Raw genomic sequence first — 115,343 nt, 5'->3', positions numbered from 1 at the left:
GTCACCCATCGCCTGAGCCGCCTTCGACGCATAGCCGGCGAGCAGAACGCCGCCAAAAGCGCTCAGAGCTCCTGAAATCGCGAAAGCGATCATGACGACGCGTCGGGTGTCGACGCCGGAGAGATAGGCGGCGCGCTCGCTGTTGCCGATACCATAGACTGCGCGTCCATACGAAGTGCGCGTGAACAGGAAGATCATCGCGGCGCTGATGGCGATCCAGACCAGAATGGCGTTTGGGAGACCTGGTATGATCGCACCGGTCGCCAGCCAGCGCATCGCAGGTGATGCCGAATCCTGCGGTGAGAAACCGCCCGTGTAGACCACCATCAGCCCCTGCGCCACCACATTGGTCGCAAGGGTCACGATCATCGAGGGAATGCGCAAATAGGCGACGCCGACGCCGTTCAATAGGCCGAAACTCGCGCCGCAGAAAACGCCGGCGGGGATCGCGATAACGGGTCCCGCCTCGCCGAAGCCGGCAACCGCGCAGGCCATCATCGCGCCCATGGTCATCACCCAGGGAACGGAGAGATCGATGTGGCCGAGGAGGATGACGACCATCATTCCGGCGGCGACCACGCCGAGGAAGGAAGCGACTTTCATCTGCTGCAGAAGATAATCGGGCGACAGGAAGTTGCTCGAATAAAGGCTGCCCAAAAACAGAAGCAGCAGGATGCAGCCGAATGCAGTGAGGACGGCCGGCTCCATGCGGCGGAGAAAGCCCGGCAGGCGGGCTCTGAACGAGAGATGGTCTTCGGAGGCCTCGCTCATCGGAACCAATCCAAACGGTTGCGGACGCGCAGCAAGGCCAACGATCCGATGCTGACGGCAATCATGAGCACGATGCCCTGGAGCAGCGGCTGCCACAGCGGGTCGACGTCGAAGACGAAGAGCATGTCGCCGGTGGTGCGAGCCGCGAAGGCGCCGAAGATCGCGCCGATCGCGCTGCCGCGCCCGCCATAAAGCGATACGCCGCCGAGCACCACGGCGGCAATGGACCAGAGCGTATATGCGCTGCCGCTGGCATAGGCCGCCTCGCCGGTATAGGTGAAAAAGGTAAGGAACAATCCCCCCATGCCCGCGAGCAGTCCGGCAAGCGTATAGGCCGCAAACTTGCCTCGCCGGATCGGCACGCCGGACATGAAAGCCGCCGGCTCGGAAGAACCCGCCGCATAGGCGGCGCGACCGATCTTGGAGCGCCGAAAGGGCAACCAGACGAGAAAGACGACTGCCGTCAACGCCACAAGGCTCGAAGGGACAACGCCGAAGAGCCGGCCGGTCAGCGCATCGGCGAGCTCCTCGTTGACCGAACCGCCGGGGAAAGGTCTGAGCAGCAGCGCCAGGCCGAAATAGACCGCACCGGTCGCGATTGTCGCGACGATCGGCTGCAGCCGACCGTAGATCACCAGCAGTCCATTAATGGCGCCGCAGACCATGCCGGTCAAAAGCACCGCGCCCACCCCGAGGGCGGTCGGCATCGGCGCGCCGACGACGATCCAGGAGGCGAGGCAATTCGTCAGCACGAAGATCATGCCCACGGAGAGGTCAATTCCAGCGGTGATCACCACCAGTGCCTGTGCCATCGCTACGAAGGCGAGCAGAGCGCCTTTGTTGGCGGCCGTCTGCGCCACATTCGCAGTGAGGCCGGCCGGGTGGTTGGCGATGTAGACGGAAAACATCATCAGAAAAATGGCGAGCCCTATCAGTGTGCCGCGCTGTTCATTCAGCCAGTAGCGCCATTCGCTCATGCTGCTGTCCCCTTGCCTTCCTCGACGTTGAGCGCACTGGCGATCAGCGCATGCTCCGTGATCTCATCGCCCTCCAATTCCCGCACGATACGGCCGTCATAGAAGACCAGCACACGGTCGCAGCAACCGATCAGCTCGTCGTAGTCGGTAGAGTAGAACAGGATCGCCGCTCCAGTCTCCGCCAATCTCCTTAGAAGCTGGTAGAGCTCCTGCTTCGTTCCGACGTCGATCCCACGGGTCGGATCGTTGAGCAGAATGATCCTAGGTTTGCGCATCAGCCACTTGGCGATGACGACCTTTTGCTGATTGCCGCCAGAGAGCGCCCCCACCTGAATATCGAGGCCCGCGGTCTTGATCGCCAGCAGCCGTACCATTTCGTCGATCAGTTGCTCCTCCTTGTTCCGATCGATGATGCCGCCGCGGGAAACACGATCGAGGGCAGCGAAGGACAGGTTTTCGCGCACTGTCATCGGCAGCATCAATCCCTCGGTCTTTCGGTCTTCCGGGATGAGCGCCATGGCGTTGTGCGCTCCCCGCGCGGTCGCCGGGCTTCGGACCGTGGCCGGTGTGCCGTCGATGAGCAGCGAACCCGTCGTTCCGCGCAACACGCCGAAGAGGGCTAAAAGCAACTGCCGCTGCCCCTGCCCTTCCAAGCCGCCGAGGCCCACCACCTCCCCTTCCCCGACGGTCAGGGAAATATCGCGCAGCCGATCGCTCCAGCCGAGGCTTCGGCATTCGAGTACTGGTTTTCCTGCCGCCGCTATTCGCTTCGGCTTCGGCGGGAAAACATTGCTGTATTCGCGCCCGATCATCATCTCAACGACTTCGCTGCTGCTGCGGGTGCCGGCCTTGAAACTCGCAACGTTGCGGCCATTGCGAAACACGGTGCACGTGTCGGCAAGTTCGGTGATCTCGTGCATGCGGTGCGAGATGTAAAGGAGAGCAAGGCCTTCTGAACGCAGCCGTTTGAGGACAGCAAACACCTTGGCAACATCGCCGGCCGTGAGTGCCGAGGTGGCTTCGTCGAGGATCAGAATGCGCGGCTTCGAGACGAGCGCCTTGGCGATCTCCACCAGTTGCCGACGCGACAGCGGCAGGTCCTTCACCGCCGCCCGAGGATGAATATCGTCGGCACCCGCTCGCGCCAAAGCCTCCTCGGCGATCGCCCGCTGAGCACGGCGGTCGATCATGCCGAAACGGCAGGGCGGATTGGCGATGACGATATTGTCGGCAACGCTCAAGTCCGGGATCAGCGACAGCTCTTGGAAAACGCAGGCAATGCCTGCAGCGGCAGCCTCCGCTGGTGAGCGGAAGGCGACCTCTTGGCCGTCGAGAAGCATTCGCCCATCATCCGGCGCCACCACGCCTGCCATGATCTTGATGAGCGTCGATTTGCCGGCGCCGTTTTCACCGAGAATCGCGTGGATCCGACCCGCCGTTACCGCGAGTTCGGCATTTTCGAGCGCGCGCACACCGCCATAGCGTTTCGACACGCCTTCCATCCGGAAGAGCACGGTTGGCGTGTCTCGTTCTGCCATGTCCATCGGCCGCCTCGGTCAGGATTGTCGCCGCATACCGCGCCGAAGGAGGGCGCGGTATGCTTTTTGAGAAACAATGTTCCGGGGCGAACCTACTGGTTTTCCTTGCTCTGCCCCATGATTTCCTGGGCGGTGAAATTGATGTCGCAGGTCGGAAAAGCATTGCCGACGAAGAAGTTGTCCGACTGGTCGGGATAGTAATCCTGACCTTCCTTGAAGTTCGGGTCCTCGACGATCGCCAAAGGCAGCTTGATCGACTGCGGCACGACCTCGCCCTCGAGCGCGGCAATAGCCGTCTTGATGGCGACCGCCACCTGGGCCGGGCCGGTGCCGGCCGAGGAGCACTTCAACCCTTCCGCGGCATGCTTGGCGCAGAATTTACGGAATCCGTTTTCCGTTTCGCCGCCGAACGGCACGAAAGGGTGACCGGCATCGATCATCGCCTGGACGACGCCGGTGTCACCACCCTGCGCCGTGATACCATCGAACTTCTTGTGAACGGCAATCGCATCGGCGGTCGCCTTCTGCGCCGTCGGATCATCCCATTTGCCGAGCACTTCCACCACATCCCACTTCTTGCCGGTGGCGGCCAACGTCTCATGAATGCCGTTATGGCGATCGGTGTCGACCGAAGTACCGGCGACCCCGCGCACTTCGAGGATCTTGCCGCCTTCCGGCAAGTGCTTGGCGAGCCAGTTCGCCCAGAGAACGCCGAGGCCTTTCTGATCGACGTTGACGTTTATCGCATCCTCCGTGTCGAGAATGTTGTCGAAAGCGACGAGAACAACGCCGGCTTCCTTTGCGCGTTTGATAACCGGCCCGAAGGCGGTCGGGTTCTGGGCGTTGACGACGATTGCGTCATAGCCAGAGTCGATGAAATTGTTGATTGCGGAGATCTGCGCCGGCACGTCCTCGCCGGTCGACACCACCTTGAACTCCTTGAGCTTTGCCGCCACGTCCGGCTGCGCGGCATAAGCCTTGGCCGTTTGGATCATCTGAATGCGCCAGGTGTTGGCGATATAGCCGTTCGCGAGCGCGATCCGGTAAGGACCTTCCTTTTTTTGAAACTTGAAGAATTTGGTTTCGGGCGACCACGGCGCGAAACAATCCGGGTCTGCTGCCGGGCCACTGACGATTTCAGGCTCAGCGTAGGCGGTGGTGGATAGAAATGCGAGTGCAGCGGCCGTGAGCATGCCGCTGACGAATTTGCTGGTCATCGAATTCCCTCCCATTTGTGGTAATGCCGGGACAGGGCATCGAAACAGGGGGCCGCAAAACGTCGATAATTCGCCGCAGAATTCATCTGCGTTGCTTGCCGATCCGGCACGACATGTCGATACGCGAGTCCGACGCCGGACAGGTCTCCTCCCCTGGGCGTCAGTCAGCGATGGTAGCGTTACCAATGGCCATTGTAAACTGCACCTGCGCCCCACCCGCACCATCGGCAGGTGACGGTCGCTCGCTTGCAGCGATCGATTTCTCGGTTCCGTTTGACGAAGCCACCCCCGCCATCGAACGGAACGATACGCTGGGCGAGCGGACGGCGCAGCCCTACTGCGCGTTTCCTTACATCGAGGCCGATTCAAGATAAAACACGCAGCAATTTCGAAGTGCTACAGCGGCCTTTATGCGTCTGAAAAGACGCAACCGCGCTGTAACCCGCGCTGTCCGCGGCAGTTTCCGCTCAGCCCTGCTGAGCGGTTCCATAAGCTTGATTGAAGCGGTCCATAAAGCTCTCGATCGAACCGCGTCCGAAGCGTCTCAGCCGGCGCCGCACAAGAACGGACATGACGCGGGCGGCGGTAGAGAAGGTCATTTCGTCGAGCGGTCCCGCGCCGTTCCAGGGCTTGCTCAGCCGGTCGGTGACGATGCCGAGCATGTTGGTGGGCATGATGTCGGTGCAGGGTTTCATCCACTCGAAAACAGCGCTGATCGGAAGCACCTTGCCTTCGAAGGGAACGATCGGTTCGGGTGTATCTTCACCCCAGTCGTCATAGGCTTCGAGCGCATCTCTGAAGAGATTTTGCAGGGTTATCGGGGCATGCCCTTCATACAGGGCGGGCAGGAAATTCGTCATTTGTGTCTCCTCCGATTGGGCTAGACCGGAAACGCGAAATGGCCAATTCTGTCAGCAAAACTGATTGCAATACTCCTGGCAACCGTGGGATGTGCAGTGGCAGTATGGTTCAAAGAAACCCAAGGGGCAAACGCATTTGACCAGAAAGGTGGATTTCCTGGGGATGCTTGCCGCGGCGGAGCTTGCGCCGCCGGCGCAAACCGCTGAATGAAGTGGTGAAATTCGGCTGCGAGAAATTACACGGTCAGGTGCCGGCGTGCCTCCGGCGTGTCGAGCGTCTCTGCCGCTCCTTCATGTACGAAGGCGCCACGGTCCATGATGTAGACATGGTCAGCAAGCTCCCGGCAGAAATCGAGATATTGCTCGACGAGCAGGATCGCCATGCCGGTCGAATCCCTCAGATATCTTATCGCCCTGCCTATGTCCTTGATAATCGAGGGCTGAATACCTTCTGTCGGCTCGTCGAGCACAAGGATCTTCGGGCGGCTGACGAGCGCGCGACCTATGGCGAGTTGCTGCTGCTGGCCACCGGAAAGATCGCCGCCGCGGCGTCCGAGCATCGTCTGAAGCACCGGAAACAGGCTGAAGATATCGTCCGGAATCGAGCGGTCTGCCCGCCTCAGCGGCGCATAGCCGGTCTCCAAATTCTCCTTCACCGTCAGGAGAGGAAAGATCTCGCGGCCCTGCGGCACGTAGCCGACGCCCTGCTTGGCGCGCCGGAAGGGCGCCATGCCGTCGAGCGGCGTATCATTGAAGGAGATAGCGCCTGCACTCACCGGGTGCTGGCCGGTTATCGCTCTGAGCAGGCTGGATTTGCCCACGCCGTTCCGCCCTAGCACGCAGGTGATTTTTCCCATCTCTGCCTTGATTGAGACATTGCGCAAGGCCTGGGCGGCGCCATAGTGAAGGCTGACATTTTCCACCGTCAACATGCGTTAAAAACTCCTCGCTCGCTCGCGTTCATCGGCCGAGATAGTTCTCGATCACCTTCGGATCACTGCTCACGAAATCAATGGAACCTTCCGCAAGCACGGAGCCCTCCGCGAGACAGGTCACCTTGACACCGAGGTCACGGATGAAACCCATGTCATGCTCGACCACGACGACGGAGCGCGTTTTGGCGATCTCCTTCAACAGGATCGCGGTTTCCGCCGTCTCCGCGTCCGTCATGCCGGCCACCGGCTCATCAACGAGCAGCAGTTCCGGTTCCTGCGCAAGCAGCATGCCGATCTCCAGCCATTGCTTCTGGCCGTGTGAGAGATTGGCTGCGAGATCGTCACGGCGCGCCGTCAGCCGAACGGTCGCAAGTATCTCCTCGATGCGCACCTTGTCCTCGCGCGTCAAACGATAGAACAGAGTGGCAAAGACGCCGCGGCTGCGATCAAGCGCCAACTCCAGGTTGTCCCACACCGTATGGTTCTCGAAAACCGTCGGCTTCTGAAACTTGCGGCCGATGCCGAGCTGAGCGATTTCCGCCTCATCCTTTCGGGTGAGGTCTATGTCTCCCTTGAAGAACACGTCGCCTTCGTCCGGCCGCGTCTTGCCGGTGATGATGTCCATCATCGTCGTCTTGCCGGCGCCGTTTGGGCCGATGATTGCGCGCAATTCCCCAGGCTCGACCACGAAGGAGAGCGAATTCAGCGCCTTGAAGCCGTCGAAGGAGACGGAAACGCCATCGAGATAGAGCAGGCTTCTCGGTTTCTTCTCGGTCATGGCGATCACTCCGCAGCTATCGGTTCGGCAGCCGCAAGGCTCGCCTCTTTGTCGTTTCGGGCGGCCTCGCGATAGGCTCTGCGCCGGCTGAGATATTGCTGCGCGGTGCCGACGACGCCCTTTGGCAGGAAGAGTGTGACGAGCACGAACAGCCCGCCGAGTGCGAACAGCCAGAATTCCGGAAACGCGGCGGTGAAGATGCTCTTGCCGCCATTGACGAGAATGGCGCCGATGATCGGGCCGATCAGCGTGCCGCGACCGCCAACCGCCGTCCAGATCACCACCTCGATCGAGTTGCCGGGTTCGAACTCGCCGGGATTGATGATGCCGACCTGCGGCACATAGAGGGCGCCAGCGACGCCGGCCATCATCGCCGAGACGGTGAAGGCGAAGAGCTTCATGTGCTCGACGCGGTAACCGAGGAAGCGGGTGCGACTTTCTGCGTCGCGAAGCGCAACCAGCACCTTTCCGAACTTCGAGCGCACGATGCCGGATGCGATGACCAGCGCGGCGGCAAGTGCCAATGCGGAGGCTGCAAAGAGAGCCGCACGTGTGCCGTCCGCGTGGATGTTGAACCCGAGAATATCCTTGAAATCCGTCAGGCCGTTGTTGCCGCCGAAGCCCATGTCGTTACGAAAGAAGGCGAGCAGCAGTGCGTAGGTCATCGCCTGGGTGATGATCGACAGATAGACGCCATTGACGCGGGAACGAAAAGCGAACCAGCCGAAGACGAAGGCGAGCAGCCCCGGCGCCAGCACGACCATCAGCGCCGCGAACCAGAACATGTCGAAACCGTACCAGAACCAGGGGAGTTCCTTCCAGTTGAGGAAGACCATGAAATCCGGCAGCAGCGGGTTGCCGTAGGAGCCGCGCGCGCCGATCTGGCGCATCAGGTACATGCCCATCGCGTAACCGCCGAGAGCGAAGAAGGCGGCGTGTCCGAGCGATAGGATACCGCAGAAACCCCAGACGAGATCGAGCGACAACGCTAGAAGCGCATAGGTCAGATACTTGCCGAAAAGTGAGACCAGATAGGTTGGCACATGCAGAGCATCGTCCGGCGCCGTCAGCAGGTTCAGCGCCGGAATGACGAGCGCGAACCCCAGCAGGATCGCCACAGCGACGACGATGGTTCGGTCTGCAGATTTGATGAGAAACGAGGTGATCATGCTTCCACCGCCCGACCCTTGAGTGCAAACAGCCCGCGCGGCCGCTTCTGGATGAAGAGGATGATCAACACGAGAACGAGGATCTTGCCGAGGACGGCTCCGGCATAGGGTTCGATGAACTTGTTGAGAATGCCGAGCGTGAAAGCGCCCACAAGTGTACCCCAGAGATTGCCGACACCGCCGAAGACGACGACCATGAAGCTATCGATGATGTAGCCTTGACCGAGGTTCGGCGAGACATTGTCGATCTGCGAAAGCGCGACGCCCGCCATGCCTGCAATGCCTGAGCCAAGCGCGAAGGTCAGCGCGTCGACCAAGGGTGTGCGGATGCCCATGGAGGAAGCCATGCGCCGGTTCTGCGTCACCGCTCGCATCTGGAGACCCATCGGCGTCTTCTTCAGCAGGAAGAGAAGGGCGGCAAAGACGGCGAGCGCGAAGACGATGATCCAGAGACGGTTCCAGGTGACCGTCAGCCCGCCCAGTTCAAAAGCGCCGGACATCCACGACGGATTGCCGACTTCGCGGTTGGTCGGGCCGAAGATCGTGCGGACCGCTTGCTGCAGGATCAGCGATATGCCCCACGTGGCGAGCAGCGTCTCGAGCGGACGGCCATAAAGGAAGCGGATAACGCCCCGTTCGATCACCAGACCGACGGCCCCCGTCACGAGAAAGGCGAGCGGCAGGGCGATCGCCAGAGACCAATCGAAAAGCGCCGGAAAGGAGTTGCGTACGACCTCCTGAACCAGAAAGGTCGTATAAGCACCGAGCATGACCATTTCGCCGTGCGCCATGTTGATGATGCCCATAACCCCGAACGTAATGGCAAGGCCGATCGCCGCGAGAAGCAGCACCGAGCCGAGGGACAGGCCGTACCAGACGTTCTGTCCGGCGGCCCAGAGCGCCTGCGTTTGCTCGATGCTCGCAAGTGCCGCCTCGATATCCGGCTTCAAGCTCTCGTCCGCGGAGACGATGGCGGCCGAGAGAATGGACAGCGCGTCGCGCCCGCCACTTTCCTTCAGTGTTTGAATCGCCTTTTTCTTCTCCTCGACCGGCCGGTCTGAGATGAGCAACGTCGTGGCACGCGCCTGTTCGAGCAGCGCCCGGACAGCAGCATCTTTCTCTGAGCCGAGGGCGTTCTCGATCGCGCCGAGCGCTTCCGCACTGGGCGATTGCAGAACCGATTGCACGGCTTTGAGGCGCGCGTTGCGATCCGGGCTCAACAGCGTCAGGCTGCCGAGCGCCGTTCGCACGGCGCGGCGTACGCTGTTGTTCACCTTGATCTTTTGAAACGCCACCTTCGGCGCTTCGCCGGCGCTTTCGCCGGAAACCGGGTCGGTGAGCGTCAGAGCCGATCCGCTTTCTTCCGTCAGAAATACCTGGCCGTCGGCCCTGCGGGCATAGAGATCGCCTTCACCGAGCGCTTCGAGGATTGCCAGGACCTTCGGATCACCGTTTTTTGCCAATGCGCCGATGTGCTCGTCCATGTCGGACAATTTTGCTGTCCCGAGCGCATTCACCAGTTCGCGCAGCCCTTCTTCGGCCCGAAGCCCTGCGACCGGGATCACGGTGAAGAGAAACAAGGCGACAAGTACGGTTTGCAGGATGCGGTGCATTTGCCCTCTCGCTCGATTCGTGTCGCCTGAACTCGCCCCATGCCGCGCGGGCAAGCTCCGCCAGCGGCCGGATTTAAGCAGGCACGTCGGTTTCTCGGCGTCATCCCCGCATTTCGGCTGCAAGTCCCTCCGCCCGAAGGACGCTTCCGGACGGAGGGTATTTCGATCTACTGGTTAGTCATGAAAAATGTCGCTGAGGAAACGGCCCTACCGTGGCCGTTTCCGAGAACAATGTTTTCGTGATGAAAATCATGAACCCTTGCCGCCGCATTTTCCGGTGGCGACGTTGAAGTTGCCGCAGGACATCGGCGCCCGCCAATCGGCGATCAGATCTTTCGAGTCCGGCAGGTAGTCCGACCATTCGTCGCCGACGACGAGGCCGGGCGTTTCCCAAACCGTCTCGAACTGACCATCCGCCTGGATTTCGCCGATGAGCACCGGCTTGGTGATGTGGTGATTCGGCATCATGGTGGAATAGCCACCCGAGAGGTTCGGCACCGAAATACCGACCATGGCGTCGAGCACCGCGTCGGTGTCGGTAGTGCCCGCCTTTTCAACAGCCTTCAGCCACATGTTGAAGCCGATATAGTGGGCTTCCATCGGATCGTTGGTCACCCGCTTGTCGTTCTTGGTGTAGGCCTTCCAGGTCTTGATGAACTCGGCATTCGCCGGATTGTCGACCGACTGGAAATAGTTCCAGGCCGCCAGATGGCCGACCAGCGGGCCGGTATCGAGGCCAGCAAGCTCTTCCTCGCCGACGGAGAAGGCGACGACCGGAATGTCCTCGGCCTTGATGCCCTGGTTGGCGAGCTCTTTGTAGAAGGGCACGTTGGCGTCACCGTTGACGGTGGAGACTACCGCCGTCTTCTTGCCGGCCGAGCCGAACTTCTTGACGTCGGAGACGATGGTCTGCCAGTCGGAATGGCCGAAAGGCGTATAGTTGATCATGATGTCCTCGGGCTTGACGCCCTTGGAGATCAGGTAGGCCTCGAGGATCTTGTTGGTCGTGCGCGGATAGACGTAGTCGGTGCCGGCGAGCACCCAGCGCTCGACCTCTTCGTTTTCCATCAGATAATCGACGGCAGGGATCGCCTGCTGGTTCGGAGCGGCGCCCGTGTAGAAGACGTTGCGCTGGCTTTCCTCACCCTCGTACTGGACCGGATAGAAGAGGATCGAGTTCAGTTCCTCAAAAACCGGCAGTACGGATTTGCGGGAAACCGACGTCCAGCAGCCAAAAACGGCCGAGACCTTGTCGGCGGAAACCAGCTCGCGCGCCTTTTCGGCAAAGAGCGGCCAGTCCGAGGCGGGGTCGACGACGACCGCTTCAAGCTTTTTGCCGAGCAGGCCGCCCTTTTTGTTCTGCTCATCGATCAGCATGAGCATGGCGTCTTTCAGCGTCGTCTCGGAGATCGCCATGGTTCCGGAAAGCGAATGAAGAATGCCGACCTTGATCGTGTCATCGGCGGCGAAGACGCCGTTGAACGCCGTCGTCGAAAGGACGGCAGCGAGGAATGCGCCGCTGACGCTTGTCCTGATATTCATCTCAATGAACCCCTCTAGTTCTGGTCGCGCAACGTGGTGCTCGTTCTCGTTAGCCGTTGCTTGGAGCGGGATAGGAAAGTGTGAAGCGGTTTTCCGCCCATCCCGCTCCCATTCCCGGACGCGATCATCCGACAGGGGCGCTGCAGTGCACATACGTCATTTTGCGTAGATCACGGGGGGAAGAAGGAAGCTTCCGCCGCAATGCAGCAATTTCGTGTACCGGTCATCTGTGTTACGAAAGGGAGACTGGCGTCTTCCCGGCCGGCAATGCGAGACACGCGAGGCAACATGGCGGCACGCCAGCGCATCATTCCCGTCAGGCGAGAATACAATCGCTGGGTCGCCAACCAGACGCTCGAAGACTATGCCTTGCGCTTCACCGCAAAAAGCGCGCGGCGCTTTTCCTCCGAGCGCATCTCGCAGACCGCGATCGGCGCGATCTCCTTCCTGGCGCTGGAAGCGATCGGTGGCGCCATCACCATGTCCTACGGCACGACCAATGCGATCGTCGCCATCCTCGTCGCCAGCGTGATGATCCTTCTCGTCGGCCTGCCGATCAGCCGCTATGCCATCCGCCACGGCGTCGATATCGACCTTCTGACGCGCGGTGCCAGCTTCGGCTATATCGGCTCGACGATCACGTCGCTGATCTATGCGAGCTTCACCTTCATCCTCTTCGCGATCGAAGCGTCGATCATGTCCGGCGCGCTGGAACTCGCGCTCGGCATACCGCTTTGGATCGGCTACATCGTCAGCGCCGTCGTGGTGATTCCGCTGGTAACGCACGGCGTGCGGCTGATCAGCAAGTTCCAACTGATGACGCAACCCTTCTGGATCGTCCTCAACATCCTGCCCTTCGCCTTTATTGCGCTTGCCGATTGGGAAAAGGTCGGGCTCTGGCTCGCCTATGCAGGCATCCACCATGCCTCCGGCCCCACAGGCACGATTGCTCCCTTCGATCTCGTCGAGTTCGGCGCGGCTTCCGCGGTGATCTTCGCGCTGATGGCACAGATCGGCGAACAGGTGGACTTCCTCCGCTTCCTGCCGCCAGACGGCCAACGCAAGCTCCACCACCGCATTGCCATCTTTTTGGCCGGATCCGGATGGGTGATCGTCGGCGCACCGAAGCTGCTTGCCGGCTCCTTTCTCGTCGTGCTGGCGCTCAGCGCCGGCGTGCCTTCAACCAGGGCCGCCGATCCGGCGCAGATGTACTACACCGCCTTCGGCTACATCTTTCCGTCGGACACAGCCGCTCTGCTCCTGATGGCCGCCTTCGTCGTCGTCTCGCAGTTGAAGATCAACGTGATGAACGCCTATGCCGGGTCGCTCGCGTGGTCGAACTTTTTCTCGCGGCTGACGCACAGCCATCCCGGCCGCGTCATCTGGCTGGTCTTCAACGTGGCGATCGCCCTCCTCCTGATGGAGCTTGGCATCTATCGCCTGCTTGAGGAGACGCTCGGCATCTTCTCGATCATCGCCATGGCCTGGCTCTGCACGATCTCCGCCGACCTCTTCGTCAACAAGCCGCTCGGCCTGTCGCCGCCGGGCATCGAGTTCAAGCGCGCCCATCTCTACGACATCAATCCTGTCGGCCTCGGCACCATGGGCGTATCGGCAATCCTGGCGCTTACCGCGCATTTCGGCGCCATGGGTGCCATTGCCGCCTCGCTCGCGCCCTATATCGCGCTCGTTGCGGCCTTCATCGCCTCGCCGCTGATTGCCTGGTGGACGGAGGGAAAATTCTATCTGGCGCGCAAACCGCGCAAGAGCTGGTTTCGTCAAAGTGAGATTACCTGCTCCATCTGCGAGCACCCATTCGAGCCGGAAGACATGGCCTGGTGCCCGGCCTACGCCGCGCCGATCTGCTCGCTCTGCTGTTCGCTCGACAGCCGCTGTCACGATATGTGCAAGCCGAAGGCGCGGCTGAACACGCAGATTGCCACGGTCGCCAAGACGTTGCTGCCTGAAGCAATTACAACGAAGCTCGCAACCAGGCTCGGGCGCTATGCAATTTCAGCGGTCCTGTCGATCACCGGCATCGGCATCATCCTCGCGATGATCGCGCATCAGACGACCGCCGCTTCGCCGGAGACCGCCGCCGTCGTCGAGCGGACGGTCGCAATCGTCTTCTTCGTCTTCGCCATCTTCGCCGGGATCGTCTCATGGTTCTACGTGCTCGCTCATGACAGCCGAGTCGTCGCCGAGGAAGAATCCTCCCGCCAAAACACACTGCTGCTCAAAGAGATTGCCGCTCACAAGCGGACGGATGCAGCCTTGCAGAACGCCAAGGAGGCGGCGGAAGCGGCCAACCGCGCAAAGAGCCGCTATGTCGTCGGCCTCAGCCACGAATTGCGAACGCCGCTCAACGCCGTGCTCGGCTACGCGCAGATCCTAGAGCGAGACGAGACGATTCCGCCCTCCCGGCAAGGCGCCATCAAGGTGATCAAGCGCAGTGCCGATCACCTCTCCGGGCTGATCGACGGGCTGCTCGACATTTCCAAGATCGAGGCCGGTAAGCTGCAGGTCTATTCCAACGAGATCAACATTCACGATTTCCTCGATCAGATCGTCGACATGTTCCGGCCGCAGGCGCAGGCCAAGGGGCTCGCCTTCGAGCACAACCGCGCGCCATCGCTGCCGCAATATGTGCGCACCGACGAGAAGCGGCTTCGGCAGATCCTCGTGAACCTGCTCTCGAACGCGCTGAAATTCACTGAGCAGGGCTGCATCCGTTTCGACATCGCCTATCGCAGTCAGGTGGCGACCTTCACCATCGAAGACAGCGGCCGCGGCATCAGCGACAAGGATCTGCCGCGGATCTTCGACCCGTTTCAGCGCGGCGCGGCGGAGCATCGTATGCCTGGGCTCGGCCTCGGCTTGACCATCACACGTCTGCTGACGCAGACGCTCGGCGGTGAAATCTCCGTTACCAGCGAAAAGGATAAGGGCACCGCCTTCAAGGTCCGGTTGATGCTCTCGGCAGTCGACCGGCCGGCGGCGATCAATGACCCGGTGCGAAGGATCAAATCCTACAAGGGGCCGCGCCGTACCATTGTCGTGGTGGACGACAACGAAGACCACCGAGATCTCATGCGCGAGGTGTTGGTACCGCTCGAGTTCGTCGTGCTGACGGCGGCAAGCGGCGCGGAATGCCTGGCGCTGCTCGAAGCTAGCCGGCCCGACTTGTTCCTGATCGACATCTCCATGCCGGGGATGAACGGCTGGGAGCTGGTTACAAAGCTCAGGGAAAGCGGCCAAACCGCGCCGGCGATCATATTGTCGGCCAATATCGGCGACGGGTCTGCGGCGGGGGCGACCGGCCACAGCGACACGCTCGCCAAGCCTTTCGGCGTGCGCCAGCTTGCGGACAAGCTGGCGATTCATCTCGGTCTCGAATGGATCCATGAAGGCGACGTCAAAGGCGCCAGCGCCAATAACGACCCTGTAACCAGTCCTGGAAATCACCACGTCGAAGAATTGATCCGGCTCGGCGAAATCGGCTACGTCAGAGGCATCGAGTCGAAGCTGACGGAGATTGCCCTGAAACCGGAGAACCAGGCCTTCGCTGAAGCCGTGCGCGCCTATGTCCGGGCCTTCGACCTTACGGGCTACGACGCCTTCCTCAAAGGGCTGGCAGCAGAGGAGGCGAGTACCCGTGTCTGAGACTGTAAATCCGCGCGACATTGTCCTGCTGGTCGACGACTCGCCAGAGGCACTGGGCTTCCTGACGGAGGCGCTGGAGCAGTCAGGCTTTTCCGTGCTGATCGCCACCTCGGGCAATGCGGCGCTCAACATCGCCGACCGCATCACTCCCGACATCATCCTGCTCGATGCCGTCATGCCGGGGATGGATGGGTTTGAAACCTGTGCCCGGCTCAAGATAAGTGCCTCGGTGGCCCAGGTTCCCGTGATCTTCATGACCGGGCTCACGGAAACCGAACATGTCGTGCGCGCGCTCGAGGCGGGCGGCGTCGACTATCTTACCAAACCGATCAATATCGACGAACTCAGGGCGCGGATCCGGGTCCATCTCTCCAATGCCCGCTCTGCGCAGAGCGCAAGGGTCGCACTCGACGCGGCGGGCCGGCATCTCGTGGCCGTGCGCGGCGACGGCACCGTCCGCTGGTCAACGCCGCAGGCGACCCGCCTCGTCAATGCCGCCACCGGAACTGACGATGGTCTTTCGGTCGTCACCGGGCGCATCTCCGAATGGATGCAGCAGCAAGAGCGCAGAGGATCGGCACGGGAAGATACCTTCACGCTGCACCAGGCGGGACAATCCAGCCTGCAGATATCATACCTGGGCGCAATCGGTGCCAACGAATATCTCTTCCGCCTGACGGCCGAGAACGGCATGAGTGACGATGAGGTGTTGCGGCAGCATTTCCTGCTGACACAGCGCGAATCCGAGGTGCTGCTGTGGATCGCCAAGGGCAAGTCCAACCGCGATATCGGCGAGATTCTCGGCCTCAGTTCCCGAACGGTCACCAAACATCTCGAGCAGATTTACGTGAAGCTCGGCGTCGAAAACCGTGCCTCCGCCGCCGTCAAGGCGACGCAGGTGCTACACGGAATCTGATGGCCTTCGAGAGCAAACCATTTCGGCGTGGTCGAAAAAAAGCGCGGTCTGGAAACCAGACCGCGCCAAATCGCACTTGTCGTGCGGTCCTGCCCTGGGAGGCAAGTTATTCGGCGGGCTGAACAGCCGCCGGAATGGGCTCTTCCCGCCCCGCGCCGCCGAGCACGGCAGAGAACCGAGCCTGATCCAGTTCGCCCTCCCACTTCGCCACCACGACCGTAGCGACGGCATTGCCGACGAAGTTGGTGAGCGCCCGGCATTCCGACATGAAACGGTCGATGCCGAGGATCAGGGCCATGCCGGCGACTGGCACGGCGGGAACGACGGAAAGCGTCGCTGCAAGCGTGATGAAACCGGCGCCGGTGATGCCCGCAGCCCCCTTCGAACTCAGCATCGCCACGAGCAGCAGCAGGATCTGGTCGCCGAAAGAGAGCTGAATGTCGGTCGCCTGCGCAATGAAGAGCGCAGCGAGCCTCATGTAGATGTTCGTGCCGTCGAGGTTGAAGGAATAGCCAGTCGGAATGACGAGGCCTACGACCGAACGTTTGCAGCCCGCCTTCTCCATCTTGCTCATGAGGCCCGGGAGAGCCGCTTCCGAAGACGACGTTCCAAGGACGAGCAGCAGCTCCTCCTTAATGTAGCGAATGAGCGCGACGATCGAGAAGCCGTTGTAGCGCGCGACGGCGCCGAGCACGACGAAGACGAAGAGGAAGGAGGTGAGATAGAAGGTCCCGATCAGCATCGCGAGGTTGGCGATCGAAGCGATACCGTACTTGCCGATGGTGAAAGCCATGGCGCCGAAGGCACCGATCGGCGCCGCCTTCATCAGGATCGCCACCAGCCGGAAGATCGGCGCGGTCAAAGCCTGCAGGAAATCGACGACCGGTTCGCCCTTCTTGCCGACCATCGCCAGCGCGATGCCGAAGAGGACCGAAATGAACAGCACCTGCAATATATCGCCATCGGCGAAGGCGCTGATCAGCGTCGTCGGAATGATGTTCATCACGAAGCCGGTGATCGATTGCTCATGCGCCTTCTCGGTATAGGTGGTAACCGCCTTCATATCCAGCGATGCCGGATCGATATGCATCCCGGCGCCCGGCTGTACGACATTGGCTACGATCAGGCCCACGATGAGAGCGAGCGTAGAGAAAGTCAGGAAATAGATCATCGCCTTGCCGGCGACGCGCCCGACCTTGGCAAGATCGGTCATGCCGGCAATGCCGGTCGCGACGGTCAGAAAGATGACCGGCGCGATGATCATCTTGACGAGTTTGATGAAGGCATCGCCAAGCGGCTTCAATTCGGTGCCGACATCGGGATAGAAATGTCCGAGCAGAATGCCCGCGGCGATCGCCGCCAGGACCTGCACATAGAGGTGCCGATAAAGGGGTGTCTTGCCGCGGACTTCCGCGGAATGTTCTGCGATCATGATATCCTCCACGCGGGGCCCAGTCCGGCAGTTTGCCGGGCCTCCCAGGCCACTTTTCCGAAGACCGACAGCAGCGGCTGTCATGTGGAGGGAATTGCAACGCCCGTGCCAGTTCGCGGCCGCATCAGCAACCGATTGAATGTACTTACTTTTATAAATTCGCCCCCACTCTCCTCACGTCTCCATGTGCGAGAATCCGCACAGTGCGACTGGCTTACTGGGCGAAAACATGCACAATATCGCAATGACCACACATGCTCTGGACACAATCAATCTAGGCGAGCTTCACCGCCGGGCGCAGCGATCCTGGTTGTTTTTCACCGTCATCGCCGTTGGACTTCTGGTGGTCAGCTTTCTCGTGGCCGGCGAATATGGCCGGGCAAAAGCGCTCGGTGCCTTGGCCGATCAGAGCCGCATCGACGTCAGCCTGAAAGCATCGCTGCTGCGTGCGGTTATTGAAAGGCAACGCGCACTACCACTGGTTCTCGCCGACGACACGGCCATTCGCGAGGCACTCATATCGGCGGACGGACGATCGCTGGACCAGATCAACCGTAAGCTCGAAAGTCTCGCCGCCAGCGCCGAAGCGGCCGTCGTCTATCTGATCGGGCGGGACGGGGTCGCGGTCGCCGCCAGCAATTGGCGCGAGCCGACGAGTTTCGTCGGCAACGATTACGCGTTCCGGGACTATTTCCGGCTGGCGCTGCGCGACGGCAAGGCTGAACATTTCGCTATGGGAACGGTCAGCAGGCGCCCCGGACTCTATATCTCCCGACGGATCGATGGGCCCGACGGGCCGCTCGGGGTCATCGTCGCCAAGCTCGAATTCGACGGCGTCGAAGCCGATTGGCGCGCCTCCGGCAAGCCGGCCTATGTCACGGACCGTCGCGGCATCGTGCTCATCGCCAGCCTGCCGTCCTGGCGGTTCATGACGACGGAGCCCATCCCCGAGGATCGGGCGGCCGAAATCCGCGAAAGCTTGCAATTCGGCGACGCGCCCCTGCTGCCCCTTCCCTTCCGCCAACTGGAAGCGATGGCCGACGGCTCGACCATTCTTGACGTTCTGCTCCCAGGCAGCAGTCCCGAAGCGTTTCTGCGGGTCGAAACGATGGTGCCGTCCACCAATTGGCGTCTCGAACAATTGTCGCCAATCGAAACGGCCCTGTCGGCCGGCGCACGCGAAGCGCGACTCTTGATGCTCGCGGTGCTGGTGCCGCTCCTGGCTTTGTTGGCATTTCTCCTGCGCCGGCGGCAGATGATCGCGACGCGGTCAGCGGCAGAGAGGCTGGCGCGAAACGAACTGGAGGCAAGGGTCGAGGAAAGGACGCGCGACCTCCGAATGGCGCGCGATAGTCTCGAGATCGAAATCGCCGATCATCGGCAGACGACCGAAAAGCTGCAGGCCGTCCAGCAGGATCTCGTGCAGGCCAACCGGCTGGCGATCCTCGGCCAGGTCGCAGCCGGCGTCGCCCATGAAATCAACCAGCCCGTCGCCACAATCCGCGCCTATGCGGACAATGCCCGCACCTTCTTGGATCGCGGCCAGAGCGCGACCGCTGCCGACAACCTTACCAGCATCGCGGAACTCACCGAGCGGGTGGGCGCGATCACCGACGAGCTACGCCGCTTCGCGCGCAAGGGCCACTTCGCTGCCGAACCGACGGCGATGAAGGACGTGATAGAGGGAGCGCTGCTTCTTCTGCGCAGCCGCTTTGCCGGGCGCATGGATACGATCAAACTCTCCCTGCCGCCCGATGAATTGAAGGCGCTCGGCAATCGAATTCGACTGGAACAGGTGCTGATCAATCTGCTCCAGAATGCGCTCGAAGCGCTCGGTGACGGACCGGATGGAGTAGTTCGCGTCGATTGCGCGGAGACAGCCGGCGGCGTCACCCTGACGGTTGCCGACAACGGCCCAGGCATCCCAACCGAGATTCGGGACGAACTTTTCACGCCTTTCAACACGTCGAAGGAAGAGGGGCTCGGCCTCGGATTGGCAATTTCGAAGGAGATTGTCTCCGATTACGGCGGCACCATCGAAGTCGACAGCGGCCCGTCCGGAACCACATTCACCGTCCATTTGCAGAAGGCTTGAGCATGAACCGCGCATCAAACGTGTTCCTGATCGATGACGACCGCGACCTGCGCAAGGCGATGCAGCAGACACTGGAGCTCGCCGGCTTCACGGTCTCGCCCTTCGCGAGTGCAACCGAAGCACTCGCGGCGCTCCGCCCCGACTTCGCCGGCATCGTCGTCAGCGACATCCGCATGCCGGGCTTGGACGGCCTCGCCTTCTTCCGCAAAGTCGCCGCGCTCGACCCGGACCTTCCCGTCATTCTGGTGACCGGACACGGCGACATACCGATGGCCGTACAGGCCATTCAGGACGGGGTCTACGACTTCATCGCCAAGCCGTTTGCCGCCGACCGCCTCGTTCAAAGCGCGCGGCGCGCGGAGGAGAAACGCCGCCTCGTGATGGAAAACCGCGCGCTTCGGCGCGCGGCGGAGAGTGCTTCCGAAAGCCTGCCACTAATCGGCCAGACCGCCGTAATGGAACGGCTGCGTCAGACGCTGAGGCACATCGCCGATACCGACGTCGACGTGCTGGTCGCCGGCGAGACCGGCAGCGGCAAGGAGGTGGTCGCAACGCTGCTGCACCAATGGAGCCGGCGCAGGGACGGCAATTTCGTCGCGCTCAATTGCGGCGCGCTCCCTGAAACGGTGATCGAGAGCGAGCTCTTCGGTCATGAGCCCGGCGCCTTCACCGGGGCGACCAAGAAGCGGATCGGCCGGATCGAGCATGCAAGCGGCGGCACGCTGTTCTTGGACGAGATCGAGGCGATGCCGCCGGCAACCCAGGTGAAGATGCTGCGGGTGCTTGAGGCACGCGAGATCACGCCGCTCGGCACCAACGCCGTCCGGCCGGTCGACATTCGCGTCGTGGCGGCGGCCAAGGTCGATCTCGGCGATCCGGCGGAGCGCGGCGATTTTCGCGAAGACCTCTACTACCGCCTCAATGTCGTGACGCTGTCGATCCCGCCCTTACGTGAGCGCCGTGGAGACATCCCGCTTCTCTTCTCGCATTTCCTCGCCCGTGCCTCAGAACGCTTCGGTCGGGAGGTGCCAACAATCTCGGCAACGGTCCGCGATCACCTGATGTCGCACCCCTGGCCCGGCAATGTGCGCGAGCTCTCGCATTTCGCCGAACGGGTGGCGCTTGGGGTCGAGGGCGATCCGGGCAAGCCCGCCAGTCCCCCCGCTGCTACAGGGGGCACTTTGCCGGAAAGGCTGGAGCGCTACGAGGCAGCAATCCTGAAAGAGACGCTGACGGCGCATCGCGGCGACGTCAAGGAGACCCTGGAGGCACTCGGCATTCCCCGCAAGACCTTTTATGACAAGCTGCAGCGCCACGGCATCAACCGGGCGGAGTATGTGGGGCGCGCTGCCTCGGCGAAGGATGGTGAAGACTAGACCGCCGGATTGTGCAGGTAATTTCAGGTAGTCGAGGGGGCGATTGCCCCTCGCCCTCTCCCCGCGAGCGGGGCGAGGGGTTGAATTCGCCGCGCGCCGCTCTCGCGTCAAGCGCGCGCTGAGGGGGCGAAAACAGCGCCGCTTGGCGCCTTCGCCCCGCCTTGCTGGAGAAGGTGGTCGGCGGGCCGGATGAAGGGCACCCTGCCGGAGACGTCGCTGGCCGCACAGGCCTAGACTAGGACTAGGTCGTAGACTCACCAAGCGCGCAGCCACAGCCGCATTGAGGCGAGTTGGACCATGGCGAGGACGTTGGCAGCAAGCTTGTCCTAGTGGGTGGCGACGCGGCGGAAATGCTTCAGCTTGAAAGCCGCCAGTCGTCTTTCGCCCACGTGCCAACGTCGGAGACTGCTGCCGCTGATCCTGAAAGTTACCACTCTTAGCAGTCCGTCGGGTTAGTCGCGCGACTATGCGGGAACGTATATTAGCCTAATCACGTCCCCGCCAATTCGATCGCTCGCCACGAGGCGCAGCGGCGGCCGCGGACCGGCGAAGAACGGCTTGCCGTGACCAAGCACGACGGGATGAAGGTACAGTCGATATTCATCGACAAGACCAAGGTCGGTCAGGCTTCGCGCTAGCTCTGGTCCGGCAACTTCAATCTCCCCATTCAGTTGAGCCTTCAGCCCGCGTATCGCCGCCTCAATGTCGTCCTCAACGAGAGTGGCGTTCGGGCCGACGGACTTCAACGAGCGCGACACGACCCACTTCGGTTGGCTCCGCCACGCCGCCGCGTAGTCGCGTTCCTCCGCGTCCCACTCAGAACGATCTTCGTCCCAATACCGCATCACCTCGTACATGCGGCGACCGTACACGCTGCCGGCTAGGCCGCGCACATCGTCGATGAAATGACGAAAGAGCGCGGGATCGGGCGCAAATTCCATGTGGTCGACATACCCATCCAGGGACTGGTTCAAGGCGTAGACGAGCTTCGCCATGCTGCAGGATCTCCTCCCAAGTTCCTCAAAAAGGCTTGAGCCGATGCTACGCAGAAATGAAGTTGGTTACAATCTGGCCGCCGCTTCGTTGGTGAGACCAATAACAGAGCTCCGCTTTCCAGCCTGTACGCACAAAGCAGACCGTCCCCTAACCACCCACTTTCGGTCATTCCCGATTTATGGGTTCACGGCCTAGCGATCTATGGTTCGTTCCCCGAGATGCGGCCGCACGCGTGCGGGACCGACCGGCCCGATTGGCACTCTCGGCAGCGGTGTCTTGGTCACAATGCCGTCGGCGATGACGAGCACGCTGTGATAGAATTCCTCGCCGCTTGCGGTTTTCGGAGGCGTGGCGTCGTGCATGACGCTCAACACCGTTGCACCGGGCAAGTTGTCGCGGATCGCCTGGTGAAACGTAACCGTCGCCTCGCTGTCGAGGGCGCTTGTGGGTTCGTCGAGGAACAGGAGCCCCGGGCGCTGCAGGAGGATTCGCGCGAGAACGAGCTTCTGCTTCTGACCGCCGGAGAGAAGCCGGTCCCAGCTTTGATTGTCCCGGCCTTCCTCGGCGAGATCGCCCACGAAATCCGCAAGGCCGGCTTTGCTGAGCGCTGCCGCGGCCTTAGCGTCCGAATGGACTTCGACGGGATCGGGCAGGCAGACCAGTTCCTTCAGCGGTACGGTCGGCAGCTTCACGTCCTGCGCGGCATAGAAGGTCCGCATGTTCCTGGGCCGCACGATGGTGCCACGGCCATGCGCCCAAAGGCCGTTGATCGCCTTGAGCAGGGAGGACTTGCCGGTGCCGGATTCGCCGACGAGGAGGGTCCATTCGCCACGGTCGAACTGGAGGTTCCCAGCCGTGACGAAGGGATCATCGTCGCCCGTGTGCATCAACTCCAGATGCCGGATGGTCAAACCGAGCTGAGGATCCTGCTCGGCATAGCGCAGCTCGGCGTGACCGGTGCGGGCATAGAAATCGCGGGGCTGTTGCACGTCCTCGATCGCCGTTGCAAGATCGGTTACGCGGCGTGCGTTCGCCCTTAGCGTCGCAATGTCCGGCATGACCTGTATGAACCACGAACAATCGGTAATGATCGCGTTGGCGAGCTCGGCGCCGGTGACGTAGGCCTGCAGGCTGATCCTGTTCTCGACATAGGGAAGGAGTCCGGGCGCGTAGGCTACGATCCGCGAGCCGAAGAAGTTGTAGACGAGCTGAAATCCCATATAGATCGCCGTGAGGATGTTGAGCCTCGCCCAGGTGCGGTCGACGTCGCGATAGCGCCGCCTGTGGATGCCCTTCTGCGCTTCCTCGGCGCGGGAGGCCGCGACGTGGAAACTGCGGTGGAGGAGCGTGGTCAGCTCGCGGCGGTAGCTGCCTTCGGCCCATTGCATTCTGACATCCAGCCTTTGCTGGATCGCTCCCAGCTTCGCCGCTACAAACGTATTGAAAGGGACGTAGGCGACGACCGCTGCAAGCGTTAGACAGGCGCTGGCGTAGCTGCCGAGGAACTCGAGGCCGCTGACCTCGGTCGACGTTTCGATAATCCTGCCGCCGACGAAGAAGAGCGACAGGATCACGCCGGCGATCCCCATGGCGAGACCGATGGCGCCGCCAGTCAGGCCTTTGATCGATTCCTGGACGCGCTGATCGATATTGTCCGGTACTCCAACCGCAGACGGGATGGCCTCTGCGGCGCCATGCTGCAGATGAAGATGCGTGTGATTGCGATCGAGTAGCGCGTCGTTAAAACGCCGATCGAGCCACGCGCGCCACTTGCGATGGAGGCTCGTTGAGAAGAAGTGGCGAACCGCCGTGAAACCGACTTCCCTGACCACGACGATCGCGGCCAATGTTGCCGCGCTTGCCAGAAGGGACCTGAGCGTCGTCGGGTTTTCTGGATGGTGAAGAAAGGCGATTGCCCCGACAAGTTCGCCCGACGCCTCGGCGAACCAGACGCTGGCCATTGCTAACAAAGCCGTAAGTACGATGATGATCGCCGCGAGGCCCCAGGCCTCCTTCCACCTCTCGGAGAGCCAGTAGGCAAACATCAAACCCCAGAAGCTGCGCATCGAGGAAACGGGGGTAGACTGCGGCTGCTTTTTTCCCCAATTGCGGCTCCACCAGTGCAAGGCTTTCTCCCGAGTGCGCTACCAGATCAGCGACATCCCTGACCGGGACCGACTGACGATGCCGTGCCGGGACGCTCTGATTGCGATCAACTCCTTGTAAAGATAGCCGTTGCGCGTTCATCTCTCAACTGAGCGGGAGCCTTTGCCGTCCCCGATGCTACCGCAGAAACCAAAATCACTCTTGACGCCACGCCCATAACGGTGACTATTTGCGTCCATTCACCAGGGGGGTCCCGGCAAGGGGCTGAGATACTGCTGTTGTGCGCAGTGACCCGTTGAACCTGATCCAGTTCATACTGGCGTAGGGACGGTGCGGACGTACAAAGCCAAGATTCTGTGTTTTCGCGGAATTTGCCGGCACAGCGTCTTTTCATCCTTCCGGCTTCAGAACTGGGTCTCCAATGTCAAATTTTGGAGCCTCACGATGAACGTTATAAAGCCTCTCTCCACCACGCCTTCCGTCACGCAAGGGCCGCTTCCGGCATCCCGCAAGGTACATCAGGCCGGCGAGATCCATCCCGAGATCCGCGTGCCGATGCGTGAGATCGCGCTGCATCCGACTTCCGGCGAGCCGCCGGTCACCGTCTATGATTCCTCCGGTCCTTTCACGCTCGACGGCGCTGATATCCGCATTGATGCAGGATTGCCGCGCCTTCGCCACGAATGGATCCTCAAACGCGGCGATGTCGAAAGTTACCAGGGACGCAGCGTCAAGGCGGAGGACAACGGCTTTGCGACCGGCGAAAGGCTGACACCCGAATTTCCCGTGCGCCACCACCCGCTCCGGGCGAAGTCCGGACAGGCCGTGACGCAGCTCGCCTATGCCCGGGCCGGCATTGTCACGCCGGAGATGGAGTTCATCGCCATCCGCGAAAACCTCGGCCGCAAGGCCGCGAAAGAGCCGCTCAAGCGCGACGGCGATAGCTTCGGCGCGTCGGTTCCCGATTTCGTCACGCCGGAATTCGTCCGCCAGGAAGTCGCGGCAGGCCGGGCGATCATTCCGGCCAACATCAACCATCCGGAATCCGAGCCGATGATCATCGGCCGCAATTTCCTGGTGAAGATCAATGCCAATATCGGCAATTCCGCCGTCACGTCGTCGATGACCGAGGAAGTCGAGAAGATGGTCTGGGCGACACGTTGGGGCGCCGACACGGTCATGGACCTTTCGACCGGCCGCAACATTCACAATATTCGCGAGTGGATCATCCGCAACTCGCCGGTGCCGATCGGCACGGTTCCGCTCTATCAGGCGCTGGAAAAGGTAAACGGCATCGCCGAGGACCTCACCTGGGAAGTTTATCGCGACACGCTTGTCGAGCAGGCCGAACAGGGGGTGGACTATTTCACCATCCATGCCGGCGTGCGGCTGCACTATATCCCGCTCACCGTCGATCGCGTCACCGGCATCGTCTCGCGCGGCGGCTCGATCATGGCGAAATGGTGCCTGCATCACCACCGCGAAAGCTTCCTCTACGAGCATTTCGAAGAGATCTGCGATATCTGCCGAGCCTATGACGTTTCCTTCTCGCTCGGCGACGGCCTGCGGCCCGGCTCGATCGCCGACGCCAACGACGCGGCGCAGTTTGCCGAGCTCGAGACGCTCGGCGAACTGACGAAGATCGCCTGGGCGAAGGACTGCCAGGTGATGATCGAGGGCCCCGGCCATGTGCCGATGCACAAGATCAAGGAGAACATGGACAAGCAGCTCGCCGTCTGCGGCGAGGCACCCTTCTACACGCTCGGGCCGCTGACGACCGACATCGCGCCCGGTTACGACCACATCACCTCCGGCATCGGCGCGGCGATGATCGGCTGGTTCGGCACCGCCATGCTCTGCTACGTCACGCCGAAGGAGCATTTGGGGCTGCCCGACCGCAACGACGTCAAGACCGGCGTCATCACCTACAAGATCGCGGCACATGCCGCCGATCTCGCCAAGGGACATCCGGCCGCCCGCATTCGCGATGACGCTCTTTCCCGCGCCCGCTTCGAATTCCGCTGGGAGGACCAGTTCAACCTGTCGCTCGATCCGGAAACGGCCCGCAATTTCCACGATGAAACGCTGCCGAAGGAAGCGCACAAGGTCGCGCATTTTTGCTCGATGTGCGGACCAAAATTCTGCTCGATGCGGATCTCCCACGACATACGCGCCGAGGCTCAGAAGGAGGGGCTCGAAGCCATGGCAGCGAAGTATCGCGAAGGCGGCGATCTTTACATGCCGGTCGGGGACGGTGCCGCCCCGCCCGCCGGAGAATGAGATGCGCGTGCTGATCAAGGGGGCCGGCGTCGCCGGCCTCACGACGGCCTATGCGCTCGCCGGGCGCGGCGCGAAGGTCACAGTTTCGGAACGCTCACCCGGTTTTGTGGACGCCGCATCCTGGTATGCGGGCGGAATGCTCGCCCCCTGGTGCGAGCGGGAAAGCGCCGACGAGACCGTCCTCACCCGCGGCATCGGCGCCGCGGACTGGTGGGAGGCTGCCCTTCCGAAGGGCCATGTGCTTCGCAATGGGACGCTCGTCGTCGCGCCGCCGCGAGACCGCGGCGAACTCAGGCGCTTCGCCTCCCGCACATCGGGCTTCCGCTGGCTCGACGCCGAGGAGATCAGGTTGCTCGAGCCGGCGCTCGCTGGCCGGTTCCGAGAAGCGCTGTTCTTTGCCGAGGAAGCGCACCTCGATCCGCGCCGGGCGCTTTTGACGCTAAAACGGACGCTTGAGGCAAAAGGCGTCGTCTTCGGCGGCGATGATGTGCATGAAAGCGATTTCGGCCTGACGGTTGATTGCACCGGCGCCGCCAAGATCGGCGAAGTCAAAGAGCTTCGCGGCGTTCGCGGCGAAATGCTCTACCTCCAGACGCACGAGGTTATACTTTCCCGCCCGGTGCGCATGCTGCATCCGCGTATCCCGCTCTATATCGTCCCGCGCGGCGGTGGCCTCTTCCTGTGCGGCGCGACCATGATCGAGAGCGACGACGGCGGTCCGATCACCGCCCGCTCGCTGATGGAGCTTCTGAACGCCGCCTATGCCCTCCACCCTGCATTTGCCGAGGCGCGTCTCGTCGAGACGGGCGCGGGCGTGCGCCCCGCCTATGCCGACAATCTGCCGCAGGTCAGCCGCGGGGATAACACCGTCACCGTCAACGGCCTCTATCGCCATGGCTTCCTCCTATCGCCCGCCGTGGCCGAAGAGGTCGCGACCTTGGCCTTTGGCGCCCTAAAACAAGGAGGATTTGTCCGATGAAGCTCACCGTCAATGGCGAGGAGCATGACCTCGCAGCCCCCACCCTTGCCGACCTGCTCGCGCTCCTCGAGTTCGAAGGCGACTGGCTGGCAACGGCCGTCAACGGCGAACTCATCGCCCGGGCCGACCGCGCCAGTCACGAGCTGAGGGATCGAGACCGCGTCGAGGTTCTGTCGCCGATGCAGGGAGGTTGAGTCATGCCGGTATTCTATGGAACCGAGATCCGATCGCGGCTGCTGCTCGGAACCGCGCGCTACCCCTCACCGGAAGTACTCACGGAGGCGGTACGGCGGTCGGGCACCGACATCGTGACCGTTTCACTTCGCCGCGAGGCGGCGGGCGGCCGCCAGGGCGGCGCGTTCTTCGAGTTGATCCGTGAACTCGGCGTACACGTGCTGCCGAACACGGCCGGCTGCCATTCCGTATCCGAGGCCGTGCTGACGGCAAAGATGGCGCGCGAGGTCTTCGCCACCGACTGGATCAAGCTGGAAGTGATCGGCCATCACGATACGCTGCAGCCCGACGTCTTCGGCCTCGTCGAAGCAGCGGGTATTCTCGCTGGCGAAGGCTTCAATGTGTTCCCCTATACGACCGACGACCTCGTCGTCGCCGAACGGCTGCTCGAAGCGGGTTGCCAGGTGTTGATGCCCTGGTGCGCGCCAATCGGCAGCGCCATGGGTCCCCAGAACATGCCGGCACTTCGTGCCATGCGCGCGCATTTTCCCGATGTGCCGCTGATCGTCGACGCTGGCATCGGCCGGCCGTCGCACGCGTCAGCCGTGATGGAGCTCGGCTTCGACGCCGTACTCCTCAACACGGCCGTCGCCGGCGCGGCGGACCCTGCCGCCATGGCCGCGGCTTTCGCCAAGACGATCGACGCCGGACACGCGGCCTATCACGCGGGCATCTTGGAGCCGCGCGACATGGCCGTTCCCTCCACGCCCATCATCGGAAAGGCGGTCTTCACGTGAAGCTCGATCCCTTCTATCTCATCGTCGACAGCGCCGCCTGGATCGAACGGCTCGTGCCACTCGGCGTGAAACTGGTGCAGCTCAGGATCAAGAACCGGAGTGACGAGGAGATCCGCAGTGAAATCCGTATCGCCAAGGCGATCTGCGCGGCCTATCACTGCCAACTCATCGTCAACGACTATTGGCTGCTCGCGATAGAGGAAGGCTGCGATTTCGTGCATCTCGGCCAAGAGGACCTCGCCGCGGCCGATCTCGCGGCGATCCGCACCGCCGGGCTCAAACTCGGGGTCAGCACCCATGACGAAACGGAACTACAAACAGCGCTCGCCGCGGAGCCGGACTATGTGGCTCTCGGCCCGATCTACCCGACCATCCTCAAGAAGATGAAATGGGCGCCGCAGGGGCTGGCACGGATATCCGCCTGGCGCGAGCGCGGCGGGAAGATGCCGCTCGTGGCGATCGGCGGGCTGAACATTGAGCGTCTGGAGGGGGTCTTCGCCCACGGTGCGAACAGCGCGGCGGTGGTCACGGACATCACGCTGAATGTCGATCCCGAGGCGAGAACGAGGGAATGGATCGGCAAAACGCGCGCGTGGCGATAGGGGCGGTAGTTGCCTGCTGACGCCACCCTAACCCTCCCCGCAGGCGGATGGGGGCGCACTTGAGTAAGACCCCTGCATTTTCGACCTAAAAAAAGCCCCGGAACAACGCGTTCCGGGGCCATCTGGTCGCCTGACCGGGAGAAAAAAATCAGGCGGCCTGTATCTTCTTCGACACGCGCGCCCATTCGGGAATCCAGTCGTGATGGGCCACAAGCAGATCGTCGACGAGCGACCAGATCTGGTCGAGATCGAGCTCGGCGGCCGTATGAGGATCCATCATTGCCGCGTGATAGAGGTGCTCGCGGTTCTCGGTCATTAGTGCCTGAACCGTGAGTTCCTGGACGTTGATATTGGTGCGAATGAGCGCGGTGAGCTGTGGCGGCAGCGCGCCGATATAAGTCGGCTGGATGCCGGATGCATCGACCAGGCAAGGAACTTCCGCAGCGCAATTTTCCGGCAGCGAGGTGATGCAGCCGTTGTTGCGCAGGTTGCCGTAGATGACAGAAGGCTCGCCGGTCCAGACCGAGTTCATGATCGAGGAGGCATATTCGTGGCTCTCGGCAACCTCGATCGTCTCGGCCTCCTTGAAAGCGGCTGCCTCGCCCTTCCAGCGCTCGATCTGCTCGATGCAGCGCTTTGGATACTCGTCGAGCGGAATGCCGAACTTTTCGATCAGGTCGGGGCGGCCGTCCTTGATGAAATAGGGCGTGTATTCGGCGAAGTGCTCGGAGCTTTCGGTGACGAAATAGCCGAGCCGCGTCAGCATCTCGTAGCGCACCTTGTTCGGGCAGCGTGGGTTCCAATGGCTGGGCTTGGGAAAACGCCCCTCGCGATAACCACGGAGGAGGTCCGGATAGAGGTTGCGATAGCTGCCGTCCGGCTGGCGATGCTCGAACTTCAGATAGAAGGCCATGTGATTGATGCCAGCGGCGCGATAGCGGATTTCCTCAATCGGTATCTCGAGGTCGCGGGCAAGCTCGAAGGCCGTGCCCTGCACCGAATGGCAGAGCCCGACCTGCTTGATCGTCGGGTATTTCTCTGCGATCGCCCAGGTGTTGATCGCCATCGGGTTCACGTATTGCAGGAGGATCGCCTCGGGGCAGACTTCCAGCATGTCCTCGCAGATCTTCCAGAGATGCGGCACTGTGCGCAGGCCCCGCATGATGCCGCCGACGCCGAGCGTATCGGCGATCGTCTGGCGCAGGCCGTATTTTTTCGGCACCTCGAAATCGGTGACGGTGCAGGGCTCATAGCCGCCGATCTGGAAGGCGACGACGACGAAGTCGGCTCCTTCCAGTGCCTTGCGCTGGTTCGAGTGCGTTTCGATCTTTGCTTCTACGCCGAGCGTGCGCACCAGCTTGCCGGCGACGATCTCGCTTTCCTCCAGGCGCTGTGGGTTGAGGTCCATCAGCGCGATGGTGGCGGCGGAAAGCGCCGGCCGCTGCAAAACGTCGCCGATGATGTTCTTCATGAAGACGGTGGAGCCCGCGCCGATGAAGGTGATTTTGGGTTGTCTGGTCATGGGATAGCCTCTGTTCTGACGGTCACGCGGCCACTTCGAAGGCGGCCCTTACAAGCCGCTCCGTGTAGGCAGTCTTGGGATTGGATAGGATTTCGTTTACCGGCCCCTCTTCGACAATCTTGCCGTGCTGCATCACCACGACGCGGTGGCAGAGCGCGCGCACGACTTTGAGATCGTGGGAAATGAAGAGGTAGCTCAAGCCCCGCTCGTCCTGCAGCTTGCGCAACAGTTCGATGATCTGCGCCTGCACCGAGAGATCGAGCGCCGAGGTCGGCTCATCGAGCAGGATGAATTCCGGTTCGAGCGCGATGGCGCGGGCAATCGCAATGCGCTGGCGCTGGCCGCCGGAGAACTCGTGCGGAAAGCGCGAGAGAATATTGGCCGGCATGCCGGCGCTGACGAGCGCCTCCTCGACACGCTTGAGCCTGTCCTTGCGGTTTTCGCCGATGCCGTTGACGATCAGGCCCTCCTCGATGATCTGCCCCACCGACATGCGCGGATTAAGCGAGGAGAACGGATCCTGGAAGACAACCTGGATCCGCGAGCGCAGGGGCCGCATCTCATTGCGGCTCTTGTTGTGGATCGGTTCGCCGTCGAAAAAGATTTGGCCGCCGTCGGTATTGATGAGCCGGATGAGTGCCTGACCGAAGGTGGTCTTTCCGGAACCGGACTCGCCGACGAGGCCGAGCGTCTCGTGCCGGCGCAGATTGAGGCTCAGGGTGTCGACGGCGACGAGCTCCTTGAGTTCAGGTTTGAAGAAGCCGCCCTTCCTCAGCATGAAGGAGACCCGCACATCCCGGCCGTCGAGCATGATCGGCGCATTGTCCGGCAGTGGCTTGGCCGCGCCCGACGGCTCGGAGGCGAGGAGCCGGCGGGTATAGGCATGCAGCGGATTGGCAAAGAGCGCGGCCGTCGTGTTGTGCTCCTTCACTTCGCCGAGCTGCATGACATAAACATAATCGGAAAACTGGCGGACGACCGTCAGGTCGTGGGTGATCAGGATCACCGCCATGCCGAGCTCCTGCTGCAGCTTGCGGATGAGGTTGAGGATCTGTGCCTGCACCGTCACGTCCAGCGCCGTTGTCGGCTCGTCGGCGATCAGCACATCCGGATCGTTGGCAAGCGCCATGGCGATCATTACTCGCTGGCGCTGGCCGCCGGAAAGCTGATGCGGGTATTGGTTCAGCCGCGCCTCCGGATCGGGGATCTGGACGTGGCGCAGGAGTTCAAGCGCCCTCTCGGCAGCGGCCCGACGGCTCATGCGGCGGTGGGCTCGGATAGCCTCGATGATTTGGCTGCCGATCGTGTAGACCGGATTAAGCGAACTCATAGGCTCCTGGAAGATCATCGAGATCCGGTCGCCGCGCAGCGCCCGGCGCTGCCGTTTCGAGAATTTCAGCACGTCCTTGCCGTCGTATTCGATGCGCGAATGCGAGGCGATCGTGGCGCGTTTCGTAAGAAGCCCCATGATGCTGCGCGCCGTCACCGACTTGCCCGAGCCGGATTCACCGACGATCGCCACCGTCTCGCCGCGATAGAGCTGGAAGGAGACGTCCCTCACCGCTTCGACGATGCCGTGCTCGACCTTGAAGGTGACGGCGACTCTGCGGGCATCGATGATCGGCCGCGTATCCTTCGTCGCACGGTCACGCCGCTCGTCCGGTGCCGGGGCAATGATCTCGATTGTAGCCATCGGCGTGCTCCTCAATAGGGGTCGATTGCGTCGCGAAGGCCGTCGCCCAGCGCATTGAATGCGAAGACGGTGACGAGGACAAAGGCGACGGGCGAGAGAATCCACGGATACGAGCCGATGACGGAATAGGTCGCCGTATCCTGCAGCATCAGCCCCCACGAGATCAGCGGCGGCTTCACCGCAAAACCGAGGAAACCGAGGAAGGATTCAAGCAGCACCACCTGTGGGATCGCGAGCGTCACCGCGACGATCACGTGGCTCATGACGTTCGGGAAGATGTGCTGGAAGATAATGCGCCGGTCCGTCGCGCCGATAGCGATCGCCGCGCGCACATAGTCGATCCGCGCAAGCGCCAAGGTCTTGCCCCGCACTTCGCGCGACATTTGTGCCCAGCCGAGCGCCGACATCACGATGATGACGAAAGCGAGAAAGACGTTGGTCGGCGCGGTCACCGGGATCAGCGAGGCGAGCGCGAGGTAGAGCGGCAATTGCGGGAAGGCGAGAACGAGCTCGACGAAACGTTGCGTCCAGGCATCGAAGCGCCCGCCGAAATAACCCGACACCATGCCGACCGTCGTGCCGACCACTGTGACGATGAAGACGACGATGAGCGCGATCATCAGCGAAATGCGGGAGCCATGAAGGATCCGCGAAAGGACGTCGCGGCCGAACTTGTCTGTGCCGAGGAAATGCACCGCGGAGCCGTCGACGGCACCGAAGAGATGGCGTTCGGCCGGGATCAGACCGAAGAGGTTATATCGCGCTCCCTTGACGAAGAAGCCTAGGACCTGCGGGTTGTCATAGTCCGGCCCAACCACCGGCTGGAAGGTGATCGGATCGAGTTCCTCCGTCTCGCGCACCGGGTAGCTGCGCGGCGGGAAAACGAAATTGCCGTCCTTGTCATGCATGCTGAGCGCCTGCGGCGGCGCGAAGGCGATGCCGGTCGCCTTCGGATCGACCGGCGAAAGGAAATCGGCAAAGACCGCCATGAAAATCAAGAGGCCGACGAGAATCAGGCCGAGTAAGCCGGTCCAGGAGCGTTTCAACCGCCGCCACACCAGCGCGGTATAGCTCTCCTGGTGATGCTTCTCCTCCGGCTGCATCGCAACCGGAACGGTGCTGTGGACTTCTGTGGTCATGCGTGGGCCCCTCCTCCCATGCGCACGCGCGGATCGAGCGCGGCGAGCAGCAGGTCGGCGATGATATTGCCGACAATCAGCGTTGCCGAGAGAACCAGCATGAAGGTCGCCGTAACGTAGACATCGCCCACCCACATGGAGCCGACGATTGCGGGCCCCACTGTCGGAAGGGCGAAAATGATCGCCGTCTCAATCTCGCCGGTCAGCATGTACGGAAGCACGACGCCCTGATACATGATGAGAGGGTGCAGGGCGTTCGGAACGGCATGCCGCATGACGACCGCCCCTTCGCTCAGGCCCTTGGCGCGCGCGGTCTCGACATATTGCGCGTTCAGCGTGTCGAGCAGGTTGCCGCGCATGACACGCATATTGTAGGCGAGCCCTCCGAAGGTCGCGATCGCCACCACCGGCCAGACGTGCTTCACGAGGTCGACGAATTTGCCCCAGGACCAGGGCGCGCCGCCGTAGCGGGCGGAATGGAAGCTGTTGATCTCGCTGACATTGAAATGAAAGACGAGGACATAGACGATGATCAGCGCCATCAGGAAGCGCGGTACCGTCATGCCCAGAAAGGAAACGGTCGAAAGCAGGCTGTCGATCCAGGAATATTGCCGGGTCGCGGCGATGACGCCGAAACCAATGCCGATGACGGATGCAAGGATGTGGCAGACGAGGGCCAGCGCCAGCGTGCGCGGCAGACGTTCGCCGACGACGTCGGCAACCGGCTTGTTGTAATAGAGGCTGTGGCCGAAATCGCCGCGCGTCAGAATGCCGGTCATCCAGTTGACGTATTGGAGCGGCAGCGGCTGATCGAGCCCGTGCTCCTTGCGATAGGCCTGCGCCTGCGCGTCGGCTTCCTCGAAGGAGGCACCACCCTGGTTGATGAGCTGCGAGCGGATGTAATCGCTGTAGTCGCCGGGCGGCGCCTGGATGATGGCAAACGTCACCACGCTCAGCACGAGCAAGACTGGAATGGCAGAGGCGATGCGGACAAGCAGGAATCTGAACATGGCCGTTTCCTTCTGTCGTTTTCCGTGGGGCGATGCCGACGCTTGCCGACGCTCCCGGTGGAGTGAAAGGCTTGTCGCTCCTCCCGGCTCCGAAGCGCCGGAGCCGGGAGAGGTGGTTCAGGTTCAATTGCTCGGACCGCTTTCGCCGGGCTTGCCGGGAAGCTGCTCCGCATAGAGCTCGTAGTCGCCCTGTTTGTCGGCCGCGACGAACACGCGTTCACGGATGATCGTGTCTTCTGCCCAGTTGAACATGAAGATCGGCGCGCCGCTCGGGATGTTCGAGAAGCGCTTGTTGATGATCAGCGCACCCGGATATTCGGTGAGCCCGACGGTATCGACGTTGGTCGTCGAGACCTTCTGGAACTGCTTCATCAGCTCCGCCCGCTCTGCATTGTCGCTGCTGGCGATGAACTTGTTGACGACATCGACGAGGTCCTGTTCGTGCGGCAAGAGATCGATCTTGCCGCTTTCAGGGGCGCGGTGATGCCAGCTCGTGCGCGGGCCGGTCGGTGCGAGCTGCGTCGTGTTCTGCACGACCGATGTCAGCTCCTGGTCGTTGCGGCGGACGAGCCAGTCGAATTTGCCCGCATACTGCGTCGCGTCACGCTTGGTGCCGTCGACCGCATTGAGCACCACCTTGAGGCCGAGCTGCTCCATCTGGCCGACCAGACCTTCCGAAAGGTTGCGGTCGGTGTTGTAGTCGGAGTTGACGAGCAGCACGATCTGGACGTCGGCGCCGCCGGCGGTCCCGGCCGGGAAGTTGACGAAGCCGTTGCCGTCCGTGTCCTTCAGGCCGACCTTTTCGAGGAGCGCCTTGGCGCCTTCGAGATCATAGGGGTAATAGATGGTCGACTGCCGGTCATAGAAGCTCGTGCCGGAGGAGAGCCCGCCCGGATAGATTGCCGTGAAGGGGCCTTTCACCAGCGCTTCGCCTAGCTTCTTGCGGTCGACCGCCATGGTCACGGCCTTGCGGAAATCGAGGTTGCGGTTGAGTTCGCGGACTGCCTGGGCGCGCTCGTCCGGCTCGCCCCAGCCATTGGCCGAGAAGTTCATGCGCAGATTATAGCCGATGAGGCGCGCACCGAAGGCAAGACGCGCGGGGGCGGATTCATTGGCCGCGCGCTTCAGCGATTCCACGAAGTTTTCCGGCTGCTCGAGATTGGAGAAATCACCCGAACCGGCGATCGCCTGCACGTCGCGATCCGCCCAGGTTGAGAGCTTGTAGTGGAGCTCGTTGAGATAGGGCAGCTGGTTGCCGGCCTCATCGACCTTCCAGTAATAGGGGTTGCGGCGCAAGGCGATGATGTCGTCCGGCCGATAGGCGACGGGAACCCAGGCGCCCATCACCGGAAGGTTCATGTATTCCGGCGGGAAGCCGTTCTTGTACTGGTCGTAGGTCGTGCCGGCATATTTCGGATGCTTGGTTTTCAGGATATGCGATGGGCCGGGGCAGAAAGTGCCGTAAGCCATGGCATAGAGATGCTGGCGCGGGAAGGCGTCCTTGAAGGTCCATTCGACGGTGTACTTGTCGATCTGCTTCAGCGTCGTTCCCTCGCCGAAGGTTTCCGGTGTCGCGCCGTTCAACGGGGAAACGTTCGGATCGACGACATTGTCATCCCAGTAGAACATCACGTCCTCGGCATCGAAGGGGTCGCCATCCGACCATTTCGCGCCCTCGATCAGATGCATGGTGAGCTTGTGGCCATCCTCGGACCATTCCCAGCCTTTGGCGAGGTTCGGTAGCGGCTCGACGTCCTCCGCCTCGACCTGAAAGAGCGGCGCGGTGCGGGTCAGGCATTCGAACATGCCGATGTCGATGCCGCCCCAGCCCTGAGTCTGGCCGGCGCTGTAGTTCCAGCCTTCCGGCCGGCCGCCGATGACGTGGCGCATGACATCGCCATAGACGCCGACGCCGTCCGGCATGTTGCCGGTCTTGAAGACCATCGGCTCCTTCGGCAGGCGCTCGGCGACGGGCGGCAGCTTGCCGGTCTTGACGAATTTTTCCGTTACCCATTCCGGCTCTTTATATTCGGGCAATGCCTTGAACTCGAGAATGGAATCGCGCGGCACATAGGTGATCTTGCCCTGCGCCGGAAAAGGCGGCTGCTCGGGCACGACGGTCGGCTCCGATGCAAAAGCCTGCACGGCAAAGGCGGAAATGCCGATGAGCAGGCTTGCCGTTGTTTTCAGTCGGTGCGTTTTCATTGCCTCAGGTTCTCCCTCCTGTGTTCGCCACGCCGGGGCGGGTGGCGCTCCTCCTCCAGAGCGGGGTGAGGAAAACTGTGTGCGGTTTCCGCCCGCATCCGCTCCAATTATTACGAGTGACCGGCGGCGATACCCGCCGGGACGGCATCGCATCTCCTCATGCAGATGCCATGTCGCCGTCGGTTAGCCGGCGGCGCGCAACTTTGCGGCTTCCTTCTCGGCGCGGATTTCCTCGATCGAGCGCACCTCGCGCCGGGCAGCGCCCTTCCAGTCGCGGGTCTTCACCGTTGCGCGGGCGAGCCGTTCCTTCGCCGCGTCGATTGCATGCGCATATTGCGGCAACCACTGAGCCTGGGCGACGACCATCTCGTCGACCATCTGCCAGACCTCTTCCGGCGTGCAGATCGCGCCGACGAGCGGATCATGCAGCACAGCGAGCTTCAAGAGGTCGATGTCGCCGGTGATCGCCGCATGCACCGACATGCGCTGGACATTGATCGACGAAATGCAGGTGGCAGCACAGGCTTCCGGCAACGTGATGCCGGCCACCATGTTGATTCCGAAGCGGTCGACGAAGCCGGACGATTCGATGATCGCGTCTGCCGGCAGGTTGGTGATCACGCCATTGTTCTTGACGTTGAAGTGGCCGCGGTAGACGCGCCCGGTTTCGAGCGCCTCGAGAATATGGCTCGCATGCTCGTTCGAGCGCTTCGCGGCATCAATCGGCTTGCCCGCGTCCTCCAGGAAGCGCGGATACTCCGTCTCGAACCAGTTGCGGGTCTCGGTCGAATAGCGGAGGTAGCCGCCGGTCTCGCCGTGGATCCAGTCCGACATATCGATCCACTTTGTGATCTCGTCCGGACGCTTTCGGTACCAAGGCAGATATTCGGAAAGGTGTCCATTGCTCTCTGTCGAATAGACGCCGAAGCGCTTCAAGACATCGATCCTGAGCTTTTCCTGTTTGGAGAAGACCGGGTGCGCCTCGAAGGCAGCGACGAGTTCGTCCTTACCGATCCTGCGGCCGTTGAGCCGGACGTCGATGAACCAGGTCTGATGGTTGATGCCGGAGCAGATATAATCGAGCTCGCCCTCCTTGGCGCCGAGGATCTCGGCAATCTGCTCGCCGCCGTGCTGGACGCCGTGGCATAGACCGATCGTGTCGACGTTGCCGTATTCGATCGCCGCCCAGGTGTTCATCGCCATCGGGTTGGCATAGTTCAGGAACTTCGCACCCGGCTCGGCGACCTCACGGATGTCCTTGCAAAAGTCGAGGATCACCGGAATGTTGCGCTGGCCGTAGAGAATGCCGCCAGCGCAGATCGTGTCGCCGACGCATTGATCCACCCCGTACTTCAGCGGAATGCGAATATCGTCGGCATAGGCTTCGAGACCGCCCACCCGCACGCAACTGATGATGTAACGCGCACCTTCGAGAGCCTTGCGGCGGTCGGTGGTCGCCGTCACCCGTGTCGGCAAGTTGTTCGCCTCGACGATCCGGTCGAGGATCGTCTTGATCATGCCGAGATTGTGCTCGCTCAAATCCGTCAAGGCGAACTCGACATCCCTGAGCTCCGGCACGGACAGGATATCAGTGAAAAGCTTCTTGGTGAAACCGACGCTGCCGGCGCCGATGATGGCGATCTTGAAGCTGCCCATGGTCGTCTTATTTCCTCCTCGCACGGCGATATTCGCGCTATAAGGGTAAAATCAATTCACTGAATTGACTTGGGCCGCACGACACGGCCTTCCTCACCAAAACCCTGCTTCAGGACGCCGGAGAGCCGGGCGTCTTGCGCGATCCGTCGCTATTATGTGTATTATCACATGCACGACTAGAGAGGTATTGTGCTTTCATGGGTAATTCTGTGCTGCAAGACTTGATCGAGCTCGGACCGGTGATGCGGACGGTTTCGCTGCCGCGGGGAAGACAGAGCCTGCACACCATGCCTACCAGCACCGGTTACGAGATCAGAACCGATTCCACCTACGACTGGGACGGGCGAAAGCGCGGGCAGACGCCCTTCACGGTACTGCAGCACACGATCGGTGGCGCCGGCAACCTGCGCTACGAAAGCCGCAACTATCGGATGAGAGAAGGCGACACGCTGCTGCTGCTCGTGCCGCACAATCACCGGTACTGGTTGGAGGAAGGCGGTCGCTGGGAATTCTTCTGGATCTCGATGAATGGCGAGGAGGCGCTGCGCATCCACCGCGCCATACTTGCCGTCACCGGCCCGGTGCTGAAGCTGCAGCCGGAGACGATAGAGCATCTTGCCGACTGCAGCCTCCGCCTCATCACCGGTGGCGAAACACCCGGCCGCGCCTCGGCGATCGCCTATGAGGCGGCGATGGCGCTCTACGACGACGTCTTCGGCTCGCATCCGGTCTTCAGCGAGGAGTACCGGAAGATGCAGCACGTCATCGACCACATCCTGGCGAACCTCGAAAAACCCCTGCCGGTCGAGGAACTCGCCCGCGTCTCCGGCCTCAGCCGCGCCCATTTCTCCCGCATTTTCGCGGCAAGCGAAGGCATGCCGCCCGCCGAATTCGTGCTGCAGAAGCGGCTGCAACGGGCGGTGAAGCTATTGACCAAGGCCGCGAGCCTGCCAGTCAAGGAAGTAGCGATCATGTCTGGCTTTGAAGACCCCAATTATTTTGCCAAGGTCTTCCGCCGCGTCTTCGGCGCGAGCCCGACGGAGTTCCGCACGACCGGCATGTACGCCAGCATGCCAGCGAAGGCCCCGAAGGCAGGAATCGGCGAGTCCGTAACCACGCTCGCTGCTGCTTGCGATTGAAAAAGCCGCAATAAAATTTTACTAAACAAATGATCCGAGGCGACGCGGCAGACAGGCGGGACGTAAGAGATGGTGACAATCAAGGAAATCGCATCGGCCGTCGGCGTATCGTCGGCAACCGTTTCGCGGGTTCTCAACTACGATCCGACACTTTCGATCTCCACCAAGAAGCGCCAGGCGGTCATCGAGACGGCCGAGGCACTGAATTATGAAACACCGCGCAACCGCAGTCGCGCCGCCGCTCAAAGTCTTGGCGCCGGGCTCAAGATCGCGCTCGTCCATTTCCTCGAACCCGCCCAGGAACTGGCCGATCCCTATTATGTCGGCGTCCGGCTCGGCATCGAAAGCCGCTGTCAGGCGCTGAAGAGCGAGGTCGTCAAGGTCTTCCTCACCGGCAACCCTCCGGAAGCGACGATCCTGGAGGGCGCCTCGGGAGTGGTGGCCGTCGGCCATTACTATGGCGAGGAACTCGAGTGGCTGCGCCGCCACAGCCGCCACCTCGTCTTTGCCGATTATGCGCCGGCGGGAGACGTCGACGACAGTGTGCTCAGCGATGTCTCGCTAGCGATGACCCGCCTTCTCGAAGCCATACATAGCATGGGCTTCCGCCGGATCGGCTTTGTCGGCTGGGTGGACGCCTTCTACGGGCCGGACAACATCTATTCGGAGCGTCGCTGCCGCACCTACATCGACTGGATGACGAGGGCGGGGCTCTACGATGCGGAATTGTGCATGGTCGAGCGGATGACACCCGACAGCGGCTACACGCTCGCCAAAGCGATGTTGTCGAGACCTAATCCGCCAGAGATCCTGATTACCTGCAACGACAACATGGCGCTCGGCGCCTACCGGGCGATCCATGAAATGGGTCTTAGAATTCCCGCAGACGTCGCAGTGGCGAGCTTCAACGACATTCCCGTTGCGCAGTTTCTGGGCCCCCCGCTTTCCACAGTCAAAATTCCGGCGGAACTGATCGGGGAGACCGCCGTCGACCTGCTGCTCGAGCGTCTTGCCGGGCGCGAAGTCGCCAAAAAGGTGATCCTCGGCACCGAGATCGTCTGGCGCGGAAGCACGCCGGCATCGGCCGATGCGGCTGCGTCGTCGAAAAAAGCGTAGTAAAAATTTACTGAAATATTGCCTCCTTCAAAATTTTCGGAAATACTCCGCCGCGAGACAGGGAGGACTGTCTTGGGAACGAACTTAGGGAGGAAGCAATGGACAATCTGGTGCGTGCCTATGCGCCGCGCGTCGCCGCTCTGGCATTGGCGGGCGTAAGCTTCTTGGCGGTCTCCGCCGCCGAGGCCAAGGAAATCACCATCTGGTGCTGGGATCCGAATTTCAACGTGGCGATCATGAAGGAAGCCGGTGCCCGCTATACGAAGACGCACCCGGATATCACCTTCAACATCGTCGATTTCGCCAAGACCGATGTCGAGCAGAAGCTGCAGACGGGTCTCGCTTCTGGCACTGCCGACGCCCTGCCCGACATCGTCCTGATCGAGGACTACGGTGCGCAGAAATATCTTCAGTCCTTCCCCGGCGCCTTCGCGCCCCTATCCGGCACCGTCGATTATTCCGGTTTTGCTCCCTACAAGGTCGAGGTGATGACCCTTGACGGCCAGGTCTATGGCATGCCCTTCGATTCAGGCGTGACAGGGCTTTACTACCGCAAGGACTACCTGGAACAGGCCGGCTTCAAGCCCGAGGACATGCAGAATCTTACCTGGGATCGCTTCATCGAGATCGGCCAGCAGGTCGAGGCGAAGACCGGCAAGAAGATGATGGGCCTTGACCCGAACGATGCCGGTCTTGTCAGGATCATCATGCAATCGGCCGGACAGTGGTATTTCGACAAGGAAGGCAAGGCCAACATCACCGGCAACGCGGCGCTGAAGGCGGCGCTGGAGACGGTCGGCAAGATCATGTCCGCCAATATCTACAAGCCGGCGGCCGGTTGGTCCGACTGGGTCGGAACCTTCACCTCCGGCGACGTCGCGACGGTCGTGACCGGCGTCTGGATCACCGGCACCGTCAAGGCGCAGCCGGACCAGGCCGGGAAATGGGGTGTGGCCCCCATCCCGGCGCTCTCCATCGACGGCGCGACGCATGCTTCGAACCTCGGCGGGTCGAGCTGGTACGTGCTGGAAAGCTCTGAGGAAAAGGCCGAATCGATCGACTTCCTGAACGAGATCTACGGCAAGGACATCGATTTCTATCAGAAGATCCTGCAGGACCGCGGCGCCGTCGGCTCTTTGCTCGCCGCGCGCGGCGGCGCGGCCTACGAGGCTGCCGACCCGTTCTTCGGCGGCGAGAAGGTCTGGCAGAATTTCTCCGACTGGCTGGCAAAGGTACCGTCGGTGAACTACGGCATCTTCACCAACGAGGCGGACACCGCAGTGACCGCGCAATTGCCGGCGCTGACGCAAGGAACGCCGGTCGACGAGGTGTTGAAGGCGATCGACGCCGAGATCAGCGGCCAGATCCAGTAGCTCAGGCAAGGTGGGCGGGATCATCGCCCACCTTTCCGCCGCGGCGATAACGCCGTGGTCGGGCGCTTTATCGTACCCCATGAGGATGATGATGGTTTTCGCGCGCCGCGGCGGCATCGGCCGATATTATGACGTCAATGGCTGGCTCTTCGTCGCGCCGGCGCTCGGGCTGATCGCTCTATTTATGGTCTATCCGATCCTCTGGTCGCTCTGGATGTCCTTCCAGGCCGGCCGCGGCATGATGATGAAATTCGTCGGCTTCGGAAACATCATCCGCCTCTGGAACGATCCGGTCTTCCTCAAGGCGCTCACCAACACGATGACCTATTTCGTCGTGCAGGTGCCGATCATGATAGTGCTCGCGCTGATCCTGGCGTCGCTGCTCAACAATCCGCGGCTCGTCGGGCGGGGTATCTTCCGCACCGCAATCTTCCTACCTTGCGTTACCTCGCTCGTCGCCTATTCCGTGCTTTTCAAGGGCATGTTCGCGATCGACGGCATCGTCAACTCGACGCTGCAGGCGATCGGCATCGTTTCCTCGCCCATTCCGTGGCTGACGCACCCGTTCTGGGCGAAGACGCTCGTTATCATCGCCATTACCTGGCGCTGGACCGGCTACAATATGATCTTCTATCTCGCCGCCCTGCAGAACATCGATAAGTCGATCTATGAGGTGGCCCGCATCGACGGCGTTCCCGCCTGGGCGCGCTTCACCCACATCACCATTCCGCTGCTCAAACCCGTCATCCTCTTCACCACGGTGATTTCCACGATCGGCACGCTGCAGCTCTTTGACGAAGTCTACAACCTGACCGAGGGCAAGGGCGGGCCGTCCAACGCGACGCTGACGCTATCGCTCTATATCTACAATCTCACCTTCCGCTTCATGCCGAATTTCGGTTATGCGGCGACGGTCTCCTATGTGATCGTCGTGCTCGTCGCCGTGCTCGCCTTCCTTCAATTCTTCGCCGCGAGGGAGCGCGACCGATGAAAAACGGCGTTGGACGCACCGTAACTCAGGTCTTCACCTATGGCTTCGTCGGGCTGATGGCCTTTCTCTCGGTCTTCCCGTTCATCTGGATGGTGCTCGGTGCCACCAATTCGTCGATCGACATCATCAAGGGCAAGATGCTGCCCGGTGAAGCCCTGGCGATGAACATCGCAAACTTCTTCACCCTGGTGAATGCACCGCTCGTCTTCTGGAACTCGGCGAAGGTCACGATCTTTGCGACGGTGCTGACGCTCGCCGTGTCTTCACTCGCCGGCTACGGTTTCGAGATGTTCCGCTCGCGTCGGCGTGAGAGCCTTTACCGCGCCATGCTCTTGACGCTGATGATACCCTTTGCGGCGCTGATGATCCCGCTCTTCATCATGATGGGCAAGGCAGGCCTCATCAACACGCATATCGCGGTCGTTCTGCCGTCGATCGGCTCGGCCTTCATCGTTTTCTATTTCCGGCAAAGCACCAAGGCGTTCCCATCGGAACTGCGCGATGCCGCGAAAGTCGACGGCCTCAAGGAATGGCAGATCTTTCTCTACATCTACGTGCCGGTGATGCGCTCGACCTATGCGGCGGCCTTCATCATCGTCTTCATGACCGCGTGGAACAATTACCTTTGGCCACTGATCGTGCTCCAGTCCAACGAGACGAAGACGATCACGCTGGTCATCTCGTCGCTCGCCTCCGCCTACTATCCCGACTACGGCGTCGTGATGGTCGGCACCATCCTGGCGACGCTCCCGACGCTTGCCGTTTTCTTCTTCATGCAACGCCAATTCGTCCAGGGCATGCTGGGCTCAGTCAAATAGGAACGATGATGCGCTCTGTTACTTCATTCAACGATTCATGGGTCTTTTCCGAAGGCTTCATCGCCGCTGATGCCGGCAAGCTGCAATCCGGTCAGGCTGTGAGCCTGCCGCACAATGCCGTCGAACTGCCGTTCAACTATTTCGACGAGACGTGCTACCAGCGCGCCTTCACCTACCAGAAGGTGCTCGCCTGGCGTCCCGAATTCGCCGTTCGCGAGGTCTCGCTCGTCTTCGACGCCGCGATGGCGGACGCCGTCGTCTACCTGAACGGCGAGAAGATCGTCGCGCATAGGGATGGTTATACCCCCTTTGAGGCGCGCCTGACGGGCAGACTTCGCGAAGGCGACAACCTCATCACCGTCAAGATCGACGGCAGCGAAAATCCGGAAATTCCGCCCTTCGGCGGCCGGATCGACTATCTGACCTATGCCGGCATCTATCGGGACGTCTGGCTAAAGACCAGCGATGCGGTCTCGATCGCCAACATCAAGATCGAGACTCGCGATGTGCTGAGTGACCTGAAGTCTGTCGCCGTCCGCTGCGATCTCGTCAATCCGCAAGGGCTCGCCTTCTCGGGCACGGTAACGGCGCTGCTGAGAGGTGCAAACGGCGAACTTTTGGCCGAGGCCGTCGCCGAGACCCACGGCGAGGACGTCGCGCTCGAAATGACGGGTCTCAAGGGACTCTCACTTTGGGAAATCGACGATCCGGTTCTTTATCAGGTCGAGGTCCAGCTCAGGACCGACCAGGGCAATGACCGTCACTCCTCGCATTTCGGCTTCCGCGCCGCGGAATTCACGGTGGACGGCTTCCGGCTGAATGGCCGGCCGCTCAAGATCCGCGGCCTCAACCGCCACCAGTCCTTCCCCTATGTCGGCTATGCCATGGGCCGCCCGGCGCAGGAGCGCGATGCAGAGATCCTCAAGCACAAGCTTCACTGCAATCTGGTCCGGACATCGCACTATCCGCAATCGAAATGGTTCCTTGACCATTGCGACCGCATCGGGCTGCTGGTCTTCGAGGAGATCCCCGGCTGGCAGCACATCGGCGGCGAGGAATGGAAGCAGGAGGCGATCCTGAATGTCCGCCGGATGATCGAGCGCGACTGGAACCACCCCTCGATCATCATCTGGGGTGTGCGCATCAACGAGTCGCAAGATTCGCACGACTTCTATGTCGAAACCAATCGGCTGGCGCGTGAACTCGATCCGACCCGGCAGACCGGCGGCGTGCGCTACATCACCGACAGCGAGTTCCTCGAAGACGTCTATACGATGAACGACTTCATCCTCGGCAACGAGGAGCTGCCCGGCGCCAATCGCCCCCGCACCACGCTTCGCCCGCAGCAGGAATGCACCGGCCTCCCGCGCAACGTGCCCTATCTCATCACGGAATTCGGCGGCCACATGTATCCGACGAAGATCTACGACCAGGAGCAGCGGCAGGCCGAACACGTGCGCCGGCACCTGGAAGTGCTGAACGCAGCCCATGGCGACCCGAGTATTTCCGGTTGCATCGGCTGGTGCATGTTCGACTACAACACCCACAAGGACTTCGGCTCCGGCGACCGGATCTGCTATCACGGCGTCATGGACATGTTCCGTGAACCGAAATTTGCGGCCTACGTCTATGCGAGCCAGTGCGACCCGTCGGAAGAGGTGGTGATGAAACCGGTCACTTTCTGGGCACGCGGCGAACGCAACATCGGCGGTGTGTTGCCGCTGATCGTGCTTACCAATTGCGACGAGGTCGAGCTGAAGTACGGGTCGCTCACCAAGCGCGTCGGCCCGGACCGCGAAAATTTCCCGCACCTGCCGCATCCGCCTGTCGTCATTGACCACCGCCACTTCACCAAGGACGAGCTCGGCGTCTGGGGCATGAAATGGGAAAGCGCGGAATTCACCGGCTTCATCGCCGGCAAGGCTGTGACAAGCCTTCGGATGGTCGCCGATCCCGTGCCGACGACGCTTGAGATCACGGCCGACAGCAAGACGCTCAGCGCTGGGGACCGCGACAGCGTTCGCGTGATCGTCCGCGCGCTCGACCAGGCCGGCAACATCCTGCCCTTCCTGAACGATGCCGTCGACATCGCCGTCGAAGGCCCGGCGCGGCTCATCGGGCCGGCTCGGCTCGTTTTTCAGGGGGGCACGACCGGCTTCTGGCTGGAATCGGCCGGTGATGCAGGAGACATTCTTGTCACCGTCACGTCGTCGCGCCTCGGCGCGGTAAGGCTTGAACTCTCCACCACGGCCGAGGGGGCGGCGAGCGCATGAGCGAGCTGCAGCTCAGCGACGTCCGCAAGTCCTATGGCGGTCTCGAAGTCATCAAGGGTGTCGATCTCGACATCAAGTCCGGCGAGTTCGTCGTCTTCGTCGGACCCTCCGGTTGCGGCAAATCGACCCTGCTCAGAATGATCGCCGGGCTCGAGGAGATCACCTCCGGCGATCTCATTATCGACGACGAGCGAATGAACGATGTCGATCCGTCGAAGCGCGGCATCGCCATGGTCTTCCAGTCCTATGCGCTCTACCCGCATATGACAGTCCGGGAGAACATGGGTTTCGCGCTTCGCTTCGCCGGCATTGCCAAGGCAGAAATCGAACGCCGGGTGAGCGAGGCGGCGAACATCCTTGAGCTCGGTCCGCTGCTCGACCGCAAGCCGAAGCAGCTTTCCGGCGGGCAGCGCCAGCGCGTGGCGATTGGCCGGGCGATCGTGCGGCACCCGAAGATTTTTCTCTTCGACGAACCGCTTTCCAACCTCGACGCAGAGCTGCGCGTCCACATGCGCATCGAGATCGCCAGGCTTCACAAGCAGCTCGCCACGACGATCATCTATGTGACGCATGACCAGGTCGAGGCGATGACGCTCGCGGACAAAATCGTCGTCATGCGCGGCGGCGTCGTCGAACAAGTCGGTTCGCCGCTGGACCTTTATGACGACCCCGCCAACCTCTTCGTCGCCGGCTTCATCGGTTCGCCGAAGATGAACTTCCTCAAGGGGGTGATCGAGACCGGCGAGACGCAGACCTATGCGCACCTGCCGGATTTCGACGGCGTCAGAATTCCGCTCACCTTGAAAAACGCGGAAGCGGTCGCGCCCGTGACCATCGGCGTCAGGCCGGAGCATTTCAACGAGAGCGGTTCCGCCGCCCTCGATGTGACGATCGACATGCTGGAGCATCTCGGCGGCGAGACCTTCGCCTATGCGCGCCAGGGTAAAGGCGATCTTGTAGTGATTGAGACGAAGAACGGCCGCGGCCTCAAATCCGGCGACCGCATCGTTGCCCGTTTCGATCCTGCCTGCGCCCTCGTGTTCGACGCGGATGGGAAGCGGCTCCGGTAGCGCGCATCCGAGAAGCTGGACGGGATGCGACTAATGTCGTTGGTCCAGCCGCTCGAGATGCGCAGCTGGATTTCCGGATATTTCCTCGCGATCCTTGCCAGGAAGGAGGACAGCAACGCACGGCGTGAACATCTCGCCGATTTACTTGACGCTTCGACCAGTTTGTCTGCAGCCGGAAGAAACTCGGAAACTTCCTTTTACTCTAGGCGTTCTGTGCAGAGGCCTTCGCGCACTCTGCATTTGACTCTTGAAGAGCACAGTCGTATGCGCCTCGGGTCCAGCATTTCGGGGAAAACCCATGACCACCTCCCTCGACCATGCCCCGGCACAGGCGAATAATCTGCGCCAGTTTCTGGTGCTCACCCTTGGATCGGTCGGCGTGGTCTACGGCGACATCGGAACAAGTCCGCTCTACGCCTTCCGCGAGGCACTCCGGCCGTTTGCAGCAGGGGGTGTGGAGCGGGAAGAGGTCGTCGGTCTCATTTCGCTGATGATCTGGACCCTGACGATGATCGTCACCTGCAAATACGTCCTCTTCTTGCTTCGAGCTGACAATGATGGAGAGGGTGGCACGCTGTCGCTGCTTGCCCTGCTCCTGAAAAAGGCACCGCGGTATACGACGGGCATGTTCGTGGCAGGTATCCTGGGTGCCGCCCTTTTCATCGGCGATGCGATGATCACGCCGGCGCTTTCAGTGCTCTCGGCCGTCGAGGGCCTCAAGCTCGTTACGCCAGCCTTTCACGATTACGTCCTGCCGATCTCGGCCACGATCATGGTGCTGCTATTTGCCGTCCAGTCCCGCGGCACGGGGGCCGTCTCGAGCTTCTTCGGCCCGATCACTCTCATCTGGTTTCTGGTCATGGGGGCAGCCGGTGTCGCCCATATCGGTGACGATCTGGCGATCCTCGCGGCGTTCAATCCTGTTCACGCAGTTGCCTTTTTGTGGAATGCCGGTTTTGTCGGCTTCGTCGTGCTCGGCGCCGTCTTCCTCACGGTGACAGGAGCCGAGGCGCTTTATGCGGATCTTGGCCACTTCGGGCGCCAACCGATCCAGGCGGCCTGGTTTGCAATCGTGTTTCCGGCACTGGCGTTGAATTATCTCGGACAGGGCGCCATGGTGCTCTCCCATCCCGATGCCCTCTCCGATCCATTTTTCTTGATGTTTCCGAGCTGGGCCCTGTTGCCGGTAGTGATCCTTGCCACTGCCGCAACGATCATCGCCAGCCAGTCGGTGATCACCGGAGCGTTTTCGCTCGTGCGGCAAGCGATCCATCTCGGCTTCCTGCCAAGATTCGAGATTTGCTTCACCTCGGAAACGCAGACGGGCCAGATTTATCTGCCTTTGGTCAACAGCGCCCTCCTGACGGGCGTGCTTGTTCTCATGTTTGTATTCGGTAGTTCCGAATCTCTTGCCCCCGCCTACGGCGTATCCATCACCGGCGCCATGGTGATCGACTCAATCCTCGCCTTTGCGTTCGTCCGTTATGTATGGAGCTGGTCTGCCTTGACCGCGACTGCATTCCTGCTTCCTCTGTTCCTGCTTGAGCTGGTGTTTCTCGGCGCCAACTTGTTCAAGATCCAAGACGGCGGTTACGTGCCCATCCTCTTCGCCGGCAGCTTGATGACGCTGATGTGGACATGGCGAAAGGGCGTCAGGTATCTGCGCGAAAAGACGGCCCGCCAAGATGTTCCGCTCGATAAGTTCATAGCCGCTGTCGAACGCAAGTCCGAGCATGCTCCTGTCGTGGTACCAGGAACGGCAATCTTCCTGACGGCAACACCCGATATGACCCCAGCCGTTCTGTTGCACAACATCAAGCACAATCACGTACTGCACGAGCACAACGTCATCCTGACGATCAAGACGGCCAGAGTGCCCTATGTCCCGGAGAAGGACCGCTACACGCTGACAAAACTCTCCGACCGGTTCAGCAAACTTGAACTGCGCTTCGGCTTCATGGACGATCACAATGTCTCGCGGGCACTGGCGCGCTGCCGAAAGGAAGGATTTAAGTTCGAGATCATGACGACGTCGTTTTACCTGGGCCGACGCAAACTGGTTGAGGACCCTCAATCCGGGCTGCCAAAATGGCAGGACAAGCTGTTCATCGCGATGGCTGGGACCGGGATCGATCCAACCGACTATTTCCACCTGCCGGCCAACCGTGTCGTCGAGTTGGGAGAGCAAGTGATCATCTAGCCGTGCACGCCAGACGAGCTGCTCATGGTTCGCGGAAAGAGGGCTCGCGTGGTCAGTTAGGCGGGCTCTCTAAGTTCTGCGCTCCGAAATTCGCATGACGCCTAACTCCGGATGGGACCCTGGCAACGGTTCTTCCCGCGGAGACGACGCCTCCAGGTCAGGTTTTTCACCGACGAGCCACTTTCAGGCAGCAACCCGTAGTCCCGGTTTGCCTTCCTCTACCGCGCCAATGATCCGCGCTGCCGCATAGCCTGCCGCAACGATGTCTTGCAGCAGTTCTTCCGCTCGGTCAGCACTGCATGAAACAAGAAGTCCGCCTGAGGTCTGGGGATCGGTGAGGATGTGTCGCTGCCATATCGGGAGAGCGTCGGGAAGCAGGACGCTCATGCCGTAGCTCGCCCAGTTTCGATGGGAGGCGCCGGTCACGAATCCTTGCTCTGCCAGTTCGGCACAGCGGGTAAAGAGGGCAATGTCGCACGCTCTGAGCGATATCTGCTTGTTCGATCCCCTGGCCATCTCCAGCGCGTGACCGAGAATACCGAAGCCGGTAACGTCGGTGACGGCATGCACATGTGCATGCCCGGCGAGTTCGGCGCCGACACTGTTGAGGAGCGTCGTCGACGCGATGAGCTCGGCATAGGCATCCAGTGGCAGTGCGCCTTTCTTGAAGGTCGCTGAATAGATCCCCACGCCGAGCGCCTTCGTTAGGATCAGCGCGTCACCGGCTTGTGCGCCGCTGTTGCGCCGAATGCTCGAAGCCGGGCATGTGCCGATCACCGCCAGCCCATAGATGGGCTCCGGCGAATCGATCGAGTGGCCTCCAGCGATCGGAATGCCGGCCTCTGCGCATATCGCGCTGCCGCCTTTCAGGATCTCTCGAACCATTTCGGTTGGCATCTTGTCGATCGGCGTGCCGAGGATCGCGAGCGCCATGATTGGTTTTCCGCCCATGGCATAGACATCGGAGAGGGCATTGGTCGCTGCGATCCGGCCGAAATCGAATGGATCATCGACCATCGGCATGAAGAAATCGGTGGTCGCGATCACGCAGGTGCCGTCGTCAAGTTGCCAGACGGCGGCATCGTCGCCTGTTTCCGTGCCGACGAGCAGCCGGGCGAAGGGACCAACCACGGGCTGCTCCGCCAGCAGTTGCTGGAGAACCGATGGTGCCAGCTTGCAACCGCAGCCGCCACCATGGGCAAGCGCCGTCAGGCGAAGGGGGGTCGACGCAGTCGAACTATCCATGGATGCCTCCCAATGTTTCGCAAAGGCGAGGCACGCGCTGCCGCGCTGTGGCAACTCGCGCTACGCGTTGCGACAAATGTCGAAGGTTGCAGGAGATAAGAAGGGCACAGTCGAAACGGCCCACCGTCCTCGGCGGCTCGGTATCAGCCCAATGCGCAGTGCCCCGAAACTCGGGAGCGGCGTGCAAGCTCATAAATACAGTATGGTTAATTGCGAACCGAGCGTCAATTTGCGATGCTGCGGTCTTTAGTGCCCTCAAATAATGCCCATCGGCGGAGCCCCAACAAACAAGAGCCGATTTAGATTTAAGTAGAATATTGAATTCATCTTTATTGCTCTTATTAATTTGACAATAGAATACGGACAGCTAAGATCTTAATTTCAAACGCCGAGTTACGTCTGACGTTGCGATGGAGTAGCAAGATTTGCCGGCATGTCCAGCGCGGCAACGCCGGTTTCAAGGGAGGTGTCATGCTATGAACATGGAACTCTCGCGGCGCCAATTTCTGGGCGCGGCCGGTGCTGGCGTAGCGGCCACGGCGCTCGGTGCCTTTGGCTTTGGTGAGATCGAGGCGGCGCACGCCGAAGCAATCCGCGCCTTCAAGCTGGTGAACACCACCGAAACCCGCAACACCTGTCCCTATTGCTCCGTCGCATGCGGCGTCATCATGTATTCGAATGGCGACCTGAAGAAGGGCAAAAAGGCGGAAATCATCCACATCGAGGGTGACACCGACCATCCGACGAACCGCGGCACGCTCTGCCCCAAGGGCGCGGCGCTGCTCGATTTCGTCAAGTCCGAAACGCGCCTGAAATATCCGATGATCCGCAAGCCCGGCTCTGACAGGTTCGAACGGGTCAGTTGGGATGAGGCGCTTGATCGGATCGTCCGATTGATGAAGGACGACCGCGACGCCAATTTCGTCGAGAAGAACAAAGATGGCGTCTCCGTGAACCGGTGGATAACAACCGGCTTCCTCGCCGCCTCGGCGACAACGAACGAAACAGCGTGGGAGACCTACAAGGTCGTCCGCAGCGCCGGGATGCTGGTCTTCGACAACCAAGCGCGTGTCTGACACGGCCCAACGGTAGCCAGTTTGGCTCCAACTTTCGGCCGCGGCGCAATGACCAACTCCTGGACGGACATTAAAAACACCGACCTCGTGATCATCATGGGCGGCAATGCCGCCGAGGCGCATCCTTGCGGCTTCAAATGGGTGACCGAGGCAAAGGCCGATCGCGGCGCAAGGCTGATTGTGGTCGATCCGCGGTTCACCCGCTCTGCATCGGTGGCTGACGTCTATGCGCCGATCCGTCAGGGCACGGATATCGCCTTCCTGCTCGGCGTGATCAACCACTGCATCCAGAACGGAAAGGTGCAGTGGGACTATGTGAAGGCGTTCACCAATGCCAGCTACATCGTCAAGGACGGCTTCGAGTACAAGGACGGGCTGTTCACAGGCTATGACGAGGCAAAGCGCGATTACGACAAGTCGACGTGGGACTATGACATCGGCGACGACGGCTATGCGGTCGTGGACGATACGTTGACGAATCCGCGCTGCGTCTGGAGCCTGCTGAAGGAGCATGTCTCCGTCTACACTCCCGAGATGGTGGAGCGGATCTGCGGTACGCCGCAGGACAAGTTCCTGAAAGTGGCCGAAATGATCGCGGAGTGCTCATCGCCCACCAAGGCGATGACGTCGATGTATGCGCTCGGCTGGACGCAGCATTCCAAGGGCTCGCAGAATATCCGTGCCATGGCGATGCTGCAGCTGATCCTCGGCAATATCGGCATACGCGGCGGCGGCATGAATGCGTTGCGTGGTCACTCGAACATCCAGGGCCTCACCGATGTCGGGCTGATGTCGAACCTGCTCCCCGGCTATCTGACGATACCGACGGAAAAGGAGGTCGATTTCGAGACCTACATGGCGACGCGCGGCTTCAAGCCGCTCAGACCCAACCAGATGAGCTATTGGCAGAACTATAGGAAGTTCTTCGTCAGCTTCCAGAAGGCAATGTGGGGTTCGGCGGCGACGCCGGAAAACGATTTCGCCTATGATTGGCTGCCGAAGCTGGACGTCTCCGGCTACGACATCCTGCGCGCCTTCGAGCTCATGAATCAGGGCAAGATGACGGGGTACATCTGCCAAGGCTTCAATCCGCTGCTTGCGGCTCCGAACAGGAAGAAGGTGACGGATTCACTGTCGAAGCTCAAATATCTCGTCACGATGGATCCACTCGATACCGAGACGGCGCGGTTCTGGGAGAACCACGGCGAGTTCAACGACGTCGATTCCTCACAGATCCAGACGGAGGTCATCCAATTACCCTCCACCTGTTTTGCCGAAGACGAAGGTTCGCTCACCAATTCCAGCCGCTGGCTGCAGTGGCATTGGCCGGGCGGCACGCCCCCCGGCGAAGCAAAGACCGACAATTGGATCATGGCGCAGATCCATACGCGCCTGAAGGAGCTTTATCGCAAGGAAGGCGGAACGTTCCCCGATCCGATCGTCAACCTCGCCTGGACCTATACCGACGCGGGCGAACCGACCGCGGAAGAACTTGCCAAGGAGATCAACGGCAGAGCGCTGGCGACGGTCTACGACGCCACAGACCCGACCAAGGTCGTGGCCGAGGCTGGCAAGCTCCTACCCGGTTTCGCGGCCCTGCGCGACGATGGCTCGACCTCGTCCGGCTGCTGGATCTATTCCGGCTGCTTCAACGAGAACGGCAACAACATGGCCCGGCGCGACACATCGGACCCGGACGAGACCGGCGCCTATTCCAAATGGGCATTCTCCTGGCCGGTCAACCGCCGCATCCTCTACAACCGGGCTTCGGCCGACCTCAACGGCAAGGCATGGGATCCAAGCCGCAAGCTGATCGAATGGGACGGCGCAAAATGGTCCGGTTATGATGTGCCGGACATCGCGCCGACGGCAAAGCCTGCCGAGGTTGGGCCTTTCATCATGAACCCGGAAGGCGTCTCGCGTCTCTTCACCCGGGGAATGATGCGCGACGGGCCGTTTCCGGCCCACTACGAGCCGTTCGAATCGCCGGTTGGCAATCTCGTCGCCCCGAAGTTGCGGGGCAATCCGGCGGCGCGGGTGTTTGCCGGCGACTTCGAGCAGTTTGCGGAACCCGCTTCGGAAGAATTCCCCTATGCGGCGACGTCCTATCGCCTGACCGAGCACTTCCACTATTGGACCAAGCACTGCCGGACGAATGCCGTGCTGCAGCCGGAATTCTTCGTCGAGATATCCGAGGAACTGGCCGCGGAGAAAGGCATCACGAAGGGCGGCTGGGTGCGCGTATGGTCCAAACGCGGATCGATCCAGGCGAAGGCGGTCGTCACCAAGCGGATCAAGCCCCTGATCTGCGACGGCAAACCCGTTCATGTCGTGGGCATACCGCTGCATTGGGGTTTCACCGGAGCGGCCAAGAAGGGGTTTGGTCCGAACTCGCTGACGCCTTTCGTCGGCGACGCCAACATAGAAACGCCGGAATACAAGGCGTTCCTGGTCAATATCGAGCCCATCGCCGGGCCGGTGGCGTAGGAGGCAGCAAGCCATGTTCCCGCCCGTCCCAAACCCCGCCACCGGACCTCAAAGCCCGAAATTCGGCGAAAAGGATCTGATACGGCGATCGGCGTCGACCGTAACGCCGCCGCCTGAGCGACAGACCGAGGTGGCCAAGCTCATCGACGTCTCGAAATGCATCGGCTGCAAGGCCTGCCAATCGGCCTGCATCGAGTGGAATGATACCCATCCCGAGCTCGAGACCAACACAGGCGTCTATGAAAATCCGCACGATCTGACGCCCGATATGTTCACGCTGATGAGGTTCACCGAGTGGGAAAATCCGGAGACGAATAATCTGGAGTGGCTGATCCGCAAGGACGGCTGCATGCATTGCGAGGATCCGGGCTGTCTCAAGGCGTGCCCTGCACCCGGTGCCATCGTCCAATATTCGAACGGCATCGTGGACTTCGTACACGAAAACTGCATCGGCTGCGGCTATTGCATCAAAGGATGCCCGTTCAATATTCCGCGGATTTCAGAGGTCGATCACACCGCGTACAAATGCACGCTCTGCTCCGACCGCATCGCCGTTGGCCAGGGGCCAGCCTGCGCGAAGGCATGCCCGACGCAAGCGATCGTCTACGGCACCAAAGAGGAAATGAAGAAGCACGCGGAAGGGCGGATCGCCGACCTGAAGTCCCGCGGCTTTACGAATGCGGGGCTTTATGATCCGCCGGGCGTTGGCGGCACGCACGTCATGTACGTGCTGCACCACGCCGACAAGCCCGAGATCTATGCCGGTCTGCCGAACAATCCGACGATCAGCCCGATCGTCGAGGCCTGGAAGGGGGTCACGAAATATGCCGGTCTCGCCGTCATGGGCGTCGCGGCGGTCACCGGCTTTCTGCATTATATGGTCAACGGCCCCAACCGCGTTTCCGAAGAGGACGAGGAGGCCGCTGAGCGGTTTACGGGAGATCGTTCCTCATGAGTACGGATTCGGACTATGACGTCGGGAAAGGCGACAGCGTTCACCCTGGCAAGCCTGTAACGGTCGATCGTTATACCGGCGGTGCGCGGATCAATCACTGGATTACGGCCGTAAGCCTCGTGCTGCTCGCGCTTTCCGGTCTGTCTCTGTTCCACCCGCGGCTTTTCTTCCTGTCGGCGTTGTTCGGCGGCGGCCAATTGGTACGCGCCATTCATCCCTGGATCGGCGTCGTCCTGTTTTTCAGCTTCCTCGGTCTTTTCTTCCGCTTCTGGAAGCTCAATCTCTGGAAGCGCGAGGATGGCACCTGGCTTGCGCGCGTGCGCGATGTCCTGACCGCCCACGACGAACGCCTGCCCGAGATCGGCAAGTACAATGCCGGGCAGAAGCTCGTCTTCTGGTCCATGTCGGTTTTGATCGTCGTGCTGATAACGTCCGGTGTCGTCATATGGGATCAGTATTTCGCGGCCTACACCACGATCGAGCAGAAGCGATGGGCCCTTCTCGTGCACTCGGTCGCGGCCATCCTCGCGATCAGCGTTTGGATCACCCATGTCTATGCAGCGATCTGGGTCCGCGGTACCATACGGGCGATGACGCGCGGTTACGTGACCGGCGGCTGGGCGTGGCGGTATCATCGCAAATGGCTGCGGGAACTGGTCGCCAGACCGCCGGCGAAGGATACGAAGAAGACTGCAGCTGAGTAGCAACCTTCGGGGTTGTGTCACGTGACCCGTCGGGTTCGTGAGGAGTGTGATGAAACACAAAGACGCCGCAGCGCCTGATCCAACGGCCATCGGAGATGTCTCGTCGCCGCCGTTTGCGCGCCTTCCCGATCCGACTTCCCTCTTCGCCGCTAGGGCCGCGCGTCTCCGTCAATTGGCCGAAGCGAGCGACCTTGCGCCCTATCTCCACTTCCTCGCAGGCCTTGCGGCGGCTCAACACATTATCCAGGGCGACCTCCCGGCTGCCGAGAGTCCCGACGCCGCGACACTCATGCGCGCGCGAGTTCGAAATGCCGCCGCTTCACCGCAACGGGATCGAGGACGGCGAAGCGATCGGCGCCATCTTCGACCGTCTGTTCGCGCCCGCTGACGCAATCGACAAGCCGGCCCCGGCTGCCGCTGCGCTCGCTCGGGTCACCCGCGCCGATCCACAAGCGCGTCTTGCCATGGCTGCAACCGTTCTCTCCTGTTCATTGCCCGCAGACGCGATCGCCGAACATATTTTCGTCTGGGCGGCGCTTCAGGTGCACTTCGCCCGGCTTGCATCGGTTCTCGAGGCAGGGAAGCTCACGCCGGTCGCCGACGGCATCTGCCCCGTGTGCGGCGGGAGACCGACATCGTCCATGGTCGTCGGCTGGCCGGGCTCGCACGGCGCGCGGTTTTGTTCCTGCTCGCTTTGCTCGACGCTCTGGCACTATGTCCGCGTCAAATGCGTGCTTTGCGGCTCCACGAAGGGGATCTCCTACCGGGAAATCGAAAACCACGGTGGGATCGTCAAGGCCGAAACCTGCGACGAATGCCATGGCTGGACGAAGATTTTCTATCAGAACAAGGACCCGGCAATAGAACCCGTTGCCGACGATGTTGCGAGCCTGAGCCTCGATCTTCTGATGAGCGAAGGCCCTTATCGCCGTGGCGGATTTGCGCCGCTTCTGGCCGGCTTTTAGAGGGGATGCGAAACCCTTCGAAGCGAGAGAGGTGCGTGTCCCAGGGAGGGCCGTTATGGAGGCCAATATCAGGTTGCGCGACATCCCGTCGGTGGACGAGCTTCTGAGGTCGACCGGCGTCGCCGAGGCGATCGAATGCTTCGGCCGGCCGGCTGTTGCCGAAGCCTTGCGGGGCGTCCTGTCCAGGATCCGGGACGAGGTGCGCGAAGGCGCAGGTGTCCCCTCCCCGCACGCCATCGCAGCCGCCGCCCTCGCAGCGCTCGAGGCGAATGATCGATCGACGCTACGCTCCCTATTCAATCTGACGGGAACGGTGCTCCATACCAATCTCGGCCGCGCTTTGCTGGCGCAAGCGGCAATCGATGCCGCAACGGCGGTAATGCGCGAAACGGTTGCGCTCGAATTCAACCTTGAGGACGGCAAACGCGGCGAGAGAGACGATCACCTGCGTGCGCTCATCTGCGAGCTGACCGGTGCGGAGGATGCGACCGTCGTCAACAACAATGCCGCGGCCGTGCTGTTAACACTGAACAGTCTGGCGGGCGGCAAGGAGGCGATCGTCTCGCGCGGCGAGCTCATTGAAATCGGTGGAGCATTCCGTATGCCGGATATCATGCAGTGCTCCGGCGTCCGCCTCGTCGAGATCGGCACCACGAACCGCACCCATGCCAAGGACTACAGGAACGCCATCGGCCCCGATACGGGCCTGATATTGAAGGTCCACACGTCCAACTATCGTATCGAAGGCTTCACGAAAGAGGTCGGGGCGGGCGAGCTGGCGGGGATCGCCCACGAGCATGGGCTGCCGCTAATCAACGATCTCGGTTCCGGCACTCTAACTGACCTTGACCGCTTCGGGCTCGCGCATGAACCGACCGTGAGCGAAGCGATCGCCGATGGCGCCGATATCGTCACCTTTTCCGGCGACAAGCTCCTTGGCGGTCCACAGGCCGGTTTCATCGTCGGGCGCAGCGTCCTCATCGAAAAGATCAATAGGAATCCGATGAAGCGCGCTCTGCGCGTCGACAAGATTCGCCTTGCCGCGCTGGAAGCGACGCTGCGGCTCTATCGCGACCGGGATCGGCTCAGCGAGCGTCTTCCGACGATGCGATTGCTCGCCCGTCCGAAGGCTGACATCAGCGAGCAGGCCGAGCGGCTCGCTCCCTTCGTGGAGCGTGCGGTGAAAGGCACATTCCGCGTTTCGGTCGTTACCTGCGAAAGCCAGGTCGGCTCCGGCGCATTGCCGCTCTCCACAGTGCCGAGCGCGGGGCTGGCTTTGGCGCCGCCTTCGGGCAGCGGCCGCATGCTTGCCGAGCTGGCAACGGCACTGAGGCGTCTTCCGATGCCGGTCATCGGCCGCATCGAACGTGGATCGCTCATCCTAGATTTGCGCTGCCTTGAGGACGAGGAAGGTTTTGTCGCCAATCTCGCCCATCTCGATCCGCCAGCGGAAGGATCCTCACCGTGAGTCTTCTCAACCGCTTCTTGCGGAGGCAGACCAAGGGCGATGTCTCCTCCGAGGCACCTATGGCAAAGGCGCTCGCAGCCGCCCGCAATGGTGACTACGAAACCGCTCTCGCGATATGGGAGCCCTTGGCGCGGACGGGAAATGCGCGGGCACAGAACAATATCGGCGCATGCTTCGCGGGCGGGTTGGGCGTGGCCCGGGATGTCGATGTTGCCTATAGTTGGTTGAGCCTTTCCGCCGAGGCCAGCGATCCGGTCGGTCAGCGCAATCTCGCCTCCCTCCTGTTCGAGGGCGAGGGCATCGAGCCGGATTATGAAAGGGCGGCAGCCTTTTATCGCAAGGCTGCAGAGCAGAATGACGCCGAGGCTCAGGACATGTTGAGCTGGATGCTGCTGGAAGGCGACCTCATCGAGCCCGATCTTGCGGAAGCGCGCCGCTGGGCGCTCGCCGCCGCGAACAACGGCTCCGCCTCGTCGATGACGCGGCTGGGGATGCTCTATCACAATGCTATGGGGGTCGCGCGCGATCCCGTCGAAGCGGTTTACTGGTGGGGGCGCGGCGCGCGCGCCGGCGACGCTGACGGGCAGGCGATGCTTGGCGCGGCCTATCATCTTGGAAGCGGTACCGCCCGCGATCCGGTCGAAGCCTTCTCCTGGCTCTTGAGGGCGCGTGAAGGCGGCAGCGCGCTGGCAGCGCCATTCTTCGATGTCGTTCGCGCGACGCTCGACACGGAAGGTTTGACGGAGGCCGAGCGCCGCGCCGCGCGCCCCCTATCCGAAACGGCAGTTCCACGCCAGCGCACAAACGAGGGGGATGAAAGGTGATCGTCGGCACCGCCGGTCATATCGATCACGGCAAAACGTCGCTCGTCCGGGCGCTGACCGGGGTCGATACCGATCGGCTGAAGGAGGAAAAGGACCGCGGCATATCGATCGATCTGGGCTTTGCCTACATGCCCGTCGAGCACGCGGAAACGATCGGCGTTATCGATGTTCCAGGACACGAGAAATTCATCCACACCATGCTCGCAGGCGCCAGCGGCATCGATTTCGTCGTGCTCGTCGTCGCGGCCGACGACGGCGTCATGCCGCAGACGCGCGAGCATCTCGCCATCATCGATCTTCTCGGCATCGAACACGGCGTCGTCGCCATCACCAAGGCCGATCTGGTGGCGGAAGGTCGTTTGGCGGAAGTCGAGCAAGCGATGCGGAACGAGCTCGCAGGCACGGCGCTCGCCGATGCACTCATGATCCCCGTTTCAACGGTATCGGGCAAGGGGGTGGCGTCGCTTCGCGATGAAATCGCCGATGCGGCGCGCCGTTTCACGCGGCGGCAGACGACCGGGCGCTTCCGGCTGGCCGTCGATCGCTCGTTCACCATTCAGGGTGTGGGCACGGTGGTCACCGGAACCGTTCTTTCGGGACAAGTATCGGTGGAGGATCACATCACCGTCAGCCCCTCGGGCCTCGAGGCGCGGGTGCGATCGATCCACGCGCAGAACAGGCCAAGCGAAAATGGCCGCGCGGGCGATCGCTGCGCCCTCAATCTCGTCGGCCATGGCATAACAAAAGCGGCGATCAACCGCGGCGACATGGTCTGCGACCATAGCCTGCATGCGCCGACCGGCCGGATTGATGCGACGTTGCGGGTGCTTGGCTCAGAGCCGAAGCCGATCGGCCACTGGTTTCCGGTGCGGCTTCATCATGCATCGGCGGAAGTCGGAGCCCGCATCGTCTTGCTGGCTGAAGAGCCGGTGGCCCCGGGAGCACGGACGCGCGTCCAACTCGTGCTGGATCGGCCGATCGCGGCGGCGGCCGGAGACCGCTACGTTATTCGCGATACGTCTGCTCGGCGTACGATCGGCGGCGGCAGGTTTGTGGATTTGCGCGCGCCCGCACGCAAGCGCCGCACGCAGGAGCGGATGGCGCAACTCGATGCCCTCTCTTTGACCCAGCCGAAACAGGCGATCGCGGCGTTGCTTGCCATTCCGCCCTTTTTTGTCGACATCGCTGCCTTCGCCCGCGACCGGGCGATTGCTGCGGCGGAAGCCGGCGCGTTGGTGCAATCCTTAAGCGTGGTGCAACTGCCGCCGGATGCCGCTACGCTCGCCATGTCCCTGGAGAGCTGGGCCAGGCTCCGCGGTGATATCCTCGCACGGCTCGGAGCCTTCCATGCGGAAAATCCGGACTTGCCGGGTATGGGTGTCGAACGGTTGCGAATGCGGCTCGAGCTTCGCCTGCCGGTGCCTGCATTCCGTGCGGCCCTGCAGGTCCTCGTCAGGCCGGGAGAGATCGTGCTGGATGGCGCATGGGTTCGCCTTGCCGAACATCGAGTGGTCATGACCTTGGCCGACGAGCGGCTCTGGAAGGAGATCGAGCCCTTGCTCGGTGCCCAACGGTATCGCCCGCCACGTGTGCGCGACATTGCCGGATTGCTGGCTCTGCCCGAGGCACAGGCACGCCGGCTGCTGAAACTCGGCAGCCGCATGGGCAAGGTGCACGAGGTAGCGCATGACCATTTCTTCCTGCGCGAAGCGGTCGCGGAGATGGTTGCAGTCATCGCCGAGATCAGCGCAGCCGCCGACAAAGGCTGGTTTACCGCGATGCAGTTTCGCGATCGCCTCGAAAACGGCCGCAAGGTGGCCATCCAGATCCTCGATTTCTTCGACCGCCACAGCGTCACGCTCAGACGCGGGGACCTACGCCGTCTCAACAGGAGCCGTCTGGATTTCTTCGGCAATTTGTCGAATGGTATGCTTGGCAAGGATGTCGTTTCAGGAGGAGATTCGTCCCCGGTGGGGCGTCCGGACTTCAAATCCGGGAGGGGCCGAGAGACGGTCTTTGGTGGGTTCGACTCCCACTCTCTTCCGCCATCATCGCGTTCGACCGAACGTGCCCGATGACGATCGCTGACACCCGCATCGGAGTGCTCCTCGATATCAGGAGCCGGTGCACGGAAGAGTTTCGCCTCGCAGATGAGGCGTCGCGACCGAGTTGAGCATGGCCTCGGTAGCATCGTAGAGAGCGACATTTCCACCCGATTGCTACAGGCCGTGAGTACCGTCGTAGCCGTTCAGCGCGGGCGAGGTCCACGCTCGGGGCTGACGAACGGGCTTGTAGACTTCGACTTCAAGCGGGTAGCAGGCTGCCGTATCCGAGGAATGCTCCGACGAGCAGTCGCCGCCCGGGCACGCCGACATGCACCCCAAAAGATCGATCTCGGCGAAGAACTCCAGATAGTCGCCGGGGCGCACGGGGCTCGCCTTCATGAAATACTGCCCGCTGTCACGCGTGAAGCCGGTGCACATGAAGACATTCAGCACGTCATGGATATGGACTGAGGCCTCGGCCAGCGCCTTGCCGGTGTGCTTCGCAAAGGCGCGGGTGAGATTCGAGTGGCAGCAGTAGTGATATTGGCCGCCGTTGCTCAGCAAGTTGTGCGTATAGGGATCGCAGCGCGTACCGATTACGTCATGGACCGAGCCGCCGAATTCGTCGAAGCCGTACCAGTCAAGCGTATCGTGTGTGATCGTGGCGATCGGGCGCAGATAGGGCATATTCGAGAATAGCTGGTCCCCAAGCCCGACATGGGTGCCGTTCAATGCACGCGTCTTGCCGGTGTAGAGACGTTCGTTGAAATCATGCGCGTTGAACAGGTTGAGATCGCCGACCTGCGAACCCTCGCTGCAGAGGATGCGGCAGAAGTGCCCGGCGGGAACCGGCCAGCAGGCCGCATCGCGCGCGGGAACCATGACACGATCGACGAGTTCGAGATCGTCGCGCACGGCGCGATAGGCGGCGAGATCGGGGCGCGGCAAGCTCTCGACCGGGTAGCAGATTACTGGCGTGACCGCCTTGCGGGCGGCGGCGTCCTGTGGGGCTGGCGTAATGCCTTTGGGCTTCATCCCTGTTCTCCGTTTCGTTTCAGTCCGCCCGCTTCAGTCGGCGTCAGGCATTAAGGTGTTGCTTGGGCGAGGCAGGTTATGGGCACGGGCGGCCTCCAGCAGAACGCGCTCTGATTCCTGCAGATAGAGCTCGAGCGCCCGTGCCGCGCCCGCGCGGTCGCCATCGCAGAGCATGCTGCAGATCTCGACATCGCGCGCCACCCAAGGCTCTTGGAAGCGCCGGGCGTCGCGGGCGAGCGAAAAGGCGAGCCGCGCCTGCGCCGCGACCGAGGCAAAGAGAGCATCCAGCCGGGGACTTCCTATGAAACTGACAAGTTGGCGGTGAAACTCCAGCGAGGCGGTGCCGCACTGCTGCCAGTCGCGCGCGATGGCCGCACGCTGGACCGCTTCGACCCGCTTGACCAGTTCGCTCATGGCCTCGCGCGACGCATAGGCGCTGCAGGTGACGCCGCGAAGCTCCAGGGTCAGGCGAATGGTATAGATCTCGCTGATCTCGGCTGCGCTCAGGGCGCGCACGGTCGCGCCGTGATGAGCACGGTGCTCGATCAATCCCTCGGCCACGAGATCGCGGAGGGCCTCGCGCAGTGTGTTGCGCGAGACATTCAGCGTCTCAGCCCAGACGACCTCGCGGAGAGGCGTACCCGGCGCCAGCTCGCCGCGCAGGATCTTATCGCGCAAGAGGCCGGCTGCGGTTTGTGACAGAACGAGAGGGCGATCATAATTGCGCACGAGTTTCTCCTTGAGTTTTATACTTTGTTGAACAAAATTTTCTTGTCAACCAATTATTCGCTCCGAATCATTTTAGGCTGATGCAGGTTCGTGTGCGAAACACGCGCTATCTAGGGGCCATATTGCAGTTCAACTGGTGCACATCGCGGCTGTGTCCACAATATTTTGTCGGACATTGTTGCGTGCGCAGCCGGCGCACATGGGGAATTCACGAAAGAGCGCTCGTATCCCGGTCCAAATGCAGGAGGATCTGTTCGTCGATAGCTTCCACCGCTCGACCGTCGCCAAGGCAGGCGACAGCGCTGGCGCGTTTTCGTTGCAGGAGGTCAATGGGGAAGAGCTGACCGCGTCGGGCATTCGTGAGGCCAGACGGCACGCTAAAAACCGACATCCTTTGGAACCGGCTCTCCTGACCCAAATGCGGTCATTCCGGATATCGCCCGATGCACGCTACCGCTCGGCCGCCAGCACGAGTATCATCGACCTCCTGGATTTCACGACGGTGGCAAAAATTGGATTTGCAGGCCTTCAGAGACTCGATTGCGAAACCACAGCCGCCCGCCGGCTTAAGCTCGGCCCTGCTGGCGCTGTGGTGGGATGCAAAGGGCGATTGGAATAAGGCGCATGAGCGCGCGCAGGAGCACGACGATACGGCAGATATGCATGTGCATGCCTACCTCCATCGCAAGGAAGGCGATCAATCCAACGCTGAATATTGGTATCGACGCTTCGGCGCCACACCGTCAATCTTAACGCTTGATGAGGAATGGGAAGAGTTGGCGCAGGCACTTTTGGAGCAAGGCTGAGCTCTGCTCCCTGCAAAATCTGGTTCTGGCGCATTTGAGGCGACGAGCGCATCAGCCACTCAGCTTGACGAGAGTCATGTCGAAGGACCGGGTCTGATGGAGAGCGGAAGTTGATCCGTCCCTTCAACGGCGAAAACGCGCCACACAAGCGGACGTTGGCGCGCACTGCAATGAACGTTGGCTGTCGACCAAGCCCAGTTGCAGCCGAATAGACATGGATGCAAGACGCCAGTAAAATTTGATCCATCGGGCTAGGAAGGTGCCATTGCGTATGGCCAACGAATCGATCAGACGTCGGCTTGCTGCCATTCTGGCCGCTGACGTGGTCGGCTACAGCCGGCTCATGGAGCGCGACGAGACGGCTACGCACACGCTGCTCATGGCGCGATGGAAAGAGGTGCTGGAGCCGCTCGTCGCAAATCATCAGGGCCGCGTCTTCAAGCGGACCGGCGACGGCGTGTTCGTCGAATTCGGCAGCGCCGTCAATGCCGTCGAATGCGCCGCGGCCCTTCAGCAGGCGATGGCGGCCGCAAACAGAGACATGCCGGGAGACCGGGCTATCGTGCTGCGCGTCGGCGTGAATCTCGGCGACGTGATGGTCGAGGACAGCGATCTCTACGGCGATGGCGTCAATGTGGCTGCCCGTCTCGAGACGCTCGCCGATCCCGGCGGCGTGGCGATTTCGGACGGCGTTCATGAATATGTGCATGGCCGCGCCGGCATCGATTTCGTCGACAGCGGCTATCACGAGGTCAAGAACATCGAGCGTCCGGTGCATGTCTGGAAATGGTCGCCGAACCGCACGAACGATCCCATCAAGACTGCCGTGGAAACCCCGCCGCGGCTTCCGGCGAAGCCGTCGATCGCCGTCCTGCCGTTTGACAACATGTCCGGCGACCCGGAGCAGGGTTATTTCGCCGATGGCATCACCGAGGACATCATCACCGACCTTTCCAAGGTGTCCGGTCTCTTCGTGATCGCCCGCAATTCCTCTTTCGCCTACAAGGGCAAGACGCCGGACATCCGCAAGGTCAGCCGGGAACTCGGCGTCCGTTATGTCCTGGAAGGCAGCGTGCGCAGGGCCGCCGACCGCATCCGCATCAACGCCCAGATGATCGACGGCACGACCGGCGGTCATCTGTGGGCCGAGCGCTACGATCGCGGCATCGAGGATATCTTCGCGGTTCAGGACGAGGTGACCCGCACCATCGTCGACGCGCTCAGAGTGAAGCTGACGGCCGGCGAAGAGGAGCGGCGCGAGAGCCGCGGCAAGGTCGATCCGGCAGCCTACGACCTGCTCGTCCGCTCGCGCCAGACGATGCTGCAGTTCAGCGCCGTATCGTCCATGGAGGCGCGCGCCATGCTGGAGCGCGTCGTCGCCATCGATCCGGGGCTGGCGGCCGCCTATGCCCGGCTGTCGATCATCGCCTTTGCGGAATACGTCAACCAGTGGAACGGCGCGACGCCGGAAAATCTCACACAGGCGCTTGAACTGGCCCACAAGGCGATCGATACGGATGACACGGAGCCGCTAGGCCATCACGCACTCTCGCTTGTCCTTGCCTGGATGCGGCGTCTGGACGAGGCGGAGGACGCCGCAGAGCGGGCGATCAAACTCGACCCCAATTCGGGCGACGCCTATACCGCACTGGGCACTATAAGGGAATTCGGAGGCCGGTACGAAGACGCCGTCGCGCTCTATACGCGCGCCCACCGGCTCGACCCGCAATTCGACCTGTCGCTGCATTTCCTGGGGAGGGCTCTGTTGAGCCTCGGGCGCTTCGACGAGGCGGAGATCGCCTTCAAGCGACGGCTGACACTTGCGCCGCGATCGGACATGACGCGGTTTTATCTCGCCTGTCTCTATGGCCGCATCGGCCGTCACGAAGAAGCGCGACGCTATTGGCGGGAGACGCTGGAGATCAAGCCGAATTTCTCTGTCGATCACCTCAAGCGGGCCTTACCCTACCGCGATGCCAATCTGTTCGATCGGCTGGTGGACGGGCTCCGCCAGGCCGGCGTCTCCATCTAAATACGAAATGGGACAGACATGCGGCCTCAGCGGAGAGGAATGCGGAGGTCCGGTCATCGCGCTCCACGCTCGTTCCGACAGCCATTCGGTCGGGCAAGTTTCCACCCCTTCTGCGATCTTGCCTATGAGGCGCCATCGATCGCTGGGCCATTGTTCGCCTTTTGGTCTTGCTATCGTCTATCCGTGGCCGTTTAATGTTGAGAGGCCTATCTGGCGGCCAACTGGTTGAGGAAAGCCCGCCCTCATGAAGCCAATGAACGAAGAGCACCTTGCGGTTCTGCGCAGGCACATGGTCGAGGTGATTGCAATTCATGCCGACCTTGCCAGCGAAGAACTCGGCAAGGCGGTGCTCGATGAACGGGTGCTGGCAGCGATGCTGCGGGTGCCCCGGCATCTCTTCGTGCCGGCCGCGGTTGCGCCTTTTGCCTACCAGGACATGCCACTGCCGATCGGCTTCGATAAAACCGTCTCGCAGCCGTTCATGGTCGCTCTCATGACCGATCTCCTTGCTCCCCAACCGCATGAGGCAGTGCTCGAGATCGGCACCGGCCTCGGCTACCAAACCGCAATCCTGGCGGAGCTCGCCGGGCAGGTTTGGAGCGTCGAAATCATCGAGGAATTCGCAAGCCTTGCCGAGGCTCTCCTGGAGGGCCTCGGCATGTCAAATGTCGGCATCCGTATCGGCGACGGGTCTCGCGGCTGGCCTGAGCACGCCCCATTCGACAAGATCCTGGTCACGGTGGCGGCTGAGGAGACGCCACCGGCTTTGCTTGAGCAGCTCAAGCCAAGGGGACGCCTGGTTCTGCCTCTGGGATCTGAAGTACAGTTTCTGACTGTCATCGACAAGGATGCGGCAGGACACCTCGAGGCGCGGCAACTCATCCCGGTTCGGTTCAGCCAGATCGAGGCGGCCTGATGCGGGTGCGGACATCGGCGCGACGGCGCCGTTCCGACCGCCACGCCATTCGAGACCGTCGTCCAGCGCTGTTATGCGGAGGTGTTGGCCCGAGGACGGCTCGTCGGCGATCCCGTGAACTGATCAAGCCAATGTTTGCGGTCATGGCGACGGATCGCGTTCGCGAATATATACGCCTCAGCCCCGTTCCGTTCCCAATCGGTGGGCAGCGCTCGTCTAAAACCGAACCAGCCTCGCAAGGCCGCTATTCCTAGAGCGCCGTGCGTTCAAGTGAACGCACAAAGGACGCTCTAGCACTCTAGATTCTAGAGCATCTTGTCCGCTCCCAGCGGTTCCGCTGGAAAGCGGGATGCTCTAGCGGTGAACATTCCGTACTGACAGCCTACCGTTGCTCGCGGGAAAGAAGTTGCCGTGAAACCCGAAAGGGATTGGATGGGGACACTCTGCCCTAGCGATTTCGGTCATGCGCGAAGCATCAAGTACGAGGAGAAACGACTTTTCTCTCTGAGCCTCGAGAACAACGGAAAGCAGCAGGCCTTCCTCTTCATCGCTGCCATCCGGGGCCGCGACGAATACGGGTTCGCCCGGATAGCATCCTGGCTCCATCCATTCGGAGCTATCACCAGTTTCGACGTCGATGCGGACAAGGCTGTCGAGAAAATTGCCCCGCTGGCGATTTCCCGTGCCCCAGACCGCGCGGTAGGGTCGTCCCGCAACCCGGCCATAGTCGATCCGCGGAAGTTCGATAGCGGTCGTGGCGATCTGATGTTTCTGCGCGCTGTGCTTTGTGGCGTCGAGCGGAACGACATAGCGGGAGAGCGAGCCGACCGCGTCGACAGGCTCGCCCGTACGCAAACGTGAGAGGTAGAGCTGATCGATAATGCCAGCGTCGGAATAGGTGACGAGGTCGAGCACGAGCTCATCACCGCGCTCATAGGCATTGACGTGGTGAAAGGCAAAGGCAGCATCCGATTCGGCAGTGGCGATGCGCCGACCGCTGTCTTTTTCGACGATCTGGAAGCGCAGCCCGCGTTGCGGCTCCCACCGATAATTTCTGATGAAGGGTTCGCCACTGAGGAGCAGGCGCAGCGGACTGACGACCAGCGGAAACTCCACCAATACAAGATAGCGCTCGGTCATGGCGAAACTGTGCATGTAAGCGGGTCGATCCACTGGAAGCTCCGCAACCACGGCCGGGGTGCTGTCCTCGTCCGAGACGCGGAAGAGCCGGTAGCGACTTTGCCGGCCGAACTCGACGACATAGCTGAACTGACAGCGCCGCACAGTGTCATGGTGCGGATGCGCGATCGAGAGCTGACCGCCAATTTCTGGGCCGTATTTGTAATGTCCGAGGGTTTCCAGCGTTTCGGGATCGAAGCGGACGGGCAAGGTCGTTTCAGTCATGGCAACAGACGACTGCCCCAGCGCGTTGACGCTGACGTTGCAATTGTCCGTCGGCTTGGAGACGAATTTCGAAAGCACCCGGCCGAACAGCGTCCGGCAGGGATCGCTTGCGAATTCGCCACGGCTCAAGCGACCGGTTCGTCGCTGTTCCCGATAGTTCGCTGAACGGACAAACCGGTTGGCATATGCAACTTGGCCGTCATTGAAGGCGAACCGGTGCAGCATCGCGAGCCCGTCGAACCAGTGGTTCAGGGTCTGCCGGCCGAGGTCAAACTTGGCCGGACCAGTTCGTAGCAGCGCGCCCGACAGCCATGACGGAATGGCGCCGGTTACCGGGAGCGTCTCGACCGCGACCTCGCGTTCAAGATCGGCGAAGCCCTTTGCAAACATCGGAATCATGGTTACAGCCTCGTCGCGCTACAACGCGAAAGCGCCGGCTTTGCTCCTTGGCTACGTGCGTTCTGCGCTAGAGCATCCCGCTTTCAAGCGGAACCGCTGGAAGCGGACAAGATGCTCTAGAATCTAGAGTGCTAGAGCGTCCTTTGTGCGTTCACTTGAACGCACGGCGCTCTAGACTACGCCAAAGCCGCCATGCACGCGACGTCTGAACTGTGCTAACCCCTAAGTTGGCTGGCGATGGCGCGGTGGTGTTGGGCGGCAAAATACAGCGACATCGCATCGAAAGCGCTTCAATCAGCGCGAAAGCAGGCATTCGTTAGATGGCGATGATGCGTACCCCCGTTCAGACCGAACGCCTATCCTCGCGAAATGGAGGATGTAATTTGGGCGGCAGCACGAAGAGGTCAGCGAAGCGGGTGGCAAGCGTCCGGATCACCGTAACGCACCGCTTCTCGATGTCATCGCTGGAAAAGCCGAAACAGCCGGCCGGCGCTCTGAGTGTCGATTTACCGGCGCCGTTGATGCCCATGATGCACCAGCGTACGCGCCGGCGCACCATGAAGTCGAGGCCGTTATAGATCGTCCGGCTGCCGTAGAAGAACGACGCCGCGCCGTCCGATCAAGAAGCCAGTGACGGCGGCCTTCATCATTAAAGCTTTCCTGTCATTGATCCGACCGGATAACATGAATGACCGGTTTGCGGTCGACAACCGATCCCTTATGTTTGGCGGAGCCGCGGATGGATGTTGTCGTGAGCGCCACAAAACTCCTGCTGATGTTGCCGCTGATGGCGACTTTCGCCTACGTGTCGTTTGTCGGCCTGACGTATCTCTCACAGCGCGCCCTCCTCTACCCCGGCGCAATCGCGACACTGGCTCCAGAGCACGCGACCTGGGGTGAGAGCGTCTATATCAGGACGCCCGACGGCGAGACGCTTCACGGACTCTACAGTCACGGCAGACCCGACAAGCCGTCGGTGCTGTTCTTTCTCGGCAACGCTGACAGGGTCAGCAACTATGCCTTTTTCGCCCGGGCGCTCGCCGCGCGGGGCATCGGCCTGCTCGCAATTTCCTATCGCGGCTATCCAGGGTCAACCGGCACGCCAAGCGAGGTCGGGCTACTGACCGACGGCATCGCCACATTCGACTGGCTTTCGGCACGTTCTGAAAGCGAGATCGTTGTGCTGGGGCAATCGCTGGGAAGCGGCGTCGCCGTGAATACGGCTCGGCAAAGACCGGCTATCGCCGCCATTCTTGTTTCTGCCTACCTGTCGGTCCTGTCACTCGCTCAGACGCATTACCCATTCTTACCGGTCGCCCTTCTTATCAAGGATCCCTTCCGTTCAGATTTAAGAATAGCAGACGTGAGGCAACCGAAGCTGTTTATCCACGGCCAGCATGACGCCATCATCCCGCTGTCCTCGGGCGAGGCGCTATATGACATTGCTCCGGAGCCCAAGCAGATGCTGATCTACGACGGCTCTAGCCATAACGATCTTTGGGACGCCCGCATGGTTGCCGATATTATCCGCTTTGTGGAGGCGCTGAAATAAGGCGTCACCTAGAGTGCCCAAGCGGCGGCAGCAGTGGTCTCCGCGTAAATGCACCGTGACGGGTAGGCTGCGATATAGGGGGTGCGGAGTATAACGAGATGAGGCAAAGCGCCGCGTGCCCACCTCGTTCCTGTCAGCCTCATCGGCGCAAACCTCGTAGTCATTGATCCAATGTGATCGGAGGAGGATCATCATGTTCATTCGCATGGCTGCCGCTTTCGCCACCGCTGCGATGGTGGCTTGGCCAGCGACCTGTAAGGAGACAGTACGAATTTCAGGTTGGGGAGGATCTGAAGTTGCGATCGTCAACGGTCTATTGACCAATGTCCTCGCCGACAAGCTTTCCACAGCCGGCATCTCGGTGACATACGAGCCCGTGGATGGCGATTTCTCGCAGTTCATCCTCAATGGCCTTTCCGCCGGCACCGCGCCAGATTTGTTCTACACCGATATTTTTTGGGCGCGCTCCATTTTCAGTGCCGGTCAAGCTATGCCAATCAATTCCGACGTTTCGGATTTCTCACCGAATTTGATCGAAGCCTTCACCTACAAGGGCACTTTGCTTTCACTTCCAAAAGACTTCAACACGCTGGCCGTTCATTTCAATAAGGACATCTTCGATGATGCTGGTGTCGCGTATCCCAGCGACGACGACACATGGGCAACGCTCGAACAAAAGCTAGTCGCCGTGCACAAGGCGCTACCTGAGGTCGATGGACTTTGCATTGTTCCGGAGTATGCGCGCTTTGGCGCCTTTGCTCTGGCAACCGGCTGGCAGCCCTTCGATGTCGATGGAAAAACGGTGTTTGACGACGACTTTCGCCGAGCTTTTGAATTCTATACCGGGCTGGTCAAATCCGGGGCCGCGATCATGGCCGCAGACGTTGGGCAAAGCTGGAGCGGGGGTTGCCTGGCCTCGGAACGTGCGGCGATTGCGATCGAGGGCGCCTGGATCCTCGGTGTTCTCCGGGACAGTGCGCCAAACCTCAACTTCGGGACCGTGCGTATGCCCAGGGATCCGATCAGCGGAAAACGCGGCAATATCGTCTTCACTGTCGGCTGGACGGTCAATGCAGGCTCAAGGGTTGCGAAGGCCGCCCAGATGGTCGCGGAGCTCCTGACGAGCGAGGAGGCCCAGCAATGGGTGCTGGAGCAAGGCTTGGCCCTGCCGAGCCGCAAGGGTCTGGTCGACAACGTGTGGCTTAACGGCGATCAACCAGAGCAAAAGTCGAGCCGTGTCGTCTTTGATGGTTTGTCAGATGATCACGTCATGCCGTACTTCTTCGGCGATATTGGCGGAAGCTGGATGCAGCCGATCAATGCGGCGATCAATTCGGTGATGCTTGGCGAAACGGATGTGAATTCGGCGCTAGCGGCAGCTCAAGCCCGGGTCGATCAACTGCACGCCAAATGACCAAGCGGAACTCAAAACAAGTACCACAATAGCAGGGCGCCGCATGTCAAACGCCGGGAGGACGTTTCATGCCACAAGTGAGGAAATCAGAGGAGATCAGCGGTTGGCTCTTCATGCTGCCTTTCGCGATATCCATGATGCTGTTCTTTGTGTATGCGATCGTTAGAACCGCCTATTTCAGTGTCACCGACTTCGATTTGTTTCAAGCTCCGACATTTGTCGGTCTGTCGAACTATTTGACACTGCTGTCGGATCCACTTTTTTTGACCGCGCTCGGGAATACGATCGGTTTTTCCCTCGTCGTTACGACGGCGCAAACGATCCTGGCGCTCCTTCTCTCCGTCCTGGTCAACCAGGCAGTGCGCGGAAAAGGCTTTGTCCGGACTGTCTTCTATCTGCCTTGCATCATGTCGAGCGCGGCGATGACGCTGATCTTCCTCTGGCTATTTCAGCGGGACGGATTGATAACCGGTTTTGTACAATTTCTCGTCAACTATCGCCTCTACGTCCTGCTGTTCCTCGCTTGCCTAGCCTTTGCCCAAGGGGCGCTCGTTCTCAACGCGAGCCGGAAGTATGACGGCATCTCCAACGTGGATCCGTTTTTCTTGCTGATTGCGCTCACAGTAGCCATCGGCGCGACTATCTTAAGCGCCTTTTGGCAGCCGTTGCCAATCTACGAGGAGACGTTCCTCATCTCCTGGCTCAACACGCAGCAGCGGTTTCTGTTCATGCCCACGACGCTCTGGTCTGTCGCGATGATGAACATCTTCACGACTATGCCAACGCTCATGCTGCTCTTTCTCGCCGGCCTGCAGTCGATCCCTCATGCCCTGTACGAGGCGGCCGAGATCGATGGCGCGAACGCCTTTCAACGTTTTCGGTATATTACCGTGCCGGCACTTAGACCGGTAACGTTTGCGGTCGTGACGATGGGGATTATCGGTACGCTGCAGATGTTTGACCAGGTTGCCATCCTCGGCGATGCGGCACCGCTCAGCAGCCGTATCACTCTCGCGTACTACATCTTCGAAAACGCATTTCCAGCCGGCGCATCGTCGAGGATTGGTGTTGCCAGCGCTGCGGCATTGATCCTCGGGGCGCTGACGATTGCTGTGGTCTATGTCCAGAAAATCATTGGCGTGAAGGAAAGGCTTGACTGATCGTGAGCGTCAACGTTTCGCAATTGCAGTACTCGGAGCAACGCCTTCCGGCGAAGGCCCTTCGCAGACGACAACTTGCTGTGGGCGTCTGGCTCTATCTCGCCCTCATTGCCATTGGCACGGTTATGACGGGCACGTTCATCCTGGCGTTTGTTGCGAGTTTGAAGGTCGATCCCCTGGAACGTCCGTTCCGACTGGGATTCGATCAGGTCAATCCGGCTGCCTGGTTCGCTGCGGCCGGTTTGGGCGAGCAAGGGGCCGGTGCCCCCTGGTGGGGTGGTTTTGCGCCGGGCGCCAGAGTGACGTTCAACGCCACCTATGCCGCTCCCACGAACGTCACCATTGAAGAACCAAAAGCGGAGATCCCCCGTCGTCGCCCCGGATCCGGGATTGCCGCAGCCCTCACCCGCGACTATGCGGCCGATTATGCATCGATTATGCTTAAGGACGTTCGCTCCGGAACAATGAGTGTGCGTGACGACGACGGCGGCCGGACCGAAGTCTGGCAAACGCGAACGTTTACCTATGAAATCGCCTATGATCCGGACCGGCGGGACGGTCCGACGATTGAGCGTACCCCCCTCAATCTGACCGCTCCGAGATCGCAATCCCTTGTTGACAGCACTCTGTCGCCATCGCGAACGGAGCGGCGGGGACGGCTTCTCAGTTGGGACAACATTACCCCCGGCGCGCTTGGGCTGATTTTCAACAACTATCGGCGTGTCATTAACGAAACGGCGGATCTTCAGACCGGAAAGAGCCTGTTCGGAAACTGGCTCGTCAACAGCTTCGTGATCGCCGTTGGTCGGGTCGTCCTGACTCTCATAGTTGCGAGTTTGGCGGGTTACGCACTCGCGCGATTGAAGTTGATCGGCGCGCGCTTCTTCTTTGCGGCAATGCTCTTTTCAATGACCATCCCAGCGCAGGTCACCTTCGTCTCCAACTATCTGATATTCCGGGATCTGTCACTTCTCAACACGCCTTGGAGCGTGATCGTCGTGGTTGTGGTCTCCGCGCACGTCCTCCTCATGAAACAGTTCTTCGAAGGCTTCCCGAAAGAGATCGAGGAAGCGGCTATCGTCGATGGTGCAAACCGGTTTCAGGTGTTCTGGAGGATTGTGCTGCCCAATGCCAAACCGGCTCTGATGGTCAATGCAATCCTTGCGTTTCAGGGGGCCTGGAACGACTTTTTCTGGCCATTCGTTCTGATCACCAGTCCGCCCAGTTCCCTTACGATCCAAGTCGGCCTTCTCAGCCTTCGCCGTTCGTTCGGCGGCGCGCAAGCGGATTGGGGCCTGGTGCTGGCTGGTGCCTTTATCTCGATCGTCCCAGTGGTGATCCTGTTCGTCCTTTTCCAACGTTACATCATTTCCAATCAGATCAACGAAGGCATCAAATAGGTTGGTTCCAGTGAATCCTTAATGGAAGGGGCATGGCTCCCGGTGAGCTTGTCACGCCGAGCGGCGGTTTCTTGCACGTACGTGCCACCTAAGTGTTCATGGCTGGACATTCGAGGGACCGCAGTTGATCCATCAACGGGGTGGAATCGCGTTCAATGTTGAATCGGATGACCACATCGATGGACGCCCGGCAGCTCTAACGAGCGTCCTATATTACTTAGCCACAATCGCAATACGTGCATAAGCTTCGGGCGGAGCATCATTGGCGCGCATGATATCCTGCATGAGACGGGTCATTGCGTGCTCGATCTCCGGGGAGAAAAGGGGTGTATTCTGCCCTGGATCATCAGCGAGATCGTAGAGCCGTGTTTCACTCTCAAGGAGCGCGCCGGGACCGTAGTTGTCGAAGATGGGGGACCGCTCGATCACCGGTATCTTGAGGACCGGCGCTCCCTTCGTGAAGGGCATTGGCTGTGCAAGCGAGGCTCCAGCGAGTTCCTCCGGCGTGAAGGGCTCCCAGATGTGCGTCGGCATCAATGTGTATTGATAGAGCTCCTGGGAGCGAGGGTCGGGCGGGAACCGGTGATAGGTATAGCGTCCGTCCGTCACGTTGATCGCACCGCCGAAATAGCCGAACAGTGCGCCCTCCCGCAGCGAGCGATCGGCGTCGAGCAGCGGCAAGAGCGAATGCCCCTGCATCTCGGCAACGGCCCGCACGTCGAACAGATCGAGGAATGTCGGCGCGAGATCGATGGTCTGGGTCAGAGCCGACCGCCGGACGCCGGCGCTTCCCGGCCGGCGCGGATCGTGCACGAAGAGCGGGATATGCACGATCTCCTCATACATGTTCATCCGGTTCTTCGCCCAGAAATCGTGCTCGCCGAGAAGAAAGCCGTGATCGGTGGTGACAACAAGCGCGGTGTCGCGCCAAAGGTCGTGCGCATCGAAATAATCGAGAAGCTGCCCGATGAGGAAATCGCAAAGCGCGACGACGGCGTAGTAGTTGGCCCGCAATTCCTCGCACTCTTCCGGCAGTTCGTCGACGCGCCCGTAGCGCGGCCAGTCGCGAACCGGACCGTTCCAGCCCGTCCTGAATTCCTCGCGAAACCGCTCGGGCGCGGTGAAGGGTTCATGCGGGTCGAATGTCTCGATCTGCAGGAGCCAGTTGTCCGCGGTTCGGTTGCGCTCGAGGAACTCCAGTCCGGCGCCGAAGCAGCGCACCGACGGGAACTCGCTCTCGTCCTTGATGAACTCGCGGTTCACGATGTTGCGCCGAAACTTGTCGCGTGCGGACTGGCTGAATTGCCGCTCATGATACATCTGGCGAAGGCGCTCCCATGGTGGCTGCACCATGGCTTTCCACGGGTCGCCCTCCTGCCCGCGGATGAAGTCGTAGCTGTCATACCGGGTGTGATAGGTGGCGCCGCCATCCTCGAAATAGTGGAAGTGGTCAGTGACGAGGTGGCTATAAGAGGCGGCCCGGCGCAGCAGCTCGGGAAAGGAATTGTCGAACGGCTCAAGCGGTCCCCAGCTCCTGTGGAGAAAGCTGAGCCGTCCGGTCTGCAGGTCGCGGCGCGCCGGCATGCAGGGCAGGCTGCCGACATAGTGGCGCTCGAATGTTGCGGTGCGATCGGCCAAGCGGGCGAAATTGGGCGTCGGCACCCGCTTTCCCCCGTACGGGGCGAGCACGTGGCGGTTCAGCGAATCAAAGAGTACGAAGACGGCCTTCATCGAGCCTCGGCTGTCCCTCATTCAGAGCTGCCGAATGCAGCAGGAAGGCGCCGCCACTTATTTTCGCCGAAAAAAAAGCGGCCGCAAGTGGATTGTAGAAATCCCGAGCGCCAGCTCGCCGCCGACGACCAGACCCAAAGAGACGCACCAGACCGGAATTCCGGTGAGGAAGTCGTGGGTGCCATCGATCCGGTCGATCACCCAGACCGCAGACGCCTGCGGGGTGCGAAGCCTTCGCACTTTGCCGAGAAAGCTATCGTCCGGAAACTGACGGGCGAGGTCAGCGACAATGAGATCTTCGCATTCACGGTCCGTCTCGCGCACGACGGCTTCCACCGCCGCAGACGATCGTCGAGAGCTATCGGCTATGGTCGGCTGATCTCGATGGGGCCTCAGCCGGCGCGGCCGGCGCGCTTGACGAGCATGGCGATGAACGGCACGTCATCACCCGAGATCGTGTCGATGAGCCCGTCGGCGATCCATTGCACGAGCTTCGGCAAGGGATCGCGTCCGCCGCGCCAATACGGGGCGAGCACGTCGGGACGAGGCACGTGTACGCGGGTGCTGAAGCCCGCTTCATGCAACGCCTTCGCATCGTCGGTGCGGAACATGTCAAGCTCGATCGAGACCGAGTTCGCGCTGCACGCCTTCAACACCCCGACGAGGTCGGCATGGCGGGCGTGGGTGATGGCTTCGGTCCTGAGGCCCGGGTGGCGCTCGACCGCACGCTTCAGCATCACGTGGTCGAAGCTGATGACAATGACCCGGTCGACAGTGTCCGTTGCTCGCAGCAAGGCTGCCACGTGATCAACGGCAATGTCCGGCCGCTCCACCTCCTTGATTTCGAGCACAACCCCCATGTTGTCCGCCTTCGCCCACTCGAGCGCCTCCGCCAAGGTCGGGATCTTCGTTCCGGCGAAAGCGCGATGAAACCGGACCCCCGCATCCAGTCTGCGGATCTGCTCGAGGCTGAGGTCGGCTGCAAAGCCGTGTCCGTTTGTCGTCCTATCGACGGTCAAGTCGTGCAGGACGATCGGCTCACCGTCTGTGGTCAGCACGACGTCGATCTCGACTGTTGTCGCCCCTGCGGCCTTTGCCGCTTCGAATGCCGGCAACGTATTCTCCGGGTAATGGAGACTGTAGCCGCGGTGGCCACAGACATGGACACGTCCCGCTTCGCGGGCAAAGAAGCTGAAGGCCATATTTGATTTGATCCTCTATCGTAAGAGCGCGACTTCTCTACCGGCGCGCTCTGACTGTTTCGCGAACAACGAGCTCGACCCGGAAGTAGACGGAAATCGGCGGCGAGTCGGGTTCGGCGAGGCGCCGGTCGAGAATCGATACGACCTCGCGGGCAATCCGCCGGGGATCTTGTCGCAGCGTGGTCAGACTGTAGGAAGACCATGCGGCGATGGGCACATCGTCGAAGCCGATGACCGAAACGTCGTCAGGCACGCGCAGGCCCGCGCCGCGAAGGTGATCGAGCGTTCCGAACGCCATGAGATCATTCACGCAGAAGACCGCGTCGGGCGCCGGGCCGCTCTCCAGAAGCTGTCGCGCCGCCTCTTGCCCGCCATCATAGTCGGCGCGGCCGGCCCGAACGATCCTCGCTTCGAATCCGGAAGCAGCGGCAAATTCAGCGAAACCGTGCTCGCGGGCGGCGAGGCTCGGGCTCGGGTTCGCCGTGTTGACCACGGCGAACCGGGAGGCTCCTGCCATGCACAGGGCCTCAAAGGCCTGCTGCGCGCCGTCCCTGTCGTCGCAATGGACGCTGTCGAGGCCGATCTCGGCCCGATTTACCAGGATCAGCGGCTGTCCGTTTCGCCGCGTGATCTCGACAAGGCTGGCCGGCGGCGAGCCCGAGAGGAAGACGGTCGCCTCCGCGCGATAGCGCAGCAACTGACGGCTGGCATTCGCAACATCGTCCGCTGTGGGGCCGATGCTGATGATCGCCGGCACGTTGGAGCGCTCGATCAAGGCGTGCGAGAGGGCCGCAATCATCTGGGCTCGGAATGGAGTATCGGCGTCGGAGGTCACGAGCCCGACCAGCCGGCTTCGATTGGCGAGAAGCCCGCGGGCGAGATCGTTGACTTGGTATCCGAGCGCGGCGGCTGCCTCCCGCACCCGCGCCAGCGTTGCTGGTGCGATGCTTGCGCCAGGGGTGAAGGCCCGCGAGACCGCCGACCGGGACACGCCCGCACGCTCGGCGACTGCCTGGGCGCTCACGAAGCGGCCCTGGCTGCTGTCTCTGGTATCCGACACCGGCTCGACTCCGCTGGACATTCCCCGAAGCGCATTCATAATCATGTTGCACAGCATTGCAACAATCAATGACGGCACGATGAAAGCGTGTCGCGGCAGGGAGGAAATCAGGATGATTCACTGGAAAATCGGAACGGCTGCGCTTCTGAGCGCGGTATTGGCGGGCGGCAGTGCCGCCTTCCTTGCGGCGACGCCTCTGTTCGCGCAAGAAACCGTGAAGCTCGAGCTCTGGTCGCGTCAGGATCCATCCGGGCCGCTGCGCCCCGGCAATGTGATCAAGGCTGCCGAGCGGCTGAACAAGGAACTTGAGACCGAGGGTTCCTCCAAGCGCGTAGAGGTTGCCGTGCGCGAGAGCCCCGCCAAGGGATTCGACGATGACGCACTACAACTTCTCAAGGTGTTCGGCATCGGCGAAGGTCCCGATATATTCATCGCCGCGCATGAGTGGATCTGCGCCTTCCAGGAGGATGGCTTCGTTCTCAAGCTCGACGACTATATTGCCAAGTACCCTCAGCACTTCGGCACGATCTTTCCGTCGCTTTGGTCATCGGCGAAGTGTCCCGACGGCACCTACGCGATTCCGCAGGACGCCGAGGCGAGGATGTTCTTCTATAACAAGAAGCTCCTGCGCGAAGCCGGCTATGACGCTGCCTTCGTCGACGCCATGCCGGAGCGGGCGTTGTCGGGCGACCTGACGATGGACGAGGTGCTGGATATCGCCAAGCAGGTCGTCGACAAGACAAAAGCGCAATACGGCGTGCTTCACCGGCCGAACAAGGGTCCGGACTACATCATGGTCTTCCAGGCCTACGGCAGCAACTTCGTCGATCCGGAAACCGGCAACCTGCTCCTCGAGCGCGACAAGCTCGCTGCCGCCTTCGGTTGGTTCGAGCGCGGGGTGAAGGAAGGGGTCATCCCGGCCAACAACACGGCGATGGAATTCGATGCGCTGCGCAAGGAATTCTACACCGGCAACGCCGCATTCTGGATGTACGGCATCTGGGATCTCGGCAGCGTCGCGTTCCCGACCTATGGCCTGCCGCAGGACGAGAAGGCCTTCTTCGCGGATTGGGGCTGGATCGCTGGCCCGGCACCCCAGAAAGGCGGCTCGCCGGTCAGTCTGACCCATCCGATCGTCTATGCGATCGCTGCCGACACGAAGGAGCCGGAGCTCGTCGTCCGCCTGCTTGGCCACGCTTCGGCGGCCGACCTCAATACCGATCACGCGGTCACGACGACACATCTCGGCATCAAACCCGAGCAACTCGAAGACCCGCGCTATGCCAAGGCCTGGCCGCTCGCCAGGGCAACCGAACTGCTCAAGATCACCAAGTTCCTGCCCAACAACTCGCACTTCGGCGAACTCAACGGCATTATCTATGCCGGGATTCAAGGCATAGAATCGGGGCGGCTGTCGGCGCAGGAAGCAGCTGATTTCGTCATTGGGGAGGCGTCGTCCTCCCTCGAGGACGTGATCGTCAAATAGGTCCGATCGCTCTCGCGACCTCGACCCGGCGCGCCGGGTCGAGGGTTGCAAGACGTCTGCCGTGCGAGCCAAACGATGACGACGATAGCAGATGAACTCACGATCGAGCGGCGCGGCCATGCGGGGTCGGCGGCCCGCAGGCGCACGAACTTTGTGATCTTTCTCGGCCCGGCGATCGTCCTGACGGTCCTCTTCTTCGTCGTCCCGGTGATCATCGATATCGCAGTGTCGTTCACCGACCTCAGCCGCTCGCTCCGCATCAGCGAGTTCACCACCGAGCAGTACGAGAAGGTCTTTCGAACCGATCGCCGGTTGTCGCAGGTCATCGGGCTGACCTTCATCTACGTCTTCGGCACGCTGGCGATCTTCAACGTAACCTTTGGCCTGATCCTCGCCATCACCACCACGGCGATCAGGAATGTATCCGGCAGCTTCTTCCGGGGCGTGTGGCTGCTGCCGCGGATGAGCCCGTCAGTCCTTTACATCCTGCTCTGGCTGTGGGCGGTGAGCCCCACCGAAGCAGGCCTCGTAAACCAGGTCCTCATGCAGGCGTTCGGCCTCGACGCGCCGCTCGACCTGCTGACCTCGGCTCCGATCGCGCTCATCATCATCTCGAACGGCTTCATCGGCGCTTCGATGGGCATGATCATCTTCACCGCCGCGATCCGCGGGATTCCCGAGCACCTTTTCCATGCCGCGGCAGTGGACGGCGCCGGAACGTTCGCAAAGATCCGCTTCATCACCCTGCCGGCGCTGCGTTGGCCGATCAGCTTTGTGACGATCTACCAGACACTCTCGCTGCTGGTCAGCTTCGAGTACATCCTGCTCCTCACCAAGGGCGGTCCGTTCTACGACACGACTGTCTATGCGCTTTACGTGTACCGTCGCGCCTTCGAGAGCGGCCAATACGCCTACGGGGCGGCGCTTGCGCTTTTTCTCATCGTCATCGGCGTAGTCGTCGCGCTCATCGGCTGGCGCTTCTTCGACATGGAGCGCCTGCTGCAGCGCCCGCGTATCGAGGTGCATTGAGATGGCCGCGCAACCGATCCCCATGGCGTCCACGACGGCATCCGAGCCGACGGTCGATTGGGATGCATTGGCAGCGCGGGCGCGTGGCGTCCGGCGCACCAAGGCGGTCGTCCTCTACGCCTTCCTGATCGCCGTGTCGCTGCCGATCATTCTCCCCTATTTCTGGCTCGTCACGATCGCGTTCTCGGCCAGGACCGGCGTTGCCGAGACAGCGGTTCTGTGGCGCTCGATGGCCGTGGTCGTGCCGGCCGTCGTTGCCTTCTGGCTCACTGCCGCGCTCGCGCAAAGCCGGCGCCAGCTATGGATCGGCATTGCCGCAGTCGCCGCGATCGCTGCCTTCGCTTTCGCCCTGCTGGTCGGCCCCGACCTGCACGTCGGCAATTTCATCTTCCTGTGGGAGCCGGACTTCGCCTCGGTGGTGCGGTCGCGGATCGGGGAAGTCAAGGGCGCGGTCCAGTTTCCCAACGTCTGGCATGCCTTCGGCAACTCGATCCTGATCGCCGGCGCGCAGACCGCCATCGTCGTCACCGTCGCCTCATTGGCAGCCTACTACCTGTCGCGCTTCCAGTTCCCCGGCCGCTCCTCGATGCTGCGCTCGCTCCTGGTGCTCCACGCTTTCCCCGTGCTGACGCTGATCGTGCCGATGTTCCTGATGCTCTACTGGATCGGGCTCCTGGACACGCTTTTCGGCGTCATACTTGTGCTTGTCGCCTTCGAACTGCCGTTTGCGATTTTCATCATGAAGGGTTTCTTCGACGCAGTGCCGTGGGACATCGAGATGAGCGCGCTGACCGACGGCGCGTCACGGCGGCAGGCATTCGTGAGCGTGGTGCTGCCGCAGGTGAGGAACGGCATCCTCGCCATCGCAGTCTTCACCTTCATCCGCGGCTGGGAAGAGTACATCTTCGTGTTCACATTCCTGATCAGGAACAGCAACTGGACAATGAGCCTCTACATGTACTGGGTACGCGATGATGTCATGGGCGTCGACTACGGCGTCGTCTCTGCGGTCGGCGTCTTCTACCTCGTCCCGAGTCTCATCCTCTACATGGCCGCGCAGCGCTATCTCATGCAGATGTCGATTGGCGGCGTGAAGGGCTGAGGACGATGGCGAAGATCGAATTCCGCAACGTGGTGAAACGCTTCGGCGCCGTCGAGGTGATTCCCGATATGAACCTCGTCATTGAGGACGGCGAGTTCGTCGCACTTCTCGGCCCATCCGGCTGCGGCAAGTCGACGAGCCTGTTCATGCTCGCCGGCGTCTATCTTCCGAGCGGCGGCGAGCTCCTCTTTGACGGCCATGTCGTCAACGAGGTAGAGGCACGCGACCGCAATGTCGGCATCGTCTTTCAATCCTACGCGCTCTACCCGCACATGAGCGTGCGCGACAACATCCTGTTTCCACTGCGGTTCAAGAAAACGCCGCGCGACGAAGCTCTCGTCCGGGTGAAGGCCGCCGCGGACCTTGTCCGGGTCGCGGAGCTGCTGGATCGTCGCCCCAGCGAGCTTTCCGGCGGCCAGCAGCAGCGCGTCGCCCTTGCACGCGCCCTCGTGAAGGAGCCGCAGCTGCTGCTCCTCGACGAGCCGCTCTCCAACCTCGACGCTTCGCTCCGTCTTTCGATGCGGACTGAGATCAAGTCGCTGCACGAGCAGCTCGGCGTGACGACCGTCCTCGTCACGCATGACCAGATCGAGGCGACGACGATGGCCGACCGTATCATCTGCATGCGCGCCGGCCGGATCGAGCAGGTCGGGACGCCGGACGACCTCTATCTCAAGCCGTCGAGCCTGTTCGTCGCCGGCTTCATCGGCTCGCCGCCCATCAACCTCATTGCCGGCGAAGCCGAGGGCGGCACGGTTACCGTGAACGGCGCCAGATTTCCGGTCGAGGGCGCGTCGGGGCCGCTGACTGTCGGGCTGAGGCCGGAGCACCTCAGATTCGGGGATACCGGCTTCGCCGGCCGCATCGCGCAGATCGAACCGATGGGTCGCGAGATCCTCTATGTCGTCGAAACCGGGATGGGCGCCGTTCGCGTGCTTGAACAGGGTTCGTCCGCTGGGCACTCGACAGGCGAGCAGGTGAAGGTCGGGTTCCTGCCCGAGAATTCGCTTGTGTTCGAGACGGTGCGACAGAAGCTCATTGCGGGCGCGCATGTACGTGCACCGGCTTGACACGATCGAGCGACAGCCGTCCCATTTCTCTACAGCGCCGCGCGTCTTATCAGACGCGCAAAGGTCGCTGTAGCACTTTGAATTGCTGCATGTTTTTATCCTTAAATCGGCTTCGATTTGAGGAAACATGCAGTAGGCGGACAGGAGGGCGCGCCGGTGGCAGCGTTTGAGATGTCGAACACGCCGGTGGCAGTTGAGGGTCCATATGGCCCTGTCCGGCTCAAGTGGCACAAACTTCGCACGCACCTCGCCGAGGCGCCCTTCAAGCGTTCGAACCTCGCCCTCGGCTGGCAGCTCGGCGCGAGCCTCGAGATCGACATACTCGCCACCGCCGATGGCCGCTTCGCGGTCCTCCACGATCCGACGCTCGGTCCCTCGACGACCGGCCGCGGCCGCGTTCCGCGCATGCCGATCGCATCGATGAGAGGGCTTTTCCACCGGGACGCCGACGGCGCCCCCGACCCCGATGCGCCGGTCCTGTCGCTCGCCGGGTTGGTAGCCCCGCTTCGAAGGCAGCCCAGAGCGCCGTCGGCCAACCTTCAGCTCGACCTCAAGCTGCTCGAAGGACACACGCTTCCGGATTCGGCGGTCGCCGATGCGGCAGCGGCCGTCGCCGGGCTGGCGGACGCCATCGTCGTCGGATCGCATCATCTGGATGATGCACGCCGTCTCGTCGCCGCCATTCCCGGAGCCCGGCTCGGCTACGACCCGATGCTGGCGGTATCCCGCGAGCCGGGTCTGCGCGACCCGGAGCGGCTCCTGCGCCACATCGAGCGGCGCAGGACCGGCGTGAGCCTCGCCTATCTCCGGTTCGATGCCATCGTTACCGCGGAAAACCAGGGCTTCCCCCTTGTTGCGCGCCTGCTCGACCTCGGCATTGAGACGGACGCCTGGACGGTCAATCCCGGCTGGGACATCAGCGACGCCATCCTGCGTACGCTTGTGGAGGCGAAAGTGCGCCAGGTCACGACCGATGTTCCGAGCGAGATCTTCCGCCTGATCCGCTCGCTTTGAGCATGTTCCGCTCTACAGCGATGCCATAGCGAGTGTCAGTCGGCGGTGTGTTTAGCAGCGGTGTGCTGCATCCCGACGCCAGCCAGCAAAAATCGTCCTCACTGCAACAGGCGCCATAATCACGTATAGTCCCCAAGCGATCTCAGAGGGAGGAGGAAAAGAACAAATGAACGCGGGACCGCGGAAAGTGGACGCCGAATATGCGATTGAGTACCTCCAGGAGCATCCGGAAGCCGGGCTTTGCTGCGAGGATCGGCGCTGGTGGATTACGCCGAACGCAAACGAGACCGATCAGCAGGTCCTGCTTCTTGATGTGGTTGAAGCTGAGCGGCTCAAAGATGACCCTCGCCTTCGACTCGTGTCCGGAATCGCTCATGCGGGCCGGTCGCTCTGGGTCGTTCGAAGAATGACGTAACTATGTGCCATCTTCTAACATCTCTGAGCGCCCGACTGTGTGTAGACAACGCGACTGACGCGTGATCGGTTGCGGTCCGAACGTTGAGCAAGAATTGAGCACCTTTGCGCGACCAGCGCATCTTTTGTGGCAGAGCTCGGCGCAGACTTCATGCGTCCAGTTCCCCTTCCCACCCGCTGTGGTTGTCCGCGTATCCCAGCGCGAAATCGACAACTTCGAAACTGGATGCACTTGCTGCAGCAATCACATAAAATCCACATTCTGCCCTCGAAAGCGATCTCAGCCGATGGCCGAAAGAAGACCCCAGCGCCGCCTCGCCGCTATCCTCGCCGCTGACGTTGTCGGCTATTCGCGGCTGATAGCAGCTGACGAAGCAGGAACGCTTGCGGCAATGCGCGAGATCTGGGACACGCGCTTCAATCCCACGGTTGCCGAATACCGCGGCCGCATCGTCAAGATGATGGGAGATGGCGTATTGGTGGAGTTCGCCAGTGCCGTGGACGCCGTCGAATGCGCGGTTGCGATTCAAAGGACGATGGCGAACCGCAACAGTTCACAGCCGGGGCGAGAGCCGATCAATCTGCGCATCGGTGTGAACCTCGGTGATATCGTCGTCGATGGCGAGGACATTTTTGGCGATGGGGTCAATGTGGCGGCCCGCCTGGAGGGGCGGGCACCAAAGGCCGGCGTTCTTGTGTCAGATGCCGTGCACGCTCAAATCAAAGGCAAAATCAGCGTCGCGTTTGCAGATGCTGGCGAGCTGTCCCTCAAGAATATCGAGGCGCCGGTGCGGGGCTGGTACTGGGGCGGCGATGGCTCACCGGCGCAGGAGCCGGCTAAGACTCCGACGGAGTCCGCCAGCATCCCTTCGATCGCAGTCTTGCCGTTCACCAACATGTCCGGCGATCCAGAGCAGGATTTCTTCGCCGATGGCCTGGTCGACGACATCATCACAACGCTCTCAAAATTGGCAGGCTTGCGCGTCATCGCCCGCACTTCCAGCTTTGTGTACAAGGGGCATGCCATCGACATTCGAGAGGCGGCGAAGCGACTTGGGGTGCAATATGTCTTGGAAGGCAGCATTCGCAAGAGCGCCAACCGCATTCGCATAAGCGCACAGCTTATCGATGCCACCAGCGGCTCGCACGTCTGGGCCGAACGATATGACCGTGCGACCGACGACATTTTCGCCGTTCAGGACGAAATTACCCTCGTTCTCGCAACCGAGATGCAAGTCAATTTGACCGACGGCGAGCAAGCGCGGCTGCATTACACGACGACCAGCAACATCGGGGCCTGGACTGAATGGGTGAAGGGCCTGCACTATTTTCGTAAGGCGGTCACCAAGGAAAACATGGCGACCGCGCTTTCTTGCTGGCAGAGGGCGCTCGCTCTTGATCCCAATTCTGCCCCGCTCAATGCCATGGTGGGCTTCATTCACTACCTCGATGCACGCTTCGGCTGGTGGGACCACAGGCAGACAGCCACCCATAAGGCACTCAGCTATGCTGACCGGGCACTTGGCCTCGATCCTGACAATCCCGACGCAAATACCGTTTCAAGCTGTGCCCTGCTTCTGCAAGCGCGGTACGGCGAAGCTGCGGACCATGCCCGCAGGGCAACACAGCTCGCGCCGGGATCCGCCGATGTAGCGACCTTTGCGTGCTTCGTTCTTACCTTTGCAGGATACCCGAAAGAAGCGGTAGAGCATGGCGAAAGGGCAATGTCCCTTAGCCCGCACCCTCCCGCCTTCTATTTTGGACATCTCGGCAATGCTTATCGGTTGGCAGGAAGGATTGAGGACGCGATAGCGGCCTTCAACGCCTACAATGCTCGCAGCCCTGGGTTTGGTCTATCCGACCTCGTGATCGCCTACCAGCAGATTGATCGGCGGGATGCAGCCGAAGAGACCGCACGGCAGCTTTTGTCGGTCCGCCGCGACTTCACTGTGGCTTCCTGGGCAAAGACCCAGTTTCGCGCTGATACGACACGACTTGAGGCCGACATCGCGGCCCTTCAAGCGGCAGGACTTCCGATGAGCTGAGTGCGATTGCACATGGCGCTTCTGCCTCATACCCGCGGATTCCGACTTATGAAGCGAGCGCGATGCTGTTTGTGCTTTCGGCAGCACAACGGCTCAGTTTGGACTGTCTGGTCCCGAAGGTCCGCTCACCACCGTGGCTTTGCCGCCACCGTGGCTGTGCCGCCGCAACGCGATTCTTGCGAGGGCTGAAACGCCCGCTTCCGGCTGTGTTCAGCCGCGGGCGCACCGGCGGGTCGCCCAATCGATGATCGTCCGTCTCGCCACATACTCCCTGCCCGATGAACGACAGGCGTATGTCTGCCGAGCAGCTCGATCCCGCGAGATCGGCCGGAACACTTCTCCCGAGCAGATGTTTGGCACGAGAGGACGGCGCGGCGGCGTCATGGATCGATTGGCCGGATCGTCGCTGCCAAAGCAAAGGCACAAATCATGGACCCGAGGACTGAGATAATGCTGCACACCGGCAACAGGATGCCAGTTCTGGGCGTCGGCACATGGCAACTGACGAACGATACGGCTGGCACGATCGCAACTGCTTTAACACTCGGCTATCGTATGATCGACACCTCGGGAGATTACGGGACCCAGCCCGGCATCGCAGACGGGATCAACAGGAGCGGCATGGAACGCGCGGACTTCTACCTAGTCACGAAAGTGGAGGAAGTGGGTGACGCATATCAAGCGACACGCAAAAATCTCGACGAATTGCAGCTGGACTATGCCGATCTCATGCTCATACACCGTCCGCCGCGAACAGGAGCGGGAGAAGATCTGTGGCGGAGCCTGATCCGGGCGAAAGGGGATGGCCTCGCGAAAGACATCGGCGTCAGTAACTATTCGACGGACCTCATCGATGCGTTGATAGATGCGACGGGAGAAGTCCCGACCGTCAATCAGATCGAGTGGAGCCCGTTCGGCTACAGCGATGACATGCTGCGTTATGCGATGGAAAAGCACATCGTCATCCAGGCATACAGCCCCCTCACGCGCACTAAACGGCTGCGGGACGAGAGACTTTCAGAGATCGCCACGAAATACGGCAAATCGCCGGCGCAACTGCTGATTCGATGGAACCTGCAGCGCGCCACGGTCCCCATTCCCAAAGCCAACCAGCGGCAACACCTCGAAGAGAACATTGATGTGTTCGATTTCGAGATCAGCGAGCACGACTTGGAAACCCTCAATGGCCTCAACGAGCGCTACTCGTCGCTTGGGACGCTTCCATATATTTGAGCATCAAATCTCAGGATCGGAAGGATAGAGCACCAGGAGAACAATCGATGGCTGGACCCGAGCAGGAGCGCGGAACGGGCGTTCTGGAAGAGAGCGATATCTTCAGATCGCGCGCGAGGCGAGCTACGCGCTGTCGATCGGGAACGCGGAGAAGGGCAAACCTGCCAATGCCGGACTGCGTGAGGAGGACGATGCCGACTATCCGGAGAAGCTGCAGGAGGAATTCAGGGGGCGGAGTTTTGCGTGCAAGGATGTTCGCCTCCTCGATTTCGGCGGCGGCGAGTTCATCTTGATCGGGGCACGTTCGAATCCTGAGGCCGAATATGGCCTCGATCTCGGCGCAGAACACGAAGACGACGAGCACGCGGAAACCATCCGGCGCCTGCGCATGGTCAAGTCCCGCCATCCAATAAGTCACTGTTTAAGGGCCGCGGGCCTAAGCGGGCAGCGTGTCCTGCCTGGACGCGTTCCGGGTCTAGAACATCGTCGGGGTGTTGCCTTCACCACCGGTCGAGCTATCCGGCGTCCCGGTACTGCGTCTGGCGCCCATGAGAACACCGGCCTTGCTCTGGATCCGCAGATTGTTCTGGACCTGTCTCACTCCGGAAACAGATTCGGCGATGTCCTCGGCGCGGTGCTTGACCGGCCGGCTCATGACCGTGCCGGAAAGCGTGACCTCTCCGCTCTCGACCGTCACCTCGATGTCCGACGCGTCGATATGCGGATCGTCGGTCAGCCAATCGCTCACATCTTCGCGAATGCGTTGATCCGAACGTGTATAATTGCGAGGCCCGCGCCCTCGATGACGACCCTCTTCCGGGAACACTTGCCGGACATCCGCGTAGCGATGCTCCCAGTCATAGCGGCTTCCAACTACGTCGCGGTAATCCAGGGCCGCGCCGCCTGTGCCATAACCGCCGCTTGAGCTGCCGCCGTAGCGCACGCCCGTGCCGCCGTAATCGTTCCAGTTTTCATCATCGCCGGATATCCGTTCCGATATGCGGTCCGCCGGACGGGGACCCCGCGTACCGGCGCCACGCCTGCCCGGACGCTCATTCGCGTCGTCGCGGCGGCCAGGATAGCGGGAGCGCTCATCACTGCGGTAAGGATCGCGATTTACCATGGCCAGTCTCCTCGGCGAGGATCGCGAGGCTGCCTCGCCCGTTCAAAAAAACGGTCACCAATTGCGCTTGTTCCGCCCAGTTCAGGAATTCCTCCCAGTTCAGGAACTCCCTACCAACTCTCCGTAGTCGGAGCGCTGAGCGGGAACGCTATGCTCGCCCGCACAACCGCCCGGGCAGAATATTGTTCCGCCCGCCGCCGGCTCACGGAATCACAACGGCACCTCATCTCGGTCCGCCACAATCTGGAGATCGGCGGCATCCCGATGCAGTCGGAGAACCTCATCGATCTCTCTCATCCCGCTCTCGAGGCGCCTCTATCGCGCCCCCATCCGCAGAGCACCGTCGAGCCGGATGACCTCGCCGTTCAGCATCTCGTTCTCGCAGATATGCCGTACGAGCGCGGCATATTCCGCCGGACGGCCGAGCCGCGTCGGGAACGGCACGCTCTTGCCGAGCGCGTCCTGCACCTCCTGCGGCATGCCTGCCATCATCGGCGTTTCGAAAATGCCGGGCGCGATCGAGACGACGCGGATGCCGTGACGCGCGAGCTCGCGCGCGATCGGCAGCGTCATCGCCACGACACCGCCCTTTGAAGCCGCGTAGGCCGCCTGCCCGATCTGCCCGTCGAAGGCAGCGACGGAGGCGGTGTTGACGATCACGCCGCGACTACCCTCGGCATCCGGTTTCTCCTTGCCGATCGCCGCGGCGGCAAGCCGGATCATGTTGAAGGTGCCGGTCAGATTGATACCGATCGCCCTAGTGAAGCTTTCGAGACGGTGCGGCCCGTCCCGCCCGAGCACCTTCTCGCCGGGCGCAATGCCGGCGCAATTCACCAGACCGTTGAGATGCCCGAAACTCTGAAGCGCCGTGTCGACGGCTGCGGCCCCTTCCGCCTCGCTCGTGACATCCGTCCGCACGAAGTGCGCGCGTGCACCAAGCTCCTCGGCGACCGCAGAACCGGCCTCGACGTTGACGTCGGCAATGACGACATGAGCGCCTTCGGCGACGAACATCCGGGCGACGGCCGCCCCGAGGCCCGACCCACCGCCGGTAACCAGAAACACCTTTTCCTGGATCAGCATGGCTGCACTCCATTGGGCTCGATGGCCGGATTCTTCCGCATCATTCTGTCCTCCCGTCTGTATCCGTCGTTCGCCGAATCTTCGAAAGACTATAGCCAGGGGTGCCGCCGCATGGCGATAGCCGGAGGGCAGCGATCTCCGTCAGACAGAGGTGCGGGCCACGAGCGGCACGTAATTTTCGAGCTCCGGCGCCGGGAAGTGGAGTGTCGCGCCGAGCTCGGCCGAACGATAGAGGCCCATCAGGATCTCGACGACCGCCAGGCCGTCCTCGAAGGTCTCCAGCGGCTTCACGCCCTTTCGGAAGCATTCGACCATATGCCGGTTTTCGTCCGTATAGCCGTAGACGCCCGCCTCGTCCTCCAGCACCGGCATCAGACCCTGTTCGGCGTTTTGCTTTTCAACGAGATCCTCGCCCTCTGAGCCCTGCACCGCGCGAGACATGAATATCTTCAAGCCCGTGCCCAACGAATTGTATTCCAGTGCATATTCGGGTCCGAGCAACTCGAGCTGGATGCGTAAGCCAGCGCCGACATAGGCCCAGGAGGTCGTTGCCTCGATCATCAGCTCGTTGCCGTCCTCGTCCTCTAGCGCGACGGTGGCGCGGGCAAAATCCTCCGAGGGGCGGTTGCGGTAATCCACCTCTTGGCCGAAGCGCTGGCGCAGCTGGTCAGCATAGTTCGGACGGATCCATTTCAGGTTGGCGACGGTTCCGTTCACCGACTTGACCTTCAGGGAATTGCGCGGCGCGCCGGGCGCGGTCAAAAGATGCCGCGCCACCTCGACGCTGTGGCACATCATATCGGAAAGCACACCGCCGCCCTGCTTGTCGCCCTGCCAGAACCAAGGCTCGTGCGGACCGGAATGCTCCTCCGCGGCGCGTGCCAGATAGGGCCTGCCGGTGGTGGAGGCGGCGCGGCGCCAGATGATCTCCTTGCCGCGGAGCACCGGCGTACAGAAGACCTGGTTTTCGAGATAGCCATGATTGAGGCCGGCATCCTCGACGAGATGCAGCATTTCCCGCGCTTCAGCGACGGTGCGGGCGAGCGGCTTCTCGCAGGCAACCGCAAAGACCTTGCTGCGCCCCGCCTTGATTTCGGCATGCAGAGACCGCATCACGTCGAGCCGGATGTAGTTCGGCGAGAGAATCCAGATCGCATCGATATCGCCGGCGGAGAGCAGCGCTTCCAGGTTTTCATGGGCGCGGCAGTTCCCGAGCCCGAGCGCTGCGACCTCGTCTGCGAAACGCGCGCGGTTTTCAGCACTGCGGCTATAGACGCCGGTGACCTCGACATTGCGGACGCCAACCATCGATTTCAAATGGAAATGGGCGATGAAGCCAGTTCCGACGAATCCCACGCGCAGCGTTTGCTTCGGTAATGTCGTCATTTTCTCCTCCCAGGATGGCCTACCCGTTAGAGCGGGATGAGGAAAGTATGCGCGGTTTTCCGCCCGCATCCCGCTCTCACTTCTTAGAATTGATCACGTTTATGATTCTGGTCCGACCCAATCATCGTGATCTAGGTGGCGCCGTGCTGCCTCGAATGTTTAGAACCGTCGGCAACACGATCGGTTCACCGCCGTCGACGCCGCCGCCCGAAAGAATCCTGAGCAAGAGCCCCATGGCCGTGCGGCCGATCTCGGCGCGCGGCTGCCTGACGGTCGTCAGCGGCGGATAGAAGGCCTTGCTCAAATAGAGATCGTCGAAACCGACGACCGATACCTCGCCCGGAACCTCGCGTCCCATGCGTCGCAGCTCATGCACGGCGCCATAGGCCATTTCATCGTTGGCGACAAAAAGCGCGGTCGGCGGCTCGGGCAAGTCGAAGAGCGCCTGGCAGCATTCCTGTCCGCTTTCGAGCAGGAAGTTGCCGCGCACCTCATAGTCTGCCGGGATTTCCAGGCCGGCATCACCCATCGCCAGACGATAGCCTTCGCGACGGTAGAGGCTCATCGGTTCGGGAATCGGGCCGCTGATATGCGCGATGCGCCGATGCCCGAGCGCGATCAGGTGTTCTACGGCCTCGCGCGCGGCGGCGACATTGTCCACCTGGACATGCGGCAGGCCGGAGTCTTCGATCATCTCCAGCGCCACAACCACGGGAAGGCCGCCGATGCGGCTTGCGCCCACTGGCGGCAGCTTGCCCGTCATCAGCACCATGCCGTCGGCATGGCCGTCACGCAGCATGTTGAAATATTCGAGCTCGCGAAGCGGATCGTTCTCGGTATTGCCCATCAATACCGAATAGCCGGCTTCCCGTGCCGTCGCCTCGACGCCCTTCAAAATGTCGAGGTAAAAAGGGTTGCCGACGTCGCGGACGACGAGCAGCACCGACATGGACTTGCGGGTCCTGAGGTTGCGGGCACTGACATTCGGACGGTAGTTGAGCTCGCGCGCGAGATCGTGGATTCGCTGGCGCGTCTCGGCCGTGACCAGGGTGGAATCGGCGAGCGCGCGCGAGACGGTGGCGGCCGACACCCCTGCCCGCTCGGCGATATCCTTGATCTTCGGCCGGTCCCTCATGCGCGCATTGCCCGTCCGCGGCCGTAGAAGGTCATAAGCAGCAGCAGCGTCGCCCCGAACACCATCTGCCGGCCGGACTCGTCGATATTCACCGTGGTGAGAATCCCTTGCAGGATGACGAGCAGGATCGCGCCGGCCATGGTGCCGGTATAACCGCCCTTGCCGCCGGCAAGCGAGGTGCCACCGAAGACGACCGCAATGATGGAGGTGAGCGTGTACTGTTCCCCGACATTGGCGAAGGACGAGCCGGAATAGCCGAGCAGGCAGAGGCCAGCGATCGCGGCGAACATGCCGGAGATCATGAAGAGCGCGATGCGCATGAGCCTAACCGGGACGCCCGCCATGAAGGCTGCGTGTTCATTCGAGCCGATCGCGTAGATGCGGTGGCCGAAGACGGTGCGGTTGAGCATGAAGGCCATGAGGATGCCGATGGCGATCCAGAGCCAGATGATGCCCGGAATGCCGAAGACCAGCGGCTGGGTGACGAAGCTCGAAAGAGCAGGCGCGGCGCGGCCGGAGGGAATGCCCATGCGGATGACGACGAGCAGGCCCTGCAGCACGCCGAGCATACCGAGCGTCATCACCAGCGGCGGGATACGCAGGAGCGTGATCCCGAGGCCGTTCAGCAGGCCGAAGAAGGCGCCGGCCGCAAGGCAGGCGGCGATAGCCGGCAAAATACCCGCATCGCCACCGTTCATCACGTTGCCAGCAATGATCGCCGACAGCGACACCACGCCGCCGACCGAGAGATCGATCCCCTCCCTGCCGCCGAGGATGACGACGTTCTGCCCGGCCGCGACGATGCCGAGCAGTGAAGCAACGATCAGCAGCCGCAGGATCTGCCCGCCGGTGGCAAAGCCCGGCGACAGTATTTCGCCAAGATAGAGGAGCACCACGATCAAGAACAGAGCGACGACGATCGGCTGACGGAAAAAGGAAAGGACGTTGCTCATGGGCGCGCCCTCCGGCCGGCGAGCACGCCCGCCATCAGCACGATGAGGATCGCGAAGCCCTGCACGAAATTCTGCCACTCGGACGGCGTGCCCATGAAAAACACCACCGAGTTGATGAGCCCGATCGTCAGCGCGCCCAAGAGCGAGCCGATCACGGTTCCCCAGCCGCCGGAAAGGGCGCTGCCGCCGAGCACCACGGCGGCGACGCTGTAGAGCGTCATCTTGCCGCCGACGAGCGGATCGCCGCTTGCCGTGTCGCCCGTGATGCAGAAAGCGGCAAGGGCCGAGAAAAGGCCGCAGAGCAGATAGCCCCTGATCCTGATCGAGACCACCGGCAATCCGGTCTGATAGGCCGCCTGCTGGTCGTCGCCGACAGCGAGCAGTTGTGTGGTGAGGCGCGCGCGGCCGAGCACCAGCAGCAGCACGATCAGCGCCGCCAGGATATAGAAGACGAAGGGCAGGCCCAGCAGCCGGCCGCCATAGGTGCGCCAGAACAGGGCCGGCGCCGGGGTGCCGGCAACGGGCAGAATGTAAAGCGCGAGGCCGGTGAAGAAGATGCTCGTCGCAAAGGTCGCGACGATCGCCTGCAGGCGCAGTGCCGCGACCACGAGCCCGTTGACGACACCGCAGGCAAGCCCCAGCACCAAGCCAAGCGCAAGCGCCAGCAGCACGGCGCCGGCACCCCCTTCCCATCTCTCCATCAAGACGATGATCGCGACATTGACGAGCGAGAGGATCGAGCCGGCCGATAGGTCGATGTCGCCCGCATAGACGACATAGGTCTGGGCGATCGCGAGGAGGATCAGCGCCATATAGGTGCTCAAGAGCCCGGTCAGCGACCGATAACTCAGGCTGTTGGGCGAGAAGATGCCGTTCAAGGCCAGCAGCGCCAGGACGATGGCGAGTGCCGGTAGAAAGGGGTAGCGCTCAAGGAGTTTGCGGAGGCCGCCGGCGCGCCGTGATGTCGTGCTGATTGCGATCTCTGCCATCACGCGGCCTCGTAAGCGGCTTGATAAAGATTGTATCGGGTGCGTTCCGCGCCCGTCAGTTCGCGGCTAATGGATCCGCCGTTGAAGACCAGGATGCGGTTGGCGTTGCCGAGCAGTTCGGCATCCTCCGAGGAATAGAGGACGATGCCGAGGCCTTCGGACGCCAATTGCCGGATCAGCACGAAAAGGTCGGCCTTGGCCGAAAGATCGATGCCCTTGGTCGGGTCGTCGAGCAGCAGCACGTCCGGGCGGTCGATCAGCCAGCGGGCGATGATGACCTTCTGCTGGTTGCCGCCGGAAAGCGAATTTATCGGGTGCAAGAGACTGGCGAATTTGGTGTGCATGCTTTCGAGTGCCGGCGCGACCCTGTCGCGGAGCCTCGAGGGGCTCGCAATCATCAGCCGGTCGCGCAGATAGTGGATGGGCGTGACGTTCTCGAGGATCGGCCGGCCGCTGATGACACCGTCGCGGCCGCGGTCACCGGAGACATAGGCGCAACCGCGCCTTATCGCATCGCGAGGGCTCGAGGCATCGAAGCGGCTGCCGGCGAGCACGATTTCGCCGGACGAAATCGAGCCCGCGCCGAAGATCGCCCTGAGCAGCGCCGACTGGCCCTGGCCGTGCAGCCCGCCGAAACCGAGTATTTCGCCGCGGGCAAGTTCAAAGCTGATGTTGCGGAAGCCGGCGCCGGAAAGATCCCGTACCGTCAGCGCCGCTCCGTCTGCGAGGTTCACGACCGCAGGGGCCGAGGATTGCGTAGCCGGCATGTCGCCGGCGCCGCCCACCATCAGCCGGATAACCGAGGCGGCATCGGTCTCGGCGAGGTTGAGCGTGGTGATCGTCTCGCCGTCGCGGATGATGGTGACGCGATCGCCGATCGCCTTGATCTCATCCATCCGGTGCGAAATGAAGATGATTCCGCGGCCGCGCAGCTTGAGATCGCGCAGGATCTCGAAAAAGCGTTCGACCTGAGCGCGATCGAGCGCCGACGTCGGTTCGTCGAAAATGAGGAGCGGCGCCTCGCTCGCCAGCGCCTTCATGATCTCGACGAGCTGGCGCTGATCGGGGCGAAGATTGCCGACCAACGCGTCGGCGGAGAACTCGTCGCCGGATACGCCCTCGAAAAGCGCAATATAGCGCGCCGCGCGTTCCTTCAGCGCCGTCCGGTCGACGAACAGACGAGCTTTGATCGGCAGCGCGGCGAGGCAGATGTTTTCCTCGACCGAGCGGTGGGCGGCCAGGCTCAGCTCCTGATAGAAGATGCCGATGCCCTGAGCGCGGGCCGAACGCGGCCCGGTAATAGTGACCGGCGTATCGTCGATGAGGATCTTGCCGGCGTCCGGCCGCACGCTGCCGGCGATGATCTTGCACAACGTGCTCTTGCCGGAACCGTTCGATCCCATCAGCACATGGACCTCACCGGCCATGACTTCGAGATCGCCCCGCCGGAGCGCCAAAGTCGCGCCGTAAGCCTTGCTCACGCCGCTCAGCTTCAATTTCGACATGAAACTTCGTCCGTGCAATTCTAAAGGTTAGAGCGGGATGCCGGCGGAAAACCACTCACCGTTATTCCTCATCCACTCTGGAGTCGAGGAGCTGCGCGGCCGGAAGGCGCACGCAGACCTCGAAAGACTCACTTGAAGAGGGCTTCCGCCTCTTCGATCGAAAGCGAGCTCGTATAGGAATAATGGCCGGGCTTGCCTTCGAGCTGCTTTGCCGCCTCCTGCACATTCTGGCTATCGATGAACGGGATCGGCAGATAGAGCGCGTTGCTATATTGCCCGGCCTTGGCTGGCTCTTTCAGCTCTTTGCCCTGCAGCATCAGCACGGCGACGTTGAGCGCGCTCGCCATCACGCCGGGCGGGTTTACTGTCGCGCCGGAGTTCAGCTCTTCCTTGATCCAGAGGTCGATGAAGTCCTTGCGGATTTCGCCGGTAGCCGCGATCTGATCCTTTTTGCCGGCATCCATGATCGACTTCCAGGCGCCGGCAGCCATGCCGTCCTGTACCAGCACGCCGTTGATATCGGGATATGTGGCGAGGATGTTCTGCATCGCCTGCTGTCCCTGGGCCTGGTCCCAATTGGCGTTGACTTCATTGACGATCTGCATATCCGGAAAATCCTTGAAGACCTGCTTGTAGCCGGCGGCGCGCATCTCGTTAGCCGGGTGCCCGGCGACGCCGTTGATCGCGACCACCTTGCCCTTGCCGTCGAGCGTCTCGGCAAGCCACTTGGCGCCCGCCGCACCCCAGGCGGTCTGGTCGATGCCGACATAGATCGCGTCGGGCGAGGAGACTTCCGCATCCGTCGCGATAACCAGGATGCCGGCTTCCTTCGCCTGCGCGAAAATCGGATCAAAGGCCGTCGGGCTGTTCGGATTGACGATGATGGCGTTCACGCCTTCGGCGATGAAATTGCGGATATGGGCAATCTGTCCGGGGACGTCGACATTGGCGCTCTGGACGGAAACCTCGACGTCGACTCCCTTCTCTTTCCATTTCGCGGCCGCTGCTTTCGCCTCATCGATCATCTGGGTGCGCCACTCGCTGCCGACCCAACCATTCGAGAGACCTATCTTAAATGTCTCCGCATTGACCGCCGATGCCGAGATAACAATGGACGCGACTGCGCCGAAGGCTGCAGCAATAAATTTCTTCATAAGATCCTCCCAAATCTTGCCGGGCCCATGAAGCCAGAAAATGTAATCGATTTCAATGGGTGTTACCTGCGATATCCACGGGGACGTGCATCCGCCGAAGAGGAGGGAAGCTATGCAATATCGAATCGCATTTTGCGGGGGGCTGGCAAAACAGTTTCAGATCCGCCGCGGCCTTCTCGAGAGACTACCCGCTCTCACCGTTCGACGTCACTGATGGCCGGGAGGCCTGCAGCCATCGCTGCCGTTTGCGCATGCCCAAAAGCGGCCAAGGGAGGTCCGCCGCGCCTGAACGCGGCGGGGCGTAGCGTGGTGCGCCGACGCAACGTGTCAGTTCTTGACTGTGTCCTCCAGGAAGAAGCGACCGAGAGGATTTTGGTAGAAGTTCTCGATGTTCTTGCGCGAGATGTTGATGTAGGGACTATAGTAGAGATCGATCCAGTGTACGTCGTTCTTGGCAGTCGTCTGGACCTCGATATACATGTCCTCGCGCTTCTTGGGGTCGAGCTCCAAGCGCGCTGCGGCGACGAGGTTCTTGATCTTGTCGTTCTTGTAGCGGGTCATGTAGTTCATATTGGTATCATGACCGAGCACGAAGGTGGTCTTCTGGTCAGGATCGAGGATATCGTTCGTCCAGTACATGACCGAGATATCGTAGTCACCGGCCACCAGCATGTCCCAGCTCTGGCTGGGGTCGACCTTCTGCAGATTGACGGTGACACCCGCCTTCTGAAGCTGCTGCTGCAGCAGGACGGCGATCTGTTCGTCGACCTCGTTTCCGGCATTGACCACATAGTCGAGCATGAGATCTGACGCGCCGGCTTCCGCTAGCATCGCCTTCGCCTTTTCTGGATCATATGGATACTGGTAGTTGTCGGCATAGTGGTAGAGCGAACCCTTCGGAACGTAGGAATTGGCAACTTCGCCAATCCCGAAGGTCACGGTGTCGACAATCGCCTTCTTGTCGATCGCCATATCGAGGGCCTGGCGGACGTCCTTGTTGCCGAGCGCGCCGTGCTCGTGGTTGATCAGCAGATGGTCCTCGCGGGTCGAGGTGTCGCTGTGCACAGTGAGGTTCGGATCTTTCTTCAACTCCTCGACGCGCGAGAACGGCACGAAGATCGCCGTATCGAGCTGGCCGGCCTGTACGTTCAGCATGCGGGTGTTGTCGTCCGGCACGGAAATCCATTCCACCCCATCCAGCTTGACCCGGTCGGCCTGCCAGAAGTTCGGGTTCTTTTCGAGGATGACGCGGTCGCCGCGCCGCCATTCCTTGACTGTGAAGGCCCCGGAAGCTGCGGTCGGCAACTCGGCGAAGGCCTCCTCGCCCGCTTCTTCCAATGCCTTCTTCGAGAGCACCGAAACGTTAGGCAACGCCAAGGTAGAGAGGAAGGGCGCCGACGGCGTTTTCAATTTGACGACGAGCGTCTTGTCGTCGGTCGCTTCGGCGGTATCCACGATCTTGTAGCTGTCGCTCCACAGCGAGCCTTCATTGTCGCGGATGCGCAGCAGGCTGAAGGCAGCATCGGCGGCGGTGATCGGCGAGCCATCGGAGAACTTTGCGTCGCGGATCTTGAACGTATAGATCAAGCCATCATCCGAGATGGTCCAGCTTTCGGCAAGTCCCGGCTCCAGCTTGGTACCGGTCCTGTCGACGCGGATCAGCACGTCGAAGACGTTGGAGAAGACCCAGTTGTCGACGTTCTGCGCCGATTTGATCGGATCGAATGTTGTGGAGTCTTCGCGACGACCGATGGTCAACACGCCGGCGGCTTCGGCAAAACTTGCGCTAAGAGTGAGGCCAGCCAGGACGGCGGCAAGGCCGATTTTCTTCCAACTACTGGTCATGCGTTCGTTCCCTTCGTTGCTATGGTATGCGTTTGACTGACTTGATCGGTCCGGCAGGCCCAGTGTTGGCTCCCGTGACCAGCGGCTTGTCCGGATCGATATCGGGAATGGCAGCGATTAGCGCCGCGGTATAGGGATGTTTCGGACGGGCAAAGAGCTCTTCCGAGCGCCCCTCCTCGACCACCTCTCCGCGGTACATGACCACGACGCGTTCGCAGAGATTGCGTACGATCGCTAGGTCATGGGCAATGAAGATCAGTGTCAGGTTCATCTTGCGCGCGAGATCTCGAAAAAGATCGATGATCTGTGCCTGGATCGTGACATCGAGGGCGGCGACGCACTCGTCGGCGATGATGAGCTTCGGGTCGACGGCGAGCGCGCGGGCGATGCCGGCACGCTGACACTGGCCGCCACTCATGCTCTTTGGCTTGCGATTTGCAAAGTCCCGCTCCAGCCCTACGAGGTCGAGCAGTTCGTCGATCCGCGTGGGTATGTCGCGGGCGGCGAACTTTCCCTGGACCTTCAGCACCTCGGCCAGCATCTGGCCGATGGTGAGGCGTGGGTTCAAGGCGTTATAGGGATCCTGGAAGACCATCGCCGCCTCGCGCCTGAGTTTGGTGAGACCAGCGTGTTTCTGCTGAGCGATGTCGGTGCCGTCGAACGTCACATGGCCCGAGGATATCGGCGTAAGGCCCAGCACGGCTCGGGCAAGCGTGCTCTTGCCACTGCCGGATTCGCCGACGATGCCCACAGTCTCCGCCGGCATGATCTGCAGGCTCACGCCGGAAACGGCGCTGATGGTCTTAGCCGTGCTGCCTCTCAGAATGCCGCCGCCAGCCGGGAAGCGCACATGCAGGTCATCGATTTCTAGGAGCGGCTTCACCGGATTGGCCAACTTGGCAGCGGCAGTCTGCGTGGGGGCTGTCGTGTCGGGCATGGACGGGTGACTGTTGACGAGGTTGATCGTATAGGGGTTTTGCGGCCGGCTGAGGATTGTGCGTTTTGGCCCCTCCTCCATGAGCTTACCGCGGCGCATCACGGCAATCCGGTCGCAGGTTTGCGCCACGATGCCGAGGTCGTGGGTGATGACGATGATCGAAAGACCGCGCTGATCGCGGATCTCCATCAGAAGCCGCAGGATCTGCGCCTGGATGGTGACGTCGAGCGCCGTCGTCGGCTCATCTGCGATGAGGATCTTCGGATTGCACGACAGCGCCACGCCGATCATAGCACGCTGGCGCATGCCGCCGGAGAACTCGTGCGGGTAGCTGTCGTATTGCGAGACCGGATCGGAAAAACCGACCTGCGTCATGATTTCGATTGCCGCTGCGCGGGCATCGCGGGCATTGAGGCCCTGATGATAGCGGATACCTTCGGCGATCTGACCGCCAATTTTCATGACGGGATCGAGATGGCTACTAGGATTCTGGAAGATCATGCCGATCTCTCCGCCGCGGACCTGAAGCATCTCGGGGTCGCTGATCTCCGTGAGTTCGCGTCCTTCGAGCTTAATCGAGCCGCTTTCGACCTTCATGAGCGAAGACGGAAGAAGCCGCACCAGCGCGCGGCAGAACAGGCTTTTCCCCGAGCCGCTTTCGCCGACAAGTCCGAGGATCTCACCCTTCCCGAGGTCGAGCGAAATGCCGTCGATGAGGCTGCGGACGCCGCTGTCGAGATGCACGTCGACCTTGAGATTGCGGACGGAAAGGACGGGCGCGCTCATTCGTGCATTCCAAGCATTTCACCGAGCCCGTCGCCGACCATACTGAAGCCGAAGGCGAGGCATACAATGGACAGGCCAGGAAACAACGTGATCCACCAGGCCGTCGTAATAAAGCTCTGGCCTTCGGCCACCATGACGCCCCATTCCGCAACCGGCGGCTGAACACCGAGCCCCAGATAGCTGACGGCCGCGCCGCCGAGCAGCACGAGCACCGCATCCGACATGGAGAAAACGATCGAGCCGGCGATGGCGTTCGGCAAGAGATGACGGAACATGATGCGCGGCCGGCTGAAGCCGAGGCTAACGGCAGCGACCGCATAGTCGCTGTTCTTCAAAACGAGCATCTGCGCCCGGATGAGGCGTGCATAAGAAACCCAGCCGACCAGCGCCATGGCGATATAGAAGCTGCTCAGCCCCGGGCCGAGGATGGCGATGATCGACAGCATCAGCACCAGGAAAGGGAACGCCAAAATGATGTCGACGAGCCGCATGATGAGGGTATCAGCGATACCGCCGAAGAAGCCGGCGAAGGTGCCGACCGTGGTGCCGATCACGAATGGGAACAGGACACCGATGATGGCGATCTGCAGATCGATGCGTGCACCCCAGATGACGCGGGAGAGAATATCGCGGCCGAAATTGTCGGTGCCGAATGGGTGCAACAGCGAAGGCGCCTGCAGTCGCACGTCGCCGTTCTGCAGGATCGGGTCGTAAGGCGCGATGACGGGCGCGCCGACCGCAATCAGGAAGAAGAGCAATAATATGCCGGCGCCTAGCGTGAGTGTCAGGCGCTTGGCGAGGAATTTCCGCCAGGCGATGGACAAATTAGCGAGCGCCAGGATGCTCATAGCCTTACCCTCGGATCGACGGCCACGGTGATGATGTCGGCGAGGAAGTTCACGAGCACGGTCGCGCCGGCAAAGACCATCGCGACACCCTGCACCACCATGTAGTCGCGCGAAAAAATGGCCCGCACGAGAAGCTGGCCCATGCCGGGCACGGCAAACACGCTTTCAACCACGACAGTGCCGCCGATCAGCCAGCCGATATTGACCGCCAGCAGATTGATCGTTGGTACCAGAGAGTTCGGCACGACATGGCGCCAGAAAACGATGCGCTCAGGCATGCCGCGGGCGCGCGCAGCCGTCGCCACATCCGACTTCAGGGATTCAATCATCGCCGCACGAAGGCTGCGTGTCAGTACCGTCGACAGCGAGAGCGCGACCGTCAGGCTCGGCAAGATCAGGTGGACGAGCTTCTCGCCGATTGTCGAGCCGTAGCCGGAGACAGGCAATAACCCGAGTTCGAGGCTGAAGAGCATCATCAGCATCAGGCCGATCCAGAAGGGAGGAAAGCCGATGCCGAAGGTGGAGAGAATGCGTATTGCATGGTCCGGCGCCCTCCCTTCATTGCGGGCGGCGATCGCAGCCATCGGCACGGCGATCGCGATCGACAGGATGACGCTCGCGATGACGAGCGCGGTCGTCGGCTCGATGCGCGTGGCGATCAGCTTCAGTACGTCGATCTTGTAGAGGATCGATTTCCCCATCTCGCCATTGGCAAGGTTTTTCAGGAAGTAGAAATATTGCAGCCACATCGGCTGATCGAGGCCGTACTGAGCGCGGATATTGGCAATCGCCGTCGGCGTCGCGCGGGTGCCAAGGAGGTTGCGGGCCGGATCCCCCGGGATCAGCCGGACCAGGATGAAGGTGATGACGCTGATGCCGAACAAGACCGGCAGGAATTGCAGCGGCCGAGTCAGAACGAACTTATAGCGATGCATGGCGGTGATCGCCCCTCTGCTTTCGGCGGGCTTCGACCACCTCATCCTGCATCAGCTTGCCCTGTGTCGCGATAGGAAGTCGAGAAGCGCCGGATAATAGTCATGGGGGCTTTCATAGAAGGGCATGTGGCTGGCATTTGCGAACACCTTGAGCTCGGCATGCGGCAGGGCGAGCTTCATGCGCACGGAGCAGGCGGGCGTCAACTCGTCATGCTCTCCCGTCGTGATCAACACCGGCATGCTGAGGCCCGGCAGGTCAGAAATTCGGTTCCAGTCCTTGAGATTGCCGATGTAGAGGAATTCGTTCGAACCCTGCATTGTCTGGTAAGGACCCATATTCCAGTCGTCGAGGGAGCGGCGCACCGGCGCCGGCCATTCCGGCAGTCGGCAGACATGGCGGTAGTTGAGGATGGTCACGGCGGCGAGATATTCCGGATGATCGTAGGTTCCCCGCGCCTCATGCTTCTGCATCATCGCGACCGATTCCGGGCCCAGGGCCGCGCGCAGCCGCTCCAGTTCCGAAATCAGATGCGGCATGTCCGCGACGGTATCTTCGAGGATCAGTGTCTTCAGGTTCTCCGGATAAGTGAGCGCATAGTCGATCGCCAACCACCCTCCCCAGGAATGGCCAAGCATGTGCACCTTACCGAGCCCGAGCGCCGTTCGAACGGCCTCCGTTTCCTGGACATAGCGGCCGATCGTCCAGAGCGCCTTATTGCTCGGACGGTCAGATGCACCGGTGCCGAGCTGGTCGAAAGCAACGACACGGTAGCCCTTGTCGATCAGGCAGGAATGGGCTTCGCGCAGATAGTCGCAAGGCAGGCCCGGCCCGCCGTTGAGGCAGAACACCGTCTCGTCGCCGCTGCCGAAGCTGTAAGCGACGATCCTGTAACCGTCGACCTCGATTTCATGCCGCGCATCGGGCTCAATTTCACGCCACATCGATCACTCCGGCAAAGATTCCGATTGCTCAACATTTGAGCATGGCTAAATTTTATTCTAAACGGCAACCCGCGCCAGCTATAAGAAGTGATAGGGTTGGCCGGGCCGGAACGGGGTGATGCATGCTGGACGAAATCGGAACGATCAGAAGACAGTTCACCGCGCACCAGACGCTGGACGGCCGCATCGATCAGATCTTCGAGGCGATGAAGGGGATCGGCTTCGAGGCGCTGATCTATGACTACACACCCGTGCCTTTTGATCTCAACGGCGAGATCCTGATTCCGTCGCTGCTGAAGCTCAGGAACATTTCCGACGACATGCACGAATACTGGTTCGACCGCGGCTATTTCCGCATCGACCCGGTACAGCAGGTGGCGTTGAGGACCTCGACGCCCTTCTTCTGGAACTATGATGCGGATGCCGACACGCCGATCAATCGGTTCATCGGCGAGGATACCGCACCTGTGGCCCGCTATCTCAGCGAGCGTGACATGTCGACCGGCGTCACCGTGCCAGTCCATATGCCGCGCGGCGACTATGCGACCGTCACCGGCGTCCGCTTCGGCGGCAACAAGGATTTCGAGCGGGATGCATTGCGCTACATCGCCGACTTCAACCTTCTCGCCCATATCTTCCATGAGACGGCTTATTCGCTCTTCGACTCGGAGGCCCTGGGCATCGGCAAGTTCCGGCTGACGGATCGCGAGCGCGAGTGCCTGCGCTATTCCGCTGAAGGTTATTCCGCCAAGGAGATCTCCCGCATCATCGACCGTTCCGTGCCGACGGTCGTCATGCACCTCAATGCCGCCGCCAAGAAGCTCGGCGCCAAGAACCGCACCCAAGCCGTCGTGCGGGCCACCCATTACCGCCTGCTGGAGGCTCGGCCATCCTATAACTTGTGATAGCTGCCGTCGCTCGCTGCGCCGCGTTATGCTGCTTCCATCGTCGCTGAGGAATGGAGACACACGTGGTCGCAGTCCCGTCAAAGCAGGCCTATCTGCCTTTTCGCGAATACCGGACGTGGTATCGCATTACCGGTTCGCTCGATGGGGGCAAGCTGCCCCTTGTCGTCGTCCATGGCGGCCCGGGCTGCACGCATGACTACGTCGACTCCTTCAAGGGTATTGCCGAACTCGATGGGCGTGCAGTCATCCATTACGACCAACTCGGCAACGGAAATTCGACCCGCCTGCCGGCAAAGGGTTCGGACTTCTGGACGCCGGCGCTCTTCCTCGAGGAACTCGACGCGCTCCTAAAGCACCTCGGCATCCAAGATCGCTACGCCTTCCTCGGCCAGTCGTGGGGCGGCATGCTCGGAGCCGAGCATGCCGTGCGCCAGCCGAAGGGACTGAAGGCGCTCGTGATCGCAAATTCTCCGGCCAACATGCACACTTGGGTCTCGGAAGCGAACCGCCTGCGCCAGGAGCTTCCGTGGGAGGTGCAGGAAACGCTTCTGAAACACGAGGAGGCGGGCACGATCACCGATCCGGAATACCTCACGGCCTCACGCGTCTTCTATGACCGCCATGTCTGCCGTGTCGTGCCGTGGCCGCCGGAGGTGGCGCGTACTTTCGCAATCATGGATGAGGACAACACCGTCTACCGAAACATGAACGGTCCGACTGAGTTCCACGTCATCGGCACGATGAAGGATTGGACGATCGAAGACCGGCTCCACCTGATAGAGGCGCCGACGCTGCTGATCTCCGGCAAGCACGACGAGGCAACACCGCTGGTCGTTAAACCCTATCTCGACCAGGTGCGTGGCGTGGAATGGGTTCTCTTCGAAAATTCCAGCCATATGCCGCATGTCGAAGAGACGGATCTTTGCCTGGCAACCGTGTCTCGATTTCTTTCCAGTCACGATTGAGGCTGGTCCCCACGCGCGCCAAAACGGAAGCCGCATTTGGCGCCCAGGCCAGAGATGGCGTCAAACCATAGACGAAATCGGCCGAGAGGACGCGACTGCGCTAGGCCGGTGCGAAGGCTTCTGCGGTCGCCCACCATTTGTTGTTTCCCGGCATGTCGTAAATGGTGATGAAGCTCCCCCAATTTTGGATAATATTAGCATAAATGAATGTTCTGCGGCGGCCTAAAGTATAAACATCATGATTAGACCACAAAACTTATAGGCACGGGTCCCATTAATTCTACGCGTATCGCGTTTTGTTTGCAGTTTATAATACCATATCTTCGTATCCGCGAGGAAAAATATAGTTCTAAATTCAAACTATATTGTTCGCATCCTACCGTTCTCGGAGGTATTCGCATGCTCATCTACTCCGACGAGAACTTGGAGGTGATCCATCGCCCGGGATCGTCGCCTTATCTTCTCGTCACCTTCAACGAGATGGAGATGCAGGCGAACGGCAGCCGCTTCTGGGGTCAGCGGTTCTGCGAGAAAGCGGGCATCGCCGCGCTCGGCTTCATCAGCCGGCGGCCGAACTGGTTTCCGGCGGCGAGTGTGATCAAAGCGGTGAGCGCTGCGGCGCCCATCCTTCGCGCTGCACCGGAGCGCATACTCTACGGGCATTCGCAGGGCGGCTACGCGGCGCTGCGTTATCGTCGGCGCTTCGATGCTACCGTCGCGATCGCCTTCTGCCCGCAAGTTTCGATAGACCCGAAGGCCGTCCCCTTCGACGGCCGCTTCACACGCCATTTCTCGCCGAGCCTCCACGCCAATATGGGGATTGCGCCCGATCACATGGCCGGCCGCGCCTATCTCTTCTACGATCCGTTCCATGTCGTCGATCGCGGACACGCGGAGCGGCTCGCCGCACTGCAGGCCGAGACTCGTCTCGTCCCCGTCCATATGACCGGGCATGGCACCGTCCGGGCTTTCGCTGGAACGGCCCGTGGCCTCTCGCTCATAGAAGCCTGCCGCATGGACGACATCGTTGGTCTACGCACGCTTTCTCGTGCAGTTCGGATCAGTGCGCCCATGCGGCCGTATCAGATTGCAGTGACGGCGATCTCCCGCCATCCCGCATGGGCGGACCGACTCCATGCGCGCTTCGGTGACAACTTCTCGGCAGTCGAACGGGTCAACTTCCTCTACCATAGAGCTAACCGCCACATTCGCGACGGCGCGCTGGCGATTGCGCGCGACATGCTCGCGGAGGCCGTGGCGCTCCAGCCAGGCAATCCCGGCTTCACCCGCCGTCTCGAAGAGCTTGACGCCCGCCTGGGCCGCACGCGCGAGGTGGCGGTCGCGTCGTGACGGCGCCCGCCTCGCGCTTCGCCTCAAAGCGATCCGTACTGTCGGCTCCTGAGCCAGGACCTGCTCGCGATGAAAACGCAGGAGCGGTCAGCCTCGGAAGGCGGCAAGTCGGCTATTTCATTGCACAAGCGGTTTCGCTACCTCGCCGAGATCGCTCCCGTCTCCAAGTAGCCCCTCGAACAGCACCCTGTCCCGCGGTAGGGTGATTACCAGGATGTCGCGGATGCCCGCCAACATAAGCGTGCCAAGCGGATAATAGATCATCGGCTTGTCACGCACGGGGAGCAACTGCTTTGAGACGGAGATGGTTACGGGATAGAGCCGCGTTCCGCTGCCGCCTGCAAGTATAATGCCTTTCATGCGGTGTCTCCGGTTGCTGTCGCCAAGTCCCGCCCAGGATTGCGCAGGGTTCACAGTAAACATGCGATGAAAGCCGTTGCCCGAGTTCATCTTGCCGGCGCTCCATCGATATCCGGCTCGATGGCCGCCGCGCCGGCCGAACTCAATTCGCCGCAGCGCCAGAGGCTGTAGGAAGGCTGCGTGTCCCAATCGTAGTAGAAAGCCGCGGTCAGCCGCTCCGCCGCAATCAGCTTCCGGAAGACCTCGCGCATGGCGCGTATTGCGCTCTCCCGCCCCCGATCGTCGATCGGGCAGGAGCGCGCGGTGTTGGCGATCCCCCATTCGGTCACCCAGCACGGCCTACCCGCATCCTCAGGTCGGCAAAAGTCGAGAAGGGCCGTTACGTCAGTACCGATGGCGGCTGTGCTCTTGCGTCCGGGATATACGTGGATACCGTAGGCATCGACGTGGTTATCGATGCCGCGTTGGCGCAGCAGCGAAATGACCTCGCCGGGATCGAGCCGTTCCATGCCGCGTTTGTCGGCCTCTTCGGAGCTCACGTCCGAAAGTCCGGCGGAGATGATGGCCGCATCGCGGCTGTGCACCGTTGCCCGCACCTCCTCGCGGCTGATCCTGACGGCACCGATATAGGCGTCGAGCCCTCGTTCGAAGGCGGCTCGGTTTGCGACATCGGATACTCGGCGTGGCGTTCGCCGACCCGGCTTACGGTAGACGAGGAGATCGCCATTATAGGCGCTGTAGTTTATCTCGTTTCCGGGCTCGACGGCATCGAGACGGATACCGAGGCCGTCGATGCGCTGAAGCGCCTCCCGCAGACTCTTCCGGTAGCGATCCAGGTCCAGATCCGAAAGCCTATGGATATCCCAGATGCGACCGAAGCCGGGTCGCGGCCGCGTACTCTCAGGATAGTAGCTCTTGTTTGCAAGCTGGATCTCAAGAAGGATCCGCAGGCCCAGCCGGTCTGCGATCTCGAGGGCTTCGATGCTTTTGTGCACCGGTCTCGACAGCGAGAGGCGGACATGCGTCACCCCGCTCGCGGCGATCTCCTTCAACACTCTTTCCTGGTCCCTGACAGGAAGCCAGGCGAGGTGCAACCGGTTGATACCGATGATTGCCGGCACCTCGCCGGCGCCGGCCATTGGCGACTGGACAAAGGTCCAGAGCGCCAGCAGCGCGGCAGCCAGGAGCCTGCCTGCCGCTGCCTTGCCCTTCCTGTGCTTACAAGCCGACATGCCCGAGAGCATTTCGGAAATTGGCCTCGCAAGCCGAATACCGGTCGATGACGGCCTGCGTATCGATCTTCGAAAGGAAACTCGCGAGATAAGCCCTCTTGTCCGTCTCGCGGTTCCAGGTCGCCGCCTCGATATAGGGAAAGCCGATGAACTCCAGCATTTCCCGCATGCGGTCATCGACCGCGATCATCAGCCCGGGGACACCGGCCTGCATGCCGATGATGCAGCCGTGGAAACGGCGGCCAAAGCAGAGATCGCGCGAGGACACCCAGCCTCGCCACTGGTTCGTATCAAAAAAGACGAGAAGCTCGTGCTTTCTCTGCCACTTTTCGGAGTGTTTGTATTCGGTCGCCCCGGTGATGCGACCGCTTGCCCGGTCATAGACAGGCAGGTCATCGTCGCCGGGCAAGGAGAGGTTATAGGCAACTACTTCATCCTGGACGACATAGGTTGCGACGCTATCTGGTTCCAGCAGCGCATGGGCATCCACGATCGTATCGGCGACGCTTCCGAGATAGCCGCCGAGGGCGATCTTCTGGGCTTCGGCCAAGCCCGGATTGGCGAGAGCGGCGAGGGAACGTTTCATCTCGGTCGGAGCGAAATAGAGCGACGGGCAACCCGTCGGTTTTACGAACTTCATCCCCTGCTCCCGGAGAAACTCGGCGGTGAAGTAGCCGCGGGTGAGGAAGAAGCTTTCCTTTTTCTTGAGAACGTCGAGGAACTTCAGGGTTCCGGCTGGCAGGTTTTCTTTGAGACCGTCCTTGCGCTGGATGCCAATGCCCATCACCACGATGGGCATCTTCATCTTCCCGAATACCTCCGCTTCGAGATCCGCGGAATAGCCAGGCCGCAGCAGATTGGCGGATGCGAAGACACAGAGGTCGAACTCGTGGTTGATGTGCTCATAGAGATCGTCCGAAGCCCGATTGTTGACGAGATGCCAGAAGGGCAAATAGGTGACGTTATGCGCACGCAGGCTGTAGGCGGCGCCTTCGCCGATCAGATAGTTGCCTGTGTTGGCAATCTTCCTGACCTGTGCGATCAGGTCCTTTTTGCTCCTGACCTCGTCGAAATAGGGTCTGTGTACGACCGTTGTCGCGCCGGAGACATCTGCTACGGTCCGCTGCAGATATGACGGGATTCCGGTCAACAGGATACGCATGGATTTCCCCCTGAAACTAAGCTGCTATTGTCCAATGCCGATCTCGCGCAGTGCCGAGCGGAACGTGCGCTCGCGATCGGAATATCTATCGACGAGTTCGGATGCATTGAGCCCTGCAAGGTGATCGGCGATGAATTCGCTACGATCCTCGGCCTTGTCGAGCTCGGTCGCGTCGACGGCTGGCAGGCCCGTATAACCCAGCATCTCTCGCATCCGATCGTCCACCGCCACCATCAGACTCGGGACCGCTGCCTGCATCGCGATTATTGAACCGTGGAAACGCCGGCCGAGATTGAAATCCATCGATGAGGCCCAGGCGCGCCACTGGCTCGTGTCGAAAAAGGTTCGCACATCGAATGGATGCTTCAGTCGCTCCGTACCGGGATAGACAAGCTCACCGATCATGGTTCCCGAGGCGGAGTCGTAAACGCGCCCCTCGGCGTTATCCTCCACTCTCATGTCGAAATGGAGGAATTCATCCTGCACTACATATGGCGGCACCGAATCCTGCGGCGCCAAGGCGTTGGCGTCGAGAATCGCATCGTGGTTGGCGCCCAGGTAGCCGGAGAAGATGGTCCGCGCTTTGCCGATCTCGACGTTGGGCAGCCTCTTCAGCGACCTGCGCATGTTATGCGGCATGAAGTAAATGGAAGGGCAACCGGTCGGCTGCACAAAGGAGAAGCCCTGGTCCTTCAGGAATCCTGCGGTTTCAAGGCCGCGCGTCAGGAAATAGTGCTCACGCTCCTTCAAAATGCTCAAGAGCCGCTTCGTCCCCTCCGGCAGGGTGTTTTCGAGATCCTTGCGGTTTTGGAGACCGATGCCAAGCATAACGGTTGGCATCTTGAGCTGGCCCAGGACCTCCGCTTCGGCATCCGCGGAAAGCCCTTTGCGCAGAAGGTTCGCGCAGGTGAAGACACAAATGTCGAAATTGGCGTTGAACTCCTCGAGCCCGACTCCATTTTTGCTGCAATTGTAAAGGTGCCAGAAGGGAACCTGCTTCGCATGGGGCGCAAGCGCGCGCAGCGCGCCCTCACCGATGAGATAATTACCGGTGTTGCTGATGTTGCGAAGCTCCTGAAGAAACTCCTCCTTTGTCTCGGGCTGCTTCTGCCGCTCCGAATAGGAGACGGATAACCCGTGGGCGCCACTGGCAAGGCGCGTGTAATGACCAGGAATACCCGTCACGAGGATTCTTGGACGCATGCAACTGGACCTTTCTGCTTTAAAACCGGCGTGGCAATTCAGCCTATCGCCGCCACTTCGGGATCGGACGTTTCACGCCCACGAAAGACTGTCGCTCGCGACAGCGACGAATTGTTCACGGAACGATTGCACCATGCGAGGAACTCCGAGAAGGAGGATGTCCAGGAGCGCCGGGCCGCGGTTCTGATGCAGCCTTCCATAAGCGGGGCGAGCTTGCGGCGATTATGCGCCACCTCCTCAATAGCCCTTGCCATCTCCCTCACCACCTGAGGGTCGGCTTCGGCATCGATAAGGATGCCGTCCTCGCCATCGATGATGAGTTCGTCGACGGCACCGACCGCGGTTGCGATTGGAACGCAGCCAAGCTGCTGCGCCTCCGCAATCATCAACGGTGCACCCTCCCAGCGCGAGGGCATGACCAGAACGTCGGCCCAGCCCAGCGACTTGATCAGATCCTTGCTGGCAAAGACGGGCGGACGCACATCGACCCCGAGGTCCTTCAGCCGGTCGGTCCAGGAGACGCCGGAGTCGGCAAGAATTTCGCCTCCGATGGCTCGTGCGTCGAAGGGCACGCGCAAGGCGCGCAGTTCAGCGATTGTCGCTGCCAGGCGATCGATGCCTTTCTGATAGTCGAGCCGTCCCATGTAGAGGAGCCGCAGCCGGTCGTCCTTGCGCTCAATCCGCCTCACTGACAGAACCTCCGCAAGCACCTTCGGCGGTACCGAGAAGCTCGCGCCGTTCGGAACGGAGAAAACCTTCTCGTGCGGGACGCCAAAACTATGCAGATAGATCTTGAGCTGGTCGGAGCAGGTCAGGAACGCATCGTAGCAATGCTCGTGGGCAATCGCCGCGAACGGTTGGCCGGCAGGCCTCTTGAAAGGTGTATTGTCCACGACGTGAAGGTAGCAGGCGGTGCGTGTACCTTCGGAGCGCAGCCGCGCGATGAGGGGATGGACAGCCATTACGTGATTGTTGATGACCAGGTCGAAGCCGGAAAGCTGCCCCTTCAGCGCCTCCCAGTCGACTGAATGCCCTTCGGCAATGAAGTCCTGCCCCAGGAAGGAGCCTGATCCGCCCCAGGCCGGGATACCCGCGTCCCAGAAGTGAACGTAATCGAAACTCGCGTCGAATTCATCGATCAGGTCCATTCGCGACGTGCCAAGCACGAAGAGGTGCGTCTCGTAGCCTGCCGCCTTCAATTCTCGCGCGGCTGCATACACCACCTTCTCGGCGCCGCCGAACGAGGCGTTCGGCACAAGCAGCGCCGCGGTCCGCTTGCCTTCGCTATGCCCGAGCGGCAGGACAGGCGAGCCCCCGAGTTCCTTGCGCAGCGCCTTGTGGAGTTCGGCGTAGGGAACGAGCCGCGCCGGGCGCCAGGTCCACCGCCGGCCAGCGGTCCGGCGCAGCGGGCTCGTGGCGATGGCATTGACGCAGTTTATCATGACCTGCTGAGGCGTGATGAGGGAGCGGCGGGGAAGGCTCCTTGGAAAGGGGAAGCGCACCTTGAGGACGGCCGATGTGGGCCATACTTGCTGGTTGCCGATCGATGCGAACCAGTCGAGCGCATTGTTCTGGATCACGTCGCGCACGAGCGGAGTCGAAATAAAGATGAGATCGGCTGGGGCGACGTGTTGTGCCCCCGCCCCATGAACGACCGGCTCAATCTTGCGCTGGGCGGCGTCATTGCCGAGCTGGACGAAGACGACGTTCGTGTTTTCGCTCAAGCGCTCCAGATGGGAAAGCACGTTCGGCAGCATGCGCGAGCGTCGCAGCAAGTCGAGCGTTGCACCGCTACCGGCGACCAGGAATGGCGGGAAATGCACATTGTCGGGCTCACCAATGCTTGCCCAGAAGGCGGGGATGATGTCGTCCAGGCGAAGCGTCCCGGTTGGTTTGGTCGGATCGGTGAAGAACGAGATCGCCGCATCTTCCGTTCGCGCAAACAGGTAGCGCGGGCATTCCTCGTGTTCGAAATCCACCAGCATCGGGCGCTGGAACAACGCCATGTGGCGCTTTCGCAGGAAGCTCACCGAGGCGGCGCGGTCGCGATTGGCCTCCTTGAAGCGGCTTTCCGCCCTCAGCCGATACTCGAAGATGGTGTCGTGACAGGGCGTGCCGACGAAGCCGTGCTCGATGCAGGACAGCCAGAACTCCCAGTCCTCGAAACCGTTCTGTCTGTCGTCGTTGAAGCGGACACCTGCACGGAATACATCGATCGAGATCATCGAGCCAGTGTCGCAGATATTGTCGGTGATGCAGTGAACGAGCCGCGAGTAGCGATTGCCATAGTGAGCCCGCCAGCTCACGGAGAACGTATCGATATTGGTGTAGACCCAACCGCAACCGCTGGAGAGCAGTTGATCGTACAAAGTCTCGACGGTGCCCGGAAGCACGCGGTTGTCGGCGTCGAGGAAGTAGACCGCCCGTGCTTCGGGCAGATGTTGGAGCACGTGCTCGATCGCGCGGTTGCGGGCACCGCCCGGTCCAGCGTTCTGACCGAACAGGACATGAACCGCGGGATGGGCTGCCGCGTAGAGCAGCAGCTGATCGAATGTCTCGTGCCGCGGATCGCCATCGACCGAGATAACGATGGCAAGTCTGCACTTCGCGAGATCCGAGGCCAGCACGGACTCGATTGCCTCCAGGGCAAGGGCGGCATGGCCGTAAAGCGGCATGGCAACCGCAATCAGGTCCGGAAGTTCCCTACTGCCGGACATAGGAGCCCTCCGCGGATTGCTTGACCAGCCTGAAACCCGAGACTTTGAGCCAGGAAAAATCGACCGAATCCGTGACGGCACGGCTAAGTATCATGAGATCCATCGGCTCGCGCACCGGCTCATCCAGCTGGATGTTGATGCTGATGGCCTGGTTGGGACCGACCTCACGCCAGCCGCTGAAGAACGCCGATGGCTTAGCCGAGCCCTTCCGCGCGAGTTCCGCCACCTCGGAGCGTGCATTCGAATTGGCCGGGGCGAGCAGGAAACTGACCGCAGCAGGGGCGCCTTCGGGATGGTCGATCACGGCGTTTGCGAAGAAGGAAATCGTCCCGGGTTCAACTGCTCGACTGATCGCCCCGGCGGATATACCGCTTGGCAGCGGGTGGCACACCACGGCGTGTTCATGTTCGAGGAAGCGCACTGTCTGGAATTCCGGCACCATGGGAGTGACCGAAACATCAACGATCTGGCTCAATACATCGACCGCCAGGCGATAATCGAGGATATATTGGCCGTCGAGGAGACTGCTCGGCGCGATCATATTGGGTATGCGGGCGGGCTTGACCCCGGGCAGTCCCGTGAACACACGGAATGCGAGAGGGCGCAGATCGAGATCGGAATGCGGAACCTCCGACCGGGCGGTATATCGTTCGCTCGCGATCGGATATCCGAGTGAAAGACCCACCGTATCAGGTCCGGTCGCGGAGATCCGCAGCCGAAGCGTTCTCGCCGCACCCCCGCAAGCGCGCGGAAGAGAGAAGAAGTTCCAGTTCGGAACGAGCTGTGCATAGGGTACCGTCCATTCGGCCACGCCCTCGCCGCTCTCGAGATAGCTCAACGTGGCGACGAGTTCGCCGCTGCCCTTCGGCACAGAATGGAGGTGGAGGGCGAGGCCGGCCACACCGAGGCTTGATACGGGCAGCAGCTGCTCGACGTAGGCGCTGGCGAGAAGTTGCCCGATACCCTCGTCCTTTGGGTCGGCATAAGGGTCATGGGCGAAGATCTCTGAAACTGGCTCCCAATTCCGCGACTGAAAAGCATCTTCCAGCGCACGGTAGTTTTCCAGCAAGGTCTCACGCTCCCGCCTCAGGATTGCGAGCTCCGAGGTGATTGAGGCGGTGTGCCGGGCGAGCCGACCTACCCCGCCCTCCACCAGCTTGCGGATGAGCGCACAACTGTCCTGCGCGTTTTTGACGTCGAGCCGCTGGACCGGAATCTCGGGGACAGTCGCCAGCGACCGGAGGAGCGCCAGGCTCTCCATGAGATCAGCTTCGCCCTCGTCGGAAAAGGCGACGGCTATCAGCGGGAAGGCGTTCTGCAGTATCGTCTGAGAGCCCGCATTTGCTTCGAGGAAGAGGACCAGATGTCCGATACCGCTCCCTTCAACGCTCGCCCAGTCCCGATCAGATGCCGCCACCAACTTTCTCATTGCCAGCGGTTGCCTTACGCCAGAAGACATCAACTCTTGCACGCAGCACCCTCAGAAGAATTAACATGCCCCGAACCCGTGGGAGGTTAGACAAGAAGTGTTTCACCCGTCTCCGACAAAGTTCACGCGAGAAACGTAGCAATGTTTCTTGCAGTGCACAATAAGAAATTGCGGATTGATTCAAGATAAAATCTGAACTATACTTCAAAATTCGAAGTATTATTCATGCAATCTGCAACTCTTGTTGCTGAGCGTCAGACGATCCCATCAGTTTTCCGATCAGCGCCTGCTGACGTGCGAGGCAATCGCTCAGCCGGAATCGCTGCTCAACAGTCCTGCGTGCTGCGACGCGCAACCCGAAGAAGCTTTCGGGGTTCTTTAGGACCTCCAGGACGGCGTCGGCGAGCGCGTCGGTGTCGAAGAAAGGCACCAATATGCCGTTGCGGCCGGAGCGGATGACTTCCTGGAGGGGTGCGGTATCCGATCCGATGATCAGGGCACCACATGCCATGGCCTCGAGCACGGACCAGGAAAGCACGAACGGATAGGTCAGATAGAGGTGTGCCGCCGAGATCTGGAAAAGCTGCCGCAGAACAGAATGCGGCACCACGCCGGCGAAGATGACATTCTCCGGCGGAATGTCCAGCGAGGCAAGCAGGTGATCTTTCCACGATCCTCCACTAGGCGGCGGCATGCCATAGCTCACACCGTTGCCACCGACGAAGACGAATTGCGCATCCGGGCGCCTGCGAACAACCTTGGCAGCAGCCTCCAGTGCCTGCGGAAATCCGCGGTATGGCTCGAGGTCGCGCGCGACGAACGTGACGATCGGAGGGCCGCCAGCCTTGAGCACTCGCCCGTCCGGCAGCTTCAGCGAAGCTGTCGGATCGGGACGGAAACGCAGCGTATCGATCCCCTCGTGGCAGACCGCGATGCGCGTCCGGATATCGGCGGGATAGAGACTTCTCTGCCAGCGGGTAGGGCTAATGCCGCCGTCCAGCGCCTCCAGAGACAGGAGTTGCGCAATGTTGCGCAGCCGCAATCTCTTGCGTGCCTCCAGATCAGGCTGATCGTCGGGAGAAAACCCGACGTCCGCCCCTTCGGCCCGATAAAAGAATTCGCAATATCCTATTGCCGGTACGCGCGGCAGCACGTCCTTCACGAACATCATGCTGCCCCACCCGGTGTGCCCAATGACGACGTCAGGCACCTGGCCTTGCCTCGCCATCGCGTCAAACGTCTCCGCGACACGATGGCCGATCCGCGCATGGTGGTCTGGGATGCCAAAATGCCGGGCCATCTGCGAATGCGGCCGCGGGCCCGGCTCCGCGCGATGCCGAATGACCCGAACGGACGGGATCCGCTGATCTACG

At 61.4% G+C, this 115,343-nt stretch carries 86 protein-coding genes, 1 tRNA gene, 5 pseudogenes and 1 riboswitch (2 of these 93 running past the window's edge); of the genes and pseudogenes, 43 read left to right on the top strand and 49 right to left on the bottom strand.

The features are described from left to right. The 10 genes from PYH37_RS09175 to urtA form a co-directional block, all read right to left on the bottom strand. On the bottom strand, window positions 1–771 hold the 5' portion of the coding sequence (locus PYH37_RS09175) for an ABC transporter permease (RefSeq protein WP_280731103.1). It extends 222 nt beyond the left edge of the window; the window shows 771 of its 993 coding nt (coding positions 1–771); it begins with the start codon at window positions 769–771; its stop codon lies beyond the left edge, outside the window. Then, complete coding sequence (locus PYH37_RS09170) at window positions 768–1,748, bottom strand: ABC transporter permease (protein WP_280731102.1); 981 nt, start codon at window positions 1,746–1,748, stop codon at window positions 768–770. The genes PYH37_RS09175 and PYH37_RS09170 overlap by 4 nt, the downstream gene beginning before the upstream one ends. Then, entirely contained in the window at window positions 1,745–3,286 is a 1,542-nt protein-coding gene (locus PYH37_RS09165) for a sugar ABC transporter ATP-binding protein (protein WP_280731101.1), read from the bottom strand. Before PYH37_RS09165 ends, PYH37_RS09170 begins: the two co-directional genes overlap by 4 nt. A gap of 92 nt (window positions 3,287–3,378) precedes the next feature. Next, window positions 3,379–4,503, bottom strand: a complete 1,125-nt coding sequence (locus tag PYH37_RS09160; RefSeq protein ID WP_280731100.1) for a sugar ABC transporter substrate-binding protein — start codon at window positions 4,501–4,503, stop codon at window positions 3,379–3,381. Between the two features lie 467 nt (window positions 4,504–4,970). After that, window positions 4,971–5,363, bottom strand: coding sequence for a BRA0787 family protein (locus PYH37_RS09155; protein ID WP_280731099.1), 393 nt, complete (start codon window positions 5,361–5,363; stop codon window positions 4,971–4,973). A 236-nt stretch (window positions 5,364–5,599) separates the two neighbouring features. After that, on the bottom strand, window positions 5,600–6,295 hold the full coding sequence (gene urtE / locus PYH37_RS09150) for an urea ABC transporter ATP-binding subunit UrtE (RefSeq protein ID WP_280731098.1): 696 nt from the start codon (window positions 6,293–6,295) through the stop codon (window positions 5,600–5,602). A gap of 28 nt (window positions 6,296–6,323) precedes the next feature. Further along, the gene (urtD, locus tag PYH37_RS09145; RefSeq protein ID WP_280731097.1) at window positions 6,324–7,076 is read right to left on the bottom strand and encodes an urea ABC transporter ATP-binding protein UrtD; all 753 of its coding nucleotides are present in this window, start codon (window positions 7,074–7,076) and stop codon (window positions 6,324–6,326) included. A gap of 5 nt (window positions 7,077–7,081) precedes the next feature. Further along, window positions 7,082–8,245 (bottom strand): urea ABC transporter permease subunit UrtC, encoded by a 1,164-nt coding sequence (gene urtC / locus PYH37_RS09140; RefSeq protein WP_280731096.1) that lies wholly within the window; start codon window positions 8,243–8,245, stop codon window positions 7,082–7,084. Beyond that, window positions 8,242–9,858, bottom strand: coding sequence for an urea ABC transporter permease subunit UrtB (gene urtB, locus PYH37_RS09135; RefSeq protein WP_280731095.1), 1,617 nt, complete (start codon window positions 9,856–9,858; stop codon window positions 8,242–8,244). The genes urtC and urtB overlap by 4 nt, the downstream gene beginning before the upstream one ends. Before the next feature lie 249 nt (window positions 9,859–10,107). Beyond that, entirely contained in the window at window positions 10,108–11,400 is a 1,293-nt protein-coding gene (gene urtA / locus PYH37_RS09130; RefSeq protein WP_280731094.1) for an urea ABC transporter substrate-binding protein, read from the bottom strand. A 288-nt stretch (window positions 11,401–11,688) separates the two neighbouring features. On the opposite strand from urtA, the gene PYH37_RS09125 reads away from it, so the two are divergent. Together PYH37_RS09125 and PYH37_RS09120 are read left to right on the top strand one after the other, a co-directional pair. Continuing rightward, window positions 11,689–15,063, top strand: a complete 3,375-nt coding sequence (locus PYH37_RS09125) for a hybrid sensor histidine kinase/response regulator (RefSeq protein ID WP_280731092.1) — start codon at window positions 11,689–11,691, stop codon at window positions 15,061–15,063. Beyond that, window positions 15,056–15,979 carry a response regulator transcription factor gene (locus PYH37_RS09120; protein WP_280731090.1) on the top strand — a complete coding sequence of 308 codons (924 nt, stop codon included), beginning with the start codon at window positions 15,056–15,058 and terminating at the stop codon, window positions 15,977–15,979. Before PYH37_RS09125 ends, PYH37_RS09120 begins: the two co-directional genes overlap by 8 nt. A gap of 106 nt (window positions 15,980–16,085) precedes the next feature. Here PYH37_RS09120 and PYH37_RS09115 read toward each other — a convergent pair whose 3' ends face one another. Next, complete coding sequence (locus tag PYH37_RS09115) at window positions 16,086–17,411, bottom strand: dicarboxylate/amino acid:cation symporter (RefSeq protein WP_280736678.1); 1,326 nt, start codon at window positions 17,409–17,411, stop codon at window positions 16,086–16,088. Between the two features lie 229 nt (window positions 17,412–17,640). On the opposite strand from PYH37_RS09115, the gene PYH37_RS09110 reads away from it, so the two are divergent. Beyond that, window positions 17,641–19,506 (top strand): sensor histidine kinase, encoded by a 1,866-nt coding sequence (locus tag PYH37_RS09110; protein WP_425336053.1) that lies wholly within the window; start codon window positions 17,641–17,643, stop codon window positions 19,504–19,506. 2 nt (window positions 19,507–19,508) lie between these two features. Further along, window positions 19,509–20,882, top strand: a complete 1,374-nt coding sequence (locus PYH37_RS09105; protein ID WP_280731088.1) for a sigma-54-dependent transcriptional regulator — start codon at window positions 19,509–19,511, stop codon at window positions 20,880–20,882. Between the two features lie 254 nt (window positions 20,883–21,136). Here PYH37_RS09105 and PYH37_RS09100 read toward each other — a convergent pair. From PYH37_RS09100 to PYH37_RS09090, 3 genes and pseudogenes are all read right to left on the bottom strand, one after another. Then, window positions 21,137–21,244 (bottom strand): annotated as a pseudogene (locus tag PYH37_RS09100) (IS5/IS1182 family transposase); the annotation flags it as partial. Window positions 21,245–21,346: 102 nt separating this feature from the next. Next, window positions 21,347–21,877 carry a dihydrofolate reductase family protein gene (locus PYH37_RS09095; RefSeq protein WP_280731087.1) on the bottom strand — a complete coding sequence of 177 codons (531 nt, stop codon included), beginning with the start codon at window positions 21,875–21,877 and terminating at the stop codon, window positions 21,347–21,349. A 192-nt stretch (window positions 21,878–22,069) separates the two neighbouring features. Then, window positions 22,070–23,944 (bottom strand): ABC transporter ATP-binding protein/permease, encoded by a 1,875-nt coding sequence (locus tag PYH37_RS09090; RefSeq protein WP_280732458.1) that lies wholly within the window; start codon window positions 23,942–23,944, stop codon window positions 22,070–22,072. Window positions 23,945–24,218: 274 nt separating this feature from the next. After that, a riboswitch (TPP riboswitch) is annotated at window positions 24,219–24,330 on the top strand. Window positions 24,331–24,428: 98 nt separating this feature from the next. On the opposite strand from PYH37_RS09090, the gene thiC reads away from it, so the two are divergent. Genes thiC through PYH37_RS09065 form a run of 5 tightly spaced genes read left to right on the top strand, consistent with a single transcriptional unit; the run spans window position 24,429 to window position 28,816 of the window. Then, window positions 24,429–26,264 (top strand): phosphomethylpyrimidine synthase ThiC, encoded by a 1,836-nt coding sequence (gene thiC, locus PYH37_RS09085; protein ID WP_280731086.1) that lies wholly within the window; start codon window positions 24,429–24,431, stop codon window positions 26,262–26,264. A gap of 1 nt (window position 26,265) precedes the next feature. Next, window positions 26,266–27,243, top strand: a complete 978-nt coding sequence (thiO, locus tag PYH37_RS09080; protein WP_280731085.1) for a glycine oxidase ThiO — start codon at window positions 26,266–26,268, stop codon at window positions 27,241–27,243. Next, a complete protein-coding gene (thiS, locus tag PYH37_RS09075) occupies window positions 27,240–27,437 on the top strand; it encodes a sulfur carrier protein ThiS (protein WP_280731084.1) in 198 nt (65 codons plus the stop codon). The genes thiO and thiS overlap by 4 nt, the downstream gene beginning before the upstream one ends. 3 nt (window positions 27,438–27,440) lie before the next feature. Beyond that, the gene (locus PYH37_RS09070) at window positions 27,441–28,214 is read left to right on the top strand and encodes a thiazole synthase (protein WP_280731083.1); all 774 of its coding nucleotides are present in this window, start codon (window positions 27,441–27,443) and stop codon (window positions 28,212–28,214) included. Continuing rightward, window positions 28,211–28,816, top strand: a complete 606-nt coding sequence (locus PYH37_RS09065) for a thiamine phosphate synthase (RefSeq protein WP_280731082.1) — start codon at window positions 28,211–28,213, stop codon at window positions 28,814–28,816. Before PYH37_RS09070 ends, PYH37_RS09065 begins: the two co-directional genes overlap by 4 nt. Window positions 28,817–28,964: 148 nt before the next feature. On the opposite strand, the gene melA (PYH37_RS09060) is transcribed toward PYH37_RS09065, so the two are convergent. The 6 genes and pseudogenes from melA (PYH37_RS09060) to melA (PYH37_RS09035) all read right to left on the bottom strand — a co-directional run bounded on the left by melA (PYH37_RS09060) (window position 28,965) and on the right by melA (PYH37_RS09035) (window position 38,041). Continuing rightward, window positions 28,965–30,338, bottom strand: a complete 1,374-nt coding sequence (melA, locus tag PYH37_RS09060; RefSeq protein WP_280731081.1) for an alpha-glucosidase/alpha-galactosidase — start codon at window positions 30,336–30,338, stop codon at window positions 28,965–28,967. Window positions 30,339–30,360: 22 nt separating this feature from the next. Further along, on the bottom strand, window positions 30,361–32,031 hold the full coding sequence (locus PYH37_RS09055) for an ABC transporter ATP-binding protein (RefSeq protein ID WP_280731080.1): 1,671 nt from the start codon (window positions 32,029–32,031) through the stop codon (window positions 30,361–30,363). 11 nt (window positions 32,032–32,042) lie between these two features. Next, window positions 32,043–33,107 (bottom strand): annotated as a pseudogene (locus PYH37_RS09050) (ABC transporter permease); the annotation flags it as partial. A gap of 59 nt (window positions 33,108–33,166) precedes the next feature. Further along, complete coding sequence (locus tag PYH37_RS09045) at window positions 33,167–34,180, bottom strand: ABC transporter permease (protein WP_280731079.1); 1,014 nt, start codon at window positions 34,178–34,180, stop codon at window positions 33,167–33,169. A gap of 123 nt (window positions 34,181–34,303) precedes the next feature. After that, window positions 34,304–36,385, bottom strand: coding sequence for an ABC transporter substrate-binding protein (locus PYH37_RS09040; RefSeq protein ID WP_280731078.1), 2,082 nt, complete (start codon window positions 36,383–36,385; stop codon window positions 34,304–34,306). A 183-nt stretch (window positions 36,386–36,568) separates the two neighbouring features. Beyond that, window positions 36,569–38,041: an alpha-glucosidase/alpha-galactosidase gene (gene melA / locus PYH37_RS09035; RefSeq protein ID WP_280731077.1), complete on the bottom strand. Its 1,473-nt coding sequence runs from the start codon at window positions 38,039–38,041 to the stop codon at window positions 36,569–36,571. Between the two features lie 197 nt (window positions 38,042–38,238). Between melA (PYH37_RS09035) and PYH37_RS09030 the strand changes: the two genes are divergently transcribed. The 8 genes from PYH37_RS09030 (at window position 38,239) to PYH37_RS08995 (ending at window position 49,021) form a co-directional block, all read left to right on the top strand. Beyond that, on the top strand, window positions 38,239–39,180 hold the full coding sequence (locus tag PYH37_RS09030) for an AraC family transcriptional regulator (protein WP_280731076.1): 942 nt from the start codon (window positions 38,239–38,241) through the stop codon (window positions 39,178–39,180). Between the two features lie 69 nt (window positions 39,181–39,249). Continuing rightward, window positions 39,250–40,296 (top strand): LacI family DNA-binding transcriptional regulator, encoded by a 1,047-nt coding sequence (locus tag PYH37_RS09025; RefSeq protein ID WP_280731075.1) that lies wholly within the window; start codon window positions 39,250–39,252, stop codon window positions 40,294–40,296. Between the two features lie 98 nt (window positions 40,297–40,394). Next, window positions 40,395–41,669 (top strand): ABC transporter substrate-binding protein, encoded by a 1,275-nt coding sequence (locus PYH37_RS09020; RefSeq protein WP_280731074.1) that lies wholly within the window; start codon window positions 40,395–40,397, stop codon window positions 41,667–41,669. Between the two features lie 91 nt (window positions 41,670–41,760). After that, window positions 41,761–42,660: a carbohydrate ABC transporter permease gene (locus tag PYH37_RS09015; RefSeq protein WP_280732456.1), complete on the top strand. Its 900-nt coding sequence runs from the start codon at window positions 41,761–41,763 to the stop codon at window positions 42,658–42,660. Next, window positions 42,657–43,478, top strand: coding sequence for a carbohydrate ABC transporter permease (locus tag PYH37_RS09010; RefSeq protein ID WP_280731073.1), 822 nt, complete (start codon window positions 42,657–42,659; stop codon window positions 43,476–43,478). The genes PYH37_RS09015 and PYH37_RS09010 overlap by 4 nt, the downstream gene beginning before the upstream one ends. An 8-nt stretch (window positions 43,479–43,486) precedes the next feature. Beyond that, window positions 43,487–45,751 carry a glycoside hydrolase family 2 protein gene (locus PYH37_RS09005; RefSeq protein WP_280732455.1) on the top strand — a complete coding sequence of 755 codons (2,265 nt, stop codon included), beginning with the start codon at window positions 43,487–43,489 and terminating at the stop codon, window positions 45,749–45,751. Further along, window positions 45,748–46,821 (top strand): ABC transporter ATP-binding protein, encoded by a 1,074-nt coding sequence (locus PYH37_RS09000; RefSeq protein WP_280731072.1) that lies wholly within the window; start codon window positions 45,748–45,750, stop codon window positions 46,819–46,821. Before PYH37_RS09005 ends, PYH37_RS09000 begins: the two co-directional genes overlap by 4 nt. Before the next feature lie 298 nt (window positions 46,822–47,119). Then, complete coding sequence (locus PYH37_RS08995) at window positions 47,120–49,021, top strand: potassium transporter Kup (RefSeq protein WP_280731070.1); 1,902 nt, start codon at window positions 47,120–47,122, stop codon at window positions 49,019–49,021. Between the two features lie 183 nt (window positions 49,022–49,204). Here the strand turns inward: PYH37_RS08995 and selD are convergent, their stop codons facing one another. Next, the gene (selD, locus tag PYH37_RS08990) at window positions 49,205–50,266 is read right to left on the bottom strand and encodes a selenide, water dikinase SelD (RefSeq protein ID WP_280731069.1); all 1,062 of its coding nucleotides are present in this window, start codon (window positions 50,264–50,266) and stop codon (window positions 49,205–49,207) included. A 476-nt stretch (window positions 50,267–50,742) separates the two neighbouring features. On the opposite strand from selD, the gene fdnG reads away from it, so the two are divergent. The 8 genes and pseudogenes from fdnG (at window position 50,743) to PYH37_RS08945 (ending at window position 60,793) form a co-directional block, all read left to right on the top strand. Next, window positions 50,743–53,829 (top strand): formate dehydrogenase-N subunit alpha, encoded by a 3,087-nt coding sequence (gene fdnG, locus PYH37_RS08985; protein ID WP_280731068.1) that lies wholly within the window; start codon window positions 50,743–50,745, stop codon window positions 53,827–53,829. 13 nt (window positions 53,830–53,842) lie between these two features. Next, on the top strand, window positions 53,843–54,784 hold the full coding sequence (gene fdxH / locus PYH37_RS08980) for a formate dehydrogenase subunit beta (protein ID WP_280731066.1): 942 nt from the start codon (window positions 53,843–53,845) through the stop codon (window positions 54,782–54,784). Next, the gene (locus PYH37_RS08975; RefSeq protein WP_280731065.1) at window positions 54,781–55,488 is read left to right on the top strand and encodes a formate dehydrogenase subunit gamma; all 708 of its coding nucleotides are present in this window, start codon (window positions 54,781–54,783) and stop codon (window positions 55,486–55,488) included. The genes fdxH and PYH37_RS08975 overlap by 4 nt, the downstream gene beginning before the upstream one ends. Before the next feature lie 49 nt (window positions 55,489–55,537). Beyond that, a pseudogene (gene fdhE, locus PYH37_RS08965) lies at window positions 55,538–56,453 on the top strand (formate dehydrogenase accessory protein FdhE). A gap of 55 nt (window positions 56,454–56,508) precedes the next feature. Continuing rightward, window positions 56,509–57,921, top strand: a complete 1,413-nt coding sequence (selA, locus tag PYH37_RS08960) for an L-seryl-tRNA(Sec) selenium transferase (RefSeq protein ID WP_280731062.1) — start codon at window positions 56,509–56,511, stop codon at window positions 57,919–57,921. Between the two features lie 59 nt (window positions 57,922–57,980). Then, window positions 57,981–58,745 (top strand): tetratricopeptide repeat protein, encoded by a 765-nt coding sequence (locus tag PYH37_RS08955; protein WP_280732454.1) that lies wholly within the window; start codon window positions 57,981–57,983, stop codon window positions 58,743–58,745. Further along, a pseudogene (selB, locus tag PYH37_RS08950) lies at window positions 58,742–60,574 on the top strand (selenocysteine-specific translation elongation factor); the annotation flags it as partial. The gene PYH37_RS08955 and the pseudogene selB, both read left to right, overlap by 4 nt. Before the next feature lie 123 nt (window positions 60,575–60,697). After that, a tRNA-Sec gene (locus PYH37_RS08945) sits at window positions 60,698–60,793 on the top strand. A gap of 171 nt (window positions 60,794–60,964) precedes the next feature. On the opposite strand, the gene PYH37_RS08940 is transcribed toward PYH37_RS08945, so the two are convergent. Both PYH37_RS08940 and PYH37_RS08935 read right to left on the bottom strand, forming a co-directional pair. Beyond that, window positions 60,965–61,825: an urea carboxylase-associated family protein gene (locus tag PYH37_RS08940; RefSeq protein ID WP_280731061.1), complete on the bottom strand. Its 861-nt coding sequence runs from the start codon at window positions 61,823–61,825 to the stop codon at window positions 60,965–60,967. Window positions 61,826–61,858: 33 nt separating this feature from the next. Then, window positions 61,859–62,554, bottom strand: coding sequence for a GntR family transcriptional regulator (locus tag PYH37_RS08935; protein ID WP_280731060.1), 696 nt, complete (start codon window positions 62,552–62,554; stop codon window positions 61,859–61,861). Window positions 62,555–63,066: 512 nt separating this feature from the next. Here PYH37_RS08935 and PYH37_RS08930 point away from each other — a divergent pair. The 3 genes from PYH37_RS08930 (at window position 63,067) to PYH37_RS08920 (ending at window position 66,308) form a co-directional block, all read left to right on the top strand. Beyond that, window positions 63,067–63,360, top strand: a complete 294-nt coding sequence (locus tag PYH37_RS08930) for a hypothetical protein (protein ID WP_280731059.1) — start codon at window positions 63,067–63,069, stop codon at window positions 63,358–63,360. 271 nt (window positions 63,361–63,631) lie between these two features. Continuing rightward, the gene (locus PYH37_RS08925) at window positions 63,632–65,392 is read left to right on the top strand and encodes an adenylate/guanylate cyclase domain-containing protein (protein WP_280732453.1); all 1,761 of its coding nucleotides are present in this window, start codon (window positions 63,632–63,634) and stop codon (window positions 65,390–65,392) included. A gap of 244 nt (window positions 65,393–65,636) precedes the next feature. Beyond that, window positions 65,637–66,308: a protein-L-isoaspartate(D-aspartate) O-methyltransferase gene (locus PYH37_RS08920; RefSeq protein WP_280731058.1), complete on the top strand. Its 672-nt coding sequence runs from the start codon at window positions 65,637–65,639 to the stop codon at window positions 66,306–66,308. Between the two features lie 354 nt (window positions 66,309–66,662). Here PYH37_RS08920 and PYH37_RS08915 read toward each other — a convergent pair whose 3' ends face one another. After that, window positions 66,663–68,111, bottom strand: a complete 1,449-nt coding sequence (locus tag PYH37_RS08915; RefSeq protein ID WP_280731057.1) for a carotenoid oxygenase family protein — start codon at window positions 68,109–68,111, stop codon at window positions 66,663–66,665. A gap of 751 nt (window positions 68,112–68,862) precedes the next feature. On the opposite strand from PYH37_RS08915, the gene PYH37_RS08910 reads away from it, so the two are divergent. The 4 genes from PYH37_RS08910 to PYH37_RS08895 all read left to right on the top strand — a co-directional run bounded on the left by PYH37_RS08910 (window position 68,863) and on the right by PYH37_RS08895 (window position 73,637). Continuing rightward, window positions 68,863–69,663, top strand: coding sequence for an alpha/beta hydrolase (locus tag PYH37_RS08910; protein ID WP_280732452.1), 801 nt, complete (start codon window positions 68,863–68,865; stop codon window positions 69,661–69,663). 193 nt (window positions 69,664–69,856) lie between these two features. After that, window positions 69,857–71,077, top strand: a complete 1,221-nt coding sequence (locus PYH37_RS08905; protein ID WP_280731056.1) for an extracellular solute-binding protein — start codon at window positions 69,857–69,859, stop codon at window positions 71,075–71,077. Between the two features lie 68 nt (window positions 71,078–71,145). Next, window positions 71,146–72,237 (top strand): carbohydrate ABC transporter permease, encoded by a 1,092-nt coding sequence (locus PYH37_RS08900; RefSeq protein WP_280731055.1) that lies wholly within the window; start codon window positions 71,146–71,148, stop codon window positions 72,235–72,237. A 2-nt stretch (window positions 72,238–72,239) separates the two neighbouring features. Beyond that, window positions 72,240–73,637 carry a carbohydrate ABC transporter permease gene (locus tag PYH37_RS08895; RefSeq protein WP_280731054.1) on the top strand — a complete coding sequence of 466 codons (1,398 nt, stop codon included), beginning with the start codon at window positions 72,240–72,242 and terminating at the stop codon, window positions 73,635–73,637. Window positions 73,638–73,850: 213 nt separating this feature from the next. Here the strand turns inward: PYH37_RS08895 and PYH37_RS08890 are convergent, their stop codons facing one another. From PYH37_RS08890 to PYH37_RS08875, 4 genes are read right to left on the bottom strand one after another with little or no spacing between them, the layout of a single operon-like run. Beyond that, the gene (locus tag PYH37_RS08890; RefSeq protein WP_280732451.1) at window positions 73,851–75,368 is read right to left on the bottom strand and encodes a sulfatase; all 1,518 of its coding nucleotides are present in this window, start codon (window positions 75,366–75,368) and stop codon (window positions 73,851–73,853) included. A 57-nt stretch (window positions 75,369–75,425) separates the two neighbouring features. After that, entirely contained in the window at window positions 75,426–75,704 is a 279-nt protein-coding gene (locus PYH37_RS08885; RefSeq protein WP_280736677.1) for an inositol monophosphatase family protein, read from the bottom strand. 56 nt (window positions 75,705–75,760) lie between these two features. Beyond that, window positions 75,761–76,570, bottom strand: a complete 810-nt coding sequence (locus tag PYH37_RS08880; RefSeq protein WP_280731052.1) for a glycerophosphodiester phosphodiesterase — start codon at window positions 76,568–76,570, stop codon at window positions 75,761–75,763. Between the two features lie 37 nt (window positions 76,571–76,607). After that, window positions 76,608–77,630, bottom strand: coding sequence for a LacI family DNA-binding transcriptional regulator (locus PYH37_RS08875; protein ID WP_280731051.1), 1,023 nt, complete (start codon window positions 77,628–77,630; stop codon window positions 76,608–76,610). Window positions 77,631–77,742: 112 nt separating this feature from the next. On the opposite strand from PYH37_RS08875, the gene PYH37_RS08870 reads away from it, so the two are divergent. The 8 genes from PYH37_RS08870 (at window position 77,743) to PYH37_RS08835 (ending at window position 87,023) form a co-directional block, all read left to right on the top strand. Continuing rightward, window positions 77,743–79,116 carry an ABC transporter substrate-binding protein gene (locus PYH37_RS08870; protein ID WP_280731050.1) on the top strand — a complete coding sequence of 458 codons (1,374 nt, stop codon included), beginning with the start codon at window positions 77,743–77,745 and terminating at the stop codon, window positions 79,114–79,116. A 75-nt stretch (window positions 79,117–79,191) separates the two neighbouring features. After that, window positions 79,192–80,145, top strand: coding sequence for a carbohydrate ABC transporter permease (locus PYH37_RS08865; protein ID WP_280731049.1), 954 nt, complete (start codon window positions 79,192–79,194; stop codon window positions 80,143–80,145). A gap of 1 nt (window position 80,146) precedes the next feature. Next, on the top strand, window positions 80,147–81,247 hold the full coding sequence (locus PYH37_RS08860; RefSeq protein ID WP_280731048.1) for a carbohydrate ABC transporter permease: 1,101 nt from the start codon (window positions 80,147–80,149) through the stop codon (window positions 81,245–81,247). A gap of 5 nt (window positions 81,248–81,252) precedes the next feature. Beyond that, a complete protein-coding gene (locus tag PYH37_RS08855; RefSeq protein WP_280731047.1) occupies window positions 81,253–82,317 on the top strand; it encodes an ABC transporter ATP-binding protein in 1,065 nt (354 codons plus the stop codon). Between the two features lie 156 nt (window positions 82,318–82,473). Next, window positions 82,474–83,331 carry a glycerophosphodiester phosphodiesterase gene (locus PYH37_RS08850; protein ID WP_280731046.1) on the top strand — a complete coding sequence of 286 codons (858 nt, stop codon included), beginning with the start codon at window positions 82,474–82,476 and terminating at the stop codon, window positions 83,329–83,331. Between the two features lie 166 nt (window positions 83,332–83,497). Beyond that, window positions 83,498–83,746 carry a hypothetical protein gene (locus PYH37_RS08845; protein WP_280731045.1) on the top strand — a complete coding sequence of 83 codons (249 nt, stop codon included), beginning with the start codon at window positions 83,498–83,500 and terminating at the stop codon, window positions 83,744–83,746. Window positions 83,747–84,032: 286 nt separating this feature from the next. Then, the gene (locus PYH37_RS08840; RefSeq protein WP_280731044.1) at window positions 84,033–85,790 is read left to right on the top strand and encodes an adenylate/guanylate cyclase domain-containing protein; all 1,758 of its coding nucleotides are present in this window, start codon (window positions 84,033–84,035) and stop codon (window positions 85,788–85,790) included. A 450-nt stretch (window positions 85,791–86,240) separates the two neighbouring features. Next, a complete protein-coding gene (locus PYH37_RS08835; RefSeq protein ID WP_280731043.1) occupies window positions 86,241–87,023 on the top strand; it encodes an aldo/keto reductase family protein in 783 nt (260 codons plus the stop codon). 10 nt (window positions 87,024–87,033) lie between these two features. Here PYH37_RS08835 and PYH37_RS08830 read toward each other — a convergent pair whose 3' ends face one another. The 14 genes from PYH37_RS08830 to PYH37_RS08765 all read right to left on the bottom strand — a co-directional run bounded on the left by PYH37_RS08830 (window position 87,034) and on the right by PYH37_RS08765 (window position 102,644). Next, complete coding sequence (locus PYH37_RS08830; RefSeq protein WP_280731042.1) at window positions 87,034–87,429, bottom strand: hypothetical protein; 396 nt, start codon at window positions 87,427–87,429, stop codon at window positions 87,034–87,036. A 69-nt stretch (window positions 87,430–87,498) separates the two neighbouring features. Beyond that, window positions 87,499–88,146 carry a BON domain-containing protein gene (locus PYH37_RS08825; protein WP_280731041.1) on the bottom strand — a complete coding sequence of 216 codons (648 nt, stop codon included), beginning with the start codon at window positions 88,144–88,146 and terminating at the stop codon, window positions 87,499–87,501. A gap of 315 nt (window positions 88,147–88,461) precedes the next feature. Then, a complete protein-coding gene (locus PYH37_RS08820) occupies window positions 88,462–89,229 on the bottom strand; it encodes a 3-hydroxyacyl-CoA dehydrogenase (RefSeq protein WP_280731040.1) in 768 nt (255 codons plus the stop codon). A 141-nt stretch (window positions 89,230–89,370) separates the two neighbouring features. Further along, entirely contained in the window at window positions 89,371–90,615 is a 1,245-nt protein-coding gene (locus PYH37_RS08815; protein ID WP_280731039.1) for a Gfo/Idh/MocA family protein, read from the bottom strand. 121 nt (window positions 90,616–90,736) lie between these two features. Continuing rightward, the gene (locus PYH37_RS08810; protein WP_280731038.1) at window positions 90,737–91,750 is read right to left on the bottom strand and encodes a LacI family DNA-binding transcriptional regulator; all 1,014 of its coding nucleotides are present in this window, start codon (window positions 91,748–91,750) and stop codon (window positions 90,737–90,739) included. Then, window positions 91,747–92,703: an ABC transporter permease gene (locus PYH37_RS08805; protein WP_280731037.1), complete on the bottom strand. Its 957-nt coding sequence runs from the start codon at window positions 92,701–92,703 to the stop codon at window positions 91,747–91,749. The genes PYH37_RS08810 and PYH37_RS08805 overlap by 4 nt, the downstream gene beginning before the upstream one ends. Next, window positions 92,700–93,692, bottom strand: coding sequence for an ABC transporter permease (locus PYH37_RS08800; RefSeq protein WP_280731036.1), 993 nt, complete (start codon window positions 93,690–93,692; stop codon window positions 92,700–92,702). Before PYH37_RS08800 ends, PYH37_RS08805 begins: the two co-directional genes overlap by 4 nt. Continuing rightward, window positions 93,692–95,197, bottom strand: coding sequence for a sugar ABC transporter ATP-binding protein (locus PYH37_RS08795; RefSeq protein ID WP_280731035.1), 1,506 nt, complete (start codon window positions 95,195–95,197; stop codon window positions 93,692–93,694). Before PYH37_RS08795 ends, PYH37_RS08800 begins: the two co-directional genes overlap by 1 nt. 128 nt (window positions 95,198–95,325) lie before the next feature. Next, window positions 95,326–96,351, bottom strand: coding sequence for an ABC transporter substrate-binding protein (locus PYH37_RS08790; RefSeq protein ID WP_280731034.1), 1,026 nt, complete (start codon window positions 96,349–96,351; stop codon window positions 95,326–95,328). A 327-nt stretch (window positions 96,352–96,678) separates the two neighbouring features. After that, a complete protein-coding gene (locus tag PYH37_RS08785; protein WP_280731033.1) occupies window positions 96,679–98,196 on the bottom strand; it encodes an ABC transporter substrate-binding protein in 1,518 nt (505 codons plus the stop codon). Between the two features lie 19 nt (window positions 98,197–98,215). Next, window positions 98,216–99,919: a dipeptide ABC transporter ATP-binding protein gene (locus PYH37_RS08780; RefSeq protein ID WP_280731032.1), complete on the bottom strand. Its 1,704-nt coding sequence runs from the start codon at window positions 99,917–99,919 to the stop codon at window positions 98,216–98,218. Continuing rightward, window positions 99,916–100,767 (bottom strand): ABC transporter permease, encoded by an 852-nt coding sequence (locus PYH37_RS08775; protein ID WP_280731031.1) that lies wholly within the window; start codon window positions 100,765–100,767, stop codon window positions 99,916–99,918. The genes PYH37_RS08780 and PYH37_RS08775 overlap by 4 nt, the downstream gene beginning before the upstream one ends. Next, window positions 100,764–101,702, bottom strand: a complete 939-nt coding sequence (locus PYH37_RS08770) for an ABC transporter permease (RefSeq protein ID WP_280731030.1) — start codon at window positions 101,700–101,702, stop codon at window positions 100,764–100,766. Before PYH37_RS08770 ends, PYH37_RS08775 begins: the two co-directional genes overlap by 4 nt. Window positions 101,703–101,753: 51 nt before the next feature. After that, the gene (locus PYH37_RS08765; protein WP_280731029.1) at window positions 101,754–102,644 is read right to left on the bottom strand and encodes a proline iminopeptidase-family hydrolase; all 891 of its coding nucleotides are present in this window, start codon (window positions 102,642–102,644) and stop codon (window positions 101,754–101,756) included. A 122-nt stretch (window positions 102,645–102,766) separates the two neighbouring features. On the opposite strand from PYH37_RS08765, the gene PYH37_RS08760 reads away from it, so the two are divergent. From PYH37_RS08760 to PYH37_RS08750, 3 genes are all read left to right on the top strand, one after another. Beyond that, window positions 102,767–103,549, top strand: a complete 783-nt coding sequence (locus PYH37_RS08760) for a LuxR family transcriptional regulator (protein WP_280731028.1) — start codon at window positions 102,767–102,769, stop codon at window positions 103,547–103,549. Between the two features lie 53 nt (window positions 103,550–103,602). Further along, window positions 103,603–104,517 (top strand): proline iminopeptidase-family hydrolase, encoded by a 915-nt coding sequence (locus PYH37_RS08755; RefSeq protein ID WP_280731027.1) that lies wholly within the window; start codon window positions 103,603–103,605, stop codon window positions 104,515–104,517. Window positions 104,518–104,916: 399 nt separating this feature from the next. Further along, a complete protein-coding gene (locus PYH37_RS08750; protein ID WP_280731026.1) occupies window positions 104,917–105,867 on the top strand; it encodes an alpha/beta hydrolase in 951 nt (316 codons plus the stop codon). A gap of 144 nt (window positions 105,868–106,011) precedes the next feature. Here PYH37_RS08750 and PYH37_RS08745 read toward each other — a convergent pair. The 7 genes and pseudogenes from PYH37_RS08745 to PYH37_RS08715 all read right to left on the bottom strand — a co-directional run. Continuing rightward, a pseudogene (locus PYH37_RS08745) lies at window positions 106,012–106,227 on the bottom strand (sugar phosphate nucleotidyltransferase); the annotation flags it as partial. 86 nt (window positions 106,228–106,313) lie between these two features. Beyond that, a complete protein-coding gene (locus PYH37_RS08740) occupies window positions 106,314–107,459 on the bottom strand; it encodes a glycoside hydrolase (protein ID WP_425336052.1) in 1,146 nt (381 codons plus the stop codon). After that, window positions 107,446–108,621 carry a polysaccharide pyruvyl transferase family protein gene (locus PYH37_RS08735; protein WP_280731025.1) on the bottom strand — a complete coding sequence of 392 codons (1,176 nt, stop codon included), beginning with the start codon at window positions 108,619–108,621 and terminating at the stop codon, window positions 107,446–107,448. Before PYH37_RS08735 ends, PYH37_RS08740 begins: the two co-directional genes overlap by 14 nt. 24 nt (window positions 108,622–108,645) lie before the next feature. Further along, on the bottom strand, window positions 108,646–109,824 hold the full coding sequence (locus tag PYH37_RS08730; RefSeq protein WP_280731024.1) for a polysaccharide pyruvyl transferase family protein: 1,179 nt from the start codon (window positions 109,822–109,824) through the stop codon (window positions 108,646–108,648). 38 nt (window positions 109,825–109,862) lie between these two features. Next, the gene (locus tag PYH37_RS08725; RefSeq protein WP_280731023.1) at window positions 109,863–112,541 is read right to left on the bottom strand and encodes a glycosyltransferase; all 2,679 of its coding nucleotides are present in this window, start codon (window positions 112,539–112,541) and stop codon (window positions 109,863–109,865) included. After that, on the bottom strand, window positions 112,528–114,000 hold the full coding sequence (locus PYH37_RS08720; protein ID WP_280731022.1) for a DUF6212 domain-containing protein: 1,473 nt from the start codon (window positions 113,998–114,000) through the stop codon (window positions 112,528–112,530). The genes PYH37_RS08725 and PYH37_RS08720 overlap by 14 nt, the downstream gene beginning before the upstream one ends. 193 nt (window positions 114,001–114,193) lie before the next feature. Beyond that, window positions 114,194–115,343, bottom strand: the 3' portion of a protein-coding gene (locus PYH37_RS08715; protein WP_280731021.1) for a glycosyltransferase family 4 protein. Its footprint extends 101 nt past the window's final position; only the last 1,150 of its 1,251 coding nucleotides appear in the window; its start codon lies beyond the right edge, outside the window — the gene reads right to left on this strand; its stop codon occupies window positions 114,194–114,196.

The sequence above is a fragment of the Sinorhizobium numidicum genome, from assembly GCF_029892045.1.
GTDB classification, from domain to species: Bacteria; Pseudomonadota; Alphaproteobacteria; order Rhizobiales; family Rhizobiaceae; genus Sinorhizobium; species Sinorhizobium numidicum.
Note: the sequence above shows the minus strand (reverse complement) of the source record. Positions and strands in the feature narration are given on the sequence as shown.

What these genes read in the sequence shown, in the direction of transcription:
- PYH37_RS08815 (WP_280731039.1), bottom strand. Translation starts at nt 90,615, where the DNA reads ATGACGACATTACCGAAGCAAACGCTGCGCGTGGGATTCGTCGGAACT.
- urtA (WP_280731094.1), bottom strand. Translation starts at nt 11,400, where the DNA reads ATGAATATCAGGACAAGCGTCAGCGGCGCATTCCTCGCTGCCGTCCTT.
- PYH37_RS08865 (WP_280731049.1), top strand. Translation starts at nt 79,192, where the DNA reads ATGACGACGATAGCAGATGAACTCACGATCGAGCGGCGCGGCCATGCG.
- PYH37_RS09005 (WP_280732455.1), top strand. Translation starts at nt 43,487, where the DNA reads ATGCGCTCTGTTACTTCATTCAACGATTCATGGGTCTTTTCCGAAGGC.
- PYH37_RS08735 (WP_280731025.1), bottom strand. Translation starts at nt 108,621, where the DNA reads ATGCGTATCCTGTTGACCGGAATCCCGTCATATCTGCAGCGGACCGTA.
- PYH37_RS09115 (WP_280736678.1), bottom strand. Translation starts at nt 17,411, where the DNA reads ATGATCGCAGAACATTCCGCGGAAGTCCGCGGCAAGACACCCCTTTAT.
- PYH37_RS08725 (WP_280731023.1), bottom strand. Translation starts at nt 112,541, where the DNA reads ATGTCCGGCAGTAGGGAACTTCCGGACCTGATTGCGGTTGCCATGCCG.
- PYH37_RS08755 (WP_280731027.1), top strand. Translation starts at nt 103,603, where the DNA reads ATGGAGACACACGTGGTCGCAGTCCCGTCAAAGCAGGCCTATCTGCCT.
- PYH37_RS08880 (WP_280731052.1), bottom strand. Translation starts at nt 76,570, where the DNA reads ATGGCCTTCAGCTTCTTTGCCCGCGAAGCGGGACGTGTCCATGTCTGT.
- PYH37_RS09110 (WP_425336053.1), top strand. Translation starts at nt 17,641, where the DNA reads ATGCACAATATCGCAATGACCACACATGCTCTGGACACAATCAATCTA.
- PYH37_RS08855 (WP_280731047.1), top strand. Translation starts at nt 81,253, where the DNA reads ATGGCGAAGATCGAATTCCGCAACGTGGTGAAACGCTTCGGCGCCGTC.
- PYH37_RS08925 (WP_280732453.1), top strand. Translation starts at nt 63,632, where the DNA reads ATGGCCAACGAATCGATCAGACGTCGGCTTGCTGCCATTCTGGCCGCT.
- PYH37_RS09020 (WP_280731074.1), top strand. Translation starts at nt 40,395, where the DNA reads ATGGACAATCTGGTGCGTGCCTATGCGCCGCGCGTCGCCGCTCTGGCA.
- PYH37_RS09010 (WP_280731073.1), top strand. Translation starts at nt 42,657, where the DNA reads ATGAAAAACGGCGTTGGACGCACCGTAACTCAGGTCTTCACCTATGGC.
- PYH37_RS08730 (WP_280731024.1), bottom strand. Translation starts at nt 109,824, where the DNA reads ATGCGTCCAAGAATCCTCGTGACGGGTATTCCTGGTCATTACACGCGC.
- PYH37_RS08900 (WP_280731055.1), top strand. Translation starts at nt 71,146, where the DNA reads ATGCCACAAGTGAGGAAATCAGAGGAGATCAGCGGTTGGCTCTTCATG.
- PYH37_RS08760 (WP_280731028.1), top strand. Translation starts at nt 102,767, where the DNA reads ATGCTGGACGAAATCGGAACGATCAGAAGACAGTTCACCGCGCACCAG.
- PYH37_RS08890 (WP_280732451.1), bottom strand. Translation starts at nt 75,368, where the DNA reads ATGAAGGCCGTCTTCGTACTCTTTGATTCGCTGAACCGCCACGTGCTC.
- PYH37_RS08995 (WP_280731070.1), top strand. Translation starts at nt 47,120, where the DNA reads ATGACCACCTCCCTCGACCATGCCCCGGCACAGGCGAATAATCTGCGC.
- PYH37_RS08870 (WP_280731050.1), top strand. Translation starts at nt 77,743, where the DNA reads ATGATTCACTGGAAAATCGGAACGGCTGCGCTTCTGAGCGCGGTATTG.
- selD (WP_280731069.1), bottom strand. Translation starts at nt 50,266, where the DNA reads ATGGATAGTTCGACTGCGTCGACCCCCCTTCGCCTGACGGCGCTTGCC.
- melA (WP_280731081.1), bottom strand. Translation starts at nt 30,338, where the DNA reads ATGACCAGACAACCCAAAATCACCTTCATCGGCGCGGGCTCCACCGTC.
- urtC (WP_280731096.1), bottom strand. Translation starts at nt 8,245, where the DNA reads ATGATCACCTCGTTTCTCATCAAATCTGCAGACCGAACCATCGTCGTC.
- PYH37_RS09015 (WP_280732456.1), top strand. Translation starts at nt 41,761, where the DNA reads ATGGTTTTCGCGCGCCGCGGCGGCATCGGCCGATATTATGACGTCAAT.
- PYH37_RS09025 (WP_280731075.1), top strand. Translation starts at nt 39,250, where the DNA reads ATGGTGACAATCAAGGAAATCGCATCGGCCGTCGGCGTATCGTCGGCA.
- PYH37_RS09165 (WP_280731101.1), bottom strand. Translation starts at nt 3,286, where the DNA reads ATGGCAGAACGAGACACGCCAACCGTGCTCTTCCGGATGGAAGGCGTG.
- PYH37_RS09030 (WP_280731076.1), top strand. Translation starts at nt 38,239, where the DNA reads ATGGGTAATTCTGTGCTGCAAGACTTGATCGAGCTCGGACCGGTGATG.
- PYH37_RS08785 (WP_280731033.1), bottom strand. Translation starts at nt 98,196, where the DNA reads ATGACCAGTAGTTGGAAGAAAATCGGCCTTGCCGCCGTCCTGGCTGGC.
- urtB (WP_280731095.1), bottom strand. Translation starts at nt 9,858, where the DNA reads ATGCACCGCATCCTGCAAACCGTACTTGTCGCCTTGTTTCTCTTCACC.
- PYH37_RS09040 (WP_280731078.1), bottom strand. Translation starts at nt 36,385, where the DNA reads ATGAAAACGCACCGACTGAAAACAACGGCAAGCCTGCTCATCGGCATT.
- PYH37_RS08920 (WP_280731058.1), top strand. Translation starts at nt 65,637, where the DNA reads ATGAAGCCAATGAACGAAGAGCACCTTGCGGTTCTGCGCAGGCACATG.
- PYH37_RS08860 (WP_280731048.1), top strand. Translation starts at nt 80,147, where the DNA reads ATGGCCGCGCAACCGATCCCCATGGCGTCCACGACGGCATCCGAGCCG.
- PYH37_RS09155 (WP_280731099.1), bottom strand. Translation starts at nt 5,363, where the DNA reads ATGACGAATTTCCTGCCCGCCCTGTATGAAGGGCATGCCCCGATAACC.
- thiS (WP_280731084.1), top strand. Translation starts at nt 27,240, where the DNA reads ATGAAGCTCACCGTCAATGGCGAGGAGCATGACCTCGCAGCCCCCACC.
- PYH37_RS08845 (WP_280731045.1), top strand. Translation starts at nt 83,498, where the DNA reads ATGAACGCGGGACCGCGGAAAGTGGACGCCGAATATGCGATTGAGTAC.
- PYH37_RS08720 (WP_280731022.1), bottom strand. Translation starts at nt 114,000, where the DNA reads ATGTCTTCTGGCGTAAGGCAACCGCTGGCAATGAGAAAGTTGGTGGCG.
- thiO (WP_280731085.1), top strand. Translation starts at nt 26,266, where the DNA reads ATGCGCGTGCTGATCAAGGGGGCCGGCGTCGCCGGCCTCACGACGGCC.
- PYH37_RS08740 (WP_425336052.1), bottom strand. Translation starts at nt 107,459, where the DNA reads ATGTCGGCTTGTAAGCACAGGAAGGGCAAGGCAGCGGCAGGCAGGCTC.
- PYH37_RS09105 (WP_280731088.1), top strand. Translation starts at nt 19,509, where the DNA reads ATGAACCGCGCATCAAACGTGTTCCTGATCGATGACGACCGCGACCTG.
- PYH37_RS09055 (WP_280731080.1), bottom strand. Translation starts at nt 32,031, where the DNA reads ATGGCTACAATCGAGATCATTGCCCCGGCACCGGACGAGCGGCGTGAC.
- urtD (WP_280731097.1), bottom strand. Translation starts at nt 7,076, where the DNA reads ATGACCGAGAAGAAACCGAGAAGCCTGCTCTATCTCGATGGCGTTTCC.
- PYH37_RS08770 (WP_280731030.1), bottom strand. Translation starts at nt 101,702, where the DNA reads ATGCATCGCTATAAGTTCGTTCTGACTCGGCCGCTGCAATTCCTGCCG.
- PYH37_RS08790 (WP_280731034.1), bottom strand. Translation starts at nt 96,351, where the DNA reads ATGAAGAAATTTATTGCTGCAGCCTTCGGCGCAGTCGCGTCCATTGTT.
- PYH37_RS08905 (WP_280731056.1), top strand. Translation starts at nt 69,857, where the DNA reads ATGTTCATTCGCATGGCTGCCGCTTTCGCCACCGCTGCGATGGTGGCT.
- PYH37_RS08955 (WP_280732454.1), top strand. Translation starts at nt 57,981, where the DNA reads ATGGCAAAGGCGCTCGCAGCCGCCCGCAATGGTGACTACGAAACCGCT.
- PYH37_RS08830 (WP_280731042.1), bottom strand. Translation starts at nt 87,429, where the DNA reads ATGGCGGGACTTGACCATGCGCAGGCGCCGGATGGTTTCCGCGTGCTC.
- thiC (WP_280731086.1), top strand. Translation starts at nt 24,429, where the DNA reads ATGAACGTTATAAAGCCTCTCTCCACCACGCCTTCCGTCACGCAAGGG.
- PYH37_RS09045 (WP_280731079.1), bottom strand. Translation starts at nt 34,180, where the DNA reads ATGTTCAGATTCCTGCTTGTCCGCATCGCCTCTGCCATTCCAGTCTTG.
- PYH37_RS08940 (WP_280731061.1), bottom strand. Translation starts at nt 61,825, where the DNA reads ATGAAGCCCAAAGGCATTACGCCAGCCCCACAGGACGCCGCCGCCCGC.
- PYH37_RS09170 (WP_280731102.1), bottom strand. Translation starts at nt 1,748, where the DNA reads ATGAGCGAATGGCGCTACTGGCTGAATGAACAGCGCGGCACACTGATA.
- PYH37_RS09000 (WP_280731072.1), top strand. Translation starts at nt 45,748, where the DNA reads ATGAGCGAGCTGCAGCTCAGCGACGTCCGCAAGTCCTATGGCGGTCTC.
- PYH37_RS08975 (WP_280731065.1), top strand. Translation starts at nt 54,781, where the DNA reads ATGAGTACGGATTCGGACTATGACGTCGGGAAAGGCGACAGCGTTCAC.
- selA (WP_280731062.1), top strand. Translation starts at nt 56,509, where the DNA reads ATGGAGGCCAATATCAGGTTGCGCGACATCCCGTCGGTGGACGAGCTT.
- PYH37_RS09095 (WP_280731087.1), bottom strand. Translation starts at nt 21,877, where the DNA reads ATGGCGAAGCTCGTCTACGCCTTGAACCAGTCCCTGGATGGGTATGTC.
- PYH37_RS09070 (WP_280731083.1), top strand. Translation starts at nt 27,441, where the DNA reads ATGCCGGTATTCTATGGAACCGAGATCCGATCGCGGCTGCTGCTCGGA.
- PYH37_RS08835 (WP_280731043.1), top strand. Translation starts at nt 86,241, where the DNA reads ATGCTGCACACCGGCAACAGGATGCCAGTTCTGGGCGTCGGCACATGG.
- PYH37_RS08805 (WP_280731037.1), bottom strand. Translation starts at nt 92,703, where the DNA reads ATGAGCAACGTCCTTTCCTTTTTCCGTCAGCCGATCGTCGTCGCTCTG.
- PYH37_RS09125 (WP_280731092.1), top strand. Translation starts at nt 11,689, where the DNA reads ATGGCGGCACGCCAGCGCATCATTCCCGTCAGGCGAGAATACAATCGC.
- PYH37_RS09090 (WP_280732458.1), bottom strand. Translation starts at nt 23,944, where the DNA reads ATGCGCAGCTTCTGGGGTTTGATGTTTGCCTACTGGCTCTCCGAGAGG.
- PYH37_RS08765 (WP_280731029.1), bottom strand. Translation starts at nt 102,644, where the DNA reads ATGTGGCGTGAAATTGAGCCCGATGCGCGGCATGAAATCGAGGTCGAC.
- PYH37_RS08780 (WP_280731032.1), bottom strand. Translation starts at nt 99,919, where the DNA reads ATGAGCGCGCCCGTCCTTTCCGTCCGCAATCTCAAGGTCGACGTGCAT.
- PYH37_RS08795 (WP_280731035.1), bottom strand. Translation starts at nt 95,197, where the DNA reads ATGTCGAAATTGAAGCTGAGCGGCGTGAGCAAGGCTTACGGCGCGACT.
- PYH37_RS09160 (WP_280731100.1), bottom strand. Translation starts at nt 4,503, where the DNA reads ATGACCAGCAAATTCGTCAGCGGCATGCTCACGGCCGCTGCACTCGCA.
- PYH37_RS08820 (WP_280731040.1), bottom strand. Translation starts at nt 89,229, where the DNA reads ATGCTGATCCAGGAAAAGGTGTTTCTGGTTACCGGCGGTGGGTCGGGC.
- PYH37_RS08775 (WP_280731031.1), bottom strand. Translation starts at nt 100,767, where the DNA reads ATGAGCATCCTGGCGCTCGCTAATTTGTCCATCGCCTGGCGGAAATTC.
- melA (WP_280731077.1), bottom strand. Translation starts at nt 38,041, where the DNA reads ATGGGCAGCTTCAAGATCGCCATCATCGGCGCCGGCAGCGTCGGTTTC.
- PYH37_RS08750 (WP_280731026.1), top strand. Translation starts at nt 104,917, where the DNA reads ATGCTCATCTACTCCGACGAGAACTTGGAGGTGATCCATCGCCCGGGA.
- PYH37_RS08810 (WP_280731038.1), bottom strand. Translation starts at nt 91,750, where the DNA reads ATGAGGGACCGGCCGAAGATCAAGGATATCGCCGAGCGGGCAGGGGTG.
- PYH37_RS08825 (WP_280731041.1), bottom strand. Translation starts at nt 88,146, where the DNA reads ATGGTAAATCGCGATCCTTACCGCAGTGATGAGCGCTCCCGCTATCCT.
- urtE (WP_280731098.1), bottom strand. Translation starts at nt 6,295, where the DNA reads ATGTTGACGGTGGAAAATGTCAGCCTTCACTATGGCGCCGCCCAGGCC.
- fdxH (WP_280731066.1), top strand. Translation starts at nt 53,843, where the DNA reads ATGTTCCCGCCCGTCCCAAACCCCGCCACCGGACCTCAAAGCCCGAAA.
- PYH37_RS08840 (WP_280731044.1), top strand. Translation starts at nt 84,033, where the DNA reads ATGGCCGAAAGAAGACCCCAGCGCCGCCTCGCCGCTATCCTCGCCGCT.
- PYH37_RS08915 (WP_280731057.1), bottom strand. Translation starts at nt 68,111, where the DNA reads ATGATTCCGATGTTTGCAAAGGGCTTCGCCGATCTTGAACGCGAGGTC.
- PYH37_RS08800 (WP_280731036.1), bottom strand. Translation starts at nt 93,692, where the DNA reads ATGGCAGAGATCGCAATCAGCACGACATCACGGCGCGCCGGCGGCCTC.